At 39.0% G+C, this 115,343-nt stretch carries 115 protein-coding genes (2 of these 115 cut by a window edge); 56 read left to right on the top strand and 59 right to left on the bottom strand.

Going from position 1 to position 115,343, the window contains the following annotated elements; genetic code table 11:
* The 5 genes from hemF to IQ282_RS10195 all read right to left on the bottom strand — a co-directional run.
* Positions 1-870, bottom strand: partial view of an oxygen-dependent coproporphyrinogen oxidase gene (gene hemF / locus IQ282_RS10215; RefSeq protein WP_194851761.1) — the 5' portion only. 45 nt of this gene lie to the left of the window's left edge; 870 of the gene's 915 nt are visible here — the first part of the coding sequence; the start codon lies at positions 868-870; its stop codon lies off the left edge, out of view.
* Positions 871-897: 27 nt separating this feature from the next.
* A complete protein-coding gene (locus tag IQ282_RS10210) occupies positions 898-1,677 on the bottom strand; it encodes an EI24 domain-containing protein (protein ID WP_194851760.1) in 780 nt (259 codons plus the stop codon).
* 107 nt (positions 1,678-1,784) lie between these two features.
* Entirely contained in the window at positions 1,785-3,011 is a 1,227-nt protein-coding gene (locus IQ282_RS10205) for a TrkH family potassium uptake protein (RefSeq protein ID WP_317174196.1), read from the bottom strand.
* Positions 3,012-3,122: 111 nt separating this feature from the next.
* Entirely contained in the window at positions 3,123-4,142 is a 1,020-nt protein-coding gene (gene hemE, locus IQ282_RS10200; protein ID WP_194851759.1) for a uroporphyrinogen decarboxylase, read from the bottom strand.
* Complete coding sequence (locus tag IQ282_RS10195) at positions 4,129-4,800, bottom strand: uroporphyrinogen-III synthase (RefSeq protein ID WP_194851758.1); 672 nt, start codon at positions 4,798-4,800, stop codon at positions 4,129-4,131. The genes hemE and IQ282_RS10195 overlap by 14 nt, the downstream gene beginning before the upstream one ends.
* Positions 4,801-5,212: 412 nt before the next feature.
* Here IQ282_RS10195 and IQ282_RS10190 point away from each other — a divergent pair, with 412 nt between their 5' ends.
* The 7 genes from IQ282_RS10190 (at position 5,213) to amaB (ending at position 11,747) form a co-directional block, all read left to right on the top strand.
* The gene (locus IQ282_RS10190) at positions 5,213-5,812 is read left to right on the top strand and encodes a Crp/Fnr family transcriptional regulator (protein WP_194851757.1); all 600 of its coding nucleotides are present in this window, start codon (positions 5,213-5,215) and stop codon (positions 5,810-5,812) included.
* A gap of 40 nt (positions 5,813-5,852) precedes the next feature.
* The gene (locus IQ282_RS10185; protein WP_194851756.1) at positions 5,853-6,719 is read left to right on the top strand and encodes a YicC/YloC family endoribonuclease; all 867 of its coding nucleotides are present in this window, start codon (positions 5,853-5,855) and stop codon (positions 6,717-6,719) included.
* Complete coding sequence (gene gmk / locus IQ282_RS10180) at positions 6,720-7,319, top strand: guanylate kinase (RefSeq protein WP_194851755.1); 600 nt, start codon at positions 6,720-6,722, stop codon at positions 7,317-7,319. It begins immediately after the preceding gene.
* Positions 7,306-7,893 carry a nicotinate (nicotinamide) nucleotide adenylyltransferase gene (gene nadD, locus IQ282_RS10175; RefSeq protein ID WP_194851754.1) on the top strand — a complete coding sequence of 196 codons (588 nt, stop codon included), beginning with the start codon at positions 7,306-7,308 and terminating at the stop codon, positions 7,891-7,893. Before gmk ends, nadD begins: the two co-directional genes overlap by 14 nt.
* 473 nt (positions 7,894-8,366) lie before the next feature.
* Positions 8,367-9,362, top strand: a complete 996-nt coding sequence (locus IQ282_RS10170) for an NAD(P)H-dependent glycerol-3-phosphate dehydrogenase (protein ID WP_194851753.1) — start codon at positions 8,367-8,369, stop codon at positions 9,360-9,362.
* A gap of 29 nt (positions 9,363-9,391) precedes the next feature.
* Positions 9,392-10,147: a DJ-1/PfpI family protein gene (locus IQ282_RS10165; protein ID WP_194851752.1), complete on the top strand. Its 756-nt coding sequence runs from the start codon at positions 9,392-9,394 to the stop codon at positions 10,145-10,147.
* A 46-nt stretch (positions 10,148-10,193) separates the two neighbouring features.
* Positions 10,194-11,747, top strand: coding sequence for an L-piperidine-6-carboxylate dehydrogenase (gene amaB, locus IQ282_RS10160; RefSeq protein WP_194851751.1), 1,554 nt, complete (start codon positions 10,194-10,196; stop codon positions 11,745-11,747).
* Positions 11,748-11,961: 214 nt separating this feature from the next.
* On the opposite strand, the gene IQ282_RS10155 is transcribed toward amaB, so the two are convergent.
* The 4 genes from IQ282_RS10155 to IQ282_RS10140 form a co-directional block, all read right to left on the bottom strand.
* Entirely contained in the window at positions 11,962-13,056 is a 1,095-nt protein-coding gene (locus tag IQ282_RS10155) for a DNA helicase PriA (RefSeq protein WP_194851750.1), read from the bottom strand.
* 314 nt (positions 13,057-13,370) lie between these two features.
* Positions 13,371-14,501 carry an SPFH domain-containing protein gene (locus IQ282_RS10150; RefSeq protein ID WP_194851749.1) on the bottom strand — a complete coding sequence of 377 codons (1,131 nt, stop codon included), beginning with the start codon at positions 14,499-14,501 and terminating at the stop codon, positions 13,371-13,373.
* Between the two features lie 146 nt (positions 14,502-14,647).
* The gene (locus IQ282_RS10145; protein ID WP_194851748.1) at positions 14,648-15,391 is read right to left on the bottom strand and encodes a metallophosphoesterase; all 744 of its coding nucleotides are present in this window, start codon (positions 15,389-15,391) and stop codon (positions 14,648-14,650) included.
* Positions 15,388-16,524, bottom strand: coding sequence for an ATP-binding protein (locus IQ282_RS10140; RefSeq protein ID WP_194851747.1), 1,137 nt, complete (start codon positions 16,522-16,524; stop codon positions 15,388-15,390). Before IQ282_RS10140 ends, IQ282_RS10145 begins: the two co-directional genes overlap by 4 nt.
* A 187-nt stretch (positions 16,525-16,711) precedes the next feature.
* On the opposite strand from IQ282_RS10140, the gene IQ282_RS10135 reads away from it, so the two are divergent.
* The 3 genes from IQ282_RS10135 to IQ282_RS10125 all read left to right on the top strand — a co-directional run bounded on the left by IQ282_RS10135 (position 16,712) and on the right by IQ282_RS10125 (position 19,847).
* On the top strand, positions 16,712-17,473 hold the full coding sequence (locus tag IQ282_RS10135; RefSeq protein WP_194851746.1) for a UDP-2,3-diacylglucosamine diphosphatase: 762 nt from the start codon (positions 16,712-16,714) through the stop codon (positions 17,471-17,473).
* A gap of 141 nt (positions 17,474-17,614) precedes the next feature.
* The gene (locus IQ282_RS10130) at positions 17,615-19,438 is read left to right on the top strand and encodes a PAS domain-containing sensor histidine kinase (protein ID WP_194851745.1); all 1,824 of its coding nucleotides are present in this window, start codon (positions 17,615-17,617) and stop codon (positions 19,436-19,438) included.
* A 1-nt stretch (position 19,439) separates the two neighbouring features.
* Positions 19,440-19,847, top strand: coding sequence for a response regulator (locus IQ282_RS10125; RefSeq protein ID WP_194851744.1), 408 nt, complete (start codon positions 19,440-19,442; stop codon positions 19,845-19,847).
* 2 nt (positions 19,848-19,849) lie between these two features.
* On the opposite strand, the gene recJ is transcribed toward IQ282_RS10125, so the two are convergent.
* Positions 19,850-21,544: a single-stranded-DNA-specific exonuclease RecJ gene (recJ, locus tag IQ282_RS10120; RefSeq protein WP_194851743.1), complete on the bottom strand. Its 1,695-nt coding sequence runs from the start codon at positions 21,542-21,544 to the stop codon at positions 19,850-19,852.
* Between the two features lie 377 nt (positions 21,545-21,921).
* Positions 21,922-22,734, bottom strand: coding sequence for a hypothetical protein (locus IQ282_RS10115; protein WP_194851742.1), 813 nt, complete (start codon positions 22,732-22,734; stop codon positions 21,922-21,924).
* Positions 22,735-22,905: 171 nt separating this feature from the next.
* Here IQ282_RS10115 and recQ point away from each other — a divergent pair, with 171 nt between their 5' ends.
* The 3 genes from recQ (at position 22,906) to IQ282_RS10100 (ending at position 25,856) form a co-directional block, all read left to right on the top strand.
* Positions 22,906-25,071 carry a DNA helicase RecQ gene (gene recQ / locus IQ282_RS10110; RefSeq protein ID WP_194851741.1) on the top strand — a complete coding sequence of 722 codons (2,166 nt, stop codon included), beginning with the start codon at positions 22,906-22,908 and terminating at the stop codon, positions 25,069-25,071.
* On the top strand, positions 25,068-25,550 hold the full coding sequence (locus tag IQ282_RS10105; RefSeq protein WP_194851740.1) for an RNA methyltransferase: 483 nt from the start codon (positions 25,068-25,070) through the stop codon (positions 25,548-25,550). The genes recQ and IQ282_RS10105 overlap by 4 nt, the downstream gene beginning before the upstream one ends.
* A 111-nt stretch (positions 25,551-25,661) precedes the next feature.
* On the top strand, positions 25,662-25,856 hold the full coding sequence (locus IQ282_RS10100; protein WP_194851739.1) for a cold-shock protein: 195 nt from the start codon (positions 25,662-25,664) through the stop codon (positions 25,854-25,856).
* Between the two features lie 57 nt (positions 25,857-25,913).
* Here the strand turns inward: IQ282_RS10100 and IQ282_RS10095 are convergent, their stop codons facing one another.
* The 4 genes from IQ282_RS10095 to IQ282_RS10080 all read right to left on the bottom strand — a co-directional run bounded on the left by IQ282_RS10095 (position 25,914) and on the right by IQ282_RS10080 (position 30,127).
* Positions 25,914-26,045 (bottom strand): FeoB-associated Cys-rich membrane protein, encoded by a 132-nt coding sequence (locus IQ282_RS10095; RefSeq protein ID WP_194851738.1) that lies wholly within the window; start codon positions 26,043-26,045, stop codon positions 25,914-25,916.
* Between the two features lie 104 nt (positions 26,046-26,149).
* Complete coding sequence (feoB, locus tag IQ282_RS10090) at positions 26,150-28,276, bottom strand: ferrous iron transport protein B (RefSeq protein ID WP_194851737.1); 2,127 nt, start codon at positions 28,274-28,276, stop codon at positions 26,150-26,152.
* Complete coding sequence (locus IQ282_RS10085) at positions 28,269-28,499, bottom strand: FeoA family protein (RefSeq protein WP_194851736.1); 231 nt, start codon at positions 28,497-28,499, stop codon at positions 28,269-28,271. The genes feoB and IQ282_RS10085 overlap by 8 nt, the downstream gene beginning before the upstream one ends.
* 107 nt (positions 28,500-28,606) lie before the next feature.
* Positions 28,607-30,127: a GH3 auxin-responsive promoter family protein gene (locus tag IQ282_RS10080; protein WP_194851735.1), complete on the bottom strand. Its 1,521-nt coding sequence runs from the start codon at positions 30,125-30,127 to the stop codon at positions 28,607-28,609.
* Between the two features lie 66 nt (positions 30,128-30,193).
* On the opposite strand from IQ282_RS10080, the gene IQ282_RS10075 reads away from it, so the two are divergent.
* Complete coding sequence (locus tag IQ282_RS10075) at positions 30,194-30,988, top strand: DUF2797 domain-containing protein (protein ID WP_194851734.1); 795 nt, start codon at positions 30,194-30,196, stop codon at positions 30,986-30,988.
* 113 nt (positions 30,989-31,101) lie between these two features.
* Here IQ282_RS10075 and IQ282_RS10070 read toward each other — a convergent pair whose 3' ends face one another.
* A complete protein-coding gene (locus IQ282_RS10070) occupies positions 31,102-33,783 on the bottom strand; it encodes an AsmA family protein (protein WP_194851733.1) in 2,682 nt (893 codons plus the stop codon).
* A 291-nt stretch (positions 33,784-34,074) separates the two neighbouring features.
* On the opposite strand from IQ282_RS10070, the gene folK reads away from it, so the two are divergent.
* Entirely contained in the window at positions 34,075-35,265 is a 1,191-nt protein-coding gene (gene folK, locus IQ282_RS10065; protein ID WP_449406809.1) for a 2-amino-4-hydroxy-6-hydroxymethyldihydropteridine diphosphokinase, read from the top strand.
* Here the strand turns inward: folK and IQ282_RS10060 are convergent.
* Complete coding sequence (locus tag IQ282_RS10060) at positions 35,249-35,794, bottom strand: RNA methyltransferase (protein WP_194851732.1); 546 nt, start codon at positions 35,792-35,794, stop codon at positions 35,249-35,251. The genes folK and IQ282_RS10060 overlap by 17 nt on opposite strands.
* A 10-nt stretch (positions 35,795-35,804) precedes the next feature.
* Positions 35,805-36,806: a PorP/SprF family type IX secretion system membrane protein gene (locus IQ282_RS10055; protein WP_194851731.1), complete on the bottom strand. Its 1,002-nt coding sequence runs from the start codon at positions 36,804-36,806 to the stop codon at positions 35,805-35,807.
* A gap of 227 nt (positions 36,807-37,033) precedes the next feature.
* On the opposite strand from IQ282_RS10055, the gene IQ282_RS10050 reads away from it, so the two are divergent.
* The 5 genes from IQ282_RS10050 to IQ282_RS10030 all read left to right on the top strand — a co-directional run bounded on the left by IQ282_RS10050 (position 37,034) and on the right by IQ282_RS10030 (position 41,255).
* On the top strand, positions 37,034-37,942 hold the full coding sequence (locus IQ282_RS10050) for a NifU family protein (protein ID WP_194851730.1): 909 nt from the start codon (positions 37,034-37,036) through the stop codon (positions 37,940-37,942).
* A gap of 51 nt (positions 37,943-37,993) precedes the next feature.
* Positions 37,994-38,728 (top strand): hypothetical protein, encoded by a 735-nt coding sequence (locus IQ282_RS10045; protein ID WP_194851729.1) that lies wholly within the window; start codon positions 37,994-37,996, stop codon positions 38,726-38,728.
* 79 nt (positions 38,729-38,807) lie between these two features.
* Complete coding sequence (locus tag IQ282_RS10040) at positions 38,808-39,545, top strand: hypothetical protein (protein ID WP_194851728.1); 738 nt, start codon at positions 38,808-38,810, stop codon at positions 39,543-39,545.
* A gap of 60 nt (positions 39,546-39,605) precedes the next feature.
* On the top strand, positions 39,606-39,806 hold the full coding sequence (locus IQ282_RS10035) for a dodecin family protein (protein ID WP_194851727.1): 201 nt from the start codon (positions 39,606-39,608) through the stop codon (positions 39,804-39,806).
* A 774-nt stretch (positions 39,807-40,580) separates the two neighbouring features.
* A complete protein-coding gene (locus tag IQ282_RS10030; protein ID WP_194851726.1) occupies positions 40,581-41,255 on the top strand; it encodes a hypothetical protein in 675 nt (224 codons plus the stop codon).
* Here IQ282_RS10030 and tsaB read toward each other — a convergent pair whose 3' ends face one another.
* From tsaB to greA, 19 genes are all read right to left on the bottom strand, one after another.
* Positions 41,256-41,939 (bottom strand): tRNA (adenosine(37)-N6)-threonylcarbamoyltransferase complex dimerization subunit type 1 TsaB, encoded by a 684-nt coding sequence (tsaB, locus tag IQ282_RS10025; protein WP_194851725.1) that lies wholly within the window; start codon positions 41,937-41,939, stop codon positions 41,256-41,258.
* 9 nt (positions 41,940-41,948) lie between these two features.
* Positions 41,949-43,214 (bottom strand): efflux RND transporter periplasmic adaptor subunit, encoded by a 1,266-nt coding sequence (locus IQ282_RS10020; RefSeq protein WP_194851724.1) that lies wholly within the window; start codon positions 43,212-43,214, stop codon positions 41,949-41,951.
* 3 nt (positions 43,215-43,217) lie between these two features.
* Complete coding sequence (locus IQ282_RS10015; protein ID WP_194851723.1) at positions 43,218-44,654, bottom strand: TolC family protein; 1,437 nt, start codon at positions 44,652-44,654, stop codon at positions 43,218-43,220.
* Positions 44,655-44,708: 54 nt separating this feature from the next.
* Complete coding sequence (locus IQ282_RS10010; protein ID WP_194851722.1) at positions 44,709-45,878, bottom strand: efflux RND transporter periplasmic adaptor subunit; 1,170 nt, start codon at positions 45,876-45,878, stop codon at positions 44,709-44,711.
* Between the two features lie 27 nt (positions 45,879-45,905).
* On the bottom strand, positions 45,906-47,165 hold the full coding sequence (locus IQ282_RS10005; protein WP_194851721.1) for an ABC transporter permease: 1,260 nt from the start codon (positions 47,163-47,165) through the stop codon (positions 45,906-45,908).
* Position 47,166: 1 nt separating this feature from the next.
* Positions 47,167-48,414: an ABC transporter permease gene (locus IQ282_RS10000; protein WP_194851720.1), complete on the bottom strand. Its 1,248-nt coding sequence runs from the start codon at positions 48,412-48,414 to the stop codon at positions 47,167-47,169.
* Complete coding sequence (locus IQ282_RS09995) at positions 48,407-49,108, bottom strand: ABC transporter ATP-binding protein (RefSeq protein WP_194851719.1); 702 nt, start codon at positions 49,106-49,108, stop codon at positions 48,407-48,409. Before IQ282_RS09995 ends, IQ282_RS10000 begins: the two co-directional genes overlap by 8 nt.
* An 84-nt stretch (positions 49,109-49,192) precedes the next feature.
* Positions 49,193-49,411, bottom strand: coding sequence for a hypothetical protein (locus tag IQ282_RS09990; RefSeq protein WP_194851718.1), 219 nt, complete (start codon positions 49,409-49,411; stop codon positions 49,193-49,195).
* 6 nt (positions 49,412-49,417) lie between these two features.
* Positions 49,418-49,939 carry a DUF420 domain-containing protein gene (locus IQ282_RS09985; protein ID WP_194851717.1) on the bottom strand — a complete coding sequence of 174 codons (522 nt, stop codon included), beginning with the start codon at positions 49,937-49,939 and terminating at the stop codon, positions 49,418-49,420.
* A 1-nt stretch (position 49,940) separates the two neighbouring features.
* The gene (locus tag IQ282_RS09980; RefSeq protein WP_194851716.1) at positions 49,941-50,642 is read right to left on the bottom strand and encodes an SCO family protein; all 702 of its coding nucleotides are present in this window, start codon (positions 50,640-50,642) and stop codon (positions 49,941-49,943) included.
* Positions 50,635-51,333, bottom strand: coding sequence for a membrane or secreted protein (locus tag IQ282_RS09975; RefSeq protein WP_194851715.1), 699 nt, complete (start codon positions 51,331-51,333; stop codon positions 50,635-50,637). Before IQ282_RS09975 ends, IQ282_RS09980 begins: the two co-directional genes overlap by 8 nt.
* Positions 51,334-51,391: 58 nt before the next feature.
* Entirely contained in the window at positions 51,392-51,793 is a 402-nt protein-coding gene (locus tag IQ282_RS09970) for a cytochrome C oxidase subunit IV family protein (RefSeq protein ID WP_194851714.1), read from the bottom strand.
* Between the two features lie 17 nt (positions 51,794-51,810).
* Positions 51,811-52,809, bottom strand: a complete 999-nt coding sequence (locus tag IQ282_RS09965; RefSeq protein ID WP_194851713.1) for a cytochrome c oxidase subunit 3 — start codon at positions 52,807-52,809, stop codon at positions 51,811-51,813.
* 36 nt (positions 52,810-52,845) lie between these two features.
* Positions 52,846-53,436 carry a cytochrome c oxidase subunit 3 gene (locus tag IQ282_RS09960; protein WP_228547285.1) on the bottom strand — a complete coding sequence of 197 codons (591 nt, stop codon included), beginning with the start codon at positions 53,434-53,436 and terminating at the stop codon, positions 52,846-52,848.
* Complete coding sequence (gene cyoE, locus IQ282_RS09955; RefSeq protein WP_394355201.1) at positions 53,436-54,329, bottom strand: heme o synthase; 894 nt, start codon at positions 54,327-54,329, stop codon at positions 53,436-53,438. Before cyoE ends, IQ282_RS09960 begins: the two co-directional genes overlap by 1 nt.
* Positions 54,330-54,847: 518 nt before the next feature.
* The gene (locus IQ282_RS09950; RefSeq protein ID WP_194851712.1) at positions 54,848-55,258 is read right to left on the bottom strand and encodes a BrxA/BrxB family bacilliredoxin; all 411 of its coding nucleotides are present in this window, start codon (positions 55,256-55,258) and stop codon (positions 54,848-54,850) included.
* Positions 55,259-55,354: 96 nt separating this feature from the next.
* Positions 55,355-55,870 (bottom strand): ankyrin repeat domain-containing protein, encoded by a 516-nt coding sequence (locus IQ282_RS09945; RefSeq protein WP_194851711.1) that lies wholly within the window; start codon positions 55,868-55,870, stop codon positions 55,355-55,357.
* A 1-nt stretch (position 55,871) separates the two neighbouring features.
* Positions 55,872-56,273, bottom strand: a complete 402-nt coding sequence (locus tag IQ282_RS09940) for an HIT family protein (protein ID WP_194851710.1) — start codon at positions 56,271-56,273, stop codon at positions 55,872-55,874.
* A gap of 2 nt (positions 56,274-56,275) precedes the next feature.
* Positions 56,276-56,752: a transcription elongation factor GreA gene (gene greA, locus IQ282_RS09935; RefSeq protein WP_194851709.1), complete on the bottom strand. Its 477-nt coding sequence runs from the start codon at positions 56,750-56,752 to the stop codon at positions 56,276-56,278.
* A gap of 225 nt (positions 56,753-56,977) precedes the next feature.
* Between greA and IQ282_RS09930 the strand changes: the two genes are divergently transcribed.
* The 3 genes from IQ282_RS09930 to IQ282_RS09920 all read left to right on the top strand — a co-directional run bounded on the left by IQ282_RS09930 (position 56,978) and on the right by IQ282_RS09920 (position 59,258).
* Positions 56,978-57,406, top strand: a complete 429-nt coding sequence (locus tag IQ282_RS09930; protein ID WP_194851708.1) for a Rieske (2Fe-2S) protein — start codon at positions 56,978-56,980, stop codon at positions 57,404-57,406.
* Positions 57,407-58,118: 712 nt separating this feature from the next.
* Positions 58,119-58,739, top strand: a complete 621-nt coding sequence (locus tag IQ282_RS09925) for a hypothetical protein (RefSeq protein ID WP_194851707.1) — start codon at positions 58,119-58,121, stop codon at positions 58,737-58,739.
* Between the two features lie 12 nt (positions 58,740-58,751).
* Positions 58,752-59,258: a YlmC/YmxH family sporulation protein gene (locus IQ282_RS09920; RefSeq protein ID WP_194851706.1), complete on the top strand. Its 507-nt coding sequence runs from the start codon at positions 58,752-58,754 to the stop codon at positions 59,256-59,258.
* Positions 59,259-59,373: 115 nt separating this feature from the next.
* Here the strand turns inward: IQ282_RS09920 and IQ282_RS09915 are convergent, their stop codons facing one another.
* On the bottom strand, positions 59,374-61,518 hold the full coding sequence (locus IQ282_RS09915) for a TonB-dependent receptor (protein ID WP_194851705.1): 2,145 nt from the start codon (positions 61,516-61,518) through the stop codon (positions 59,374-59,376).
* A 423-nt stretch (positions 61,519-61,941) separates the two neighbouring features.
* On the opposite strand from IQ282_RS09915, the gene IQ282_RS09910 reads away from it, so the two are divergent.
* Positions 61,942-62,184 (top strand): PLDc N-terminal domain-containing protein, encoded by a 243-nt coding sequence (locus IQ282_RS09910; protein ID WP_194851704.1) that lies wholly within the window; start codon positions 61,942-61,944, stop codon positions 62,182-62,184.
* A gap of 42 nt (positions 62,185-62,226) precedes the next feature.
* Here the strand turns inward: IQ282_RS09910 and IQ282_RS09905 are convergent, their stop codons facing one another.
* The 3 genes from IQ282_RS09905 to metG form a co-directional block, all read right to left on the bottom strand.
* Positions 62,227-63,042: an SH3 domain-containing protein gene (locus IQ282_RS09905; protein ID WP_194851703.1), complete on the bottom strand. Its 816-nt coding sequence runs from the start codon at positions 63,040-63,042 to the stop codon at positions 62,227-62,229.
* Positions 63,043-63,237: 195 nt separating this feature from the next.
* A complete protein-coding gene (locus IQ282_RS09900; protein WP_194851702.1) occupies positions 63,238-63,687 on the bottom strand; it encodes a hypothetical protein in 450 nt (149 codons plus the stop codon).
* Positions 63,688-63,783: 96 nt separating this feature from the next.
* On the bottom strand, positions 63,784-65,871 hold the full coding sequence (gene metG, locus IQ282_RS09895) for a methionine--tRNA ligase (protein ID WP_194851701.1): 2,088 nt from the start codon (positions 65,869-65,871) through the stop codon (positions 63,784-63,786).
* A 116-nt stretch (positions 65,872-65,987) separates the two neighbouring features.
* Between metG and IQ282_RS09890 the strand changes: the two genes are divergently transcribed.
* From IQ282_RS09890 to IQ282_RS09875, 4 genes are all read left to right on the top strand, one after another.
* On the top strand, positions 65,988-66,635 hold the full coding sequence (locus IQ282_RS09890) for a hypothetical protein (protein ID WP_194851700.1): 648 nt from the start codon (positions 65,988-65,990) through the stop codon (positions 66,633-66,635).
* Between the two features lie 38 nt (positions 66,636-66,673).
* A complete protein-coding gene (locus IQ282_RS09885) occupies positions 66,674-67,264 on the top strand; it encodes a hypothetical protein (RefSeq protein WP_194851699.1) in 591 nt (196 codons plus the stop codon).
* An 86-nt stretch (positions 67,265-67,350) separates the two neighbouring features.
* On the top strand, positions 67,351-68,253 hold the full coding sequence (locus IQ282_RS09880; protein WP_194851698.1) for a S66 peptidase family protein: 903 nt from the start codon (positions 67,351-67,353) through the stop codon (positions 68,251-68,253).
* Positions 68,254-68,256: 3 nt separating this feature from the next.
* A complete protein-coding gene (locus IQ282_RS09875; RefSeq protein WP_194851697.1) occupies positions 68,257-68,619 on the top strand; it encodes a YraN family protein in 363 nt (120 codons plus the stop codon).
* A 131-nt stretch (positions 68,620-68,750) separates the two neighbouring features.
* Here the strand turns inward: IQ282_RS09875 and IQ282_RS09870 are convergent, their stop codons facing one another.
* Positions 68,751-69,827 carry an endonuclease/exonuclease/phosphatase family protein gene (locus IQ282_RS09870; RefSeq protein WP_194851696.1) on the bottom strand — a complete coding sequence of 359 codons (1,077 nt, stop codon included), beginning with the start codon at positions 69,825-69,827 and terminating at the stop codon, positions 68,751-68,753.
* A gap of 134 nt (positions 69,828-69,961) precedes the next feature.
* Between IQ282_RS09870 and IQ282_RS09865 the strand changes: the two genes are divergently transcribed.
* Together IQ282_RS09865 and IQ282_RS09860 are read left to right on the top strand one after the other, a co-directional pair.
* A complete protein-coding gene (locus tag IQ282_RS09865) occupies positions 69,962-72,802 on the top strand; it encodes a carboxypeptidase-like regulatory domain-containing protein (RefSeq protein WP_194851695.1) in 2,841 nt (946 codons plus the stop codon).
* Positions 72,803-72,832: 30 nt separating this feature from the next.
* Complete coding sequence (locus IQ282_RS09860) at positions 72,833-74,254, top strand: DUF5689 domain-containing protein (protein ID WP_194851694.1); 1,422 nt, start codon at positions 72,833-72,835, stop codon at positions 74,252-74,254.
* 102 nt (positions 74,255-74,356) lie between these two features.
* Here IQ282_RS09860 and IQ282_RS09855 read toward each other — a convergent pair whose 3' ends face one another.
* Both IQ282_RS09855 and IQ282_RS09850 read right to left on the bottom strand, forming a co-directional pair.
* On the bottom strand, positions 74,357-75,340 hold the full coding sequence (locus IQ282_RS09855) for an endonuclease/exonuclease/phosphatase family protein (RefSeq protein ID WP_194851693.1): 984 nt from the start codon (positions 75,338-75,340) through the stop codon (positions 74,357-74,359).
* Positions 75,341-75,376: 36 nt separating this feature from the next.
* Positions 75,377-76,213, bottom strand: coding sequence for an alpha/beta hydrolase (locus IQ282_RS09850; protein ID WP_194851692.1), 837 nt, complete (start codon positions 76,211-76,213; stop codon positions 75,377-75,379).
* Positions 76,214-76,322: 109 nt separating this feature from the next.
* Between IQ282_RS09850 and IQ282_RS09845 the strand changes: the two genes are divergently transcribed.
* Positions 76,323-77,075, top strand: coding sequence for an alpha/beta hydrolase (locus tag IQ282_RS09845; RefSeq protein WP_194851691.1), 753 nt, complete (start codon positions 76,323-76,325; stop codon positions 77,073-77,075).
* 137 nt (positions 77,076-77,212) lie between these two features.
* Entirely contained in the window at positions 77,213-77,392 is a 180-nt protein-coding gene (locus tag IQ282_RS09840) for a hypothetical protein (RefSeq protein ID WP_194851690.1), read from the top strand.
* Here the strand turns inward: IQ282_RS09840 and thiL are convergent.
* Positions 77,389-78,432, bottom strand: coding sequence for a thiamine-phosphate kinase (gene thiL, locus IQ282_RS09835; RefSeq protein ID WP_194851689.1), 1,044 nt, complete (start codon positions 78,430-78,432; stop codon positions 77,389-77,391). The genes IQ282_RS09840 and thiL overlap by 4 nt on opposite strands.
* 163 nt (positions 78,433-78,595) lie before the next feature.
* Here thiL and IQ282_RS09830 point away from each other — a divergent pair, with 163 nt between their 5' ends.
* The 13 genes from IQ282_RS09830 to IQ282_RS09765 all read left to right on the top strand — a co-directional run bounded on the left by IQ282_RS09830 (position 78,596) and on the right by IQ282_RS09765 (position 89,273).
* Positions 78,596-78,925 (top strand): HesB/IscA family protein, encoded by a 330-nt coding sequence (locus IQ282_RS09830; protein ID WP_194851688.1) that lies wholly within the window; start codon positions 78,596-78,598, stop codon positions 78,923-78,925.
* A gap of 120 nt (positions 78,926-79,045) precedes the next feature.
* Positions 79,046-80,494 (top strand): Fe-S cluster assembly protein SufB, encoded by a 1,449-nt coding sequence (gene sufB / locus IQ282_RS09825; RefSeq protein ID WP_194851687.1) that lies wholly within the window; start codon positions 79,046-79,048, stop codon positions 80,492-80,494.
* 60 nt (positions 80,495-80,554) lie between these two features.
* The gene (locus IQ282_RS09820; protein WP_194851686.1) at positions 80,555-81,451 is read left to right on the top strand and encodes an N-acyl homoserine lactonase family protein; all 897 of its coding nucleotides are present in this window, start codon (positions 80,555-80,557) and stop codon (positions 81,449-81,451) included.
* Positions 81,451-81,855 (top strand): component of SufBCD complex, encoded by a 405-nt coding sequence (locus IQ282_RS09815; protein WP_194851685.1) that lies wholly within the window; start codon positions 81,451-81,453, stop codon positions 81,853-81,855. Before IQ282_RS09820 ends, IQ282_RS09815 begins: the two co-directional genes overlap by 1 nt.
* A 5-nt stretch (positions 81,856-81,860) precedes the next feature.
* A complete protein-coding gene (gene sufC / locus IQ282_RS09810) occupies positions 81,861-82,613 on the top strand; it encodes a Fe-S cluster assembly ATPase SufC (RefSeq protein ID WP_194851684.1) in 753 nt (250 codons plus the stop codon).
* 124 nt (positions 82,614-82,737) lie between these two features.
* Positions 82,738-84,051 carry a Fe-S cluster assembly protein SufD gene (sufD, locus tag IQ282_RS09805; RefSeq protein WP_194851683.1) on the top strand — a complete coding sequence of 438 codons (1,314 nt, stop codon included), beginning with the start codon at positions 82,738-82,740 and terminating at the stop codon, positions 84,049-84,051.
* 257 nt (positions 84,052-84,308) lie between these two features.
* A complete protein-coding gene (locus IQ282_RS09795; RefSeq protein WP_194851681.1) occupies positions 84,309-85,523 on the top strand; it encodes an aminotransferase class V-fold PLP-dependent enzyme in 1,215 nt (404 codons plus the stop codon).
* Positions 85,524-85,550: 27 nt separating this feature from the next.
* A complete protein-coding gene (locus IQ282_RS09790) occupies positions 85,551-85,955 on the top strand; it encodes an META domain-containing protein (protein ID WP_194851680.1) in 405 nt (134 codons plus the stop codon).
* Positions 85,948-86,373 carry a SufE family protein gene (locus IQ282_RS09785; RefSeq protein WP_194851679.1) on the top strand — a complete coding sequence of 142 codons (426 nt, stop codon included), beginning with the start codon at positions 85,948-85,950 and terminating at the stop codon, positions 86,371-86,373. Before IQ282_RS09790 ends, IQ282_RS09785 begins: the two co-directional genes overlap by 8 nt.
* Positions 86,374-86,376: 3 nt before the next feature.
* Positions 86,377-86,697 carry an iron-sulfur cluster assembly protein gene (locus IQ282_RS09780; RefSeq protein ID WP_194851678.1) on the top strand — a complete coding sequence of 107 codons (321 nt, stop codon included), beginning with the start codon at positions 86,377-86,379 and terminating at the stop codon, positions 86,695-86,697.
* A gap of 1 nt (position 86,698) precedes the next feature.
* Complete coding sequence (locus tag IQ282_RS09775; protein ID WP_194851677.1) at positions 86,699-87,208, top strand: DUF2480 family protein; 510 nt, start codon at positions 86,699-86,701, stop codon at positions 87,206-87,208.
* A gap of 94 nt (positions 87,209-87,302) precedes the next feature.
* Positions 87,303-88,202 (top strand): DUF3078 domain-containing protein, encoded by a 900-nt coding sequence (locus tag IQ282_RS09770; RefSeq protein WP_194851676.1) that lies wholly within the window; start codon positions 87,303-87,305, stop codon positions 88,200-88,202.
* A 165-nt stretch (positions 88,203-88,367) separates the two neighbouring features.
* Entirely contained in the window at positions 88,368-89,273 is a 906-nt protein-coding gene (locus IQ282_RS09765) for a DUF3078 domain-containing protein (RefSeq protein ID WP_194851675.1), read from the top strand.
* A gap of 171 nt (positions 89,274-89,444) precedes the next feature.
* Here IQ282_RS09765 and IQ282_RS09760 read toward each other — a convergent pair whose 3' ends face one another.
* The 3 genes from IQ282_RS09760 to IQ282_RS09750 all read right to left on the bottom strand — a co-directional run bounded on the left by IQ282_RS09760 (position 89,445) and on the right by IQ282_RS09750 (position 92,799).
* On the bottom strand, positions 89,445-90,989 hold the full coding sequence (locus tag IQ282_RS09760) for a hypothetical protein (RefSeq protein WP_194851674.1): 1,545 nt from the start codon (positions 90,987-90,989) through the stop codon (positions 89,445-89,447).
* A 49-nt stretch (positions 90,990-91,038) separates the two neighbouring features.
* A complete protein-coding gene (gene hflX, locus IQ282_RS09755; RefSeq protein ID WP_194851673.1) occupies positions 91,039-92,256 on the bottom strand; it encodes a GTPase HflX in 1,218 nt (405 codons plus the stop codon).
* A 90-nt stretch (positions 92,257-92,346) separates the two neighbouring features.
* Positions 92,347-92,799 (bottom strand): hypothetical protein, encoded by a 453-nt coding sequence (locus tag IQ282_RS09750; RefSeq protein ID WP_194851672.1) that lies wholly within the window; start codon positions 92,797-92,799, stop codon positions 92,347-92,349.
* Positions 92,800-93,136: 337 nt separating this feature from the next.
* Between IQ282_RS09750 and IQ282_RS09745 the strand changes: the two genes are divergently transcribed.
* The 4 genes from IQ282_RS09745 (at position 93,137) to IQ282_RS09730 (ending at position 95,671) form a co-directional block, all read left to right on the top strand.
* Positions 93,137-94,060, top strand: coding sequence for a histone deacetylase family protein (locus tag IQ282_RS09745; RefSeq protein ID WP_194851671.1), 924 nt, complete (start codon positions 93,137-93,139; stop codon positions 94,058-94,060).
* 180 nt (positions 94,061-94,240) lie between these two features.
* Positions 94,241-94,714, top strand: coding sequence for a hypothetical protein (locus tag IQ282_RS09740; protein ID WP_194851670.1), 474 nt, complete (start codon positions 94,241-94,243; stop codon positions 94,712-94,714).
* A 17-nt stretch (positions 94,715-94,731) separates the two neighbouring features.
* Positions 94,732-95,019 carry a hypothetical protein gene (locus tag IQ282_RS09735; RefSeq protein ID WP_194851669.1) on the top strand — a complete coding sequence of 96 codons (288 nt, stop codon included), beginning with the start codon at positions 94,732-94,734 and terminating at the stop codon, positions 95,017-95,019.
* Positions 95,012-95,671, top strand: a complete 660-nt coding sequence (locus IQ282_RS09730) for an ATP-binding cassette domain-containing protein (protein ID WP_194851668.1) — start codon at positions 95,012-95,014, stop codon at positions 95,669-95,671. Before IQ282_RS09735 ends, IQ282_RS09730 begins: the two co-directional genes overlap by 8 nt.
* On the opposite strand, the gene IQ282_RS09725 is transcribed toward IQ282_RS09730, so the two are convergent.
* Positions 95,672-96,547, bottom strand: a complete 876-nt coding sequence (locus tag IQ282_RS09725) for a helix-turn-helix transcriptional regulator (RefSeq protein WP_194851667.1) — start codon at positions 96,545-96,547, stop codon at positions 95,672-95,674.
* Between the two features lie 190 nt (positions 96,548-96,737).
* Here IQ282_RS09725 and hemA point away from each other — a divergent pair, with 190 nt between their 5' ends.
* The 3 genes from hemA (at position 96,738) to IQ282_RS09710 (ending at position 99,961) form a co-directional block, all read left to right on the top strand.
* The gene (gene hemA, locus IQ282_RS09720) at positions 96,738-98,003 is read left to right on the top strand and encodes a glutamyl-tRNA reductase (RefSeq protein WP_194851666.1); all 1,266 of its coding nucleotides are present in this window, start codon (positions 96,738-96,740) and stop codon (positions 98,001-98,003) included.
* Positions 97,996-98,943 (top strand): hydroxymethylbilane synthase, encoded by a 948-nt coding sequence (hemC, locus tag IQ282_RS09715; RefSeq protein WP_194851665.1) that lies wholly within the window; start codon positions 97,996-97,998, stop codon positions 98,941-98,943. The genes hemA and hemC overlap by 8 nt, the downstream gene beginning before the upstream one ends.
* 445 nt (positions 98,944-99,388) lie before the next feature.
* On the top strand, positions 99,389-99,961 hold the full coding sequence (locus tag IQ282_RS09710) for a CvpA family protein (RefSeq protein WP_194851664.1): 573 nt from the start codon (positions 99,389-99,391) through the stop codon (positions 99,959-99,961).
* A gap of 480 nt (positions 99,962-100,441) precedes the next feature.
* Here the strand turns inward: IQ282_RS09710 and IQ282_RS09705 are convergent, their stop codons facing one another.
* The 10 genes from IQ282_RS09705 to IQ282_RS09660 all read right to left on the bottom strand — a co-directional run bounded on the left by IQ282_RS09705 (position 100,442) and on the right by IQ282_RS09660 (position 112,612).
* Entirely contained in the window at positions 100,442-102,310 is a 1,869-nt protein-coding gene (locus IQ282_RS09705; RefSeq protein WP_194851663.1) for a SulP family inorganic anion transporter, read from the bottom strand.
* Positions 102,311-102,839: 529 nt separating this feature from the next.
* Positions 102,840-103,598, bottom strand: coding sequence for a tetratricopeptide repeat protein (locus IQ282_RS09700; RefSeq protein ID WP_194851662.1), 759 nt, complete (start codon positions 103,596-103,598; stop codon positions 102,840-102,842).
* Positions 103,599-103,603: 5 nt separating this feature from the next.
* Positions 103,604-105,349, bottom strand: a complete 1,746-nt coding sequence (locus IQ282_RS09695; RefSeq protein ID WP_194851661.1) for a BatD family protein — start codon at positions 105,347-105,349, stop codon at positions 103,604-103,606.
* Positions 105,350-106,189 (bottom strand): tetratricopeptide repeat protein, encoded by an 840-nt coding sequence (locus IQ282_RS09690; protein WP_194851660.1) that lies wholly within the window; start codon positions 106,187-106,189, stop codon positions 105,350-105,352.
* A complete protein-coding gene (locus tag IQ282_RS09685; RefSeq protein ID WP_194851659.1) occupies positions 106,182-107,210 on the bottom strand; it encodes a vWA domain-containing protein in 1,029 nt (342 codons plus the stop codon). The genes IQ282_RS09690 and IQ282_RS09685 overlap by 8 nt, the downstream gene beginning before the upstream one ends.
* A gap of 13 nt (positions 107,211-107,223) precedes the next feature.
* Positions 107,224-107,601, bottom strand: coding sequence for a hypothetical protein (locus IQ282_RS09680; RefSeq protein ID WP_194851658.1), 378 nt, complete (start codon positions 107,599-107,601; stop codon positions 107,224-107,226).
* 135 nt (positions 107,602-107,736) lie between these two features.
* Positions 107,737-108,750, bottom strand: a complete 1,014-nt coding sequence (locus tag IQ282_RS09675; RefSeq protein ID WP_194851657.1) for a VWA domain-containing protein — start codon at positions 108,748-108,750, stop codon at positions 107,737-107,739.
* Positions 108,747-110,390 (bottom strand): hypothetical protein, encoded by a 1,644-nt coding sequence (locus IQ282_RS09670; RefSeq protein ID WP_194851656.1) that lies wholly within the window; start codon positions 110,388-110,390, stop codon positions 108,747-108,749. Before IQ282_RS09670 ends, IQ282_RS09675 begins: the two co-directional genes overlap by 4 nt.
* Positions 110,387-111,250, bottom strand: a complete 864-nt coding sequence (locus IQ282_RS09665) for a DUF58 domain-containing protein (protein ID WP_194851655.1) — start codon at positions 111,248-111,250, stop codon at positions 110,387-110,389. Before IQ282_RS09665 ends, IQ282_RS09670 begins: the two co-directional genes overlap by 4 nt.
* A 357-nt stretch (positions 111,251-111,607) precedes the next feature.
* Complete coding sequence (locus IQ282_RS09660) at positions 111,608-112,612, bottom strand: AAA family ATPase (protein WP_194851654.1); 1,005 nt, start codon at positions 112,610-112,612, stop codon at positions 111,608-111,610.
* A gap of 115 nt (positions 112,613-112,727) precedes the next feature.
* Between IQ282_RS09660 and IQ282_RS09655 the strand changes: the two genes are divergently transcribed.
* The 4 genes from IQ282_RS09655 to hemB form a co-directional block, all read left to right on the top strand.
* Complete coding sequence (locus tag IQ282_RS09655; RefSeq protein WP_194851653.1) at positions 112,728-112,874, top strand: hypothetical protein; 147 nt, start codon at positions 112,728-112,730, stop codon at positions 112,872-112,874.
* Positions 112,875-112,961: 87 nt separating this feature from the next.
* Entirely contained in the window at positions 112,962-113,711 is a 750-nt protein-coding gene (locus IQ282_RS09650) for an SDR family NAD(P)-dependent oxidoreductase (RefSeq protein ID WP_194851652.1), read from the top strand.
* A gap of 442 nt (positions 113,712-114,153) precedes the next feature.
* Complete coding sequence (locus IQ282_RS09645; protein ID WP_194851651.1) at positions 114,154-114,588, top strand: hypothetical protein; 435 nt, start codon at positions 114,154-114,156, stop codon at positions 114,586-114,588.
* Positions 114,566-115,343, top strand: partial view of a porphobilinogen synthase gene (hemB, locus tag IQ282_RS09640; RefSeq protein ID WP_194851650.1) — the 5' portion only. Its footprint extends 200 nt past the window's final position; the window shows 778 of its 978 coding nt (coding positions 1-778); it begins with the start codon at positions 114,566-114,568; the stop codon falls past the right edge of the window. The genes IQ282_RS09645 and hemB overlap by 23 nt, the downstream gene beginning before the upstream one ends.

Genomic DNA, 115,343 nt, shown 5'->3' with positions numbered 1-115,343 from the left:
TGCTTCTTTAGAACCAGCTTCTGGATGATGGTCATATTTCCATTGCACCGTAGGTGGCAAACTCATTAAGATACTTTCAATCCTTCCATTTGTCTTTAAACCGAAAAGAGTTCCCTTATCGTGAACCAGATTAAATTCTACATAGCGACCACGGCGTATTTCCTGCCATTTTCGGTTTTCTGGTGTATAATCTAGATCTTTTCTTTTTTCCGCTATGGGAATGTATGCTTCTAAGAAATGGCTTCCCATGTCCTTTTGGAATTCGAGCCAGTCCTTCATGGAGTGTTCGTCTGTTGCGCGACAATAGTCGTAAAACAGTCCACCTATTCCTCGTGCCTCATTGCGGTGTGGATTGTGGAAATATTCATCACATTTAGTTTTGAACAGCTCATAATCAGCAACGGCATGGCGATCACAAACGTCTTTACAAACTTGATGAAAATGCTGAGCATCTTCTTCAAACAGGTAATAAGGTGTCAAATCCAGTCCACCACCAAACCAGCAATCCACCATTTCACCCAGCTTATCATACATCTCAAAATATCTAAAATTTGCATGAACCGTGGGAACCATAGGATTCAAAGGATGAATCACCAGACTGATTCCGGTGGCATAAAAATCGGCATCAGGAACTTTGAAATAATTTTGCATCGCTGCAGGAAGCGCACCGTGAACAGCGCTTATGTTAACGCCTCCTTTTTCAAATACATCACCGTCTTGAATAACTCTTGAAAGACCGCCACCGCCTTCTTCCCGATGCCATTCATCCTGATGAAAAGTGGCTTTACCATCCAGCTGTTCCAGTCTGGCAGTAATGGTATCTTGAAGTTCTTGAATGAACGAATAAAAGGCGTCTTTCTGGGAATCCATATAATCTGTATAATCTACAAAGTTACTTTATACCGCAACGTCTGGCGAGGGAACTCTACCTAATTTTTGTTGATGCAACAGCTCTAGCGTTGTTTTACTGGCTGCGGTGACAGATATGGGCAACACTAGAATTATTCCAATAATAGGAATCAACAATACCGCATTAAAAACAATACCGTTACCTATGGCAAACCCTCTATGGCTCTTTACAAAACGAATGCTGTCCTTGTACTTAAAGTGGCGTTCCAGTGTATAATCCATATTTCCAAATCCTGCGTAATACGATTGTACAAGAAATCCAATAATCCAAAAAACAATCCCAAAAACCGGAATCAAACTAAGAAGTAAACATGGAATAGTTATTAGTAATTCAAAACCCAGATTCCTGATATTGATGTGGACCCCACGATAAAGTTGTGAAGCATTAGAAGTAACACGGTGCGTGGCATCCTGCTGCAAATCTGGATACAGGAATTTCTCTATCTTCTCAGAAACCGGCGACATGAATGGAGCGCTCAATGCCATTACAAAGTGCTTGTACACTAACAGTCCTATGATAACAATGAAGATCACACTTAAAACTTCCGCGAAAGCGGTAAACGTTTGTGATCCTGTTTCCCAGATCCAAATGCGTGCTAAAAAACCAGCAAGATTATCGGATAACCCATAAGCCGCAAATCCTATTAATACAGCAAACAAAAAACTGATGCACATAGGAACCAAAAAATATTTCCACAGCCCTAATGTGCTCATCAGTTTAAAACTGGAGCCGTAAGCTTTAAGTGCAGTCAGGATGTTCTTGATCATTATAGACTCAATCAGATTTTCAATTGTGTTGTAAACTTATAAAGACGGCATTATTAATCTTATCACTTTGTATGATCTACATTGGAAAATGAATTTTATCGTATTACCTAAACCGCAATATCTTCATCTCTAACATTCCCATGATCAATGTAGGCCCTACTTATAGCAAGCCCAAAGGTCAATACGCCCAATCTACCAACAAACATCAAAAAGATCACCACAATTTTACCAAACAATGTCAAATCTGCCGTTATTCCCATGGATAATCCTACCGTTCCCAAAGCTGACAATACCTCAAAAGCAATTTTTTCCAGCGGTTGGATTTCAGTAAAAGTCAATAACAGTATCCCAAGAAAACTGATCATGAAGTAAAATATAAAGGTAGAAACGGCAACACTTACCCGCTCATTAGGAATATGTCTGTTTAAAAATGTAACATCCACACTGTTTTTCAACTTACTGCGTAAATAAGCTATGGTTGCTACTAATGTGGTAATCTTCAACCCTCCAGAGGTACCGGATGGCGATGCTCCTATATACATCAACATGATGGTAATCATAACCACGGGAAGCCCATAAGCCCCAAAATCCATAGTATTGAAACCTACAGTTGTCATAGCGCTCATAGGCTGAAAAAAGGCGGCATAAAACCGAGTAGGCATGTCTAAGGCAACCACTTCTGGCTCCGCGAAAAAAGTAATAACCGTTCCTATGATTAATAGTATAGAGAATCCTGATACGATCAGTTTAGAAGTAAAACTCACGCGATGGGCTTTCTGAGTGAGTTTGAGCCATAGATCTGTAAATACAATGAACCCTAAAGAGCCAGCAATAGCGAGAAAAGATATGGTAAAGTTAATCCAGCCATCGCCTACATATTCTGTAAAACCAGAGTTAAACAGACTAAATCCTGCGGTACAGAACGCACTAATGCTGTGGAATAAACTGTTATAAAGCCGTTCCCAAAATCCCCAATCTTGATCTGCAAAACCTATGTAGAAAAATACAGTCCCCAGGGTTTCAAACAGGATCGTATAAATAATAACCGACTTTAAAAATGGTTGAAGCTTGAGTGTATTAGGTATAGAAAATGCTGCTCCTAATATGCGCGTGCGCCATTGAGAAGCTTTCCTACTTGTATTAATTAAAATGTAAGTGGTAAATGTCATGTACCCTATACCGCCTATTTGAAAGAGCAACATAATCACCATCTGACCGAACAACGTGAAATCATCAGCCATGCTTAAGGTCAACAATCCTGTGGTAGAAATGGCTGAGGTAGATGCAAAGAACATATCCACTATGGACAAGTCCGTTTTTCTGGAGAAAGGCATGCATAGTAAAAGCGCACCAATGAGATTATAGATAAAAAATCCTTAACTAGGTTTCTTTGTGGGGTAAGTGTTAATAGAAACCGATTGTACTTTCTAAATACCTTTTTCATTTTAGTATTCCTTCACCGCATCTACAAATGCCTGCGCATTTGCTACGGGAATATTAGGTAGAATACCGTGACCTAGATTTGCTACAAATTTGTCCTTGCCAAATTCATCAATCATCTGCTTTACCATCTTTTTAATCGTCGCTGGTGGCGAGAATAAACGAGAGGGATCAAAGTTACCTTGAAGGGTAATATTACCACCAGAAAGATAGCGTGCATTGCGGGCGCTACAGGTCCAGTCAACCCCTAATGCCGCTGCTCCACTTTTAGCCATATCATTCAAGGCAAACCAGCAGCCTTTACCGAAAACGATAACTTCTGTTACCGGCTTTAAGGAGTCAATAATCTGCTGAATGTATTTCCAGGAAAATTCCTGATAATCCACAGGCGATAACATACCACCCCAAGAGTCAAAAACCTGAACTGCATCTACTCCATGCTTCACTTTTTCATGTAAATAGGCAATAGTTGTATCTGTAATGCGCTGTAATAAATCATGTGCCGCCTCTGGTTGTGTAAAACAGAATTCCTTAGCCTTGTCAAAATTCTTGCTTCCCTGACCTTGAACGCAGTAACATAAAATCGTCCATGGTGATCCTGCAAAACCTATAAGCGGCACTCGATTAGCGAGCGCATCCTTAGTCATATCAATCGCTTCCATCACATAACTCAAGGAATCTGCAACATCTGGAACTACAACTCTATCAAGATCTGCGGCAGTTCTAATGGGATTAGGCAACCATGGTCCGATCCCTGGTTTCATTTCCACATGAATATTCATAGCTTGAGGAATGACTAGAATATCTGAAAAAAGAATCGCCGCATCAGGACCTATTTGATCAATGGGCATCACGGTAATTTCTGTAGCGAGCTCTGGAGTCTGGCAACGGGTAAAAAAGTCATATTTAGCCTTCAATTTCATGAAGTCCGGCAAATAACGTCCAGCCTGGCGCATCATCCACACGGGAGGTCGCTCAACGGTTTCTCCTTTTAAAGCACGTAGGAACAAATCATTTTTTATCATCTCGCAATAGTTTTATGGCGGTTGTCAATACATTTTCAACGGTTTGTTTGTTCGCAATCACCACGTTGGGAAACATTTCCCGCGCTGCTTCTGCGGTCGTTTCGCCTATGCAAACTGCGCACTGTGGTTGATGCTTGTTCGCTTTCGCGAAAGCGTAAACCCCTCGAGGACTGTAAAACAAAACCGCTGCAAAAATACGATCAAAGGCCTTCTCAACGACCTTAGATTCATAAACAATTACCTCATTTAACAGGATTTCATTTTCCTCAAATAACTGCGGAATTTCATCCCGCCGGTGATCACCGCACATATAGGTAAAAGTGTGGTCGGGATTACTTGAAATGATCTTATCGGCCAGAGTTTTAGAATCAGAAGCTACCATTTGAGGCAGAAATCCATTGAAAACCAACTTTTCAGCTGTCGTATCGCCCACGCAGTAAATATTCTTGATGTGATCTTTCCAGTGTACTGCCGCAGGAATGGCATTTTTACTGGTAATAATAACATTCATCAGGTTCTCTGGAACTTCATTAACTAACCGTGTTTTGATCTTAAGAATATCGTAATGAATGAGACCCACACCACTATGCTCCACAAGTTGCTGCTGCGGAAAACTCAGTTTCTTTGTGGATACAAGTGTGCCTACGGTTAATTTCATTAGTATCAAATTTACATATCAAATATCAAATCCCGATTAAAAGCATCATTTAATCGATTTGCAATTGAAATAAGTCGAGTGTTTATGTATTGTTTTCCAATACTTTAATCTCCAGTAAGTTAAAACTGTCGATTTATAAATGAATTTTATTTCCAACTATGGTGTAAGAGATTTCATAAAACATGACATAATAATTGTTTACGAAAGGCTATTGTGATTGATTCTTATCAAACCTCCTGTTCATTAATTTTTGAAAAACTAAAATTGATATTTTGGTATATGGTTTTAAGAATGGAAATATTAAGTTATTCCTGTATTCCTATAGCTTTAAATAAAAGTTTTAATATGTATCGTAATTTTTGTGTAAAAGGTTGATTTATACGATATTTACAATGAAAAGAGTAAAAATATAATGCAGTTACCAGAATTTCTTCTCGACCTAACGGGTGATGGCGATAAGCCATCCTTAAAATATGCTACTGAAATATTCAGCATGTTAGAAGTGGTTAAAATTAAAAAAAAGGAAATCATACTTCATCTAGGTGAAGTGAGTGACAATATTTATTTTGTCAAGTCTGGTATCGTTAAAGGATCTATCATAGATGAATACGGTGATCTTCATACGGTACGTTTTACGGCAGAGAATGATGTCATTACCTCTATGTATAGTTTTATAGATCAGACCCCTTCTAACATACAAATTACATGCATTGAGGCTGGTGAGGTTATGTGCTTCAAGCATCAGGATTTTGTGTATATCAACAAATTATATCCTGGACTTTCTCCTGCTTTTCAGAAAATAATGATGAGACGATACCATCAAATGCTGGATGAAAAATCCCGCATGATTACAAATGACGCAACGACGAGATATTTAAAATTCATGGATCGTTACAAGCATATGGAAGAGCGCCTGCCGCTTAAGGATATAGCTTCCTATCTGGGAATACGGCAGCAATCATTAAGTCGTTTGCGTGGTAAAATGGATCAAGAGGCTTACAATTTGAGCTAGGTTAATGATTCCTTTATCTTTGCCTGCTTAATTTAATAGCATGATTACATCCATGACTGGATATGGCAAGTCTGTAAGCCAGCTTCCACAACGTAAGATTACAGTAGAAATACGGACGTTGAATAGTAAAACCCTAGATCTAAACTTAAGACTGCCATCTGCCTACCGCGAGAAAGAGCTTGAATTACGCCAGATTATAGCCGCACAGCTCTCTAGGGGAAAAGTAGATGTATCCCTTTATATAGAGGAAACAGGAAGCACCTCTGGACAGCAATTAGATATCGCCAAAATTGAGGCCTACATCTCCCAGCTCTGTACAATCGATCAGATCAACGATAATGAAAAAATCAAACTGGTAGAAATTGCCGCTACGTTCCCAGATGTCTTTATCAGCACTCAAACTGAGGTTGATGAAACTGAGTTCACGGCTATTATAGACATTTTTAAAAATTGTTTGCAAGCAGTTAATGAGTTTCGCAATAAGGAAGGTAGTATTCTAAAAAGCGAATTTGAAAAACGTATTTCTAATATTTCTAATTTACTGGATGAAGTGATCAAAGAAGACAAATCTCGATTAGATGAGGTTCGTACCCGTCTTGAGAAAGCTGTTGAAGATCTAAAAGAGAAGGTAGATGAGAATAGGTTTGAACAAGAGCTTATCTATTATCTAGAAAAATACGATATCACAGAGGAAAAAGTAAGACTCAAAAATCATCTTAATTATTTCAAGGAAACCATGGAAACGCCAGATTCTCAAGGCAAGAAACTTGGTTTTATCTCTCAGGAAATAGGTCGGGAAATCAACACCATAGGCAGTAAGGCAAACCATGCTGCCATGCAGCAAATGGTGGTTCAAATGAAGGATGAGTTAGAAAAAATAAAAGAACAAATGCTTAACGTATTATAAATGGAAGTATTACCTAAACTAATCGTTTTTAGCGCGCCATCTGGGGCAGGAAAGACAACGTTAGTACGCCACTTATTAAAACAAAAAGAATTGAATCTTGCTTTTTCAATAAGCGCAGCTTCTAGAGAACCACGAGGCAATGAAAAAGATGGAAAAGATTACTATTTTTTAGGAATTAAGGAGTTTAAGAACCGCATACGTAACGAGGATTTCCTAGAGTTTGAAGAGGTTTATCAAGACCAATTCTACGGAACGCTCAAAACCGAAGTGGAGCGCCTGTGGGCAAAAGGCAAAAACGTAATTTTTGACATTGACGTTGTAGGTGGTTTGAGACTTAAAAAGAAGTTCCCTGAAAGGACGTTGGCTATTTTTATCAAACCACCCTCCATCAATGAATTGCAGATACGTTTGAAAAAAAGAAAGACAGAATCTCATGAGAAAATTGCAATGCGTGTGGCAAAAGCAAGCACTGAGATGGCAACAGCACCGCAATTTGATGTGATTATTAAAAACGATGACCTTACACAGGCAAAGGAGAAAGCCATAAGGGTTGTTCAGGAATTTATTTCAAAATCAGTGCCTAGCGATGAAGAAAAATAGAATTGGCCTATACTTTGGAACCTTCAACCCTGTTCACATAGGCCATCTGGCTATTGCTAACTACCTTATAGAAAATAGCGAGCTTTCTGAAATATGGATGGTTGTTACGCCTCATAATCCGCTAAAAAAAAAGAATTCTTTACTAGAGGATTATCAGCGATTACATATGGTTGAAATTGCTACACAGGAATATTTTAAAATTAAACCTAGTAACATAGAGTTCAATTTACCACAACCTAATTACACCGTGAATACCTTGATTCATCTTCAAGAAAAATATCCTGAAAAGGAATTTTTTCTAATTATGGGAGAGGACAACCTGAAAAGCTTACCTAAATGGAAAAATTACAAGGTGTTGTTGGAGGATTATCGCATCATTGTTTACCCTAGGATTTCTGCAGGGAAGGTGCCTGAAGAATTAATCAATCATCCTTCCATTATTAAAATTGATGCCCCTATTATGGAGATTTCATCCACCATGATTAGAAATGGCATTACCGCTGGACAAGATCTACCCTATTTTTTGCATCATAAAGTTTATCAATATATAGAAGAAATGAGTTTTTATAAATAAAAAACCGCCCGCAACCATTTGATAGGTAAACAGGCGGCTTCCAACCAACCAAATCTTCTGTCTTTTTAATAAAAGACTTAATTTTTCATTTAATATTTTTGAAACCACCCGGAAAAGTTGCAGAACAATTATTAGCCGAAATAGAAATTTTTAGATTGAAATAAGATCAATTTTTTTTGACTAAACCTAGACTCCCTTATTGTGATTCACATCATTGTAAAGATCGAAATAATCATTGCCTAAACAATCACAAACCACGGTTAAATGCTTGTTAATTCACAGCTTTACACTTTCAGCCCGTTTGAATTACGCAGATTGTTTACTGATACATAACTCAAACAATTTTTGAATGAAGATGTTGTTTTCGCTTTCGCGAAAGCGAAATATTTCAAGTAACATACAACTATGATCACCCTGGCAAACGTTAAGAGCCTTAGAGCTAAAAATGGTATCTTTACCTATTATCATTTTTTATGGAAAAAGATCTTAAAATAGCAGTTTTAGGTGGCGGTAGCTGGGCTACTGCTATAGTAAAAATGCTGTGTGAAAATCTCAATGAAGTGGGGTGGTACATGCGCAGTGCTTATGCAATTGAACACATAAAACGCAATGATCATAATCCCAACTATCTGAGCAGTGTAGAATTTGACATTGAAAAACTCAAGTTGTCAAATGATATTAATGAAATCGTTACGTATGCTGATGTCTGCATTTTTGCCATTCCCAGTGCGTTTCTGCATTCAGAGCTTGAGCCGCTAACGGTGACATTTGAGGGAAAGACGGTAGTCACTGCCATTAAAGGTATTGTGCCAGAGGCTGGTCTTATTGTGGGTGAATATTTCAGTAAAAATTACGGGTTAGACCTCAACGACATCGGCGTTATCACAGGCCCTTGTCATGCAGAAGAAGTGGCTTTAGAGCGCTTATCCTATCTCACTGTTGCCTGTGCTGATCAAGAAAAAGCACAACAACTCGCTGCTTATTTTGAGAGTGATTATATCAATTGCAAGATTAGTGATGATATAATAGGAACAGAGTATGCCGCGGTTCTTAAAAATATTTATGCCATTGCTGCTGGTATCGCTCATGGATTAGGTTATGGAGATAACTTTCAAAGTGTATTGATGTCTAATGCGATACGTGAAATGAAGCGCTACATCAAAAAGGTTCACAAGATGAAGCGTAATATTAACGACAGCGCCTATCTGGGCGACTTACTGGTTACTGGATACTCCATCTTTTCTAGGAACCGACTTTTTGGCAATATGCTCGGAAAAGGATATACAGTGCGCAGTGCGCAACTAGAGATGAGCATGGTTGCAGAGGGTTATTATGCCACTAAGAGTGCTTATGAAATCATCCAGAAGCACGAGGTAAAAACACCTATTTTAGATGCAGTTTATGAAATTCTCTACGAGAATAAGAACCCAAAGAAAACATTTAAAAAATTATCGGAAAAGCTGGATTAATAAGCGTTCAAACCTCGAGGAATAAAGCAATGAATAAGTTACACCTAGGAATTACATTTCTTTGTATCGCTCTATTAATAAGCTGTAACAAAGACAAAACGGATAAAAGCACTAAGACTGAAAGTAAGGATTCCATAAAAACGGAATCAGATACACTGACGAAACATTTGAGACCGTTTGATCCTAAGCTACCTACAATTGGACTTTTAATGTATAACGGTGTTCTTCAAAGTGAGGTCATTGCCACTTCTGATGTTTTTGCAAAAGCCAGTGAAAGCGGTGAGCGGCTTTTCAACGTTATTTCAATTGCGCAAACGAAAAACCCGATTACCACGGAAGAAGGAATGCACTTCGTTCCAGATTATACCTTTGAAAACTGTCCAAAATTGACTGCTCTCTTTGTGCCCAGCGCCTATGATATGTATGCGCAGGTTCATAATAAGGAAATTGTAGATTTTATAATAAAGAAAAATAAAGAAACCACTTATACCGTGAGCAATTGCGCTGGAGCTCAACTTATAGGTGAATCTGGTATTGCAGATGGAAAGAAGATTGTTACCTGGATAGGCGGTGGTGAACAGTTACAAAAAGATTATCCCAACTTAAAGGTACAGGATGATGGTGCGGTAACTTTTGTAGAGGATGGAAAATTCAGCTCTTCTAATGGTAATCTAGCTAGTTATATTTCTGCCTTGAATCTGGTAGAAAAAATGACAAATCCAGAACATAGGAAATTTGTGGAAAGCTATTTGTACCTTGAAAGACTTCAAGACTGGAAAGAATAAATATTCTTTTCCATATTAATTTAAAAATCATTAAAAAACAGATTACATGTCAGATATAGCGAAAGCTTTTGGTATTGATGAAGCCCTAAAACAATTGGGCGTTCAAAAAGTAAACAAAGGAACTTCTACGGGAAACGAAAATTTTGGAAACGGAGATGAAATTATTTCTTCCTCTCCAGTGGATGGAGCAGAAATTGCAAGAGTTACCACAACCACTGCCGCAGACTATGAGAAAGTCATTGATGCCGCACAAAAAGCATTTAAAGATTGGAGATTAAAGCCAGCGCCATTACGTGGGGAGATCGTACGCCAGTTTGGTGATGAGCTGCGTCGTTTAAAGGAGCCGCTAGGAAAACTCGTTTCTTACGAAATGGGAAAATCCTACCAAGAAGGTCTGGGTGAAGTTCAGGAGATGATTGACATCTGTGATTTTGCAGTAGGTCTTTCAAGACAGTTGCATGGATTGACCATGCATTCTGAACGTCCTGGCCATAGAATGTACGAGCAATACCATCCTTTAGGAGTTGTTGGAATTATTAGTGCCTTTAATTTTCCCGTTGCCGTTTGGGCGTGGAATACAGCTCTAGCGTGGGTCTCTGGTGACGTTTGTATCTGGAAACCAAGTGAGAAAACTCCCTTGACTGGAGTTGCTTGTCAAAATATCATTGCCAAAGTCCTCAAAAACAACAATCTCCCAGAGGGAATTTCTTGTTTAATAAACGGTGATTATAAAGTAGGCGAGATGATGACAACGGACAAACGTGTTCCTTTAATCAGCGCTACAGGTTCCACAAGAATGGGGAAAATCGTTGCGAGTAAAGTAGGGGAACGTTTAGGTAAATCATTGTTGGAATTAGGTGGTAACAATGCCATCATTGTAACTCCGGATGCTGATATTAAAATGACGGTCATAGGCGCTGTGTTTGGTGCTGTGGGAACCGCTGGACAACGTTGTACATCAACCAGACGCTTAATCATTCATGAATCCATGTATGATAAAGTAAAAACAGCCGTTGTAGATGCCTACAAACAATTGAAAATAGGTAACCCGCTGGATGAGAACAATCATGTAGGGCCAGTTATCGATAAAGATGCCGTTAAGGGATATCAAAACGCTCTCGAACAAGTCGTGAAGGAAGGTGGTAAGATCATCGTGGAAGGCGGCGTTTTAGAAGGTAAAGGTTTTGAAAGTGGTTGCTATGTTAAACCAGCGATTGCAGAAGCTAGCAACGATATGAAAATCGTCCAGCATGAAACATTTGCACCCGTATTATATCTATTGAAATATAGCGGTAATGTTGAGAATGCGATAGAATTGCAAAATGGTGTGAATCAGGGATTGTCCAGTGCGATCATGACAAATAACTTGAGAGAAGCAGAACACTTTTTGAGCGTTGCTGGATCTGACTGCGGTATTTCTAATGTCAATATAGGAACAAGCGGTGCAGAGATAGGCGGCGCCTTTGGTGGAGAGAAAGATACTGGCGGTGGACGTGAGTCTGGTAGTGATGCCTGGAAGGTATATATGAGAAGACAAACGAACACTATCAATTACACAACAGAATTACCTCTTTCACAAGGTATTAAATTTGAGTTGTAAAAATTTATAGTTATTGATTTGCTGAGGCTAATCAATATTACATTCTGTTCATTATCAAACCCTGAATCTATTTCAGGGTTTTTTTATAATTTAATTTGAATCATTCGGTAAATCTCAATCAAGGTGTAACGCGTTCTCATTTGGCTTCCCTGATTTTTTATACACTCACTTTTGTAAATATTCCGCTTTCGCGAAAGCGAACTTTCCCTACTTCTTATGAATTCATATTTACGAGAAAAACGATAGCTCCCACAACGATCAAGCAGGCTAAGATCGCCAGGAATATCTTCCAAAACGAATAAGGACGATAGCCATATATCGCACCGGTCTGGCCGTTGACATAAAAGCTATAGCGTTTGTTATTGAAATTATAGGAGCTTATATAAAGAGGTAGCAAGACATGTTTGAAGGTCTCGTCTGCAAGTTTCATATCCATATCGTCGATGCGCTGTTCGTCCCCACCTATGTCCTGACGTATCCAGTTTTTGGCAATATCTTCTGCTTTTTCGGTGGCATTTAAATGCCCGTCCCTCAATGGTATCGTGTACTTTTCTGTAACATAACCGGCGAGATAGCTGGTATCAAAAGTTTTGAGATCTTCCAACTTCCAACGCACCACGGCACCGGGAAGCTTTATGGACTGATTCATTGTCGCTTGAACTAAGGTATCATCTACAAAACCGGAGATGTTACCAGAGGCAGAGGACCACCTGGTGCGTCTTTCTTGAGTGGTGCGCTTATTCTTTCCTGAACCTCGAGTTACGGTTACATAATAATAATCACCTCGCTCACCAGAATAGCTAGAGGAAAGCTGTGCATCAAAGGTCCAGAAAGGCACATAAAGGCCTTTTGTATAATCTGGGCTCAAACTGGCGCGTTGCAAATTATTAGGCGCCCACCACAATCCGTCCACCCACTTTTTAAAAATCTGGTGCGCTTTATCTACCTTAAATGAAAAGGGCACTACTGCTCCTGGTAGGATCCAATTCTCCGTAACTTGATCTTCAATGATTAGCGGTGCCGTACAATACACGCAATGAAGTGATTTGTAATTATCCTCTACATGCTGGGTCGCGCCACAATTGGAACAATGTAACATCGTCATCTCCATAGAGTGGGATTGCGCTCCCATAGCATCCAAATAGGTGCGCAATTCGAGCTCCTTAAAAGGTTGGATCTCTTGATCAATATTTTCTACATACCCACAATAATCACAGGTAATCGTATCCGTTCCCGGCTCATAGGTCAACTCTGCGCCGCAATTGACACAGGATTTTTTTCTTTCGGAATTTGTTGTTTTTGAACTCACAAGGTCAGGGTTGGTTCATACGATTGCCAATTGTTGATTTGTGTTTTACTTCGTAAAACTTGATTTCCTATGACATATTCTGTTTTGGTTGCGGCAATCTATTTGCCGATTGTCAATATTCAAAATTACGATGTGGATTAAGTTATCAATATTCAGTTTAAAAATCGGCAACACGAGATTTGAGTTCCTACTTGAGCGGTGCAGAAGGAGCAAATCGAGAATAGGCAATTTTCGCTAGCGAAATGTATTTACACAAATGTTCTCGACTGCACTCGAACTGACATCGGAATTGGATTTTTTTTGAGATTTGAGATTTATGGCAGAGGCGGTGGCGTATTCCCTCCTAAGAACGTCTTCAACTCTTCTACTTCATTCAATGGTTTCCAGGCTTCCATACCACTTTTCCATATTAGAGTATCACGATTCACGGTTCTTCCTGCAAATAATGCGCGTAATTGATCAAAGGGTACTGGTCCTGTTTGTACGCCATTTGCAGCATAGAAATACTGAACTGCTTGTGGCATAGGTGGCGGCATGGCTGCGGCTTGATTTTGAGGTGCAACTTGTTGGCCGCCCATTTGTGGTGACATCATGCCACCCATTTGCTGTGCTAGCACAAATCCCATTCCCATCCCCATTCCTGCACCTGCCGTTCCGCCTTCATTTAGGGCTGCTGCTTCAATCGCTTTAGCAGTTTTGAATTTGGTTAGCTTATCCAGGTCAATTTTATCGATGCGGCTGTATTCAAAGATCTCTTTCTTGAGATCTTCTGGCATGGAAACATTCTCGATGTAGAATTTCTCTAAGGAGATTCCAACGCTCAAAAACTCTGGTTTCATAACCTCGCGACAGGTATCAGAAAGCTCTGATGTGTTTGCTGCATAAAGTTCAATAGGGAGGTTTGCCTCGCCTACCGTGTCTGTAAACCTGGTAGCAATGAGACTTTTTAAATGTTCATTAATTTCAAAATTGGTAAAGTTATTGTCAGTCCCAACGATGTCCACAATGAATTTACCGGCATCAGCAATTTTGAAAGCATAGGTCCCGAAGGCTCTAATCTCCACAAGCCCAAAGCGCTCATCGCTAAGTGTAATGGGGTTTTTAGTTCCCCATTTCTCATCTGTAAACAAATGTGTGTTGACGAAATAGACCTCAGCTTTGAAAGGCGAGTTGAAACCGTATTTCCATCCTTTAATCGTGGAAAGAATGGGCATATTTTCTGTGGTAAGCTCATAAGTTCCAGGTTTGAAAACGTCAGCAAGCTTGCCTTCATTTACAAAAACGGCGGTTTGCCCCTCGCGCACGATCAGTTTTGCTCCGTTTTTAATCTCATTCTGATACCGTTCAAAACGATGAGCAATAGTATCGTCCGTATAATCTAGCCATTCGATAATATCGATGAATTCGTGGCTGAGTTTTTCTTTTATTTTATCAAATATTCCCATGGGTTAGGTTTTAGGTTGGCTGGTTTACATTCAAGGTTTGAAGTTAGTAAAAATGTGTAATACTGTGGACCGTCAATTTCGTCTGCATCAGTTATTCTATGAAAACTAAAATTTGAGAAATATTGATCGTTTCGTCTTATGAAAGATCAATTCCTACCTTTTTCATCTGGATATAAACCTGGTAGTGGATCGCTTTGCCAGAATTCTTTTGTTTCTACACACAATGCCGTCAATGGCCCAGTAAAAGCTGCTCCCGTATCTACATTCCAGATGTTAGCTGCATTTAAAGGTTCCATTGAATCCAGTCGCGTTGTAGGTGTGTGACCTATAAATATTTCTTTGTAAAGCTTTAATCTGTTTGGAAATCTGGGATGATCTACATCGAGATTTGGATCTATACACAATGCCATTTCCCAAAGAGATCGATCCCAGTAGGGCAGGTTTTTATAATATTCATAATGCGGACCGTTTAGGTTGTGAAATCCCGCGTGGAAATAGCCGTTATTTCTGTCTTCGTGAAAATTAATCAACCCATCTGTGAGAAATGCAACGTGTATTGCAATTTCAGCATCTGTTCTATCTGCATAGCTCTTTACAGTACTGGAGCCGCCGTGGTACAACCATTGTTCATTTTCTTCTCCTTTGACTAGAAAATCAAGTACCAACTCATCATGATTGCCACGTAGAAAAATAGGAGCTGTATGATTGTCGAGCTTCCGCTTTCGCGAAAGCGATATTAAGGTCTCAATAACCTCATAGCTTTCTGACCATCCATCCACATAGTCCCCCATAAAGATGAGCTGGTCATCTGGCTGCAAATCGAGTCGCTCCAGTAATTGTTTCAATGCGCGATAACCGCCATGAATGTCTCCTATAACAAGTGTTCTCAAGAATTATATTTTACCTTCCTCAAGATACGCAAGGACTCTTTATAAGCCTTATAGGTTTCAGAATATTTTTTCAAATGACGGTATTGTGCCTTCATTTTTTCCATAGGCTCCCCCACATTATTGAATTGACAAATGAGCATCGTCTCTGGCATGTTGCGCAAGTCAATAAGCTCTCTTGCTGTTAAATCAGAGCCTAAGGCTATTTTTGCCAACAAGGATAAATTTGCATTGTATATGTGGTGCAAAGTTTTTCTATCGTAATATGGCGGATTAAATAAAATCTTATTTTCTAACTTATAAGTGCCATTTGGAAAAAACCGGAAGGTTTGTCGTTCTAACGGGTAATAAGTCTGACGGTCTCCCAGGCCTAATTCCACAAACTCCAGAATACTAAAACTATGCTCGTCATAGCTTATCTGAACCTCGTCAAGGGTGCTGTAAAACAACCTAACGTGCTCGTTAACCATCTCAATATCCACCCGGTAATAATATTCCTGGTCGTTTTTGAGCCTTACTTTTCCTGACCAGCAAATCACAAATTGCTCCTTGAAAACTTTATAAAAAGCTTCTAAGCCATTTTCTCGCCGGTTCATAAAATCTTGCACTCTATCGAGGGTCAACTCAATGTTATTGCTGGCATTCTTCTCAATTTCTGCAACAATGGCAGAGTTTACATCTTCTACCCTGATGCCAAAATCCTTAGGCATTGAAATGCTTCCATCCCTAAAAAAAACGGCTCCACCATAATACTTCCAGATATTTTTACGCAATGCTGTAATGCCGTTTTGAGCTCGTATGGTTACTAACCCCACTACTTTATCTGCCGGTAAATGTGGGAATGGTACATTTTCATATTGTACCAATGGTGGGTTTTCTAAGTATGCATTGATCAAATTTTGAAGTTTTGAATCATCAAAAAAATCCACTCCTATAATTTCATTCTTGCGGTCATCCACACCTACCACTATAAAGCTATCATTCGCGGGATTTGAGTTTGAAAGCGCGCAAATATGTTTCAAAAACTTTGCTTTGCCTTCCTTATGGGACAGATCTACCCGCAATTTCTTATCATAAAAACTATTCTCATCGTTGTGAGCAAGCAGGTTTTTAACGAGAAGACGCTTGTTAATCATGGACTTAAATATAGTTCATGACATTGATTTAAATATGGCTTTGTGATGAAAACGCTTTCGCGAAAGCGAACACGGAAAAACTTTTAGCGCCATTATTGAGCTGCGAAAGCCTCATTCCAATAAAAAGTTGATCGGTAGAAAGTGTCTGGTTTGTATTCAACTCTACGATATTCCTATCTTTGAACCCATGCAAATTCCTGAAGGTAAAAAAATATATTTTTCCAGTGATAATCATTTGGGCGCTCCTACCCCAAAATTAAGCAAACCGCGGGAACGCAAGTTTTTGCAATGGCTGGATATGGTAAAGGAAGACGCAGCTGCGATTTTTTTATTAGGTGATTTGTTCGATTTCTGGTTTGAGTATAAAACCGTTGTTCCCAAAGGTCAAGTGCGCGTGCTGGGGAAACTCGCCGAAATACGTGATAGCGGTATTCCCATTTATTTTTTTGTAGGCAATCATGATTTGTGGATGTTCGGTTACTTTGAGGATGAGCTAGGTATTCCCGTTTATCATGAGCCCAAAGAATTTGAATTCAATGGTAAAAGATTCCTGATAGGTCATGGTGATGGCAAGGGGCCTGGCGACAAAGGCTACAAACGGATGAAGAAGGTATTTACAAATCCCTTTTTTCAATGGTGTTTTAAATGGATCCATCCTGATCTGGGAGTGCGACTTGCGAGACACTTATCAGTCAAGAATAAAATAATTTCAGGTGATGAGGATGCGGTGTTTTTAGGGGAGGAAAGAGAGTGGCTCGCTCAGTATTCCAAACGTAAATTAGATTCTAGGCATTATGACTATTTCATTTTTGGTCACCGTCATCTACCTATGAAAATTAACCTCAACGATTTATCGACATACTACAACCTGGGAGATTGGATAAACCACTACACTTATGGAGTTTATGACGGGAAAAGCTTTGATTTAATAAAATATGAAGCAAAATAAAATCGATTAAAAGCTATTTTAAGATGATTATCAATGGTTTTAATCGGATGTTAGTGTCTTTTATCTATTTTTAGAAAGCTTGATATTAATTCAACTAGATACTGTTTAAAACTATCTATTTTCATTTTTCCAATTCCCCTCATGGACAACTCTCCCCCTAATCCTTCATTACTACAAGCTCCCATAGCTATAGCTTACCTTGATAAGGATTTAAATTATATCATCCATTCTAAAAAATGGTGCGATGATCATAAATTAAATCTTGATAATATCGTAGGAATGAACCATTACGATCTGTTCCCGAATACTAGTAAAAACTGGCGTGAAGTACATTTGCGTGTCTTATCTGGTTGTTACGAATCAAATGCCGCTGAAAAATTTATCAGGAAAGATGGAAGCGAATTGTGGCTTAGATGGAGTGTTAATCCCACTTATGATAAAAGCCAGATCGTTAATGGAATGGTGATGACATCAGAAAACATTACCGAATCCATGAATGCTAGGTTGAAGATAGACAGGGAGCATCAACTTCTTTTAGATGCATCAGACAAAGCAAAAATAGGATCTTGGGAGATTAGTTATTTGACGGGAGAGTTATACTGGTCAGATGTCACTAAAAAAATCCATGAGCTAGATTTAGACTATGTACCAGATGTAATGTCTGCACTAAATTTTTACAAGCCCGGTATTAATCAGGAAATTATCACGCAAATGTTTACCACATCCCGTCTTACTGGCGAGCAGTTTGACGTCGACCTTCAAATCATTACCGCAAAAGGAAATGAAAGATGGGTGCGCAGTGTGATGAAGGCAGAAATGTTCAAAGGTAATTGCATACGACAGTTTGGAACTTTTGAAGATATTACAGATAAGGTCACCTCTGATATAAGATTTAAACATGCGTCAAAAAAATTCCATGATGTTTTTGAAGCCTCAGGAGTTGGCATGTTAGTGATTGATCCCATAGATTTAAAAATTACTCAAGCAAATCCATCTATTTGCGAATTACTTAATTTTGACCAAGAACATATAAAAACAGCCTCACTGGGCGAGTTTATTTCTAAAACTGAATTTCCCGTTCTTTTCAATTCTGTTACGGACCTACTCAATAAGAAAATTGATCACTTAACCATTGATATAAACCTTAAAAAATCTACAGGTAGATTTGTTATATGTTCCATAGTAGGGACTTTAATAGAAGATGAAAACGGCGATCCAGTTGATCTCGTCATTCAGATTGTGGATATTTCTGAAATCAAAAAGAAAGAACAGGAGCTTAAAACGTTTACCTCCTATGTGGAACGACAAAACCAACGCCTACTTAATTTTGCACACATAGTATCTCATAATTTGAGATCTCACTCCAGTAATTTTGAGGTTTTGTTGCAGTTATATCAACAAGAAACTAAAGAAGCAGATAAGAATAGCATCATTCATCTATTGAATTCATCCAGCACACAACTATCAGAAACTATTGACCATTTAAACCAAGTTGTCGCCTTAAATACTGATAAAATTGAGCTTAGTACTATTTATCTTAAAGAAAACATTTTTAAAGTAATGGAGAACATTTCTACGAACATTAAAACAAATAATGTGAATGTGGATGTGGATGTGGATGATGATTTTACCATAGATGCATCGCCCGCATACTTAGAAAGTATTTTACTCAACCTTTTGACAAATAGTATCAAGTACCGCAAAAAAAACGTGCAAACGAGAATTGTTATCAAGGCATTCAAATATAATGGCAAGTGTCGTATTATCTTTCAGGACAATGGGAAAGGCATTGATATGAAGCTTAATGGACATAAAGTATTTGGGATGTATAAAACATTCCATGGCAATGCAGATGCTCGCGGCTTAGGACTTTACATGACTAAAAATCAAGTAGAAGCTATGGGCGGTAGCATAAGAGTACAGAGCCAGATAGATGTAGGAACCACCTTTAAAATAACATTGTAATATGATGGCCAAAACACACGCCTGGATCATCGATGACGATGCGATTTATACTTTCACAATAAAGAGGTTGTTAGAAAAAAACGATCTCGCTCATAAAATTGATGTGTTTAATAATGGAAGGGATGCTTTAGAAAAACTGCAATTGATCAACTGTGTTAAAGATTATCCAGACATTATATTGTTAGACATAAATATGCCTGTTTTAGATGGATGGCAGTTTCTAGATGAATTTGTTCATGTAGCAGATAGAACATCAATTACTCTTTATATGGTAAGTTCATCCATCGATCCCAGAGACAAAGAAAAGTCTAAACTTTATAAGGATATCAATGATTTCATCATAAAACCTGTTTCAGTAAAGAGCTTACAAAATATCATGATGGTGAATAGCTCTGAAAACACCGATTAGATTTACTGAATATCCCGCAGTCGCAACTGTAAGCTGGAAACACCCTGCCATGTATTGAGATCAATGGAATATGCGGCACTGAAAGTTTTTTGAGTTTTAATCAAATCACATTTATCTCCCAGATTAAAACCGATAGCGTTAAATTTCAAATCGTTCTTCTTTTGCGTTGTAATGCATAATTTCAAATGATTATCGTCAGCTCCTACTGTTTTTGCGTAACCGGTATCTATCACTTTTTCTGTTAGGAAAACGGGTGTCATATTCTCTGGACCGAATGGTTCCATTTGCTGAAGTATGCGGTAGAATTTATTCGTGATAGAACTAAATGGAAGCTGACAATCAATCAATATTTCCTCCGTACGTTGTTGCATTTTAATTGTTCCACAAACAACCTCTTCAAATCGGTTTTTGAAAGCTTCAAAGTTTTCCTCTTTTAGAGTAAGACCTGCAGCATACATATGTCCACCAAATTGCTCGATAAACTCTGAGCATTGTTCCAGCGCGTTATAAACATCAAATCCTCTCACACTACGAGCACTTGCGGCGAGGTAATCTCCACTTTTAGTAAACACTAGTGTAGGTCTGTAATATTTTTCCATTAATCGGGACGCTACAATTCCTATGACCCCTTTGTGCCATTCTGGATTATAAACTACCGTAGAGTACCGCTCTGTCTCGCAAGAATCCAATATTTGATCTAGCGCCTCAATGGTAATAGAGCGATCTGTTTCCTTACGATCTGTATTGAATTGTTCAATCTCTTTAGCAAATTTCACAGCTTTCTCTAGGTTCGTTTCCGTTAGTAACTGTACCGCATGAAGTCCATGTTTCATACGACCAGCGGCATTGATACGTGGAGCGATCGTAAAAACCACATCAGTTGCTGTAAGCTTATCTTTATTTAATTGCGAAATTATAGCTTGAAAACCCGCCCGTGGGCTCGTATTAATCACATGCAAACCGTGAAAAGCAAGAATCCTATTTTCTCCATTTATAGGGACAATATCTGCACCTATTGCTGTTGCTACTAAATCCAAATAGGGAATTAGTATATCAAAATTCCAATTATTAGAACTCGTTATCGCCTGACATAATTTGAAACCAACACCACAGCCGCAAAGCTCATCAAAGGGATAATCGCAATCTGCTCGTTTGGGATCTAGGACAGCCACTGCATCAGGCAACGTCTTTCCAGGTCTGTGGTGGTCGCAAATGATGAAATCAACTCCCTTTTCCTTTGCATAAGCGACCTTATCAATGGCTTTAACACCGCAATCTAAAGCGATGATAAGAGTGAAATCATTGTCATGAGCAAACTCGATACCTTGATAACTTACACCATAACCTTCCTCATAACGATCTGGAATATAAGTAGCTACCTTGGGATAATACGATTGTAGAAATGAGGAAACCAGTGCAACACTAGTCGTACCGTCCACATCATAATCACCATAAACTAGAATATTCTCTTGATTTTCAACCGCTTTCTGAATGCGTGTAACCGCAAGATCCATATCTTTCATTAGAAATGGGTCGTGCAACTCGTTTAATGAGGGGCGGAAAAATGATTTCGCTTTCGCGAAAGTGTCTACGCCTCGTTGTACCAGCAAGCCAGCAAGAACTGGATCTATATTCAGATCGTTAGAAAGCTTGTTTTGTAATTTAGGATCTGGTAGTGGTTTAAGAGTCCAGCGCATATTGAAATTTCAATTGCAAATTAGAAATTAAAAGACAGACTCCCGTGTTTCAAAAAAGTATTTACTACTCATTAATAACACACATGGATAGAATGAAAACAATTCAACAAAGCTTTTTTTATACTGGAGATAATAAAGCGGTGAGATTCTCTCGGTTTGGAATTTCCGGAGAGTTAAGTAAAGAAATCTCAACTCATTTTTACTTCTTAATTTAATAAAATTACCAACTCAAACATTACTTAAATTGTTTGTTGACAGTCAAGTTTATGGCTGGAAGATTAAGATTAAAATGTCATGCAAACTTAACACCTGGATGTTTCGTCAGTTTCTAATATTCTTTAGAAAGAGCACTTCTCTAAATACTAAAATGATCAGAGCTATTTTTCTAGAATAATTCTCATTAGATCTCCGTTTGCGTCGTATTCAATGACAAATTTCTCATTTTCCATGAAACCTACTCCCGTGAAAGATGAGGTAGTAATTAAGTAAACTCCAGCAGCCGTTTTACGTCCTGAACCTACTGCAACGCCATACTGATATAGCTTCAAGGAATCATTAGACTCATTAAATTTCAAAGCATATTCGGTATTTGAGATATCTTCAAAATCATATGCTATGGACTTATCACTATTTATAGGCAGCTCCTCCGTTTTTGTTTGCTTATTGTTTGAAAGCGCAGTGTCTGTTGCTTTAATAGTAATAGTCTCAGACTTTACTTCTTTACCAATGGCGACAGCGATTGAAGTCGATTGCTCTAAATTTTCACCTCCGTTATATTTATATTTTAACCTTTCAAAAGACTCAAAAGATTCGCGTACAGCACTGAAGTATGCCTTTTGATAATCTTTTTCTGTACCTCTAGCCGCCTTCGTTTTAAACAATACATTTCCAGAACAATCTTCTAACCTTGCATCGATGTCTGCCCAAAGTATTCCAGATTTTTCAACTTTTAATTGCATACTGTTACAAAGACCACGATTAAGATCTGTGGGAAGAATTTCATTATTACGGTAAGTTTCAAATCCGTATTTCTGTAATAAAAATTCCATGAGCTCATTCAACCGATATTCATTAGCAGAATTCTGAAACTCATATTGATTCTCTACAATAACATACTTGTAATCATTAATAGATTGAGCTGTCGCGCAAGTGCATCCTAGAGTAAGAAATAGGAAAAAAAGATTTTTCATGAGATAGATAATGGGTAAATATAAAACATTTGGAATCTAGGTTTTTGATCTGGAGTCTTATCCATAAGTTTTCTGATCACCTAAGTACAACTTTTAAAAACTCAATACTTGTGCCGTTTTTGTAACTTTATAGCTTCAACTTTTATACGCCATACAAACTTATATAATCTCATGAAAAAATTAGAATTGCTTAAAAAGCATTTTGGTTATGATAGTTTCCGACCGTTGCAAGAGGAAATTATAGATGATGTCCTGAACAAAAAAGACCTGATGGTCGTGATGCCTACAGGCGGTGGAAAATCAATGTGTTTTCAACTTCCCGCTTTGATGCTGGAAGGAGTCACCCTAGTTATATCGCCACTTATCGCTCTTATGAAAGATCAAGTGGATGCCCTTAATGCTAACGGTATTGCCGCTGGGTTTTTTAATAGTTCACAGGAGTCCACGCAACAACAAGATGTAATCTTGCAATTGCAGGACGGCAGTTTGAAACTACTTTACGTAGCGCCAGAGAGTATTTCCCTGCTTCAAAATTACCTGGCATCCATAACCGTTTCTTTGATCGCGGTGGATGAGGCGCACTGTATTTCGACTTGGGGTCACGATTTTAGACCGGCATACACCCAACTCGCCTATCTTAAAAAATCCTTCCCAGACGCCAACTTGATTGCCCTAACGGCAACGGCAGATCGAGCGACCAGATCTGACATTAAAAAACAGCTTACCATCAGTGATGGTAAAGAATATATTGCATCCTTTGACCGTCCTAATATTATGCTGGAAGTGCGTCCCGGCAATAATAGAATTTCACAAATACGTAGATTCCTCAAAAAATACGAAGGTGAATCCGGCATTATTTATTGTTTGAGCCGCAAGAGCTGTGAGAGCCTTTCCAGCAAATTGAAGAGCTACGGCTACTCTGCGGCAGCTTACCATGCTGGTCTGGAAAACCGCTTTCGCGAAAGCGTGCAAGAGCGATTTATAAAGGATGAGATCAAGATCGTGGTAGCGACCATTGCTTTTGGGATGGGAATTGACAAGTCAAATGTGCGATTTGTGATCCATTACAATATGCCTAAAAATATTGAGGGGTATTATCAGGAAATAGGTCGTGCTGGTCGGGATGGCATTGAATCGAGAGCACTGCTTTTCCACAGCTATGCAGATGTGATGCAACTGCGCCGGTTTGCAGAGACGAGCGGCAATAGTGAAGTACAGCTGGCCAAACTGGAGCGCATGAAACAATTTGGTGAAGCGCTTACCTGCCGCAGGCGCATGTTACTCTCCTATTTTAATGAATATTTACCGGAAGATTGTGGCAACTGTGATGTCTGTCTCAATAAACCTGACTTTTTTGACGCTACCGTTCAAGCTCAAATGGCTCTTAGCGCCGTTTACAGGATGAAGGAACAATGCTCCCTGACCCTGTTGATCGATGTGTTGCGCGGTGCAAATAATGCCGGCGTGATGGAAAGCGGTTTTCACGTCATCAAAACGTACGGTACCGGTAGGGAAATTTCCTGGAGCAACTGGCAACAATATATCATCCAAATGATCAATCAAGGCTTGCTGGAAATTGCATTTCATGAGCAAAATCACATGAAATTAACGGAGCAGTCCAAAGAAGTGCTGTTTGATAACCGTGCCGTTCAACTCGCTGTTATTCCTAAGCCAGAGGACATCGCTGCGAAAACTTCACAACCGACTACAGAATTACCCACAGACGTCAACCGTAAACTTTACGATGCCCTTAAAGAATTGCGAACAGATCTTGCCCGCAAGGAAAGTATCGCACCCTACATGGTTTTCAGTGACGCGACCTTAAAAGATATTGCTAGTAGAATACCGCTGGACGATAATCAGTTTGCCGATATTACTGGTGTAGGAACCCACAAACATGACAAATATGCTTTTGGGTTTTTGAAAGTAATTCAAGATTACAAAGAATCTAGAACGGAAGATTTTGTGTATCGCGATGAAGCTCCCAAAAAAAAATCCCGTAAAAAAGCAAAATCTGGCGGTCTTACAGATACCGTAATGGACAGCGTGGAATTATTCTGGAATGGAAAAAGTATAGATGAAATTGCAGTAGAAAGAGGCTTGAAAGCTGACACTATTCTAGCACATATAGGCAAGCGGTATGCTTCCCATAGAGATGTGGATGTTGAGAAATTGCTAGAGGGAGTTGATTTAGAAATGCTGGAAAAGATGCTGCCTAATTATCAAAAAGAAAATTCGCTTAAACCTATTTTCGATCATTTTGATGGAAAAATCGGCTACGGACAGCTGCGGCTCGGAATGGCTGTTGTTGAAGCGCGCATTACCACCGCCGTATGATTATTGATAATTTAGAAGCCGGATATTTCGGCATTGGGATAGAAAATGGGAAAACTCCGGAGAATCTGGGTGTTCTATGGCGCAGTGCACAAAATCTAGGCGCCAGTTTTATTTTTACTATAGGCAATCGATATGCAAAACAGGCCAGCGACACTCATAATGCTGTGACTTCCCTACCCTATTTTCACTACAAGACTTTTGATGATTTCTATGCACACCTGCCTAAAGGCGCCATGCTCATAGGTGTAGAATTAAACTCCAAAGCTAAACTTCTAGCTGATTTTCAACACCCTCGTAATTGTGTCTATTTATTAGGAGCAGAGGATAATGGATTGACAAAAAAAGCGATTGAAAAATCACACCAACTCATTAGATTTGATACGCCGAAAAGTTTAAATGTATCTGTTGCTGGAAGTATTGTGATGTACGATCGCAGTGTGAAAGGAGCAGCGATTTACTTAGACGGCGCTCCTAAATAGTCTAACGCATAGCACATTAACAATAGTGAAAAGAAAGAAAATAATTCGCTTATAATATGGATTAAAAATTTTCCTGCTACATTTGTTGTCTAATTATTATAATTTATTACCATGAAACAAGGCACCGTAAAATTTTTCAATGAATCAAAAGGTTTTGGATTCGTCGTTGAGGATGGAACAAATCAAGACTGCTTCGTGCACGTCACCGGACTAATCGATGAGGTTAGAGAAGGAGACAAAGTTGAGTATGAAGAACAAGAAGGTAAAAAAGGAATGAACGCTGTAAACGTTAGAGTTATACAGTAATTGAAGTTATATTTCTAGACTTAGAAAGCCCATTCGCAAGAACGGGCTTTTTTATGTTTAATGACACCCACAATCCCCATCTCCACAGTTACCAGAGTCGTATTTTTTAGGAAAAAAACTCTTGCGAAATAACCATAATACAGCACCTACTGCTGCAATGGCTAATAGAATATATTGTAGATAAATCATGATCGTTTCTTTAATTTTAATGAAGAACTTAGACCTTAAAACTGTGCCTTAGTTTCTTTGTTTACTTATACAAAAATCACGCCGACTGCCTTATGCCATTTTACCTATTTCAGAATCTGAAAGGCTCCCAAAGCAGCAAAATAAGCTATGATAGTCATTGCCGTAAATTGTATGGCAGGCCATTTCCAGCTGTTTGTTTCTCGTTTTACAATCGCGAGCGTACTCATACATTGCATTGCAAATGCATAGAAAAGTATCAATGATATACCGCTGGCAAAAGTAAATAGTGGACCACCTAGTATGGGGTTAACCTCAGCCCGCATTCGGTTTTTGATGGTTTCATTCATTTTGTCCTCATCTTTTATATTTTCCACACTGTAAATGGTTGCTAGAGTTCCAACAAACACCTCTCGAGCCGCAAAAGAACTCACGATCGCAATCCCTATTTTCCAATCATAACCTAGCGGTCGCACCGCTGGCTCAATAGCTTTTCCTATATATCCTATAAAGCTGTGTTCAAGCTTATGTGAAGCTATTTTTTGTTCAATTATTTTATCCTCTACGTCCTGACCTGCATACTGTTCCTTAACGATACTCTCTGCATTATTAAACTTATCCCCCACTCCATAACTGGCGAGAATCCACAAAACAATACTAATCGCCATGATGATCTTTCCAGCACCTAAAACGAAACTCTTAGTTTTCTCAATTACCGTAATGAGAACGTTTTTAAACATAGGTAATTTGTAAGCTGGCATTTCCATCACAAAGAAAGACTTACGTTTGATGGGTAGGATTTTATTGAGAACCCAAGCTGAGACAATGGCAGCAGCAAAGCCTAACAAATACAATAACATTAAGGTAAGCGCCTTTAAATCAAAGAACCACCAGATATCCTGATCTGGAATTACTAAAGCGATGATAATCAAATACACCGGCAATCTAGCAGAACAGGTGGTAAATGGAACTACTAGAATTGTGATCAATCGTTCCTTCCAGTCCTCGATATTACGTGTTGCCATAACAGCAGGAATCGCGCAAGCTGTTCCTGAAATCAACGGTACTACACTCTTCCCGCTCAAACCAAATTTTTTCATGATGTGGTCCATTAAAAAAACTACCCTGCTCATATAACCACTTTCCTCCAATAATGCGATAAAGAGGAACAAAAACGCAATCTGCGGTATAAAGATCACGATACCGCCTAATCCTGGAATAATACCTTCTGCAATAAGGCTGGTGAACGGCCCGTCAGGAAGACTTTCTGCTGTGATTTGGCTTAAAGAAGCAAATGCCTGATCGATCCAATCCATAGGATATTCTGACCAATCATAAATCGCCTGAAAAATCAATAATAGAACAAAGAAGAAAATAAGATAACCCCAAACCTTGTGCAATAAGATTCTATCTAGTTTGCTGCGCAAGTCTTTGGCATGCACCGTATCAACGTGCAATACTTTTTTAAGCAATCCATTTATAAATTGATACCGGACTACCGTTTCTTTATGTTGTAATTTTTTAAGATCTTCTTCTGACTTGACACTAAAATTACTGCTTTTGAGCTTTTCATAATCCCTGCCACGATCCACTTTTCCAAAGTTTACATCTTGTGTAATCACCAACCATAATTTATATAATTGCTGGTTAGGATACACTTTACTTAAGCGGCTAAAATACTCAGGATCAATGACACTAGAATTGACGCAAGGCTCTGTTTTTAAAGTTTTGTACTGGGAAATAGCTTCTTTAAGCGCGTTGATCCCTTGGTTTTTACGAGCGCTGACAAGAACTACTCTAGTATTGAGTTCTTTCTCCATCAACTCAATGTCTAGGGTGATCGCCTTTCTTTGCATGCGATCTGCCATATTTATAACCAGAATTGCCGGTATTTCTAGATCTTTGATTTGGGTAAAAAGCAACAGGTTACGTTTCAGGTTTTCTATATCGCTTATCACTACCGCAACATCTGGAAAGTCCTTAGAGTTTTTATTTAGTAATGTTTCTACTACTACACTTTCGTCAAGAGAAGAGGTATTTAAACTGTACGTTCCTGGAAGGTCTAAAATATGCGCTTTTAAACCGCGGTCCAGCTTGCAAAGCCCTTCTTTCTTTTCTACCGTGATTCCCGGATAATTTCCCACCTTTTGATTCAAACCGGTCAATCGGTTAAAAAGTGACGTTTTTCCAGTGTTGGGATTGCCTATAAGGGCAACGTTGATCGATCTAGACATATGGATCCACGTTTATTTTACGAGCCGTTTCTCTACGTATAGCGAGATGCGTCCCATTAATGTTTAAATATATTGGATCTTGGAAAGGAGCACTTTGCATCATAGTCACAAGATTTCCAGGCAAGCAACCCATTTCCAGCAACTTTAACGGCACATCAGTTTCACTGAAGCTTTTGATAATTGCTATTTCTCCACGTTTGAGATGTGCGATGGTCTTCTCCAATTCTTATTTAGAATTAATTTGAATAGGCAAAAGTACGCTCCCCTTAGGGAATAGGAAAATATTGTCAGTTAAATCTGTAGATGTATTTAAATTGAATCTTATTTACACTATATAGTTCTATGAATTTCCAGAAGTTCTTCTAGATATTCTCGATTATTAGACAATCGCGGGATTTTATGTTGGCCACCCAATTTATCTTTTGACTTCAACCAGTGATAAAAAACACGACCATTAGCAAAATGTATTAATGGTTGCCTTAAAGTCAGGTCGTTCTCTCTCTTTGCTGCATAATCACTATTAACCGCTTGTAGATGTAAGTCAAGTAATGTCTTGAACTCATCTGCGTGTTCAGGTGGTTGTTCAAATTCAATGATCCACTCATGAGCTCCTTTCTCCTTGCCTTCCATGAAAATGGGAGCCACCGTATAATCCTTAATTATGCAGGGAACTTTTTGAATAGTTGCTTTTAAGGCAGCTTCGGCATTTTCAATAATTAATTCTTCACCAAAGACATTTATATGGTGTTTTGTCCTACCCGTAACTTTGATGCGGTACGGTGAGGTATTTGTGAAGCGCACCGTATCTCCTATTTTATAGCGCCATAAGCCAGCGTTTGTAGTAATAATAATTGCATAATTCTCCCCAATTTCAACTTGTTCTAATGGAATAATTTTTTGATCAGTGCCTCCATAGGTTGACATTGGAATGAATTCATAAAAAATCCCGTAATCTAGCATTAGCAGTAGGTCTTTACTGTCATTTGTGTCTTGTATAGCAAAAAAACCTTCGCTTGCATTATAAGTCTCGTAGTATTTAATATCAGATTTTGGCAACAATCTCTTGAAAGGTTCTTGATAAGGATCAAAACTGACGCCGCCGTGAAAAAACACTTCCATATCTGGCCACACCTCGAGAATATTACTTTTCCCTGTAGTTTCCAGAACATTATTGAGTAAAACCATCATCCAGGAAGGAACACCAGCAAGGCTAGTGACCTTTTCATCAATTGTCTCCCTTACGATAGCTGGCATTTTCTTCTCCCAGTCTGCCATTAAGGCCACGTCATTTCCTGGAGTGGAACTATAGTCTGCCCAGAATGGCATGTTATCAATTAATATGGAACTCAAATCTCCCGCAGATGTTCCAGAAGTCTTATTTAGTTTTTTACTGCCTCCCAACCTCAGACCTTTACCTGTAAATAAGCGAGAATCTGGATTGTTGTTTAAATACATGCACAACAAATCCTTTGCAGCGGCATAGTGACAATCTTGAAGGGACTGTTGACTTACAGGAATGAATTTACTTCTAGCACTGGTAGTACCACTAGACATCGCAAAATATTTGATTTCTTCAGGCCAGAAAATATTTCCCTCGCCATTGCGCGATCGCTCAATATCCTGTTTTACGTCTTCGTATTCAGAAATGGGAACTTGATCCTTGAATCTAGCATAACTACAAATAGCTTTAAAACCATATTTCCTGCCTACCTCCGTATTTTTTGCCTGATCAACCAGATCAAGTAATAAGTTGTTTTGTAACTCCTGCGGATGCTTCATAAACAACTCCATATCGTGAATGCGTTTCTTGAGAAACCACGACACTACAGAATTGATAAGGGGAATTGCCACGCTCTAGTTGGTTTAAGGTATTTTTGGGGCAATATACCTACATTTTCCCAAAAAAATATCTTTAGAATGGTACTAAGCGGCACGATACGCAAGATGCAAACAGAATTAAAGGATACTGTCCAGTATTACTTGGTATTCAAGGACGAATTCCTGCATGTCAACCAGCTTCTGGGTCAACATATAAGCATAAAACACGTTGCGAATGAATGTCTCAATTGCGGCCTGGATAAAAAAATATGGCGACAAGGTTATTGTTACGACTGCTTTTCCAGCAGCCCGCAAGCCGGTGAGTGGATTATAAAGCCAGAATTGAGCAGGGCACATCTTGATGAAGAAGACCGCGATCTAGAATATGAAAAACGAGTGCAGCTTAAACCACACATGGTGTACCTCGCCAACTCCAGCAACATAAAAGTAGGCGTGACACGCAAAACGCAAGTCCCCACGCGCTGGATCGATCAAGGCGCCCATGAAGCACTGGCAATTGTAGAAGCGCCCAACCGCTACCTGGCTGGAATTACAGAGGTCGCTTTGAAAGAAAAGGTTGCAGACAAGACGAACTGGAGAAAAATGTTAACTAATAGTATTGAGGATGTGGACTTGTTACGCTTTCGCGAAAGCTTAATCGACCTCATCCCACAGGAAGCTCGAGAATTTATATTACCCGCAACGACAGAAACACACATTCACTTTCCCGTGCTGGAATATCCTAAAAAAGTCACTTCAGTAAACCTGACCAAAACTCCGGAACACAGCGGAAAACTCATGGGTATCAAAGGTCAATATTTCATTTTTGAAGGAGGTAAAGTCATGAATATACGCAGTCATGAGGGCTTTGTAGTAGACTTGAATGTGGACTGATGACTCTACAATAAGCTTGAAATGACCGTCCTTCTATTGATTACTGTATTTCAGTAAAAATTGTTACGAACTATCTTTTTGGGACCTTGCGATAAACCAGCAAGATCTGTCAATTAATTATTTCCAGTCGTATCCTTCTTTTTCTTCAGCAATCCCTGCAACAAATTTCTTGCAGTTTCTTTAACGGGATCTTTAGTTGCTGGTTTTTTAATGGTATCTGTTATATTTTTTATGGCCGTGGAATCTTTGACAGCTGGTTTTTTTCCGCTTAAAATATCTTTGATTCCTCCAAGAGGGTTTTTACCTGAAGTTAGGTCTTCAATAGCATTGCCTAAAGCGTCTTCTCCTTTTTCCTTTAAGCGTTGTTTTTGAATTTCTATAATCTGGCTGGTAAGATTTGTAACTGCAGACTCTAAATTTACTTGAACATTAGGTTTTGAAAACGATCCAGTAAAACGAATGGGTAAGGGTACGGTCATTTTATCAATATCGGTAGCCTGTAATTTTGACAAGAGTGAAGCTCCATCCTTTCCTAGATATTTTGCGGGCAGTTTGAGATCCATTGTGTAGTCCATCTCGTTAGTAAGACTGTGTTTACCACTGGCGGTGACAACAATATCCTTGATCTTAAAATCAAACGGACTTACCTGAACGGCACCGTCCTGAAATTTTAACTTGGTTTTCAAATCACTTAAATCAATATCTTTTAAACTGATAAAAGATAACTGTTGATCAAGCTTATCCAACAATGGTGCTGCACCCGTTTGAATATCTCGAGTCAATAACTCTGCCAGAGCGCCACCATTTATGCTGGTCAATATAGGAGAAAGGTCGCTCGCAAGATCTCCCTTAATTTCAATATCGGTATTTATCCTTCCCTGCAACGCCTTCAATAAAGGGACGTATTGTTGGAACATTTCAAATCCTGCAAAGGCTTGAGAAATGTCTAGATTGTCCATGTTTAAATTCATATTGAATTTAGGACTTGAGCCTTTTGTCGTTACCATTCCCGCAAGGCCGATTGCTCCGCCAAATATATCACTGCGCACATCGCTCATCGTGAGTGTTTCATCTCTAATTGCTGCTATTCCCTGAACATTTTTAAGGATTAATCCGTCGTATCTTACTTCTTTTAAATTGAAGTCCAGATTAGCATCTAAAAACGCTGGGATCTTCACAGCTTCTTCAGTTTTGGAAGTGGTCGTCTGATTTGCCGAAGCCACTTCTGTGGATTCCTCCATAAAATCACCCACGTCAAAACTGTTGGAATTAACTTTAAAGTTCCCTTTCAAGCCTTGATCCTGCAACAAAAAGCCTATTAGGTTATTGATCGTACCGCTCGCCTTGATGTCCGTATTTCCCGTGATAGCATCAAAACTATTTAACTTAATCGTGGAAGTATTAAGATCAATATCGGTTCGTCTGATCAAAAACGGACTCTTAAACGCAGATCCTATGTATTTAAAGTCAGTTAATGTTGCGGTTCCTTTTGTATTGACACGCTCATAACGTTCTTTCTCGATACTTTCCATGTCAAATTGCGCTGCAATATCTAATGCTAGTCGTCCATCAAGATCCATATCTTCTGGAAGCGGAAAAGATTGGGAAAGATTTCCTAGGTCTAGATTTCCGTTAGCATTCAGATCCACCTTCATATTGCTGGTTAAATCTGTAATCATCGCTCGACCTTCTAAACGATCTTTCCCTATGTTGAAGGCGGTGTTTGCAATATTCAGATAAGTATCTTCCACTTTTCCAGTAGTATTAAGCAACTGTGCATCAATGAAAATGTTAGTCACTTTTTGTGGCAGGTCTGGATATTGAAAGGAAGCATTGTTTGATTTCGCAGTGATGTCCAGCGTTGGTATCAATTCATCTGTAACCTGACCTTTAATAATCCCATTTACCACAAAGTCTCCGGTCGTAGTGATGCCTTCTAAGTTAGATCGATATGTTTCTGGAATGATCGCAAAAAAGTTTTTAAAGTCCGATGATGGTGCTTTAAATGTCAGATCTACCATCGTGTAATCTTCTTCCAAATCAATGTATCCAGCAAGTTCTAGCTCCAGGTCATTAATCAAGGCTTTATTATCCTCAAGCGTGTATTTCTGGTTTTCAAGATCCATTAGGATATCTGCATCCAGATTTACACTTTGGCCCGACAAATATTCAACACCGTCAAGGCTGTAGATCACTCTGGCAGTGGTTTTTGTGTCCAGCGTACTGGATTTTAGGGAAAAATCACCGTTACCACTATGTTGTAAACCGGATAGAACGAGACGGTTTTTTGAAATTGCATCTTCATAGGAAAGCTCTGAATTCTTGATCTCGTAGTATTTTAGATCGAGATTGAATCCTGATGACGTGTCTTGAGGTTGATTTTTTTCCGCTTTCGCGGAAGCGATATCCCAGTTGGACGCATTATTTTCATCCACTTTAAGTCTCGCCACGGCACCATCAACAATCAATTCATTAATGCGGATGGGCTCACTCGCATTATTGAAAACGTCGAAAAGTGGCATGTCCAGATAGGTTTCATTTGCATAAAATAAGGTGTCGCCGGCAAATGGCGCCTTGTTGACAATGGACAATTTCTTGATTTTCAAACGCGCATCAGGAAACGCCCTAATGAAGCTCAAATCTACGTCTCCAAATTCAACCTGAGCATCCAGTGACTCGTTCAGTTTGTCCTTTACGACCTGTGCGATTTGATCTTGAAAAACGAACGGCGCGGCAATAACTACCACGACCAGTAACAAAACCACGATTCCCAATACTTTAAAAAACTTCTTCATTTGTATATTTTGAAACTTTTAGTCTAATTTTATTTCATGTGCCATTCTGGTAGGAACGGGTTTTTAAATGCGGATATACTGTGGTAAAAAAACATCTCACACATTTCTTAATCTACTTAAAACAACAATCATGCTGCAAATAGCGATAACTATCAATTAAAAAGACTGTTCAAATCGTAAACCATTGCCTGTGAACCGTTTCATATTGCCACAAAAGTACCAAAGGAGTTGGTCATAATTCCTTAATTTGCTGCAAAAGTAAATGGCATCGCAACACAACACAACCATCAGATATTCATTGCATTAGGAAGTAACCTGGGCGACAGGTTTGAAAACCTATGCGCTGCTGTAGATCATATAGAGCAGCAACTGGGTCCGGTAATTAATGTTGCGCCAGTGTATGAAGTACCAGCAGTGGGGTTTTCTGGGAATGATTTTTTGAACAGTTGCATGCTGGTGCATTCTATAAAAGAGCCACTAGAAACTCTCGCTATTTTACAGCAAATTGAACGGATTATGGGCCGCCAGCCTAAAGCTGGGACCACTTATGAAAACAGAGTCATTGATCTTGACATTCTCTTGTTTGACGATATTGTAATGGATGAATTAGAACTGCAAATACCGCATCCACGCATGGTGGATCGAGATTTTGTCATGAAGCCTTTAAATGCTATTGCCAGTGATGTATTGCATCCAGTTTTTAAGAAATCAATAGCGTCACTATGGTTCAATATTGAGCTTTCTGAAGTAGTAGAACGCACTGGAATATCGCTGTTAAAAAGCAAGCGATTTCTAAAATATACCGGCAATGATATCGCCTCGTACCAAGGTCAGAATATAAAAACCCAAATGAATAAATTTCCCGTCGACAAGCTTAATTTTATTGCCATTGAAGGAAACATAGGGTCTGGGAAAACCAGTCTCGCCATGAGGATCAGTGAAGACTACAATGGAAAATGCGTATTGGAACGTTTTGCTGACAATCCGTTTTTACCCTTGTTTTATGAGGATAAGGAGCGTTATAGTTTCCCGTTAGAAATGTCTTTTCTTGCAGATCGGTACCAGCAATTGAGTGATGATGTTGCACAGCATGACCTATTTACAAACTTTACAGTTGCAGATTATTATGTGATCAAATCACTGATATTTAGCAACATAACATTAGAAGAGCAAGAATATGCGCTTTACCAGCGTTTGTTTAACATGATGTATAAGGAATTGGTAAAACCAGATTTATACGTTTACCTCTATCAAACCGAAGAACGTTTGCTGGAAAATATCAAAAAACGCGGTCGTGATTATGAACAAAATATTGAAGCAAGTTATCTCGCACAAATACAACAAGGCTATGCAAATTTTATCAGGTCTCAAAAAGATTTAAAAATTAAAGTAATCGATGTTACAAATCTCGATTTTGTCAACAATCAAGAAGATTACCTAGAAGTACTTAGACAAATTTCAGAAGCTATCGCAGCGGGCTGATTTTATTGAAAATATCATAGATTACGATACCAGCACAAACCGCGATGTTTAAACTGTGTTTTGTTCCATATTGATCCAGTTCTATGACCGTGTCGCAAGCATCAACAACTTCTTGCAATACGCCGTTCACTTCATTCCCTAGAACTATAGCGACTTTGGAGTTTAGTTTTGGTGAAAAGTGAAATAGATTTTCAGAACGCTCTGCTTGTTCTATCGCACAAGTTTGATAACCACTGGAGTTTAATTTTTGAATTACCTCGATAGTATTTTCAACATATTCCCAAGATATAGATTCCGTCGCTCCCAAGGCTGTTTTTCGGATTTCTCGATGTGGTGGTTGTGCTGTGATCCCACACAGGTAGATTTTTTCTACTCTGTATGCATCTGCACTACGAAAAATGCTGCCTACATTATTAAGACTGCGCACGTTGTCAAGCACGATTACTAAAGGTGTTTTTTCGCTTTCGCGAAAGCGATCTGTTGAAAGCCGCTCCAGCTCGTCGTTAAGAAGTTTTCTTGTTTCTGACAATAGGAAAATGTTAGAGATTTACCGCAGGACAATTGCAGCTCCACCGGTCTTTAGTACATGAAAAGTCAAATCCTAATGTGATCTGGTGGAAACCACCGCTGGCAAATTGGACGTCTCCAAATTGCTGGCTATACGTATAACCCACAGTGAAATTATTGATCTTTGCTCCTAGAAAAGGTGAAAGCAACGTCAAGTTTTGTTCTTGAATATCGACACCGTTTTGGAATTCTGCTCCTTCAAAACTTTGTCTGTAAGAGGCTCCCATATAAAGCACCGTGTTTTCATTTAGGTCATAGAAAGCTTTAGCATTCAAATCCATGAACTGTTCTTTTGTCCTATTTGTTCGCTGGTACAAAATCGATGGCTCAAATTGCCAGTCAGAATCATTAGGCGCGATAAGGTAGCCTATATTAGCAATAAGGCGCAATTGATCTGTACTTTCAAAGCCCTCAGAATAAATTTCTCTATTTTGAAAAATAGCATTCTTGACAGTCGCATGCAGGAAAAAATCTTTGTATAAATAAGACGCTCCTATATCAATATTGAAATAGGAATCACTGACTAAAACACCCGTGATGATAGGATCAAAATTAGTACGATCAAAGCTGGTCTCATCCAGACGACTCTGTACCATACCTACATTCATCCCAAAGGAAACCCTGTTCAAATCATCATAACCACCGCCTACCTGTAAGTGATAGGCATAAGATAAATAGGCTCCCGTTTGAGAATGGTAACCATTTTTGTCATTAAACACTATAGCACCTATCCCACTATTTTGACCTACTCCAGTATTGAAACTTAACGTCTGTAGATTAGGGGCGTCTTGCTGGTCAAACCATTGCTGGCGTCCCGTCGCTCTAATTTTACCACAATTTGCAGCGCCTGCCATGGATGGATGTAACAAGTATAAATTGTCCATTAAATAATCCTGATACACTGGAATTCCTTCTTGTGCCGCGGTATATTGTGAAACGGATAATAGAATTAGAAAGAGTAAAAAATGTCTCATTAAGATATAATCTATCGCTATTGCGCTTCTTTTAAAACCATCTAGTCTAAAGATTTCTGCACCGCAATGAAAGCCTCAAATATATCATATTATGACTAGATAATTATGAAGCCCATCATTGTTAGCGTGCTGGATTTAAATTAAATATATAGTTATAAGGTATAACATTCATCAGTCCTTAATTGTTCCATCCATCCTATCTATCTTTGTTACCTGAATTAAAAGCCATGAGTACACATACTATAAAAGTAGTTCCTACTACTAATGATTCTATCGTAAAGTTTGAAAGTACCGAGTTTCTGGTTAAAAACCACAGCTATGAGTTCAAAAATATTGATGATGCAAAGCCATCACCGCTAGCGCAACAATTGTTTTATCTTCCTTTCGTAAAAACGGTTTATATCGCTCAAAATTTTATTGCAATAGAACGTTACGATATTATAGAATGGAATGATATTCAAGATGAAGTTTCCGCGCAAATAGAAGAATACTTAAATAGTGGAAAACCGTTGTTACCTGACGAAAAAGAGGTCAAGAAAACACCTGTGACCGTTTATGCAGAGGCCACTCCTAACCCAGCCGTGATGAAATACGTGGCTAATAAAAAATTAGTTCTTGCCAGTCAAGAGTTTAAAACGATTGAGGATACCGAAGCTGGTTCGCTTTCGCGAAAGCTATATCAATTTCCATTTGTAAAAGAATTGTACGTAGATGAAAACTACATCTCTGTTCACAAACATGATATTGTAGAATGGCAGGAAGTTACAAATCAAATCAGGTCTTTTATTAAAGAAGGAATTGAAACAGGGGATGAAATAGGCGTTTCTAAATACACGTCTGGAACAGTGAAGCAGACTGGGGAAAGCATGGATTTGCCTAAGTTTGAGAACTTGAGTGATGTTTCTAAAAAAATTGTTGAGATTCTAGACGAGTACGTACGCCCAGCCGTAGCGAGCGATGGTGGGAATATAGTTTTTGACAGTTATAATGAGGAGACACAAGAAGTAAACGTAATTCTACAAGGTGCTTGCAGTGGCTGTCCTAGTTCTACTATGACGCTGCGCAATGGAATTGAAACGATGATGAAGGACATGATACCTGGCAAAATACAGCGCGTTGTGGCTATTAACGGCTAATTTTATTGATATCGTTGTCGATAATTAATGACAGTTGTATCTTAGACTGATATGAAAGGTTTTAAACTTTTAGTCTTAGTCACGTTACTTTTAATAAGTGAGATTGTTTACGCACAAAACTTTCATCAAGGCGCATCCTTTTCAGGGCAGTCTATTGATTTGCAAACGTTTCAAGACTCTGACCTTACCACGCGCAAATACATTGCGACCAATGATGTGGATGGTGATCCATTTCTTTTTGCTACTTATGTTCCCGCCAAAGTTTATTCTAAAAGTAACCCTAAGCAACCTACTCTACTAGAATTAAACTACAACATCTATGCTGGCTCAATGAATATGAAATCCAGCAAAATAGATGAAGTGTTGCTTTTACCGAAGAGACCAGACCTTTTGATAGTTATGGAAGGGAGAACTTTTTTGTTTCTAGAGTTTGAAATGAGAGGCAAGAAGTCATCTTATGTAGAAATTATTGCGTCTTATGAAAATGGTGACATGTTAGCTTTATTGCGCACACAAGAGGTTAAACAATCGCTATCGATTAGTGAATCTAGTTATTCATCTCCCAGAAATCCTAGGATAAAAACAGAAGAGACTTTTATTTTTATTACCAATAAGGGTATCGCTATTGAGGTAAAAAACAATAATAAAAGAGTTAGTAAAGAGTTTTCAACTTCATTAAATAATAGATTGCAGGAGTATATAAAAATCAATAGCATTGAGTTTGAAAACGATCTGACAGGCCTAATAGCAACGACAAAATATTATTCTTCCATTCGTACAGATTAAGTTTAGATAGGCATACTCTTGCTATCAAAAGGTGAACTTATTGGTATGATTTATGAAGCTATTTTAGAAATTAAAAGAAATGAACGTACGTATTATTTTAGCAGTTGTTGTCAGCATCATTACATTTTCAATGAACGCACAGGATGGATTTGGATCTCGAATTGATGGAGCATCATTTGATATCAATAAGTTTCAAAATGTTCAAACTACTTTAAGGAATTCTAGTGAGCCTGAAAATATTGATGGAAGTCCATTCCTTTTTGAAAATTTAGTTCTTGCCAAAGTTTACTTTAGAAACACTGAGCAAAAGCCTACGTCAATATATATCAACTATAACATTTATGCAGATATGATGAAAATGTCTGAAGTCAAAGAAGAACAGGTAGGAAGCGATATAAAAATACTTCCTAGAACTTCTAATTTGGATATAGTTATTCAGGATAAAACGTTTAGATACATGGAGTTCAAAAACAATGGAAATATGATCCGAACTTATGTAGAGATTTTAAAAGAATTGGAAAATGAAGCCGTTTTGGTTCTAAATCGTACCATGGAGATCAAGCAACCACCAGGAGGTAATCGTTCCTCATATGGTGTAACGCGTAACCCTAAATTTGACGCTTCGCGTGAATTTTTTATTATCGACGATAACGGAATTGCAATATCTGTAGCAAATCATAAAAGAAAGGTTTACAAAAATATGATTGATTCAAAAGCAGATATGATTAAAGAATATATCAAGTCAAATAATATTGATTTTGATGATGACTATATTGGTCTTCAAAAAGTTGCGGTATATTATTCTAGTGTTAAATAAGCTCCTTATTCTATTTAATTTATTATATTAAAGCTTAATAAATTTAAAACTATAATTATTATGGCAATTTTAAAAGTAATAGAGATCTTAGCAAATAGTGAAAAAAGTTGGGAAGACGCAACTAGGAAAGCTGTAGAACACGCTGCCAAAAGTGTTAAGAACATTCGTTCCGTCTATATAAATGAGCAAAGTGCTCAAGTGAAGGACAACAACATAACTGAATTTAGAGTAAATGCTAAAATCACTTTTGAAGTTCACTAGACTTTAAGCAAACTTATTGAGCTTCTTTTAAATAAGAAGATTTATAAAAAGCGATATCTTAACGATATCGCTTTTTATGCAATAGCATGATCTCATCCAGTTGATATTGCTGTAAATAAGTATAAATCTATAGGTTGGGAAGTTTAGCAAAGTCAAAGGGAAGATACCGATAACAATTGTAGGGCTCCCTAAGCAAAATTCTCAAACCAAATAATTGTTAGGAGTAACAGCAGCCACTCGATCTAACTTCAAGATTGCTGAATATACCGCATCCCATATCTCCATCCATATTTAACCAAGTGATCAACATTATGAAGCGCAGCAATGAAAAGCCTCTCCATTTATCTTTGATATTTAATTCATTACTAGATTTGTAAAAAATTCTTATTTGCTTGCGAAACGCAATTTTAGTTGGAGAATCAGAATTTTTTCTTACCAGCAAAAGTTGTTTAAGTCTGTAGGCAAACCTATAACCTTGCTTTAATTCCATAATAGAGGGGAACCACCCTACCAGAATAATTTAAACCATATTATAGATGGATAATTATTTTGTAACTTTAAGAATGATTTTGTTTTTTTGGAATGTCTAAAAGGACTTGGCAAATATCTCCAAAATTGACCTAGCAGTTTATTCTAATATTTGGAAATACATCAAGTCGGTTTACGAAACATTCTAAAATTAATGAAAACATTATCAGGCATTCTGTGAATGCTAAAATCAATTTTCAACACCATTAGAATTTTAGCGCAAAAAATATCTTAACCAAAAAAGTCATGAAGAAATTACTTCTTGCCGTACTACTTTTAATTGTTCAATTTAGTTTTGCCCAAGAAGATGGTGGTGAAAAACTCCCTGATGTAGGTGGCTATTATGTCAATTTAAAGAGTGGAGATAAATTAGAAGGCAATCCATATCTTAATGATACACTGACCTACGGGATTGTATATCGCAATGGTGATCCTTTTGCAAATTATTATATGCGTTACAATGTGCTCAATGATCAAATTGAGTTTAGTTCCACCAGTGATGGTGTGGAGCTAGAGGCCATGCCTAATGATTTATCAATGGCTTATGAATTTAATGGTAGTAGGTTTCAATATTTTGACTTTTCAAATAAGATTAATGGCATTTTTGAGGTTTTAAATATATTTACCGACTCTGATTTTCTCATAAAAAAGCACATGAAGAGTATTTATAAACCTGACAAACAAGACGTTAATAGTTATTATTCAGGCCGAGATCCTAAGATTTCAACAAAAGCCAAATTCTATTATGTGGAAGATGGAAAAGCCATTGAAGTGGAAAATAATAAAAATAAGGTGACTAAAAATCTAGACAATTCTAATAAAAATGAATTAAAAAAGTTTATTAAAGAAAATGACCTTAATTTTGATGAAGATGGAATGGGTCTCGCTAAATTGCTAAAGTATTACAGCAGCATTAAATGATTAACCAGCCTTAAACTCTTTCAAGTAGAAAGGTTCATAATAAGCGATATCCTCTACAATATCGCTTTTTTTATAGGCTTCCATTGCTAGATCACACATGGTAAGCGCACTGGAAAGTGTATTAATATAAGTGTTGTTTTGATCTTTAAGCAAACCTTGAAATTTTGCTGCTCCACTACCTATGATAATTGAATTACCATCATCGAGATATTCTTGCATGGAGTTCGCGTTAAGCACTATAGCCTTTACACTTTCAATTTCTTCACCCTTTCTATACACAGCACTGTAAACTTCCATTCTTCTGGCATCAACCATTGGGATTACAATACCTTCTTGTGACGCTTGCAAGGATAATGATTGAAGGGTATCAATAGAAATGAGCGGAATTTCCAGTGCATAGCAAAGCCCTTTTGCACTCGCTACACCTATGCGCAATCCTGTATAAGAACCAGGCCCTTTACTAATAGCAATTGCATCTAAGTCAGCAGTAGTAAAGTTATTGCGTTCCAAGAGCATCTGAATATAAATATGGAGTAATTCACCATGACTATAAGAGTCATTCATATCTTCCAAGATATCCTGACAGTGTTGGATGCCAATTGAATTACTATAGCCCCCTTTTTCAGAGGCTAAAGCCACAGAGCAATTTGTCGAGGTGGTTTCAATGCAAAGAATGTAGCCCATATAATTGGATTATTCCTCTGTCTCTACTTTCACTTTTTTGGAGTTCACGGCTTTTCCTGATTTTAAAACATCCGTAACTGTTCTGTAAGGACCAGTGATGACCATTTCACCTGGCTCTAATCCTGAAGTAATGACAATGTTCTTATCATCTTGAATTCCAGTTTTTACTACTTTCAATTTAGCTTTACCATTTTTTTCAACAAAAACACACTCAAACTTCTCTGCAGTTGGAGAGCTGGTTTTTTTAGTTGTAGAACTAGTGGTGTCGTTTTTGACAACTATGGCGCTAATAGGCACTGCGATAGCTCCTTTACTTTGTTTAGTAATGATATCAACTGTCGCTGTCATTCCTGGCTTAAAAGGACTGTAGTTATTGGGTTTTCCTTCTGTTAAATCTTTGTAAGACTCTGGAAGAATTCTGATTTTTACTTTGAAGTTGGTTACTTGATCTGCCGTTAGTGTTCCTGTTGCTGTATTTGCGATTTCGGTTACCTGGCCTTCAAATTCTTTTTTCAAATAAGCATCTACTTCAACGATAGCTTTGTCACCTACATTGATCTTAACAATGTCATTCTCATTAACATCTACCTCTACTTCCATGGAAGAAAGATCTGCTACTCTCAATAGCTCTGTTCCTGCCATTTGCTGAGTTCCAACTACTCGCTCTCCTAATTCTACGGCGAGGAGCGAAACAGTACCCGTCATAGGGGCAAAAATACTTGTACGTCCCAAATTATCTGTAGCTTCATTCACACTTGCAGCAGCACTACGAACCCCAAAGTAGGCGGAACGCTCTGATGCTTTAGCGCGGTCATAATTAGCTGTAGCAGTATCAAAATCTGACTGTGAAATAACCCCTTGTTTAAATAGTTTAGAGCTTCTATCATAGTTAGCTTTTGCTTCCGCTAGAGTTGCTTGGGATTGCGCATAATTTGAGCGAGAATTTGACAATCCCGCCTGAGTTCTGCTCACACTAGATTCTAGTAAATCAGGATTTATCATTACTAATAGATCTCCCTTTTCAACGGGATCACCTTCCTTAATATCCAGCTTAATTATTTCTCCTGGAACCTCCGGAGAAATACTAACCTCTATTTCTGGTTTAATTTTACCAGTCGCAGAAACAGTTTCTGTAACATCAATTTTTTCAACTTGCATGGTTTCAACGACAACACCATCATCTCCAGAACCGAAAACACCAGCAATATTTAAAATCACATATCCGGCTATCAGTACTCCTATAACGATAAGAGCTATCAGTAATTTTCTGTTCATAATCTATAATTTGAGTTCATTAGGCTGGGCACCCTTAAACAATTCCAACACTTTGATTTTGAAAATATAATCGTACTTATTTCTTAACATCGTACTTTGAGCGTTTGTTAGCTGTGCCTGCGCTTGATTAAAATCAAAAGCATTAAGCAATCCCACGTCATATCGTGCTTGTGCATATTCAAAAGCTTGTTGACGGGCTTCCAGCGCCTTGGAAGAGCTCTCAAATGTAGCCTTTGCTCCTACAGCATCATTATAGGCTTGATAGATATTGCGTTCTAAATCTAGCTTTGCTTGACTCTCCAGCAATCTGCTATTTTCAACATTAATTTTACTCTTAGCAATATTATTACTAACGTTAAAACCGTTGAAAATGGGCACACGCAATTGTAGTCCATAAGAGATACCATCATTACGGTACAACTGCTCAAAAAATGGTCGCGGACTACCGATGCTTCCAGTAAAATTAGGAGCAACGACTGATTCTCCTGAACCCTCCACAACACCTATCTGTCTGGTAGGTTGATCTGGGTCTAAAAAAGAAGAGGTTCTTCCCTGATCTGATTCTCTTGTATTATAATTCAAAAATGCATCTAGAGTAGGAAGGATCGCTGCTCTAGCTATCTTCAAATCCTTTTCTGCAATGGCGGTATTCTGCTCAGCAATTTTGACTTCGTATCTTTCTTCTTGTGCCGCTTGATAAATCGCATTCACTCCCTCATCAATAATAAATCCATTAGGATCCGTTAGATCTGGATCAACTACATCAAAGTTTTCATATTCTTTTAGGTTCAAAATTTGAGCTAAGGTGATGCGTGAAATAAGAATCGAGTTTTTAGCAGCAATAATTCTTTGCTCCTCATCGGCAAAAGTAGCTTGGATTTCAAGTAAATCTCCGCGCGGTAAACTTCCTGCCTCCACTAATTGCTCCGTACGTTCAATTTGCTCCGTAGAAATTTGATGCTGAATCTCTAATTGTTTTAAATTTTCCTTATTAAAAAGTACGTTCAAATAAGAGTTTGATACATTTAAAAGGATGTTATCTTCCAGTTGCTCTGCATCGTATTGGCTTGCTAGAATATTCATTTTAGCACGCTGCAAACGGTACAAGTTAGCGAGTCCATCAAATAACGTCACTCCCGCCGTCACGTTGTAACTAGAGTTCCTAGTCACTTGCGTCTGTAAAACACCGGTAGTAATATTTTGTGTAAGACCGGTATTCCATGAGTTATTTACAGATCCATTCAACGTCGGAAGAAAATTTCCTATGGCGCCTCGTTTATCAATTTTAACAGTCTCGATGTTCAAGTCTGCTTGTTTGATGCTGATGTTATTTTCAATTGCGTATTGAATACACTCTTGTAGTGTCCATACTCTTTGTGTTTGCGCTTTCGCGAAAGCGAAACATCCTAGAACCGCAATGCATGTAATTAAATTCTTCATATCGTGATAATGTCTATAGGTAGATGTGTTGAACGAATTGTTACAGTTTTTTTTCTAACCTCCGTAATTTCCAGCAACGATAGGCGCTTTAAGAGCATTCCAAACCTTGATTTTGTCTGTTTTGGAGACTCCCTTCTTAATCTCTACAAAAATCCCGTTACTTAAACCCAGCTCTACATCCCGTCGCTGGAATTCTTGATCACCCGTTTCAACTTCTACAAATGGTTTTTTTGTGTCTTTATCGTATTGTACTAACGCTTCTTTAATGGCAAGTACATCTGTCGCTTTATCAAGAATGATACTTGCATTTGCACTAAGTCCAGCGCGTACAAATGAATTATTATCTGTTACAGCAAGTGTTCCCTTAATCTCAAACTGAATAGCTCCATTTTCTGCAACACCTTTAGGCGCTATATAATCTAGAATTGCATTGAATTTTTTATTATCGTAAGCACCTACGGTAATCTCTAAGGGTAGACCTTCTTTTATCTTACCAACCTCACTCTCATCAACTTTCCCTTCAAAAATCATTTTATTGACATCAGCAAGCAGCACTATTGAAGTTCCCTCGTTAAAGTTATTTGATTCAATAACCTGATTACCTTCCTTTACGGGAACATCTAGAATCATTCCAGCAACTGTAGCGCGAACGCTTGTGTTTGCATACTGGCCCAGGCCTGCGGTAGTTCCAGTACGTATAATATCATAGTTTTGACTGGCTCCACTTAAAGAAACCTTTTCCTGACGGTAGCGTTGTTGAGCGTTGTTATAGTTATTTTGAGCTAGGTCAAAATCGTTTGCTGCAATAACGCCTTTATCAAAAAGTTCTTTCTGTCTATTGTAAATTCCTGTTTGATTATCCAGAGCAAGCTTTGCTGTCTGGACGGCAGTTTGCTGCGAAGCGATGCTATTTTTAGCACTGGTCAATGAACTAACATTAGGCACTACTTTAATGTCTGCAATCAGATCTCCAGCTTCCACATAATCACCAGCCTGAACATGAATCTTCTCTATAACTCCAGATATGTTAGGCTTGATATTCACTTCTTCCTTAGGAACGATGCTTCCAGTAGCCACCGTTTCTTTAACGATAGTCTGCATTTCAGCCATCTCAGTAGCATAGGTTTCTGGATCTTCTAAATCCTTTACCACGATGTACCAGATTCCCGCGACGGAAAGGATCACAATTACTGCAAGCAAGATGATAGTGCCTCTTCTTTTCATTTTCTATAGTTCTTTAATTCGTTTTTTTTACTCTGTTCGCAATGCGTCAACCGGTTTCATGGTGGTGGCTCTGGAAGCGGGAATAAATCCAGCTAACAATCCAGCAACAATCAGTACCAGCAGCGCGATGATTACTACCTTAATATCTACAGTGGGATTTGCAAAATTTGATACGGGCCCAATGGATTCCAGTATTACATTCATTACATAAATCATTCCTGCAGAAAACGCGATTCCCGCAAGCCCTGCCAGTAAGGTCAATACAATACTTTCTTGTAAGATTTGTGCTTTAATGTCCCATGGGGTTGCACCTAGGGCACGTCGTACCCCTATCTCGTTAGTTCTTTCTTTTACAACAATAAGCATGATATTGCTAATTCCTATACCGCCCGAAAGCAAGATCAATCCTCCCACAAAATATCCTACAAATGCCATGATGTCAAAAAGACCGGTAATTTTTGCAAATTGTTCTGCAATATCTCGGTTTCCCAGGGCTCGCTCATCATTAGGATGCACAGATCTCAATTCTTTTAATAAGCCTAATATCTGGGGTTTAAGTTCTGTTATACTGACATCATCATTTGCTGTTATGGCCATATACCCTATACTGTCTCCCTGATTGAATGCTTTTGAAAATGTTGTGAATGGGATGTAGATCGTATTAGCTTCTTCCTCACTATCGCCAGAGCTATTTGGGTTCTGAAAAACACCTACGACTTTAAAATTGACACCATTAATAGTGATGTATGATCCTATAGGTTCTTCTACAACGTCATAAAGGGTTTTTACAACATCAACGCCTATAACGGCAGTTTTCAAATCGTTATCAATATCTGAATAGCTTAGAAAACGACCTTCTAAAATATCCATGGGCTGCTGGTTGATAAACTCAGGATAATCTCCATTGACCTGAAAGGCACCGGTTCTTTCGTTTCTTGTAACATTATTACCACCTCGATAACCACCTAAACGAGAACGAGGAGAAACGTACTTCAAATCTGGAAACTTTCTCTTCAATGCCTCAACGTCTGTAATCTTTAAATCAAAACGTCTCCCTTTAGCAAATCCTTTATAAGCAATTGAAGTAGATTGTGACCATAAAAACATGGAGTTGGTTGCAAAGTCTCCAAAATCTTTACTCACTCCTGCACGCAATCCATTAGTTAATGCCAGCAGTAAAACCAAAATGAAAATCCCCCAAAAAACACCAAAAGCCGTCAAAAACGTTCTGAATCGGTTAGCATTCAGCGCTTCTAATATTTCATTCCATCTGTCCTTACTAAACATATTATTCGTCTCTTAAAGCTTCAATTGGTTTTATGTGTGCGGCACGCCTTGCGGGAATAAACCCAGCAAATGCACCTGCAACTATCAGAATAAGTAATGTTGTTAAAGAGGTTGCAAGATCTGCTTTAGGATATCTCAAAAAATCAGTCTCCACTAATGGACTCAAGGCCTCCAGCACAAAAACACCAGCTAGCAGTCCTATCAGTCCAGAAATTGCTGTAATAAAAATAGCCTCTTGAAGAATCATTCCCGTAATCTGGGAAGGTAGAGCTCCCAACGCTTTACGAATCCCTATTTCCTTAGTTCTCTCCTTAACAATAATCAACATAATGTTGCTTACTCCTACTATTCCAGCAATGATGGTACCGATACCTATGAACCAAAATACGTAACGTATAGTGTCAATCAAACCATAGATCTTCTTTGCTTCTTCTAGGGTGTTATCTACATTCACAGCCGATCTGTCATCTGGAGCGACGGTAAATCTATTGCGCAGATCTTGATTGATCGCTTCTGACATAGCAGTACTGGTAGCAACAGCCTCATCAAAATCTTCACTCATTTTTACCGTATAGGAAATACTACGAATATCCTGTCCTGCGTTAAAAACTTGTTGCGCAGTCGTCAATGGAATAAACAATCTGCTTTCTTCACGGCTCCCACCGGGATCTGTATAGACACCTACCACCTGAAAATTGACGTTATTATTAAGCATGATCATCTTACCGATAGGATCCTCATCCTTGAACAAATCCATTTTCATTTGCTGTCCAATAATGGCAACTTTATTCTTTTGAAGTAAATCTGCCTGATTTAAAAACCTACCAGAAACCATGCTTTGGTTCTCGATAAATTGCTGGTCTGCGTTTGCACCTTCTATGCGGTAACTTCCTTGTTGCGTTTTATAATTCACCTGACCTCCCCATGTAGAATAAGTAGCCGTTTTATATTCTATGTTCTCCTCAAATTTTTGATTGAGGTTATCATAATCACCATTGCGCAATTGTAGTCTGCGACCAGGATTTAATCCTTGATAACCTTTAGTAGTAATTCCAGTACGAATGGAGATTTTGTTTGTTGCATCACTTTCAAATTGTGAACTAACGCCATTTTCAATACCGTTAGAAAAACCCATAAGAATTACTAGGATGAAAATCCCTAAGAATACAGAAAAAGCAGTCAAGAACGTGCGCAGCTTGTTCTTACGCATAGTTTCAAAAATCTCCTGCCAACTCTCAACGTTAAACATTACTGAGCGCTTTTACCTGATTAACTAGAGTATCGTCAATAATTCGACCGTCTTTAAGATTTACAATACGCTTGGTCATTTGAGCGATATCAGGCTCGTGAGTTACGACTAGAATTGTTCTTCCTTCGTCATTAATTCCTTGGATCAAGTCCATAACCTCATAAGAGGTTTTAGTATCTAATGCTCCTGTAGGCTCATCTGCAAGAAGTACCTTCGGGTCGCTGGCAAGTGCTCTAGCTATGGCTACCCGCTGTTTTTGTCCACCAGAAAGCTGGTTGGGTAAATGCTCTGCCCAGTCGGCAAGACCTACCTTTTCTAGATAATGCATGGCACGTTCTTCTCGCTCTTTTCTTGGAAGTTTTTGATAATATAGAGGCAACGCCACGTTATCCATGGCATTTTTATAATTGATCAGGTTAAAGGATTGGAAAATGAAACCTAGAAATTTATTGCGGTATTGCGCCGCAATCTTTTCATTTAAGTTTTTTATGGGAGTTCCATCCAGCGTGTAACTACCTTCATCTGCCTCGTCTAGCATCCCTAGGATATTGAGCAATGTAGATTTTCCAGAACCAGAAGATCCCATAATAGAAACCAGTTCTCCTTCTTTCACATTAAAGTTGATTCCCTTTAAAACGTGAAGAGAATTGTTTCCTGTTTTATAGGATTTGTGAAGATCTTTAATTTCAATCATTTGCAAAATATTCTAAGCATTTAAAAGCCTGCTGACTAGACCTTAAAAAAAGAGAATAGTTACATTTCCTTTGTTAATAAAGAGTTAATTCGAACTCTTCTTTTGAGTACCTCGGTAGATCATATAAATAATACCTCCTACCAGTAGGTATGGAAATATCATTAAGTAGGTGATTCCGCTGTTTAAACCTTCAGCTTCGGCAGTACTTCCACCACTCTCAATGACGGCTCGACACATGGCGCATTGCGCTTTCGCGAAAGCGGAAAACAACACAAATACAATAAAAATTAATCCTTTTTTCATAAGATATTAGTAGTAAGGATACATGAAAACATACACCGCAACCCCAGTAAATGCTACGTATAACCAAATAGGGAATGTCCAGCGAGCAATTTTTTTATGGCGGTCAAACCTCTTGTTCCATGCGAAATACATAGTATATAAAACAAGTGGCAAAATAATTCCTGACAATATGATGTGTGTAATTAAAATGAATAAATACAACCATCGCAAGGGCGCATCTGCCGGATAAGAAATAGGTTCATTGCTGATCTTTGATATCACATAGCTTACCAAAAAAATAGCGCTCAATACAAACGCTGTAGTCATGACCGCTCGATGAGCATTGCGGTTTCCAGATTTAATTAAAGAAAAACCGGTGATTAATAAAAGAGCTGTGCTGCCGTTCAATATGGCATGGAACAAAGGAAATAATCCGGACTCTACTCCCAGGAAATTGTAGCGCTCTGGCATCAGCATTAAAAACACCACAACTAATGGGACAATGATAGAAATAGCAATAATGATGGCTGGACCTCTTTTTTCTAACATTTTATTTGTTCAATAGGGTTTCAGCATCTTCTGTGATTTCCTTCAACATAGCTGGAAAACCATTTTCATCGATACCGGCATAAAATAAAATCCAGTTACCATAAGCATCTTTACGAGAACGTATATACCCTTCCCTATCAATTAATGCAAAATTACCGCTATGCTCAAATCGCACTGCCGGATTATCACTCTCTCCTACATAGGATTTGAAACCTTCAAGAGCAAGTTTATAAGTATCTACTTTATTGCCGGTAAGAAATTGCCAATCGCTGGCCGGCTTATCAAATTTAGCCGCATAATCTTTTAGTACAGCTGGTGTATCATTATCTGGATCAATACTAATTGAAACAGATACGTAATCATCATATTTAGAGAGGCTTTCTGTAACCTTATCAAGGTTGCGGCTCATAGGAGTGCAAATAGTAGGGCAAGTGGTAAAGAAGAAATCCACTATATATACTTTACCTAGCAAGTCTGTGTTTGTAATAGTATCTCCATTTTGGTTTACAAATTGAAAATCAGGTACTTTATTAAACTTCTTTAAAAACTTATCAGCCACTGGAGCGCGATCGTCACTGCGATTGCTATCAACTACAGCATCATTCTGCACATAGCTAATTACATTAGTCACGGCAAAGTAACCGAATAACAAAATGATGATACCAAGTCCTATGTAATACGGCGTGTCGCTTTTTTTACTCATCGTTTTTAATTTGTTCGTCCCGGTTTTTTTTGAAAGCAAATCGATATTCTGCAAGAAGTACTCGCATGTCATCAATCATCTTTTTTTGTAATGTAGCTATGGAGCTTGTGTCATAACCATAAACCGCCACATCTTCATCATCTTCTGGTCTACCACGCAACGCTTTATTTTTATCTGTTATAAAGGCATAATCTGATGAGAGATCTGCATTTATAGGCAAGCCGGAGTTAAGTGACTGGAAAAAACTATTAATTTCTTCATCGCTGGCTGTTATGAAATGCCAGTCTTCAATATCTGTGGTTTCCTGCATCTGAAACAAGATTTCAGAAATATCCTTAACCCCAGATTTGGGGATAATACTGATCATTTGGAAGGTCTCAAATTCATGGAACTCCTTATAGATCTTTTCATTGATGTTTGAAACGTAACCCAGTCGGGAATAAGGCTGGTTGCCTAAGAAAGTTATAACACTAACACTATCTTTAAGCTGCACGGAAGAGCCGTCTAAAGCCACAAATCCATCTAAGGTTCCTATCTGCTCCCGCATAACAGGCAGTGTATCAAAATGATGTTTTCCCTGAAGAAAGAAGAGGTAAGCAACTAATGGCAAAGCAAAGAGAACTACTAAAACCAAGTATTTCGCAATCGGATTTACCTTTTTTATCTCGTATGTTTCCTTAGCTTTTGACATGATATGGTATAAAAAAGGACGGCATAACCGTCCTTAATATGTTTATAATTAGTGTCCTTTAAAAGTCAGAACTTACAGCGGCGTTTTTGTAAATCTCATAAATATAGTCTCCCTCTACTAAAAGAAGTGCGATCAGATAAATGATTAAGAAAACTGCTGTCCACACTACGGCTCTGCGCAAGCCGCTTACTTCATCTCTCATGTGCATAAAGTCCCATGTAATGTAATAAGCCTTAACGAGTGTAAGGATAATAAAGATCCAGTTTAAATACTTTAAAGCCAAGAAGTGACCGTTCAAAAAATCAGGTTTAATATATCCTAGAGCGACCTCAACACAAGTCACTAATGAAAGAAATATTAAAACTCCCCAAATCTTCTGTACGTTATTTTTGAACTTCAATCTGCCTCTGAAAATCGCAAGATTGTGTTCTTTATGTTCTGCCTGTGCGTGATCTGCCATTTTAATGTCTTAAATAATTATACGAGGTAAAAGAAAGTAAATACAAATACCCAAACGAGGTCTACAAAGTGCCAGTACAACCCGACCTTTTCTACCATTTCATAACTGCCTCGTCTTTCATAGGTTCCCAGCAATACGTTGAAAAACACTATTAAGTTAAAGATGATACCAGAAAATACGTGGAATCCGTGGAAACCTGTAATGAAGAAAAAGAAGTCAGCAAATAAAGGAACTCCATATTCATTTTCTGTCAAGTTAGCTCCTTCAACAACCTTAACTGCTTGATTTTCTAATTTGAAAGCAGACTCTTCTCTAGAAAGAATCGTTTTTTCAGACGCACCAGTTTCCTCATTAACAATAAGATGTTGTGTGCGAATTAATAAATCTGGACGAGTTGCAAAACCTGCGCGCACTTCTTCTATGGTATAGGTAGTTCCTAAGTCGCCTGAGGACTCGTACCATATTCCTTGATTATCGCCGTATGCCTGCACATCCCTAGGACCTACATTCACAAATTCCTCTAATGCTACACGATCTCCATTTGTATCAACAAATTGAAGAATATTTCCTCCTGTCGTTTGAACGGCACCATACTCTCCAGCGATAAAGTTTTTCCACTCCCAGGCCTGAGATCCTACAAAGATTAAACCTCCTATAATGGTTAATAAAAGATAGAAAGAAACTTTTTTTCTATTCATATGATGTCCAGCATCCACGGCGAGAACCATGGTTACTGAAGAACCTATCAAGACAAAAGTCATTAACGCCACATAGAACATGGGAGCATCAACACCGTGCATGAATGGGAAGTGATTAAACACCTCATCAGCAAGAGGCCATTCCTCAATGAATTTAAATCTAGAAAAACCATAGGCAGCTAGAAAACCAGTAAATGTTAGTGCATCAGAAAGGATGAAAAACCACATCATCAATTTCCCGTAACTTGCACCGAGTGGGCTTTTACCACCACCCCACATTTGGCCTTCTGTACCAGTAGCAGCTACTGTCGTCTCCATAACTTGATATTAGTTGTAATAAGTGGCAAAAATAGGCTAAAAAATATCTTTGGCAAAAACTAAAAACAATAGTAAATAAATCCAAAGCACATCCACAAAGTGCCAGAATATAGATCCTAGTTCAAAACCTAGTAGATTTTCTTTAGAATACTTACCTCTTAAAGTTTGTATCGTCATAACTAAGAGTGCAATTAGCCCAGCAACAATGTGTGCAAGGTGCGCAGCCACAATTACATAGATAAATGAAGCGTTAACATTACTCGCCGCACCTGTAAATCGATAGCCCATGTTTATGATGCTATCAAAACCCATAAATTGCATAACAACAAATGTAGTCCCGAGAACAAAAGTTACCACGGTAAAAATCATTGCAGCTTTTTTATCACCTTTTTTTATGAGGTTTTTTGCCATCCACAACGTTAAACTGCTTAATAGGATGACACCTGTACTATAGAAAAACTCTGAAGGCAACTCTATATCTACCCAGTCTCTTCTACTACTACTTACTACATAAGCACTTGTTAATCCCGCAAACATCATTACAAGACTCGCGATCGCAAACCACATCATCTGTTTTTTAGCTTTCGCAATCTTTTCAGGGATCGGTAATTCAGTCATGTCTGTCATTATCTTAAAAATTTATCTACTACGTAGATGATCTGTATCAAGGTTATATAGCTCACACTTACCAGCATGAGCTTTCTCGCGACCGCATTAGTTCTTTCCCTAAATAATTTAACGGAATAGTAAAGGAACCAAAGGCCCAGTAATAATACTAGCGCGGCACTCCATAAAGTCATGTATAAAGAACCCGTAACCCCAAATGCAGGAATCAGCGAGATCGCAATCGTCCATATCGTGTAAAGAACAATTTGAATTGCCGTTCCACGATCTGCAGATCCCGTAGGCAACATTTTAAAACCACCTGCTTTGTAGTCGCTTTCCAGCATCCATCCTATCGCCCAAAAGTGAGGAAATTGCCAAAAGAACTGTAACATAAATAATGTTCCCGGCTCAATCCCAAAACTACCGCTCGCAGCAACCCAGCCTAACATATAAGGAATAGCACCGGGAAAAGCTCCCACAAACACGCACAATGGCGTTTTGGTCTTTAACGGCGTATAAACCGCCGCGTATAATACGATACTAAGAGCTCCAAAAAGCGCCGTGGGAATATTGATTAGATACAACAAATAGACACCGGTCAAAGCCATGGCAAATCCATAGATCCACGCATAATTAACAGCAATACGACCCATAGGAATCGCACGGTTCATCGTACGTTTCATAAGCGCATCACGATCACGTTCAATTATTTGATTGAAAACGTTAGAGGAACCTACCAGAAAATAGCCGCCAACACAAAGAAGAAGCACCGTAAACCAATCGTAGGTTTCCGCTCCTAAAAAGTAACCAGCAATGGATGAAAAAACAACCACAATCGATAGACGTGGCTTTGTGATCTCCACATAATTTGCCAGCATTCCAGGTGTTTTTTCTATAGCTTGAGCGTCACTCAAAAGGATCGTTTTTAAGGGTTTGCAAAGATACCCCACAACAGCTTTGTAGCAAAGCAAAAGCACTCCTTTCAAGTAATACTCATAAAAGTGATTGCACTTCAGTAAAATCAAAATATTACTTGAATCAATCGCTTATTTAAAACATAACTAGAAATACGCTTTCTACATAGGACAATCGCTCATTAATTCTATTTGGTGATGCTCAATTTCAAGAAGAAAAACCCTCTTGCCAACTCTAAATTACTTGCATTCATAGGCTGATTCGGTATTCATGTACCATCTTGAAATTAATTCATCAAAACGATGAAAGAAGACTCTGTAAAGTTTACGAACCCTTCATATAGATATCTCGGGAATGCAATGAGAAAAAAAAGATAGCGAGTACGTATAACGTTTATATAGGACCATAATAAACTTGATAGCGACTATTCTTCGAGAAAGTAATCAACGCTTTCTCATCTAATAAAAAAAGCATCCAGTTTCCTGAATGCTTCTTAATAAATTAACGCAATTGCTTTCTAGCAATTCTCGTTATACGCTTCTTTTAAATTTTCTGCGATCATCTCTGCAGGGCGTCCTTCAATGTGGTGACGCTCTAACATGTGAACGAGTTCACCGTTTTTGAACAATGCCATACTTGGAGAACTAGGAGGAAAAGGAACCATTGCCTGTCTTGCCGCATTTACCGCATCGCGATCAACACCTGCAAACACAGTCACTAAATGATCTGGTTTCTTGTCATTTGTTAGGGACATTTTTGCTCCTGGACGTGCATTTGCCGCCGCACAACCACAAACTGAATTTACAACAACAAGTGTTGTTCCTTCCTTGCTTAATGCATTTTTTACGGCGTCTTCTGTATATAGTTGTTCAAAACCTGCGGTTCCTAAATCGTCACGCATGGGTTGAACCATTTCTGCTGGGTACATAGTTTTAAATTTTTACAAAGGTAATGGGTGTAATTTGTTTATCACCTCCATATACCATCATTTGTTCCTATCGATAGTTTTAACAAACTGATCTCGTTATTCTTCCTCGTCTTCTTCAAGCAATTCATCCAACTCTTTTTTGTAAAGAGTTTCTGAAAGATCTTCTGCGGTGCGTTCATAAAGATTCTCAATCTCTGGGTCTGCGCCGTGTTCCATTAGCAATCGCACGAGTTTGAAATTTCCTTTAGAATTCATGAGTGCTACCCATAATGGACCATTCTCATGCTCATCCAGCAAGTTAGGATCTGCGTGATTGTTCAGCAAGATCTGTGCACAGGCTACTCTCATTTCTAGACTGCAGTGATGCAATGCGCTATAACCTATCTTATCTTGATGATTTGTATTTGCGCCACGCTTGATCAAATCTGCGAGCAGCTCATCTTTACCAAAAAAGGAAGCGTGTATCAATGCTGTCCTTCCATCAGAATCCTTTGCATCGACACCGTGGTCGTCTAGTAATTGTTGTAATTCATCGTTCGCCTCGCGATCTACTAGACTGCGTAAACGTCTCAACGCATCGAAGGGGACCAATGGTTGTTTAGGTGTTGCCATTTTAATTATACCTGTTATTAAATTGTTTATGTACTCGATCTGCAATGTCTTGCATCTCGTCTTTATCAAGAGTCACTTTATTACTAAATCTCATGTCTTCCATATCTCGCAACGGGATCAAATGAACATGCACATGCGGCACTTCTAGTCCTATAACTGATAATCCTATACGCTTGCAAGAAACTTCTTCTCGTAAACACAACGCCACTTGACGAGAAAATTGCATCAGCCCTGCATAAGATTTCTCATCCAGATCAAACAGCTTGTTCACTTCTTGTTTAGGAATGCACAAAGTATGTCCTGGCGCATTAGGGTTGATATCTAAAAAAGCAAAGAAATCTTTTGTCTCTGCAACTTTATATGATGGAATTTCTCCTGAAATTATTTTAGTGAATAAGCTCATCTCTAATCTCTGAATATTTCTAAAATCTCTAATTTGATAGTTCCCACTGGTACAGTAACCTCTGCCACATCACCCACTTCCTTACCTAGTAAACCCTGACCTATTGGGGATTCTATACTTATGTAGCCCTTTGAAAGATCTGATTCACTTTGAGCAACCAGCTTGTAATTCATAACCATATTATTGTTATGGTTTTTGATCTTCACAGTGCTATGGATCAAAGCTTTAGACAAATCTAAAGTATTTTCATCAATTATTCTAGCGTTAGAAACAACAGCGTCCAGTTTTGAAATACGCATTTCCAGCATTCCCTGGGCTTCTTTGGCGGCATCATATTCTGCATTTTCACTCAAGTCACCCTTATCGCGTGCTTCTCCTATCGCCTGTGATGCTGCGGGACGATCTACATCCTTTAATTGTTTTAATTCGTCCTTCAATTTCTTGAGACCTTCCTCCGTATAGTATGATATTTTACTCATGACACACCTTAATTAAATGATAGTTGGGTTGTTACGCTTCCGCGAAAGCGAACGGCACTTTAAATTCTGCTTTAAAATTTGATTACAAAACGCACTTGTTCCCGCTCCCACTTTTTATTATGGATAGCTACAAAACATAAAATCCCTTCATTGCTGCGGGATTTATACTGCAAATATACGAAATCCCAATAGGATCGTTATATTTTAGCACCTTAGAAAACGTTCATGAAAAAGCTATTATTCATTCTCGCCATTGCCTTACTTTTTTCCTGTGAAAAAGATGAGGGTCTGGGCAGAAACCCATTCCTGATCGACCTTTCCTTTCAAATAACTTTGAATACAGATCTTCCACAATATTCCAGCCTCAACTTTGCAGGTAACAGTGTTGTTGTCCGCAATCAGGGAATTCGCGGCTTTGTCATTTATAATTTTGGCAATGGTCAATATAGTGCCTTTGAATTAAGCGACCCTAACCATGCGCCTAATTCCTGCTCTGCAATGACGGTGAATGGCGTTACGGCCACTTGTCCCTGTCCAGACGACAACAATTCTTACGACATTTTCTCTGGACAGCCCAGCACTGGAAATAGTCAATATTCTATGAAACGCTATCGTGTTAACCGCAGTGGCAATATGATTGTTGTAACTAATTGATAATGGAAGGAATCTCATTTTGAGAAAACACAAAGCATCTATTCTATCCTTTGATCATGGGATTTAAAAGGTATCAAGCCATTAGGTTCCTTTAAGTATATTGAATTTCAATTGTGGTATTTCAAAAACCCTGTATTTGAGTCATTTCCTAATCTTAGAAAACAAAGTGCAATACAAGTAGTTCAATAAAATTATCAAAATTTTAATTCCTACGGCTTCCCGCATATCTTACCCACTTTTTTTGATGTTTTTTTCAGCAGTAATACTCCGATAGTATTCTCCCTAATTGCGATTATTTCAGCACACTCTTCTGTGGGTAATTAATTTTACCCAAAGTATTCAATATATTTTACAGAATCCTAAGGTGTCCAACACAGAACCTTTACTCGTAGCTTAACTCCATACTTGAAAAGTTAAGATTTTACTATCGGTTATATTCAAAAAAATATTAACGGCACTCAAAAAATATTTGATACCTATTAAGGATAAAAACACCCCCCCATTTTCCGAGACCTTCATTGAAAAATAAGTTCCTTCTTCTGATGAGTATCTGTAAAGAAAACAGCTCTACTTACAACCAAAACAAATATGCCGTTACCTTTATTTTCCTACGTTTTTATTTGACAATTAGAGGTTTACAACAATGTTATAAATTGAATCTATTCTAAAACAACCTACCTTGATTCCCAAATCAACTTAAATAAAGATCATTATGGCAGAAATTAAAATTGAAAAAAAGAAGCCTATCTGGCCGTGGATACTCCTTGCGGCTATAGTTCTGGCAATTATCCTCTACTTTGTTTTTTTAAACAACGATGATGATGCAACTGACGATGACATTACTACAGAACAGGTGATGGAAGATGATGCAATGGATGTCGATAATGGAGACATGAATACAGATGCAATGGCTTCTTATGATGCCGCCCTAACTAAATATTCAAATTTTATAGGAACTACAGGAGAAATGGGGATTGATCACGAATACAGTCATACTGCACTTGCCCTACTTGCAAGCGCCGTAGAAGCTAAGGCAGATGTACTCAATGTAGATGTTTCTGCAGATCTGGATCAAGTAAGAAAAAATGCAGATGCAATTACCAAACAGCCCTATGAACTGAACCACGCTGATCTAATTAAAGAAGCGGGTGAATCAATCACACGAGCGCTGGAAACAATTCAAACAGATAAGTATCCAAATCTTTCCGATGAGCTAGCTCAAGTGGAAAAAGATGTAGCTAATATTGAGAAAGAAAAGCGCACATTGAAACAAAAAGGTACTGTCAATGGCTTCTATCAGGCTGCTGAGGACTTGTTGAACAAAATGAACTAAAAAACCAAACAAATGAGCACAGATAAAAAAGATAAAAGTCTATACTACCTTGAAGAACTGAGCGACTATAAAGTGGCAAATGACGATAAGGACGTACGTGGCTGGGATGTGAAAGACACTGACAATAGAGTTATAGGTAAGGTAGCAAACCTTCTAGTAAACAAGAATACAGAACGCGTCGTTTACCTTGATGTTGAGATGGACAAATCAATTATCGAGGCCGGCTATAAACCTTACAATGCTAAGGCTAAGGATGGAGTTCACGATTTTATCAATGAAGATGGTGAAAACCACGTCATCATCCCCATAGGAATGGCAGACCTGAATTTAGATAACGAGATTGTTTCTACAAACAAGATCAATCACGACACTTTTGCACGTACCAAAAGGATGAAAAAGGGTACGCCGATTCGCAGAGAATATGAGACCATTATCCTAGATACTTACACACGTCCGGAAGAAGTAATCGTCTACCCAGAAGATGAAGCCTTTTATGACAGACAGGAATTCAAGAGATAGTCGATACATTAAATTATAAACCCGAAAATTAATTTTCGGGTTTATTTTTGTCCATTATTTTTTGGTTTCAAATAAATTATATCAAATTTTCTAGATATTAAGCCCTAACTACTTTCTAAAAAGTAACGGTAACTCCAGTCAAAAAATTAATCCGAGCCTGCGGAAACACAAAAACAGATCCTGGAAATGCGTAACCGTTCGAGGAATATTCTTCATCAAGAATATTGTTTACCAAAACACTAAACGCCACTTCTTTTACTAAATTTTTAGGCGTCCAAATGTATTGCGCATTGAAATCGCTCACAAAATAGCCTTCTAATTGTGAAATAGCATTTTCTGTATTATCCAGTTGCTGTGAACCCACATACTTAGAAAGTAAGGAGACCTCAAAACCTTCATTAAACTTATAAGTCAGTGCATTTCCTGCCACTATGGATGGTGAATAGGCAATTTCTGTGTCGCCTATGTTGGTAGGGGTTCCGTTTTCATCGTTGATAAAATCCTGATTCTGATTGCGCGACACGGCAAAATTAGGTTGTAGGAATATCTTGTCCGTAACCCTGAACTGGGCATCTATTTCCAGACCTAGCCGGTAACTATCCCCAGAGTTAGTTCGCAATGGCGTACCATTATCATCAATCGCTCCCGTGAGCACCAGCTGGTTTTTATAGTCCATAAAATACCCGTTGATATTGATATTGAAATCTGGTTTTGAAATGCGATAACCCAGTTCGTAATCTAGTAAATCTTCCGGTTCTGGCGTGCCGTCCTTAAAATCAGAACGGCTGGGCTCGCGTTGCGCTCTTGCGATACTAGCATAAATTCTATTACTGGCGTTGACATTATAAACCGCTCCCGCTTTAGGATTAAAAAACGCATAATCCTCGTCAGTTACAAAATTGGCTATTTTAGAATCTGGACCTAGAGTTTCATAGCTTATCAATCTCATTTGTAAGTCTGCAAAAAGGGATAGTTTCTCTGTAATTGTAAAGTTCGCTTTCGCGAAAGCGTTATATTCCTGCTTATCAGAAACATTACTATAATACCGGAAAGATCGTTCTGGCAGCTGGATAAATTCACCGGCTAAAACTTCTCCATAGTGAAGGCCATCATACTGGTTAGCAGCAAGTCCAAAACTGGCATCCACAACGCTGTTTTTGTAATTTAAATTTGAGACAATCCCATAGAATTCATTGTCTAACCAGCGTCTGGTTTCCAGATCACTGCGTTCCACAAGTTGTCCGTTATTTGTAAAAGTGGGCAAGTTGTATCTTGTCAGTCGGGCGTCGTCTTGAAGTTCCTGGAAATATCCTCTTCCCTTTGTATAATGAACGGTGGCACTGGCGCTCCAGTTATTATTAAACCTATGACTTAATAAAAGCTGATAATGATCTTGATTGTAGTTATCTACTTGATCATTATAAAATTTCTCGTTGCCGGCGGCATCAATATAAAACCCAGCGAAATTTGCCGTACGATTCGTTTTTAATGTTTCTAGATCAACTCCATAATAGGCTTGATAGGTGCGTTCCTGACCACCAAAAATAGTCGCTTTTATAAGCGTTTTATCACCCACATAAGCTCCAGAAATATAGTAGGATTTCAGGTTGCTATCAGCGCGATCGATAAACCCATCACTATAAACTTGTGACGCACGTCCATTAAATTCCCAACGATCATCGAGGAGTCCGGTAGTGAACTGAATACTATGTTTTCTAGAATTGAAGGATCCTATGGAGTTTGAAACAGCAACCTGAGCCTCTTCACTGTAGTCTGTGGTTTTGATATTCAAACTCGCACCGAATGCGCCGCTACCGTTTGTACTTGTACCTACACCACGTTGCAATTGCAAGCTCTCTACACTGCTAGCAAAATCTGGAAGGTTTACCCAGAATGTTCCTTGTGATTCTGAGTCATTATAAGGAACCCCATTGAGTGTCACATTAACCCTAGTGGCATCGCTGCCTCGCACCCGTATTCCCGTATAGCCTATTCCCGCACCAGCGTCGCTGGTGGTGACTACGTTAGGCAAGTAACTTAGTAAAATGGGAAGGTCCTGACCCAGGTTTCTAGATTTAAGATCTTCCTTAGTCACGTTTGAGAATGTGACCGGGTTATCCTTAGTAACCCTGGTGGCTTTAAGAACGATCTCGTTGAGTTTTTCCGCTTTGGTCGTGTCCTGCGGCTGTTTGTTTTGTGCTGTTACCGTGCTGGTTAGTGTTAACGCAACGGCAATTACAGCGACTGAAAAATGTTTCATGTGAACTTGATTAAGTTCAAATAAAAGGGGCATTTATTCGGTCTGGTTAAAATAAAATGTTTGAGAGGATTCTCTTTATTTGATGACTGAAGATTAACTGCTTACGAAATTATCTCGAGCACTTTTACAGGCTCAGTGTGACAATATACTGCAAACGATCAACGCTTAGTTTTCAAAATCCCTTGGCAGCATTACCTGCCCAGGTTCCTCGGGTATAATCTCAGCCTTTATTTCTAAAAGCACCCCTTGAGATGGTTCAAAGGTAGAAACAAAATAAAAAATAAAGAGACAATCAGACAAATGCTTTTGGGGAATATTTTTACCGGTAAGATCCTCAATGATAAACTCCCTTCTAATAAAAGCAAATTGATTTATGGTAAAATCTTATTACCTTAGAAAATCTAAATCAGAATAAATTTTATTATGCTACCAATGTTTTCCACTTCTCTATTTGTTTTTATCGCACTAGCTATAGTGGGTTTATGGATCTATTCAATTGTTGATATTGCCAGAAGCCGTTTTCAGAACGAGAACAATAGGATCATTTATTTACTTGTAGTGATTTTTGCGCCGTTGATAGGAGTGCTTTTATATCTAGCGCTATGGCAAAAGGAGAAGGTGAGGGAGTTCCCTCGAGATGAATTCAGGAACCACTTGCGCAGATAAATAGATTCTTATCGCACTTTAAACGAGCTTCTCAATATTTTTTCAGCGGTAATCAAAGGGTTTGATGGGTTCTTTCAAGCTTCCGTTTTCCAATCTGTATTCTCGTGACAGTTTTACCGTACGGTATTCATTTTTTGACTCATCGATAGACTCACTTTGCTCTCCTATAAACACTATGGAATTAGGCACTCCATTCTCATGATTAGGCAATATGAATTCCTCATTAAGACTAAAAATCCCAGCATCACTCACGGAATGTGCATTTCCTATCAGTTTTATTTTCTTATCCTTGAGATTAAAAGAGTGAAGAGAGTAACCGCCTTCCACGCCACAAGCTTCGGCTGTATAATCTACCCTAACTAAATGATCAATTCCAGATAACCCCTGACTGTTCATAAGCTTGACTTGGATTTCTGATGTGAGTAATTCTTGAAAACCTAAATCAGTATAACCGCCTTGCTTGTGAGCTTTTCTATAAGACAATCCCGTTTTTTCTCCTTCCATTCGGTAGGTGTATAGCAAGCTGCTTCCATCCTTCAAATTATCGCTATTTAAAGCAAGCAGTCCTGAAGCTATGTACCCAATAATCATATCTTTGGTACCTATCTTGAACCATGGTAACTCTAGACCACCGCTAACGTCAATCTTATTAGTCGCAACCTCTAATACTGTAACACGAGTATTGATAGGTAGATTCCCAACTATCTCACTTCCTGAATCTGGAGCTTTACGCAAATTCACATTGTCACCGAAAGTATAATACACATCTCCCTTAGATGGCTCATTATTTAAGGAATGATAAGGTTGTGCTATTATTAGAATAGGCAGAATAAATATAAAAAAGAGTATACTTTTCATTTGATGAATTTGTGGTAACAAATATCGATATTCAGAGCGGTAAATAATAGCTTAGGTAATTAGGCATTTTCAAAAGGGTGGACTTAAGCCCATTCTTTTGAAAAGTAAAGCAAACTAAAACTGGAGTTTAGCTTGGGCAATCCACAGTTTAATATTAAAATCTGAATCTAGTTAAAGTTTCGGTTGAAGAGTTCGTTAACGAGGTTCCACGTATTTGAATTTTTCCCATTTTTCAGGCAGCTCATTCGTGACTTCTAATTTGTTTGAAGTAATATTTGGTTTGATTTTAATGACTTTAGTTTGCTCGTCAATTGTGACCTCATGGTTGCTTCTCATGTTTACGACATCTAGATGCAGCACATCAAACTTATAATTTCCTTCTTTAAGATTCACAATAACATATTCTGAACCGCGCAACTGACCTAAAGCTTTGTCATTAATCCAGATATTAAGACGTTCTGTATTGTCTGCTTTATGAAATACGTTAGAACCGTTATAGATCAGAATCGTTCCATTCCCTAGATCTTCTAATTTCACGTTTTCCCGCTCCACCTTTTTATTATTAAACTCTGACGGAATGGGCTTCAATGCACAAGAAGTCAAGAGTGCAAAGGCTGCGAGTAGGAATAAATTTTTAAATTTCATAAGACTAATGTAAACAAGAAATATAGATACTTTTTTCTGAACAGCAGACTCAAAAAAAGTTTTACAAAAGGTGGACTTAAGTCCACCCTTTGGAAACTATGCTATCGTAGCCCCATTCACAACCGCATCATCTGGATTCACAAAAACCAATTTCCCTTCTGGGTCTTCCGCAAGTAAAATCATTCCTTGGGATTCTACGCCCATTAATTTTCTGGGTGCGAGATTTGCGAGAACGGTTACTTTTTTTCCAACCAATTCCTCTGCAGTGAAAAATTTAGCGATTCCTGAAACGATGGTCCTTTTATCTATTCCAGTGTCTACGGTCATGACCATCAACTTATTGGATTTTGGCAATTTTTCTGCTGTTAGGATCTCTCCTACGCGCAGGTCCATTTTCATAAAATCATCGTAGTTGGTTTCTTCTTTCTGTGGCATAAGATTAGGTGTTGTGGATTTATTGGATGCTTTTGTAGCTTCCAATTTTGCAAGCTGAGCTTCTATTTGTTCATCCTCAATTTTTGAGAATAGCAATTCGGCTGGATTGATTTTGTAGCCGTGGTGTAGTAATTCCTGCTTTTCAGAAACATCGTTCCACTCGATTTTAACCAAATCGGCACGCAATCGGGCTGCAGGATTTGATGCGATGTTCAGCATGTCTTGAAGTTTTTTTGCGGTGTGAGGCAGGAAAGGCTCAGCAAGAATAGCTAGTGCTGCCGCAATTTGTAGGCCTACAAACATTACTGTTTTCACACGTTCTGGATCAGTTTTGATGACTTTCCAGGGTTCTTCATCGGCTAGGTATTTGTTTCCTAGTCTGGCTAGGTTCATAAATTCGCTTGCGCTTTCACGGAAGCGGTAACGTTCTAAACTGCTTTCTATGCTTGCTGGAAATGCTTGAACCGCTGCTAGCGTCTCTTTGTCCACTTGAGTGAACTCCCCAGCTTCTGGCACAACCCCATCGTAATATTTGTGTGTCAATACGAGCGCGCGGTTTATGAAATTACCTAAAATTGCGACCAGCTCATTATTATTTCGCGCCTGAAAATCTTTCCAGGTAAAGTTATTGTCTTTGGTTTCTGGTGCGTTTGTGGTCAACACATATCGCAGTACATCCTGTTGTCCCGGGAAATCCTCGAGGTATTCATGCAACCACACCGCCCAATTGCGTGATGTGGAAATTTTATCGTCTTCAAGATTCAAGAACTCGTTTGCAGGAACATTATCTGGCAGGATGAACTCGCCGTGGGCCTTTAACATCGCAGGAAAGATGATACAGTGAAAAACAATGTTGTCCTTACCTATAAAATGTAGCAGTTTAGTATCCTCGTTTTTCCAGTAATCCTCCCAATTCTTACCTTCCCGTTCTGCCCATTCCTTAGTAGAAGAAATATAACCTATGGGTGCGTCAAACCAAACGTAAAGAACCTTTCCGTCAGCACCTTCCACGGGAACTGGGATTCCCCAGTCCAGATCGCGGGTTACCGCGCGTGGCTTTAAACCATCTGTGATCCAGCCTTTTACCTGACCTAGAACATTTGTTTTCCAGTCATTGGCATGACCTTCCACAATCCACTCATTCAACCAGTCGCTGTATTGATCCAGTGGTAAAAACCAGTGTTTAGTTTCCTTTAGTTCAGGAACATTTCCTGTAATGGCGCTTTTAGGTTCGATCAAATCTGTTGCATTATGGCTGGTGCCGCAACGCTCACATTGATCGCCATAGGATTCTGGATTTCCACATTTGGGACAAGTTCCTACTACAAATCTATCAGCTAGAAACTGGTTTGCTTCTGGGTCATACAATTGTTCTGTGACCTGCTCTATAAATTTGCCGTTGTCGTATAATTTGGTAAAGAAATCACTGGCGGTATCATGATGAACCTGCGCTGTGGTACGGCTGTAATTGTCAAATGAAATACCAAATTCGGCAAAGGAATCTCCTATTATTTTATGATAACGATCTACGATTTCCTGAGGGGAAACACCTTCTTTTTTAGCCTTCAAGGTGATAGGCACGCCATGTTCATCACTTCCACAAATAAAAGCGACATCATTACCTTTCAATCGCTGGTAACGTGCATAAATATCTGCTGGAACGTAAACGCCGGCAAGATGTCCTATATGAACGGGTCCATTTGTATATGGCAGCGCCGCAGTAATCGTAAATCGTTGTTGTTTGCTCATGAAATCATGTAAAAGAGGGCAAATTTACAATATAAGTGGCAGCTTTAAAGTTCTAATAGAAGCTGTAAAAAGTGTAAATTGTTAGCTTTCGCGAAAGCGTAATATTCACAACCTCAATGAAAAATTTTATATTTTTAATATTACTAGTATTGGTTGCAAGCTGTAGCGACGTATCCCAAGATACTCCCATAAATGCGAGTCAAGGAGATGTAGGTCCTTTAGATCCCTCTTTATTTGCAAATGAAACCGAGGAAGAAGCATCCTACTGGTCTATTGAAAACCTAGTAGAATCACTTGAAAATGATACGATGGATCAGGATTATCCAGAATTGTCAATGAAGGATGACACCATGATTTCAGGAGAAGGAACCGTGAGACGTGTGGTGAAGATTATCGCCGGTGACACGCCTAATGAGTTGGTTGTATCTTATGACGGGAATAAACCATTCCAATTAATGTACGGCAGTCGTGGAAAATGGCGCACAAAACATTCTATCTATATAGGTTCTCCTGTGGAGGCTTTAAATAAAGTCAATGGCAAACCCATAAAATTCGGTGGGTTTGGATGGGAATATAGCGGTCTTGTGCGTTTTGAAGGAGGCGCCATTGATGCAAGCTCCTACGACATGTTTATAGCGCCTGATAAAAAAAATGTTTCCGAAGATGCTGCTTTTGAGTTTCTGGGAAGTGATTTTTACAGATCTGATGCGCCTGATGTTGAAAAACTTCATCTTTACGTCTCCAGCATTACCTATAAGTTTTAAAAGCACCGTTATCTTTGCCGCCCATTAATATGGATTTCATGAAAAAATTATTGATACTATTAGTTGCTATCGTCCTCATATCTTGTAAAGACGATGAAGAACCGGTAAATCCTTGGAACGCAGAACATTTAGCAACTCTTATTTCTAATGGTTCTGATTGGGAAAAAGAATATAGCGATGCAAATATCTTGACAGAGACTAAATTCATGAATGAGTTTAATGCTGACAAAACTGTAAAAACGCTCTACCCAGAAACGGAAGATGAGCTGGTAGTGATTTTTAACGGAAACAAGCCAGAGCAGCTATACTGGTTTAAATCAGGCAGCTGGACAACACCATACGGGACTGTAGGTGATCCCATTACTGTATTAGAAAAAGCAAACGGAGCCGGTGTTCAATTCTATGGACTGGGATATGATTTACCCGGAAAAGTAAAAATCGACTCAGGAAAGCTCGCAGGAAAGGATATTACTTTTGCCGTGCGACCTACTTCAGATATTATTCCCACAGAATATTACAGCTATAATAGTTTTGATGCTTCTAATCCTAAATCTAAAGATCTCAAACTTTACATTACTAGGGTTCAAATGGGCCTTCCTATAAAAATGACCTCTCAATCTGGTGAGTAGTTAACCTTTCTCCGTTAGCTTTTTAAGTGTTCATTTTATGCAGTACCTAAGATTTCGTATTTTTCGGTAACCTTCTAAATGAATACATGCCAGAATTACTAGCATTTCCAACTCTCGAATTAAACTCCCATATTAGAATCCTTTGTACCGCAAGAATTGCCAGTATTGAAAAACTGGCACCAGCAATTGGCTGGTTGAAATCACAAGGTTATAAAGTAAGTCTGGGAAAAACAATAGGTAAAAAGCACCATCAATACGGTGGTACAGATCAAGAACGTCTTGAAGATTTTCAAGAAGCGCTTGAAGATCCTAACGTTAACGCGATATGGATTGCACGTGGCGGCTACGGCAGTATAAAAATTGTGGATTCTATCGATCTGAGTGTTTTAAACGGCAACAACAAGTTATTACTGGGATATTCAGACGTTACTAACCTGCATGGATTATGGCAGAGAAATGGTTTACAAAGTGTTCATTGTTTCATGCCACAAGAATATTATGAAAAGCCTGAAGAAGTCTTGCGCGGCTGGAACCGTGTTGTTTCTGGTGGTAAACAATCTTTAACACTAGAAAATAATCAGGATCTACCAGCGCAATCTATAATAGCTCCTATTGTAGGTGGTAATCTATCGGTTTTATTAAGTATGCTGGGGTCATCCACCTTTCCAGATGTTGAGGATCACATTCTTTTTATTGAAGATCTGGATGAATATCTTTATCACATAGATCGATTGATGACTACCTTGAAGCGTGCTGGTAAATTAGATAATCTCAAAGCATTACTAGTAGGTGGCATGACAGACATGAGAGATCACGAGATTCCATTTGGGCAGACCGTAAAAGAAATTATCAGCGCTCATACCGGTAGCTGCGATTATCCCGTTATTTTTGATTTTCCAGCTGGGCATGGGATTGATAACTTCAGTTTTGTACTGGGCAAATCGACTGCGATTGACATCCGCGAGAATAATATTACTATTTCTCAATAACACATGGCTGACCATAACGATCTAGGTGATATAGGCGAGCAAATGGCAGCAGACCACTTGTTGAAGAAAGGCTATCAAATCCTAGCGCGCAATTATGTGTATTTAAAAGGAGAGGTTGATATCATCGCAAGAATTGAAAATACGATCGTTATTGTGGAGGTAAAAACGCGGTCAACACCAGATTTTGGTGATCCGCAAGATTTTCTCAAACCAGCACAAATAAAAAGACTAGTAGAAACGGCTCATCATTTTGTAGAAGAGCTAGAAGAAGAAGATCTAGAAGTGCGCTTTGATATTGTTGGGATTATAAAAAACAGAGCCGGAGTTAAGGTGGAACATTTGGAAGATGCTTTTTACCATTTTTGAAAACAGTGCTTTTCCTAAGCCCTATTTTGAGCATCAAGTTTAAGTCGATTCTTATCACGGAAATCCTAGCTTAAAACAGCATCATTTTTTTCATGCTTTACCACTTCCTGAGCACGCACAACAACACCGACTTACTTTTTTCCTGTTTTAATTTCCCTTACCAGATAAACAAAAACCGGGAAGTGATCGCTGTAACCATCGGCAAAAACATTCCCTATAAAACTGCGGTGCGGGTATCCTTTATATCGTCCTGTTTTATTAGTCAAAAACCCAGGATTGTAGATATGTGCCTGCCAGTATTTATAACCCGTTTGTTGTGCTTCCTGCAGTAAAGGATAGGTAAACGTAATTTGATCAAACAAATTTCCAGAATCTCTGTAAGCTAGAGTGTTGTAACCATCTTTATGCATCTGACTATATGGATTATAGATCATTTGCGGTCTTATTTTCTCGCGGTCTCTTTCTGCCTTTAGAATATCCTTGAGACTCTCATTTGTAGGATCATCATTGAAATCTCCCATGATAAATATTTTAGACATGGCATCGATACTGTGCAAGCTATCAACGATCGCTTTGTTCAATGCAGCAGCGGCATTACGCTTACTGCGACTTTTCTGTTCACCACCGCTACGGGACGGCCAGTGATTGACAATAAAGGTCATTTTATCACCGTTGAGTTCGCCAGTTACTATAATTGGGCTGCGGGTATAGATGCGATGCCCATCTTCTGTATCATAAATAAACAGCTCTTTTGAGGCAGCGTTTAAAATCCTGAACTCGCTCTTCCTATATACAAACCCAGTGTCAATACCGCGACGGTCTGGAGATTCAAAATGCTCGATCCCATAATCAAATTCTTTAAGTAATGGATGATTGACAAGATCCACAAGGACCTTACGATTTTCTACCTCACAGACCCCAACAATGGCTGGTGCCGACTCAGATTTCTCAGCGCCTAATTTGCGGATAACGCGCGCCATGTTAGTCAATTTCTTGTCGTAAACTTCCTCTCTAATACCTGGATCGAGCTCCATCATTGGGCTGGCCTCGTCATTCAATGTTACATCATCAACAGTGTCAAAAAGATTCTCAAGATTATAAAACGCTACCGTTTGCACTCGATACTCTTTAGTTGCTTCGGTTTGAGCAAGCATCGCTTTCGCGAAAGCGAAATAAATTAAAATACTACAAATCAAATATTTAAGCATTACATCGGTTTTTTTGCGTTTATGTCTGTGCTTTGACAAACTCTTAAGGTAAAATCTAACTCAAAGGTACGATCTTGATTATTAATACATTACATTGCCCAACACTTCAGAAATTATCAAAATATTAACATTGCATGAAACCGTTATACTCAAGGTGTGTACTGGCTATTGCCGTGCTTTTTTGCTCTCTAGGTGTCTCACAAAACCTACTCAAAGGAAGGGTTCTTGATGAAATTACAGAAGAACCTATTCCAGGCGCTCTCGTTTTAATAAGAGGTTCACAAATTGAAATGACTACGGATGCGCAAGGTTATTTTGTGTTCTCAAAGCAGATTGAGCAAGGTGATCAAATGCTTATTATTGAATCTAACAACTACCTAACGCGTAACATTCCTATAATTATAGTTAAGGGTGAGACTGTAAACATCAATCCGCTTTACTTGCAAATCGATGATGTCCAGCGTGAGCAAGCTCTAGGTATAATTTCCCTAACAGAAAATGATCTGGCGGAAGATGAGAATGCCGCAAACAATATTTCTGGCATGTTGCAATCTATTAAAGATCAGTTTTTAAGAGCAGCGGCGTATGATTTTAGCGCTACTTTTTTTAGGCCTCGAGGTCTTAATAGCGAGGATGGCAAAATTCTCATCAATGGTCTGGAGATGAATAAGCAGTTTTCTGGCCGGCCTCAATGGTCTAATTGGGGTGGAATCAATGATCTGCAGCGCAATCAAACTTACACCATGGGATTGACGCCGGCTGATGTCACATTTGGCGGATATGGCGGTGTACAAAGTTTTAATATGAGAGCGTCCCAACAACGTTCTGGATCGCAAGTTTCCTATGCATCTGCAAATAGAAGTTACCGTCACCGTGTTATGGCTACCTATAAAAGTGGGCTACTCAGCAGTGGCTGGGCTTATGCTATTACTGCTTCACGTCGTGCCGGAAAAGAGGGATCTGTGGAAGGAACACTTTATGATGCTAATTCTCTAAGTATAAACGTAGAGCGAAAATTGAATGAAAATCACTTCCTCAATTTTACGGGAATCTATTCTAAAAATCGAACCGGACGTAGAACTGCCATTACAGAAGAGATTAAAGATCTCAAAGACATAGATTACAATCCATTCTGGGGAATACAGGATGGAAAGCAACGGAATTCTAGAATTCGCGAGATTAATGAGCCTATCTTAATGCTCAATCACTACTGGGACGTTGAACCTAAGATACAGTTGAACACGAATATTTCGTACCAATTCGGCCATATAGGGAATACCAGAATCGACAACGGCGGGACCAGGCTTATTACATTTCAAGGTCAAAACGCTTATCTAGGTGGTGCAAACAATCCTAATCCAGATTATTATCAAAACCTTCCCAGCTATTTTTTAAGAAACGGAACGAATTCTGCAAACTTAGCTTCAGCATTTCTGGCAGAACAGGATTTTATAAATAATGGTCAACTGGACTGGTTAGAGCTTTACAATGCAAATGAACTTGTTCGAACCACAGGCGGCAATTCTATTTATATCATTCAAGAAGATCGCATTGACGATAAACAAATCCAGGCGAGTAGCATTTTAACCGCAGATCTAGCCGATCATATTCTTCTAACTGCTGGAATCAATTATCGCGATTTAAGCAGTGATAATTATGCACAAGTTCAAGATCTGCTTGGAGGAATCGGCTATCTAGATGTTGATTTTTTTGCTGAGGAAACCACCCAGATAACTCAAGATCAAGCCGCTCAATCTGATCTAAAAAATCCCAACAGGATTGCAACGGTAGGCGATCGCTACAAATTCAATTACATAATTGATGCAAATGTGCTTTCATCATTTGCACAAACACAATTTAGAACGAAAAAAGTGGACTTTTTTATGGCTGGGACTGCTACGAAAACCAGTTACCAGCGTGATGGAATATTTGAGAATGGGAATTTTGTAGGTAACGAGTCCTTTGGTAAAAGTGAAAAAGTCAGTTTTACAGATTTCGGCTTTAAGGGTGGAGCTACTTATAAAATTAACGGTATCAATCTCATAAATGTCAATGCTGCCTACATTACCAAAGCTCCCTACATCAGGAATACTTTTGTCAATGCTCGTCAGAATAACTTAATCGTGGATGGCGTAGAATCTAGTCAAAGTTATAGTCTAGATGCAAGCTATATTTATAGGTCACCACTTGTAAAAATACGTTTGACGGGTTACTATCTGGCGTTTGAAAATGAAAATGACTTAGGTTTTTATTTTACAGAAGACTTGACTGGACTCCCCAGTGATGATGGAGCTGCATTTGTGCAAGAGGTTCTGACAGGTGTCGGAAGACAAAACATGGGTTTAGAATTAGGTGCGGAGTATCAAATTACACCCACGATCAAAGTAAAAGGAGCTTTAGCTCTAGGCCAAAACACATATACTAATAATCCCAACCTTTACTTAACTAGTGATGATTTTGAAGGACAGCTCACGTTTGGTGACGGAAAGACAAAACTTAAGAATCTACATGTGGCAGGCGGTCCAGAAACGGCGGCGCAATTAGGTTTTGAATATCGTGATGCTGAGTATTGGAATATAGGCGCTACCGTCAATTACTTTGCAAATGCATATTCAGACATCAGCAATCTGCGACGGTCTGATAATTTTTCGCTTGATTTTGACCGACAGCCGTTTTCTGATTATGATGCAGATCTTGCAAAGCAACTATTAAAACAGGAACAGTTTGATGATTACATGCTGGTTAATATAATAGGGGGGAAATCTTGGAGAATCGGCGGGAAGTATGTGGGGTTCTTTTGTGTTGTAAATAATATTATGGCCCAAGAATATAAGACAGGAGGCTTTGAGCAATCTCGCAATTCAAACTTTCGATCTGTCAGAGATGATAAAAATAATCCCAGAGAAGTATTTGCGCCGCGCTATTTCTTTGGGAATGGAACCAGTTATTATTTAAGCGTATATCTAAGATTTTAAATACTTAATAAATAGTTTAAAGAACAGAAAATGAAAAAATTATATCCTCTTTTAATCTTACTATTTATTGTCTTCATAACCTCATCCTGTATTGAGGATGATGATTTTACCGTTCCAGTTACTAGCGAGGTTGTGCTTGATGCTCCAGTAGGTACGGTTGATATTCAAAAGATTATTAATCAATACGAAAACACTTTTGCCGGTCGCCAGCCTATACCTATAACCTTTTTAGAGAATGCTGGCTATATAGAAGGTTACGTAATCTCCAGCGATGAAGCCGGGAATTTTTTCAAAGAACTGGTCATTCAAAACCAAGCCGAAAACCCGACTGTAGGCGTCAACGTCAAGATTGATGTGGCTCCTTTATTCACCCGTTTAGAATTTGGTCGTCGGGTATATATTAAGTTGGATGGATTGACCTTAAGTGAGGCCAACGGTGTTTATGCGCTAGGTTTTGGAACTGAACTTAATGGGATACAAGCTGCTAGATTTGATGATTATATTATTAGAGATGAAGAAACAGTGACTATTGTCCCTAAAGAATTATCGCTTTCTGATGTTTCTAGTTTGCATGAAAATCAATGGGTGCGTTTGTCAAATGTGCAATTTGCTGACGATGAGCTGGGCAATTCATTTGCTTCAGAACTAGGTGACACCTTCGATGGAGATAGAAAATTAAAAACCTGTGAAGAATTCTTTATCGATCCCATCATCTATCAAACCTCCACCTTTGCAGACTTTAAGGCTGTGAAGATTCCCAATGGAAGCGGTTCTGTAAATGCAATTGTATCCCGTGATTTTAAAGATGAGTTCTTTGTTCTCAACTCAAACAGTCCAGAAGATTTTGATTTTGATCCAGCCATTAGATGTGAATTTCAGGTTATTCAATGTGGAATAGCAGACGGGCCGGGTGAAATCGTACTTCTTGAGGAAACATTTGACTCTGAAATTAAAAACAGACCTACTACACCTGCTGGTTGGACTAATTTTATAGAATCAGGAACAACGAGCTGGAAAAATTACCTTAACGAGGAGACGAACAATCCTGGAACGAGAGTTACAAACTTCGGTTCAAAAGATGAGAGTTCTATAGCGTGGTTGATAACGCCACAACTCAATTTTGACTCGCAAACTGGCGAAGTTCTTAACTTTATTTCCTCAAATAGCTTCCCAGACGGATCTGTACTTGCGGTATTGTTTTCTGACAATTGGGACGGTACATCTGCAGGCGTAGGAGCTGCGACGTGGAATCCGTTAGCAGATACTACCGTAATTCCTAACACTGCTAGTTCTAACGTTTTTATTTCTTCAGGAAATATCTCGTTAGAATGTCTTGCTGGAACAGGAGCTATCGCTTTTAAATACATAGCCAGCGAGTCTGATGCTAGCGGCAGAGACGGCGCCTTTAATGGCACTTATGAATTAGACGACGTGAAGATTACCAGTGATTAAGTTGGAAATTGCTTATGATTTATGGGCCAATTTGCTAGCAGGATTGCTAAGGATGATTCCGCTTTCGCGAAAGCGAAATCCTCCCCAATTTATTCAGGTCTTCTAATTGCGTCGCAACACGGCGTATACGGGAAAATGATCACTGTAGCCTCCTGCATAGCGGCTTCCTATAAATGTACGTGCTGGTTGACCGCGATATTTTCCCTTCCATTGCCGCAACATGATATCGTCAAAAATATCTGCTTTATGTAAGAAAAGACTGCCAGGAATATCATTATGAAGATTATTACTTACCATTATTTGATCGAAAAGATTCCATTTAAACTTATGGCTGAGCGATCCACGATGTCCTTTTTTTAATGGAGCCGTAACATTATCAAATCCATAGGGAAGGATTCCGTTTTTTATGCTGTCATTATCTGGGTCATCGTTAAAGTCACCCATGATCATGATAAAAGTATTGTCAGTATCTTGCTTTTTTTCTCTGTTATGATCTGGGTCAATGCTGTCAATGTGCTGCATGAGCTGGCGAGCAGCAATCTCTCTCTTGTAGTTTGTAGACCCTGAACCATCACGCCTGGATGGCCAGTGATTTACATATATATGAAGAACTGTTTCTGCCATTGTCCCCTTGACGTACAAAATATCCCTAGTTGTATCGCGGTGTCCATTTTCATTCTGAATGAATAATGTAATGGGCTTTGCCTCTAGAACTTGAAAAACATCCTTGCGGTATAATAAAGCAACATCAATCCCGCGCTCGTCAGGACTGTTGAAGTGTATATAATCATATTTAAAGTGCTTTAATTTAGGTTGATCGATCAGATCATTGAGCACTTTCTTGTTCTCCACTTCGGCTAGGCCTATGACTGCTGGTGGTTTACCTGTATATTCAGTTCCTATTTTACTTATGGCGTCGCTTAGCTTTTGAAGCTTTTTAGAATACCTGTTCTCCGTCCATTCATTGCGACCCACTTTTGTGAAATCATCATCTAGAATATGTTGATCGTTCTGGAAATCAAATAAATTTTCAACATTATAGAAACCTACGGTATATTGCTCAAATGCATCTGTGGGAATGGCCAAATTTCAGTTTTGATCAAAACTAATCATTAACAAGCACTAATTGTATTCATCCTCTTCTTCCATAAAGCACACCATCCTCTTATAAACTGCATCAGACGCTAGATCATGTCCTAAACCTTGAGTAAAGAATGTTTCAATATTAGATTTTCCATGAGTAGATTCTTTGATAGGTACGATATCGCAGACTTTGTCATCTTCATCATGAATAACTAAAACGGGCTTTTTCACGTTTTCAAAAAAAGAATCGAGTTTGATTTCTCTAGCTGGAATACGGGTAATATTAGCGGAAACATAACGATCCAAATTCTCCATAACTTGAGGATTTACACCTACAATACGCTGGAAGAAAAAATAGATTTGCTCCATCCCCATAGGCGCACCAGTGATGATGAATTTGTTAACAGCAACTTTTGGATTGTCTAAATAAAGATAATTGATAACAAGAGCCCCTAAAGAATGTCCTACAATAGCGTGGATATCCCCAGCAGATTCTATCGTTTGTACCACAAATTTTCTGTAGATCTCAAGATGTATGGAATCTCCAGCACTGCGTCCATGGGCAGGAGCATCAATGGCATAACAGGTATATTTCTCAAGATCGAGCAGTTCTACTATAGGAGCCCATCGCGCAGAGTGACTTTTCCAGCCGTGCAAAAAAAGTAAATTTTTAGGTCCGGTTCCTATTTTATAAATGGTGGCCTCATAACCGTCAGTGTACAACTTTGTTTGCTTTGCCGCGTCTAGAAAAGCATTGGGTTCTTTTTCTTTATGGACTTGCTTCACTTTGCAGAGCAAATGAAAAGCATAGCGTCCATTCCAATTTTTAAAAATTCCAGCAGTATTGTTCAGCAAAAAGCTGAAAAACTTAATCATGAGTTGTGATTTTTAATCGATTTTAAGCATTCAAAGATACTGGTAGCGATCTAAAAACAGAGCGCTTTATGATTATTGAAACTACCTTTGTCACACACAACTCCTTTTTATGTTACAGCTTTCCCATCAATTGATATCCGGTTCTGGTTCTACCATTTTATTTTTACATGGGTTTTTAGGCAGTTCGAAACAATGGAAAATGATCGCTGATCATTTTAAGGGAACTCATCAGATTCTGATGGTAGATCTTCCAGGTCACGGCGACAGTAATGAGACTTGTGATTACACCATCATGGATGTTGCAGACAGCATCAACACTATATTGCAGCAATATAAAATTACGGCCATTCATTTTATAGGTCATAGTATGGGAGGTTATGTGGGTTGCGCTTTCGCGAAAGCGAACTCTGAAAAATTATTATCTCTCCACTTAATTAACAGTTGCGCGGCAGATGATTCAGACGATAGAAAATCACAACGCAACCGGTCTATAAAACTTATTGAGAAATACCCTGACGCTTTTCTGAGCATGGCTATCGGTAATCTATTTTCCAAAACGGAAAGACAAACTTATCAACACGCCATCGATCAAATGAAGACAGAGGCGCAGAAGATGTCAACCGGTAGTATTAAACAAGCCATAGGAGCCATGCGAGATAGAAATTCCCAAGTCGATGCCTTAACATATTCAAGGTTTGCTGTTGCCTATTTTTACGGGTCGCACGATACGGTTATTCTAAAAAAAACGATAAAAGAGGAGATTAATATCCTAAGTGCATCATGCGTGGAATTAGATTCTGGTCACATGAGTCTAATCACGCATCCACAGGAAATTATGGAAAAACTGTCTTTCATCGATTAATTCATGCGTTAATCTTGTTTTGTGAATAACTTTTATTAGTTTTAACATATCATTAATTACGCAATTAGAATTACTGCCAAATGCCTATCAAACCTACTTTCCTAAATTTCCTAACTTGTTTTATCAAAGGACACCAGATGGAAATATCACATGTCGTTAATGATCGTATTAATGAAATGTGTTGCAAAAAATGTGGTAAGGAAATGACAAACAATATTTACGGCGATACCGTTCCTATGAACGATTATTACCTGCGAATAAATGAATCTTTAAGTCAGCTCGCCCGCAGAAAAAGACTACGTCAAAAGGCTGCCTAATTTTCAAAACTATTCCATCCCATTGCCTTTATAGCAATTTGCTCACCACTGCGAGTAACTAGATGTATCCCATCACTTTGTGGCAACACATGTCCTATAATACTTAGACTAGGGTTTGCTTTTATCTTAGGAAAATCTTCCTGTTTAATGGTAAATAATAATTCATAATCCTCGCCGCCACTCAACGCAACAGTGGTGCTATCCAGATTAAACTCTTCACAAGCGCTAATTACTGTGGGATCCAGCGGGATTTTCTCCTCATACAATTTCATTCCTACACTGGATTGTTTGCACAGATGAATAATTTCAGAACTAAGACCGTCAGAGACATCAATCATGCTTGTGGGCTTCACGTCTAATTCTTCTAGCAACTTAGCAATGTCTTTACGTGCTTCTGGTTTGAGCTGGCGCTCAATTAAATAACTGTATGCCTCGATGTCTGGCTGGCTGCTAGGATTAGCTTTAAAAACTGCCTTTTCACGTTCTAGAATTTGTAAGCCCATATAGGCAGCACCCACATCTCCAGTAACCACTAACAAATCGCCATCGCCGGCACCAGATCTATATATAATTTTGTCTTTATCCTGCTCGCCCAGTGCTGTTACTGAAATAACAAGACCTGTATTACTCGCCGTCGTATCACCACCTATCAAATCCACATTGTAATTCATGCAGGCCAGAGCAATCCCTTCATATAATTCTTCCACTGCTTCTACTGGAAATCGGTTTGAAATTGCAATGGAAACGGTCACTTGAGTAGCTACAGCATTCATAGCATAAACATCTGACAAGTTGACCATTATAGATTTATAACCTAAATGCTTTAATGGAACATAACTCAAATCAAAGTGAATACCTTCAACAAGCATGTCTGTGGTGATCACCGTATGTTTTTCAAACTTGACAACAGCAGCGTCGTCTCCTATTGCTTTGACAGTTCCAGAATTCTGGATATTAAAAGACTTTGTGATGTGGTCAATCAGGCCAAATTCGCCCAGTTGCTCGATCGGTGTTCTTAGTGGATTTTTATCTTCAATCATAGCACAAAATTACGACTATGAAACGTCATCCACTAACGATCTGTCACAAGCCTTTATGGGCATAGTATTTGCAAATATCACTATATAAGATTCTCATTACATCCTAGCGCTTACCGCTGTTTGTATTGTACCTTTGTGTGCATTTATTTAATCGATCAACACTATGATTAACGTTTCTGAAACAGCAAAAAGTAAACTAACCACGCTCATGAGCGAGGAAGGTTATTCTATAGATCAAGACTTTGTGCGTGTAGGCGTAAAAAGTGGTGGTTGTAGCGGTCTTTCTTACGATTTGACATTTGACAAGGCCACAGTTGATACAGACAAGGTTTTTGAGGATAATCAAGTGCGCATTGTTGTAGACAAACGCAGTTTTCTTTACTTAGTTGGAACTACCCTTGAATTTAGCGGCGGCTTAAACGGTAAAGGTTTCGTGTTTAACAATCCTAACGCGCAAAGAACTTGTGGTTGCGGTGAGAGTTTCTCATTGTAGCAACTGTTTGATAAGAATCTCGCTTTCGCGAAAGCGGTACCAGCCTCAAGTTATCGGGCTTAACAATTGAATAACAAATACGTTCAGAATCATTGATTTTGAACCTTAAATTGAACTACCATGGCAAAATATACCGAAGAAGAATTAGAGAAGGAGCTCGCAACTAAGGAATATGAATACGGATTTTACACAGATATTGAATCTGACACGATCCCCATAGGACTGAGTGAAGATGTGGTGCGCATGATAAGCGCAAAGAAAAACGAACCAGAATGGATGACAGAATGGAGGCTTGAAGCCTACCGTCATTTTGTTTCCATGCATGAGCCGGACTGGGCAAACGTAACTTACGACAAACCAGACCTACAGGCAATATCCTACTATTCTGCACCCAGTAAAAAGCCAAAATTAGATAGCCTTGACGAGGTGGATCCTGAGTTACTGGAGACTTTTAAGAAATTAGGGATCTCTATTGATGAACAAAAAATGCTTACCGGTGTTGCTGTAGATATTGTGGTAGATTCCGTTTCAGTAGCGACTACTTTTAAAAAGACACTCGCCGAAAAAGGCATCATCTTCTGCCCTATTTCCGAAGCGATTCAGGAACACCCAGAATTAGTTAAAAAATATTTAGGGACTGTAATACCGCAGCGCGATAATTACTATGCTTCTTTGAATGCGGCCGTATTCTCTGATGGATCTTTTTGCTATATCCCTAAAGGCGTTCGTTGCCCTATGGAGTTAAGTACATATTTCCGTATTAATCAGGCAGGAACTGGACAGTTTGAGAGAACACTAGTAGTTGCAGATGAAGGAAGTTATGTCAGTTACCTTGAAGGTTGTACAGCACCATCACGTGACGAGAATCAGTTACACGCCGCATGTGTGGAATTAGTCGCACTTGACGGAGCAGAAATTAAATATTCTACCGTTCAAAACTGGTATCCTGGAAACAAAGAAGGAAAAGGAGGAGTCTTCAATTTTGTGACTAAACGTGGGATTTGCGAGAAAAACGCAAAAATCTCTTGGACGCAAGTTGAAACTGGATCTGCAATTACCTGGAAATACCCTAGCTGTATTTTGAAAGGCGATAATAGTGTGGGTGAATTTTACTCCATTGCAGTAACTAATAATTTCCAGCAGGCCGACACGGGAACCAAGATGGTTCACATAGGAAAGAATACAAAATCAACCATTATTTCTAAGGGGATCAGTGCTGGGAAATCTCAGAACTCTTACAGAGGATTGGTGCAAATCAACCCACGAGCTTCAAATGCCCGTAATTTTTCACAATGTGATAGTTTATTGATGGGTAATGAATGTGGAGCACACACGTTCCCGTACATAGAGACAAAAAACAGCACCGCCAAAGTTGAACACGAGGCAACCACTAGTAAAATAGGTGAAGATCAGATTTTCTATTGCAACCAGCGTGGTATTAATACAGAGAAAGCAATTGCATTGATTGTAAATGGTTTCTCTAAAGAAGTCTTGAATAAACTACCGATGGAGTTTGCTGTGGAAGCACAAAAATTATTGGAAATAAGTCTGGAAGGTTCGGTAGGATAAAGCCGATATTGATCTCAGATCTGATAGTGGAATAACTAAACAAAGGAAATTAATACATTTATGAGAAAGCTGATATACGTTTTTGCAACTGTCCTTATACTAACCTCCTGCGAGGAGTTTAAAAAAGGCTATGCAGATGGAATGGCAAAGGCAGAAGCTGAGGCGATGAAGCAGGATAGCCTGGATGCTAAGCCAGAAGTAGAACTTCATGTTTTTGATGGTGGTAGCATTCTAGCTAAACAAAAGCAGATGTTTTCTGAAGGAGACCTTTATGCTGGAGAATCACAGCAATTAGCAAGTCCTTTTTATGTCATTAAGCACCCAGAAGGTATTTTGTTATGGGATACCGGTCTTCCAGAAGGATTAGTCGGACAAGGTGATGTTACACCAGAAGGTGATGCTTTTACACTTTCCCGCAAGGAAAAGATCGTTGATCAACTGGCTAGCATTGGTTTAAAACCGGAAGATGTAGATATGATTGCCTTCTCTCACGTGCACTTTGATCACACAGGAGCAGCAAACAATTTTCCAAATGCAAAATGGATGGTTCAACAAACTGAAGTTGATTTTATAAACAGCGACGAGATTAAAGACAATGCTTTTTACGCACCAGATTCTTTTAATAAGTTGACTGATAAAATGATTTTGACTGGAGATAAGGATGTGTTTGATGATGGAAGTGTGGTTATTAAATCTTTTCCAGGACATACTGCTGGACATCAAGCGTTATACCTTGACTTAAAAGTAAGCGGGCCAACTTTATTATCAGGCGATACCTATCATTTTAAGCAAAATCGTGAAGACGCAGTCGTCCCACAATTCAACTACGATATTCCTGAAAGTAAGGAAAGCATCAAAGGATTTGAAGCTTTTGCTGCAGAGAAGAATGCAAAAGTGATTATCCAGCATGATCCAGAAGATTTTAAAGCTTCCATGGCTAAAAACCCTATGAAGTAATGAAATATGCACTGATATCGCTACTTCTATTACTGCTTATAACGGGCTGTAAGGAAGAGAAGTCTTCTGAGAATAACTATGGACTAGCAGATAACGAGGTTAGTTATAAAGGAGAATATATCCATGTGGGCAATGCAGCCGTTCTTACTACGGCAGATGAGATTTATGCAGTTCAGATTGATGATATGGCTGGCGAGCTGGATCAACAAGCCAAAGAATTTATGAGAACACCATATGATATGGTGCAAGTAATAGTGACAGGAAAATTAATTCCTAATCCACGCAAAGTGGGAACTGGAGAAGGTTGGGAGCAGATGCTCGTGATCGATAAAATTATAGAAGTGCGCAAGGCAAAAACATCATCAGTGATGAAAGCACCGGCGCAGGAACAAGAAGATAACTAACAACTATGTTAAAAGTAAAAAACCTACACGCCAGTATTGATGGCAAGGAAATTTTAAAAGGAATCAACTTAGAGGTAAACGCCGGCGAGGTTCACGCCATCATGGGCCCTAACGGCTCTGGGAAATCCACTCTTGCAAATGTAATTGCGGGCCGTGAGGAATATGAAATGACTCAAGGGGAAATTTCTCTAGATAGCGCAGATCTTACAGAACTCGATCCTGAAGAACGTGCACATCGTGGTGTTTTTCTATCCTTTCAATATCCCATCGAGATTCCCGGTGTAAGTGTAACAAACTTCATAAAGACGGCTATCAATGAGACTCGCAAGGCTCAAGGGAAAGATGAAATGCCTGCTAAAGACATGCTCAAAATGTTACGAGATAAGTCTGAGCTTTTAGAAATTGACCGTAAATTCTTATCCAGATCTTTAAACGAAGGTTTCTCTGGAGGAGAGAAAAAGCGAAATGAGATTTTTCAAATGGCAATGCTGGAACCTAAACTAGCGATTCTTGACGAGACAGATTCTGGCCTTGATATTGACGCTCTTCGCATTGTTGCAAACGGTGTGAACAAGTTGCGCAGCAAGGATAATGCTACTATCGTTATCACACACTATCAACGTTTATTGGATCACATTATTCCTGATTTCGTTCATGTTCTTTACAATGGACGTATTGTAAAAACAGGAGGTAAGGAGCTGGCTCATCAATTAGAAGAGCGTGGTTATGACTGGATTAAAGAAGAAGTAGAAGCTTAAAAACAGCCTTTATAAGTGTGGCGTTAACTCGCTTTCGCGAAAGCGAAAACACAACAGGTGAATTGCAATTCCATTGATTTAGAATTATAATTCAAAATATCTACCACTTCAAAAAATATTGAAAATGAGTTTTAAAGAAAATATATTATCATCTTTTCTAGCTTTGGAAAACGAGGTCAATACAGATAGCTATGTGCATGAGTTGCGCAGTAAAGCATTGTCTGATTTTGAAAGTAAAGGTTTGCCGCTACGTAAGGATGAAGCCTATAAATACACATCTCTAAAATCCCTTTTTAATAAGGATTACAGCTTTTTTCCCAAAGAGGAAGCTGCGATTTCTTATGGAGATATCAAGCAATATCTCATGCATCAAATTGATGCATACCGGGTCATTTTTATTGATGGGATTTATAGCTCGCATCTTTCACAAACGACTCATGATAAGTTTGACGTTTGTTTAATGTCCAGCACATTAAATAACCCCAAGTATGCATCAGTCATTGAAAATTACTACAACAAACTGGCAGGAGACGATAGCTTGACATCGTTGAATACCGCGTTTGCCCGGGAAGGTGCTTACATCCATATTCCTAAGAATGTTCACGTTGAAAAGCCTATTGAGATCGTCAACTTCTCAACTGGGAATGAGGCATCACTCATGTTACAACCTAGAAATCTGGTGGTAGTCGGTGAAAATTCACAAGTGCAAATCATCGAGCGCCAGCAGAGTCTGACAGAAAATGCTACACTCACTAATAGTGTGACAGAGATTTTTGCAGACAAGCGTTCTATGGTGGATTATTATAAAATCCAGAATGACCTCACTACTGCGTCATTAATTGACCACACCACGGTAGAACAGAAAGATAATTCTGAGGTTCGTTTGCACACCTTTTCTTTTGGCGGAGCGCTTACAAGGAATAACTTGACATTTTATCAGCGTGGTGAGCATTGTAATTCTGTTCTTAACGGTGTAACCATTATTGGAGGGAAACAACACGTGGATCACTCCACACTGGTTCACCACACCGCTCCTAATTGCGAAAGCTTCCAAGAGTACAAACAGATCTTTGACGATAGGTCGGTTGGTGTTTTCAACGGTAAAGTTCTCGTAGATAAGGTGGCTCAGAAAATAAACGCGTTCCAGCAGAACAATAACATACTGATTAGCGATAAGGCAACAATCAACGCTAAACCACAATTAGAGATTTTTGCAGATGATGTTAGATGTTCTCACGGTTGTACCATCGGTCAACTGGATGAAGATGCATTATTTTATATGCAGTCCCGCGGAATTGGTAAAAAGGAAGCACGCGCTTTATTGATGTTTGCCTTTGCAAACTCCGTTTTGGAAAGTGTGAAAATCCCTGAAATTAAAACTAGAATCACAAAGTTAATTGCAAATAAATTGGGTGTTGAAATCGGATTTGATTTGTAAATTTTTTTAATACATATGTTTTGAAAGCCCGATCTGTTGATCGGGCTTTTTTTTGATCCTAATACTTTCAAAAAAAGTAAATAATCAGAATTAACGTGCACTATTTAGATCTCCTGAGAATCAATTTTTTCTTTGAAAAACGTCCTGCGGTTTATATTTCAATAACGACACTAAAATTCTACATCCTAAGGCCTTCTATATCTAAATTTAAGTAAACCTATAATCTTGTTGCCCCCCCACGCCGTACCTTTGTAACTATGCTAGACATCAAAAAAATACGAGCCGATTTCCCCATTCTCAACCGTGAAGTGAATGGCCATCCTTTGGTCTATTTTGACAATGCGGCGACCTCGCAAAAGCCCCAGCAAGTCATTGATAAAATTGTGGAATATTACACGATGTACAATGCTAATATCCACCGTGGTGTTCATGCATTGAGTCAAGAAGCCACCGATCTTTATGAGGCTTCAAGAGAAAAATGCCGGGCCTTTTTTAATATACCCACAGCAAAACAGTGCTTATTTACTTTTGGAAATACGCACAGCATTAATGCGGTAGCCAGTGGCGCGCATGTTTTTGTAAAAAAAGGTGATGAAGTTATTGTAAGTGCGGTGGAGCATCATTCTAATATCGTTCCTTGGCAAATGCTGTGTGAACGAGTGGGTGCTTATTTAAAAGTGCTTCCCGTAATGGATAATGGGCAACTAGACATGAATGCCTACCATGAAATGCTCAATCCCAAAACGGCATTTGTAGTGGTGAACCACATTTCAAATGCACTAGGAGTTACAAATCCAGTAAAAGAAATTATTGCAGGAGCTCATAAATATGGAGCTAAAGTTCTCATCGATGGCGCACAATCTTGTGGTCATATGAAGGTTGATGTTCAAGATCTAAACGCCGATTTTTACACTATGGCAGGTCATAAGATGTGTGGCCCGACAGGAATAGGATTACTATATGGAAAGGAAGAAGCGCTCAATGAGCTGCCTCCTTATCAAGGTGGTGGTGAAATGATTGATCAGGTAAGTTTTGAAAAAACCACCTATGCAGGATTGCCTCACAAATTTGAAGCTGGAACGCCTAATATTGCTGGCGGAATCGCTTTAGGAGCCGCTGTCGATTATTTGAATGAAGTAGGTATGGAAAACATAGCTGCTTATGAAAATGAGCTGCTCATTTATGGAACAGAACAAATTAAAACCATTCCAGGGGCTGTAATATATGGCGATGTGGCTGCTAAAGCGGCTGTGATATCATTTAATGTTGAGGGATTACACCCTTATGATATTGGAACTATCGTGGATAAGCTGGGAATAGCAGTACGCACTGGTCATCATTGCGCTCAACCCGTTATGGAACGTTTTCAAATTGTAGGAACTATTAGAGCTAGTTTTGCATTTTACAATACTCAAGAAGAGATAGATGTTATGGTACAAGCTTTGCAACGTGCTGTAAAGATGTTATCTTAAAGAAAGTTATTATCAAAATACATTATTATGAAAGCACAAATATTGATATTTAGTTTAATGGTGTTAACCATTACGAGCTGTAAAGAGCTAGAAGATATTCAAGGTTCTTACAATGTAACAACCGTTGATGGAGAAGACTTAAGCGATAATGGAATCACCATAAAAATCGAAATGTCCAAAACAGAGAATCGGATCTCTGGTAACAACGGTTGCAACCAGTACAGCGGTACATTTACAAACCCAGAAGGAAGTATGGTAGATTTAGGACCTATGATGGGAACTAAAATGTATTGTGAGGAAACAGCTAAAATCGAAACAAAATATATGTCTCAACTCTCCCTAGTAAAAAGAGTAGAGTTGAAAAATGACGTATTGAGATTAATGGATGAAGATGGAAATGTCTTGATCAAGGCAAAAAAGACTAATGAGTAACATTAAGGAAATACAGAACGAGATCGTTGATGAATTTTCCATGTTTGACGACTGGATGCAACGGTATGAATATATGATTGATCTGGGCAAAAGCTTGCCTATAATTGATGAGCAGTATAAAGACGACGAGCATAGTATTAAGGGATGCCAGTCAAAAGTATGGGTGCATGCAGGTCTTACAAATGAGAACGTGGTTTTCACAGCAGATAGCGATGCCATTATTACAAAGGGCATTATAGCAATCCTAATACGCGCGTGGTCTAATCAGAAACCACAAGATATTCTGGATGCTAATACTGACTTTATTGATGAGATAGGCCTCAAGGAGCATTTGTCCCCTACACGTGCAAATGGGCTCGTTTCTATGATTAAACAACTTAAAATGTACGCTGTTGCGTATCAATCACAAATCAAATAAGTTATGGAAGAAATAAACGGACAAGAAATAGGCGAAAAAGTCCTTCGCGTTATTAAAACCATATACGATCCTGAAATCCCAGTAGATATCTACGAGCTGGGATTGATATATGATATTATGGTAAGTGATGAGGCAGAAGTAAAAGTCTTGATGACATTAACATCTCCCAACTGTCCAGTGGCAGAGTCGCTACCTATGGAAGTAGAAGAAAAGATAAAATCGCTTAAAGAAGTTAAAGACGCTGAAGTTGAAATCACTTTTGATCCACCATGGAATAAGGATCTTATGAGTGAAGAAGCAAAGCTTGAGCTAGGAATGCTGTAATATGAGAGAAGAAATCATCAATAGAGTGGCTAATTCTAAACTCAAGAACTTTGATCTCGAGGATTATTATGCGCCAGGCACGCGCATTGAGATTGATGTTTCCCAGTGGTTAATGGAAGGTTTAGTGCTGGTTGAATCCCGCTTTCGCGAAAGCGTAAAAACCACAGACTTCTCCGTTTATCAAAATCATCATGTCGCCCTTAACTGTAGTACGAACGCGATAATACCACCGTGGGCATGGATGCTCCTTCAAGCGGAAGTTTCAAGTTATGCAGCAACTATAGTTTACGGTACTCTTGAAGATTTAGAGACAGAGATCTATCGTGATATTATCAAAGATTTAGATTTATCTCATTTTGAAAACTTGCCGGTTATTGTTAAAGGTTGCTCTAAAAAACCGGTTCCAGTTGCTGCCTATATGATGATTACTAACAAGCTGAAAAGCGTAGCAAGTAGCGTTATGTATGGTGAGGCGTGTTCTTCTGTTCCTGTATTTAAAAAGCCTAAATAATTTCAATCCTTTAAATTAAGGCCTTTATTAATCTACAGTATTTGTATAATTATCAAAAAGTGCCTTAATTTTGGTTCTTATAAATAATTTGAACATGCAAAAGGTATTATTTACCATCCTATTTTTCTTTATTATTTCAGGTGTTACAGCACAAGATGATGATTCTGAGAAACAAAAAGAAGGATGGACTAAGGAAGGAGCTTTTCAACTATTGATAAATCAATCTGCTTTTAACGCAGAGTGGACAGGTGGCGGGACCTCAAGTATAGCTGGAAATGCGGGTGTGAATTATAACTTTAACTACCTCAAAGACCGTACTAGTTGGGACAATAAAATTATAGCAGAATACGGTATTACTAAACAGGACGGCGATGATTTCATAAAAAAAACAAACGATCGACTAGAACTCAATTCTGTTTACGGGTATAAGTTATCTGAAGAAAATAAATGGTCCTATTCTTTCTTTGTTAACGCGTTGACGCAATTTACTAAAGGATACGACTTTGGAGAGGATCCCATAACTGGTGAACCTATTAGAACTGAACGTACTCACATATTATCACCTGGATATTTTCAGGCCGGTCCAGGTTTACTATATAAAGAGGATGAGAATTTTACCGTAAACATTGCCCCTGCAACCTCACGAATAATTCTAGTAGATAATCAATTTACAACTACTGCTGATTATGTCGATGGTGATTATTTTGGGGTGGATGCTGGAGACAGTTCTCGATTTGAATTTGGTGCTTCTATAAATGCACTTTACAAATTTACCATCGCAGAAAATATAACAATGGACAATGTCTTGTTGCTGTATTCTAATTATCTGGACAAGCCTGGAAATGTTGACATCAATTATTCTGCTGCGGTAAACATGAAGGTAAACGAATGGTTAAGTGCTAACTTAGTGTTTCAGGCAATTTATGATGACAATGCAGTAGGTGCATTCCAGATTAGAGAAGTCTTCGGGCTGGGTCTTAATTATAAATTATAAAATTGCCGACTTGTGATTTTATGAAAGGTATGCTCATGATACAGATGGAATATCTTAGCTGATATCATATTATGTATCAAATAATTACCGGGCATTTAGCAAATTTATAGCCTTATAACAGCTGTTAACTTTTTATCTTTGCGCTAGATAGTAAAATATATACCTATGAAGTTCTGGATGTGCTTTATTTTAATGCTTATGGTTGTTAGTCCTGCCCTTTCTCAGGACGCAGGGGACGATGAGAACCAACCAGTTAACGGTTGGAATAATACTGGAACTTTTCAATTTTTATTCAATCAATCTGCTTTCAATAATAACTGGACAGGTGGTGGGACGTCAAGTGTCGCAGGAAACCTCAATGCAAATATTGAATTGAACTATACAGAGAATCGCGCCCGATGGGAAAATTCATTGATTGTTGAATACGGATTGACTAAACAAGATGAAGATCGTTTTACCCGTAAAACAAATGATCGTATTGAATTTAATAGTGTTTATGGATATGAAGTAAATGAAGGAGATGATTCTGCTTATTACTCCTTCTTTGTTAATGCTATGAGTCAGGCTACTAAAGGTTATACCTATAAAAAGGACAGTCTAGGCATTGTGCAGCGCAAGGAACGTACAAACTTTTTTTCCCCTGGATACATTCAGGCCGGTCCTGGATATTTATATAAAAAAGGCGATTTTTTCACTCTGAATCTAGCACCTTCTACCGCTCGTTTAATCATGGTTGATGATCAGTTTACCTCTGCGCCAGACTATGTGGATGAGAGCTATTTTGGCGTTGCAGCTGGGCAGGAACGACGTTATGAACTAGGGGCTTCCCTTAACGCAACTTATAACTTTACCATTGTAGAAAATATCACCATAGGTAATAAACTATCCTTGTATTCAAATTATTTAAAGAGTCCGGGAAACGTGGATATTAATTATCTCGCTCATATTAAAATGAAAGTGAACGATTTTGTGAGTGCTAAATTTATTTTTCAAGCCATCTATGATGATAATGCCGTGGGAGCTTTCCAGATCCGTGAGGTTTCAGGACTGGGATTGAGCTATACGTTATAGAATCAAGCGTGTAATTAGGTGCTGAAATGCCGATAAGTTCGCTTTCGCGAAAGCGAAAATTGTTCTTTTTACAATATTAATTAATCTGCTGAACTACGAGATCATATGGTTTTAAGTTATTACAGAACATATTTATAAAGGATCTTACTGAACCATTACCTTACTGTCTAACTAAGTCATGGTTTTCAATAATGCTGATAAAATACTGATCCATACAAAATTGAAAACTGATTGATCTTTGTTGCGTTCTGCGTTGCCGTTTCCATCACGGTATTTCTCCCCATCATCTTTGCTGTCTTTAGCAACAAATAGATTTGCGATTCCAGATAAAAATTTATTAACACCAGAATTATTTTTACGCATCAGATTGACCTTGAAGTCGTCATAGGCCATTTTCATTGCTGTTTGTGAGGTATTGTTATTTCCAGAAATGTCAAAATAGATTTCCTCTAACGTTCCCTCAAATTCTACGTTTAGATTGGGACGCACGAAAGAGTTAATATTCGATGCTGGAAGCTTTCCTATGTTACCACTAAATCGAAACGCATCGTTTACATTATGCACGTCAAAACTCCAGTCTACGTGGATATTACTTTCTTGAAATAAACCGTCGGCAGTTATGGATGTTAATCGCCCCTTTTCTTGAACGTTACCCACTGCAGCCATATCAAGATTTAAATCAGTAAACTCAATGCTTCCCGCTGATTTGTCTGATTTTACCTTTTCTTCATATACAATATGACTTTTTGAAATCAAAATGCTATCCACCATCAATTGCATTTTCAGATCCCGCAGCATTTTACTATATAAAGGCTTTACTGATAAATCATCTGCAACTAATTTATCCCTATAAATAGATAAGTCTGGTTTATCGACTTCCACCTTTTGCACATTAAAAAATAGGTTCTCTTGATTAAACCCAAATTCGTAGCCCATAATATTGATGCTTGGAATTTTTAATACGGTATAATCCCGTTCCTTAGGTAAAATTCTTGAATATTCTTGCTTAGAATATTTGGGAAGTATTGATAAATCCTTAATGGTAACAGCATCATCTGCTATATTTAGGCTCTTAATGTTCAAATCTTCATAAGGACTGATCTTTAAGAATAAGGAGTCGCTAGCTAGACTTATCTGATCATAAGTAATAGGAATGCGTTGCTTAATGATAGATGCATCTGTACGAATATCCTTCATGGATAGCGCTGCTTTTGAAATATGAAGCACCACAGAATCTTTACTTGCGTCGTACATGGTAAAACTAGTATTGCCTATAGAGAGGGAGCTTACTAAAACACTTTTGTCAATTTTTGCTAATGGATCTTGCTTGTCACTATTTGATTTTTGGGCTTTTATAAACTTGTCCTTGAAATAAACGATATTATTTTCATTAATCTCAATATGATCAAACTGGATCTGGTCATTCACAAAGTAATTCCAATAGGCAAAACCGGATAATTCAAGCTTATCAACCGTTGCTCTCGTGTGTATTACAGTATCATTTTTATTGCTAAATCTGGCGTCAATTCCTTCAATAGAAATTAACCCTGAAAAAGTGCTCATGTAAATACCGCCGTATGTGAAATTTATTTGTGGTGACAGTTGGTCTGCAAGAAATGTCTCTACTTTTTGCTTTACTAAATGATTGACGTAGAAATAACCTCCTACCGTAACCACTGTGAGCCCTAAAAAAACATAGAGAATAATTTTCTTCATAGGTAATGGATTACCATAAATGACCTAGTTTAAAATGGTCTATTTTAATTTATTCTTCCTCGTCACCCATGATGTCTGGATACAAAAACGCATTGTATGGGAATCTGGAAACATGAATCTCTCTTACTTTATCGTAAACTTTTCTTCTGAATTCCTCCATATTCTCTTTCTCGATGGCACTGATAAAAATAACCTCATCACCAGTTCTAGACATCCAGGTTTTCTTCCATTCTTCTAGGGAATAATGAACTGAGGATCGATCTATCATTAGGTCGGTTTCATCATATTCCTCCGCCTTATATTGATCAATTTTATTGAAAACCATTATGGTAGGTTTATCAATGGCGTCAATTTCATCTAATATCTTATTTACAGATGCTATATGGTCTTCAAAAGATTCGTGAGAAATATCTACCACATGCAACAACAGATCTGATTCCCGAACTTCATCCAGTGTCGATTTAAAAGATTCTACCAATTGTGTGGGAAGTTTACGTATAAATCCTACGGTATCTGTCAACAAAAAAGGCAAGTTTCCTACTACTACTTTTCTTACCGTAGTATCTAATGTTGCAAAAAGCTTATTCTCTGCAAATACGTCACTTTTAGCCACGACATTCATGAGGGTACTTTTTCCCACATTTGTATAACCTACTAATGCCACCCTGACTAATTGCCCGCGATTACCACGCTGGGTAGCCATTTGCTTGTCAATTTTAATCAACTTTGCTTTCAGTAATGTGATTCTGTCCCGTACAATACGCCTGTCTGTTTCAATCTCTGTTTCCCCAGGCCCGCGCATTCCTATTCCCCCTTTTTGACGTTCAAGGTGCGTCCATAATCCTACCAATCGAGGTAGTAAGTATTCATATTGAGCCAGCTCTACTTGAGTACGGGCGTAGCTCGTTTGTGCACGTTGTGCAAAAATATCTAAGATTAAATATGTTCTATCCAGGATTTTAGCTTCGAGAACTTTCTCAATATTGCGCTGTTGTGCTGGGGAAAGTTCATCATCAAAGATGATGGTGTCGATATTATGAGCTTTGACATACGCCTCTATTTCTTCCATTTTCCCTTTACCGATAAAAGTTTTGGGATTTGGTTTTGCCATTTTCTGGCTGAATCGTTTCAAAACTGTAGCTCCCGCCGTCAAGGCTAGGAATTCCAGTTCGTCCATGTATTCATTTAGCTTTTCCTCATCTTGTGTCTGTGTGATGACACCTACAAGGATTGCTTTTTCGTATTCGTGATTATCAGCTTCTAGCATATATATAAAACAACTTATCTCAAAGATACCTTTTATGACTGTTCAAAAGGTCTCTTTGAGATAAGGTTAAGAAATAGAGTACGATTTCTCTTAAGACCCGCTCAGTGCTAGCTCTGCAATTGCAATCGCATCATTAATTTGTTCTTTAACAGCTTCCATTTCATTGTAATATTCTTGAAGAACTGGCATTTTTTTATCTAACTCGTCTTTTGTGGAAGGTTCCTCTGCTTCATAGGGAAATGCTGTCGAATAATCTTTCATCCAGTCCATCATTGCTGTATGAGCAGCGTCTAAATCAGATTTTATAAATAATAATTCTTGTCTCTTTTCATCAGAGATATCTTCCACCTTGGACCGCTCATCAATTTGAGTGCTTAGCTCCATTAAATCGCCCATTTTGGGCATAACCTCATCGTGAACTTCAATAGTTTGTTCAGTCAACTGATCAAAATCAGCTGATAGGTTATCAATTTGATTGCTTTCTTCATTCTTGCAGGAGCTCACAAGGAACAAAACTGCCAATAAACACAATGTATATTTCATAGGTTTCATTTTTATGTCTTTAGTAAAACGTATTAGATTTATATCTATTTTATATCACACTCAATAAGAATGAAAACCTACAGCAATGACACCGTTTCAATTCTAAATTTCATGCGATTAACTATCTTATTCATAACAGTTATCATCATTATTTAAAGTTGACAATTAAATAACGTCTGCGACAGTAACTCCTCGTTATCACTTCTAACAAAGATACACATCATAAATTATCTGTACTTTATCTCCTGAATTTTGAAGATCTTTATAGCCTTTTACGTCCTTCAATTATGAAACTGCAATAACTTGCGACTATAGATTTCTAAACTAAGAGGTTCACATGTTCCCCATTGCTTTCCACCCTATCTACAAACACCCCTTGCCAGAAGGTCACCGGTTTCCCATGATTAAATATGAGTTGTTGCCACAGCAGCTGCTACATGAAGGAATTGCTCAACCTACTGACTTTTTTGAACCCAGCAGATTGTGTGAGGATAAAGATGTGTTGCGGGTGCATACTTCAGAATACCTAGAGCAACTCAAGACCTTAAATCTGGAAAAGCGTGCTGCCAGAAAGCTAGGCTTTCCTCTGAGTGCCGAGTTGATTAGTCGCGAATTACGCATTGCCCAGGGAACTATAGAGGGTTGTCTAAAAGCCATGGAACATAAAATAGCCATGAATATCGCTGGTGGCACTCATCATTCCTATACCGATCATGGCGAGGCATTTTGCCTATTGCACGATCAGGCGATTGCTTCCAGATATCTACAACAGCACGGCCACGCAGAGAAAATTTTGATTGTTGATCTGGATGTTCATCAAGGAAACGGCACTGCTCAAATATTCCAAAACGACGATAGCGTTTTCACCTTCTCCATGCACGGTGCAGGAAATTATCCATTTAAAAAGGAGCAATCAGATCTGGATATTGCTCTTCCAGATGGGACTGATGACGGCACTTATTTAAAGGAACTCCAGCATCATTTACCCGATTTGATTGCTCAAGAAAAGCCAGATTTTATATTTTATTTAGCGGGTGTTGATGTGCTAGCCACCGACAAATTAGGCCGTTTAGGAATGACATTAGAAGGTTGTAAAAAGCGGGATTCTTATAGCTTTTCCGCTTTCGCGAAAGCGGAACACGCCTCAAAACCCTTCATACCAGTACAATGCAGCATGGGTGGCGGCTACTCTCCAGAAATAAAGCACATCGTGGATGCTCATACCAATACGTTTAGAGTAGCGCGGGATATATTTAGATAAAGAAGAACCCAGCTTTTACATAACATGACCAAATAATAGTTTAATTAAAGCGTTAGATTTTGGCATCCTTATTGGTTTTAACACCATAATCATCATTAAATAACTTTGAATTTGAAAACCCTTTTATTCGTTCTTTTTTGCAGCGTCGCCAGTACTTCTTTTGCACAAAATAATGTGTCTATGAAAGTTTCTGAGTCCGTTTCTTGCGAGAAATTATCTGCACAAAAAATGACCTTTTTATCTGACGGTTCGCTACAAAGCGATCAGGTTGTAGCGATTGAAATGGAGAAACTAAAAGTTTGCGGGCTTGATGCTTACGATGTAAAATTTTTCGGGCGTATTGATGCGTTATCCACCTTGTTAAAGAAAATGACTAAAGATAAAGGACTAGAATTTTTGACATATGGCGATCTCATCAATAACATAAATCATATGAAAGAAACGGAAAACTTTCAAAAGATTAAAAGCCTAACATTACTCAGCCAGGAACTTGGAATACGTAAGGCTAGCCTTAAAAACTGGCAAAATGACATTAGGCTTTTTGATGAATTAGGCGCTTCTGAAGTTGTTAAGGATAAGGTGTATAAATACCTGCGTAACAATCCTGAGACAAGTTTAACCTACGAACAGTTATTGCAGCAACTTAAGAAATAGTTCCCTATTTTTAAATCGTGAAATACGCACGTTTAAAATTTTGGTTTGCATTTAGAGTGGCTTTATTCTCTGCTATCATTTCCTTTCCCACGTTGGCGCGAGGACTTTTAGATATAACGATCATCACATTTGCGACTTTAGGAATTCCTTTTGGAATTTTAGCCTATCACTACTTCTATAAACAGGAGCGCTTTGTATTTCAAAATTTAGGAATCAGAAAACGTGAATTGTATGTATTTGCAGTCGTTTTTATTTGGGCTTTAACGATCCCATTATTCTTTTTATCCTGGATGTTCTATGGATAGTCAACACTTACACATCTCAGATTTATCCCTTTCCTATGGTGGGAATAGAATTCTCAATAATATAGACCTCGATCTAGAGACAGGCAAGATATATGGCTTGCTAGGTTTGAATGGTGCTGGAAAATCCTCGTTGATGCAAAGTCTTTTTGGCAGTATTCGTAAAGCGACTTTTAACGCGTACCTTAACGATAAGCAGACGCAAATTTCCAACCAGCAGAATTTGATTGTTAGCTATCTACCTCAGGATCCGTTTGTGATGAAAGGTGTTTCTGTGACAGACGTGGTTCAATTCTGGTATCCAGAACCTGAAGATCAAGACAAGATTCTATACGAACCCATGGTACACCCCATGCATTCTAAAAAAGTAGGCGTGCTTTCCATGGGCGAACGTAGATTTCTGGAGTTTTTGTTGGTTTTCTATTTACCACATCCTTTCTTAATGCTGGATGAACCATTTTCAGGACTTGCTCCCTTACAGATACAGCGGGTTCAGGAACTCCTAAAAGAAAAAGGATCCCAAAAAGGAATCCTCATTTCCGACCATTATTTTGATAATGTTATACAAATCAGTGATCAAAACTGGATGCTGCGCCATGGTAAATTAGAATCTATAGATGCAGGCCAGGTTTATGAAGCGTATCGAAAGCAGTAATTAATCTGCCGTAACATACTTTTTCGGCGTCGTCCCATACTTTTTCTTAAAAGCGCTGATAAAATGACTTCCTGTGCTGTAGCCCACTTTTAAGCCTACCTCATTCACATTATGCTGACCACTATCAAGCAATTGACGGGCATATTCCAGTTTGTGTTCCAGCAAGAAACCGTAAACCGTATCGCCATAAACCTCTTTGAAACCTTCTTTTAATTTCTTGAGTGGCAAGGCAATTTCCAAAGCAAGATCAGCTAGCGATGGTGGGTCTATCATGCGCTCGATGATGATGTCTTTGGCCATCTTAATTTTAGCCATGTTTTTTTCATCCACTAAAAACGGACAGGCCTCTGTATCTGGATCGTCTTTAGTATTAAAATATAACGATAGAAGTTCATAGGACTTCCCCTTAAAATACAGACGCTTGATGGCATCATTCAGATTATAATTCATTAATTGATGCAGTGCGACCGCCATGGATGGTGATACCTTCCCATCAACATAATATTTTTTGTCCCGATTTTCAGAACTCAAAAAACTGACGTGATTTGCATCTGGTGAAAACAAAGAATGAAATTTTGTTATGGAAACGAGAACAATAATTATCCAACTGTGCGCTGCCACATTGAGGTTTACCGGGAGATCGCGAGTGGGATTGTACAACAAATATGAGTTTTGCTCCTGCAACGGTAATTCATAACTTCCTTCGTTAAAAGCGAGTTGAACGCTCCCTTTGAGGCAAAAATGAAACTGTATAAAAGTGTGGTCTACAGCATGCTCAAAATGTTCATTATCAGATGTTTCGTTCTTAATTCTAACAACTTGGAATCCCTCTTCTATATGGGTCACTTCCACAGCACTTGCAGCGGTATTTATCATGTTGAATCTTATTTTTAATCATTATAAATAGTTCGCTTTCGCGAAAGCGGACTTCTTCTAAAGCCCTGATTTTATTGATACTTAGGTATTACAATAGTAAAAGTAGCACATTGCGACGAAAATGAAACCTATAGCGTTACTTTTAACGGAATGTAGGGACTAATTTTACGACCTATTGGAAAACCAGTACATGCCCAAAGCGCCACATAATCACTTATCATTTTACAGTGTCGGGATCAGCTATAAAAAAGCAGATGCTGGGATGCGTGGAATGTTTGCATTGAGTTCAACGGCAATTGAAAACCTAGTAGACGACGCAAAAAAAGGAAGAAGCCCATCTTTAGCGGTAATTTCTACTTGCAACCGTACAGAGCTTTACGGTTTTGCTTCTTGTGCAGATGATCTTATCTCTTTGCTTTGTGAACATTCTCATGGCAGTGCAGAAGATTTTCAGAAAATAGGAAATATCTATGAAGGTGACGCAGCAAACCGACATTTATTCCTTGTTGGAACTGGTCTGGACAGTCAGATTCTGGGAGATTTTGAAATTATAGGCCAGCTTAAAATGGCTTTTAGAAGATCAAAAAAAATAGGCATGCTCAATGCGTATATGGAACGATTGATTAATGCTGTTATTCAGGCTAGCAAACGCATTAAAACCGAAACAAGATTAAGTAGCGGTGCAACTTCTGTTTCTTTTGCCAGTGTTCAATACATTCTTAATGAAGTAGAGCATGGAAATGAGAAACGGATTCTGCTTTTTGGAACTGGAAAAATAGGTCGTAATACCTGTGAAAATCTAATCAAGCATACCCATAATAAAAAAATCACTCTGATCAACCGTACTAAAGATCGGGCAGAGCGTGTGGCTGGGAAATTTGATCTTATCGTAAAAGATTATGCCGAATTAGAGGAAGAGATAGCCGGTACAGACATCATGATTGTTGCTACCGGAGCTCAAAACCCAACAGTTGCGAAAAATTTAATTGTTACCAATAGACCTTTACTGATTCTCGATCTATCCATACCTCGCAATGTGGATATGGATGTAAGTGAATTAGAAAATGTGAAATTGATCCATCTGGATGAGCTGTCGGTAATGACAGATCAGGCACTTCAAAATCGCAACCGATTCATTCCCGAAGCAAAGGAAATTATAGAAACTATTATCACAGAATTTGATACGTGGCAGGAATCGCGCAAATTTGCGCCTACCATGCTCGCTCTTAAATCGAAATTTTCTGCCTTTAAAGAAGCTGAAATCAAGAGCAACCGCACTAAAATAAATAACTTCAATCAAGAACAGGCCGATGTTATCGCAGATCGCATTATTCAGAAAATAGCTGGACATTTTGCAAACCATCTGCGTGATGAAGACGTGAACACCCAGGAAGCCATTGAGCTCCTTAATAAAGTCTTCAAACTGGACGCCCAGCATCTAGTACTCCATGAGTAAACAAATACGCATAGGAACCCGAGACAGTGAACTAGCCATGTGGCAAGCACGAACGGTTCAAAACGAACTTCAATCTCTAGGTCACGATACCATACTTCTTCCCGTAAAATCACAAGGCGATCTTAACCTAGACGAACCTTTATACGAGATGGGAATTACTGGGATTTTTACGAAAACCCTAGATGTATCTATGGTGAAAGGAGAGATTGACATCGCCGTTCATAGCATGAAAGATGTTCCCACGCAAATGCCAAAAGGCATGATGCAAGCAGCAGTTTTAGAGCGCGGTGATCATCGGGATATTTTAGTTTATAAACCCTCTTTCAACCCTGACGAACCCATGACTATCGCGACTGGTAGTTTGCGTCGCAAATCACAGTGGTTAAATATGTACCCGCAGCATAAAGTGGTTGATTTGCGCGGAAATGTGAATACTAGACTTGCAAAGCTTCATGATAATAAGGAATGGAACGCAGCTATTTTTGCCAAAGCTGGACTAGAACGCATTAACATACTTAAAAACCTGAAAGGATCCTACGGTTTTGAATTCTCTCACTTAGACAGTTTTTTACCAGCTCCTGCGCAAGGTGCCATGATGGTTGCAGCAATGGAAAGCAATACTGAAGTCGTAGAGGCGGTAGGTAAATTAAACCATCTCAACACTCAAAAATGTGTTGATGTTGAACGTATGTTCTTACGTCGTCTGGAAGGTGGTTGTACAGCTCCCATAGGAGCGCTAGCTACAATCGATCAAGGACGTTTACATGTCAATGGCTGTCTCCTGTCACTTGACGGCAAACAGCGCATTGAAACAAGCGGAGTTTGTGATAGCCTGGACTGGAAGGATCTAGAAAAATTTGCATTTGATCAGGCAGAAATCATTGTGAACAATGGTGGATTAGAATTGATGGCGCAGATCAAGAAGAGTTTGGAGAAGTAGATGACTTCAAGTCTCAAGGATTTTCAGAGACGTCTCTGATCAGTAAAGTGTTCTAATAGTTATTTCATAAGGGTAGGCTTAAGCCTACCCTTATGAAATAAAAACGCTACTAAGTTTATCATAGTAGAATTGTACGATTATAACTCCTGATGAATGTTTTCCAAGGGGTGGACTAAAGTCCGCACCTTGAAAATGAAAGTGATAAAGATTTAGGTTGAATCAAATCTTATAAAAATGACAATTGATAACCATTTCCATTTCAACACTTTTTTATAAAAACTCCCTTGATATTTATACCTCTACCTTGATCAAAAAGCAAGTTTTAAAAAACTTTTTTCTTATCCCTACTTCTACTCCTCAAATTCTAAATCATCATTAAAAAAATCTATCAGCCCCATTCTTCATAACGCATCCCAAATAAATCAGGTTTAGTTACCTTAGCCCCATGAATTGGTTAGACATTGCTTTATTACTACTATTACTTCTGGGTTTTTGGAAAGGGTTTCTCAATGGCTTTTTCGTGGAATTGACTTCTTTAATAGCATTAGTAGCCGCAATTTACGGTACCATTCATTTCTCTAATTATGCAGCAGACTGGCTTCTAACCAATACAGAATGGGAAGATTCAACGATTACTATTGTCAGTTTTATCATCACATTTGGCATTATTATTCTAATGGTTACCTATGTAGGCAAACTTGTTACTAAATTAGTTAAAACGATCCAGCTGGGCTTTTTGAACAAAATTGCTGGAGGCGCTTTTGGGTTAGTGAAATTAGCATTTATTGGTAGCGTGATTTTAATGTTTATCAACAGTGCCGCAGGTGAAGTCGATGTAGTTAAAACCGAAACTAAAGATAATAGTATTCTATACCCGCTTGTGGAGCCAGTAGCGCCTTACCTATTACCTAAAATAATGGAAGAAGCTGATAACCTTGATAAACAATTGCGAGGTTATGAAAATCAACTTGATAAGGAGCAAGATTCTGTGGTAGTAGATACGCTTTCTGCCATTTAGCTTGATAAAGGATCAATTACGTCTATTAATTCACATCGAGTAAATGGCAATGTCCATTCCTTCTATATTTTAGACGTTTTCAGGTTAGACTCTAGCCGGAATTCAAAGGCTAATTAGGATTAAATCATTCTAGTTATCTAGAATATGTAAAATTCTTAATTACAGATCGGGAAAAAACGGTAAAGATGATTTGTACATGAAAAAGTATGCCTGACATTAATCATAAGTCCATCAACGATCTCAAAAGATTTGACTTCCTAATGTGCAAATTTCAGTCTCTCCTGCAGTATTAATTATATAAACTTCTATCGACTAAGTTGGATTTATGGTAGTTTTTTAAGTTACGTAGAACTCATCTCAAATTCCGAATTTGTTGTTTATCGCAAACCCAAGAGACAAGCAGAACCTATCTAGCACCTAAAATAAACCGAAGCATCTCGCGGTTTGCTTTCTTGAATATTATAAAATATGTGCAAACTGTTATTTTCCTGCTACAGCAGTTCCATCAGGTTTGACTTTGTTCTCAACATTGTCTATCATCCACTCTAGACAAGCTTCATAATTTTCAAAAATTTGTTCTTCAGATACAAGGTCTGGGATGATATCAATAGCTTCTAACCTGTATTTAGGTTGTTTTTGAACACCCACTAGCAATGGTTTTATTTTTCGAGCTATAAGGGATAAAATCACATCTTCCATAGCAAATAATCCCGATTGATCCATAAATGGAACCTTATCTAATCGTATGACGGCATGAGTTGCCGTGTCAGGAATATCAGTAGACATGCTTTGAAAATCACTAGTGTACCCGAAGAATAATGGACCATTCAACTCTTTCACATAAACCTCTTCTCTCAGACTTACCGGAATTCTATTATAATCCTCTTGCTCATTATGATCGTGATTCACGTCATTTAATTTTTTAATGCCTGATTTTTCGGCGTTGACATCCCCCATTTTTTTCATGAAAATCAAACTAGCAATGACAAGTCCTATTCCCACGGCATAAACCAGATCCCAAGTAACTGTCAGTATTAATACTGTAAACATAATCAACACGTCACTTTTAGGAATAGAAAGTAATGCTTTCAATCCCTTATAATCCATGACGCCTATTCCCACGGTTATCAAGATTCCCGCAAGAACAGCGCTCGGGATTTCACTAGCATAGCTTCCTAAGGCTAAAACGATCACTAGCAACAACACTGCAGCTACCATACCCGAAAGCCTGGTCTTTCCTCCAGAATTAATATTTACAACAGTTCTTATTGTCGCACCAGCACCAGGAATACCTCCAAAGATAGAGGCTACACTATTTCCTATTCCTTGACCAATGAGTTCTTTATTAGGATTATGTCTGGTTTTTGTCATGTTATCTGCTACTACACTGGTCAATAAGGAATCAATTGCTCCCAACAGCGCCAGCGTCAATGCCATAAAAATATAGGGTGATATCTCAGCAAAACTAAAACCCGTTATAATCTCAAAATTTGGGAGAGGTAATCCAGACGGTATTTCTCCCAATTTACGAGCGTCTATACCTATAAAATAAACCCCAAGAGTAACCCCTAGCAAAGCAATTAAAGTAGAGGGAATGGTAGATGTGATGCGTTTGAAACCAAAAATGATCAATACGGTAATTAAAGCAATACCTAATTCAGTCAAATCAATATTACTAAAGGCTCGAGGCATTGTTTTAATAGCGCCTATGACACCGCTACTATCACTTTTTGCAAGTGTTTCTGCCTCGGTTTGTATTTGTTCTTGCGTTATCGTTTTTGCCTGGCGGACGGTTTGTTCAAAATCCTCCAATACTAAAATATTCTCATCAGTTTCCTTATCTAGGATATCGATAAGAATTACCTCTTCTGCCTTGGGTTTAAAGGTTTCAACAAATTCTTCGTCTTGATTGGGGTAATAACCAACTGCAGGCAGTATTTGGGTAACTAAAATGATAACGCCTATTCCCGTCATAAAACCTGAAACTACTGGATAAGGTATGTATTTTATGTATTTCCCTAATCGCAAGGCTCCTAAACTGACTTGCATCAATCCAGCCATCAAGAAAACGGCTAAGATTGCTGGTAATGCATTTTCCAATACACCCTCGTTTGCCTGAACAATTCCAGCAATTATGACCATACTAACAGCAGTCATAGGTGCGGTAGGCCCAGAAATTTGTGTGTTTGTTCCACCAAAGAGAGATGCAAAAAATCCTATGAAAATAGCGCCATATAATCCGGCGATAGCGCCCATACCTGATTGAACTCCAAATGCTAATGCTAGCGGCAAAGCCACAACACCAGCTGTCAATCCACCAAATAAATCTCCTTTAAAATGCTTGAACATATCCTATCTTTATAAATCTAATAGTAATACTATTAGCATGTAAAAATAGTGTTACTAATTTTATAAACACTTAATAATACGGAAACGCTTGAAGTTTTTTTGTTTGGACATGCTTACCTAAGAAATAAGAGCAATAACATTTTATATTATTGCGCCTTTCCAATGAAACCCCAATTACAAAATGATGAACTCGAATATATTTTTGAATTAAAATTCTTACGAGATTAACAAACTAAAATTTCCAAATAATATAAAATTTAGAGTTTGAATCAATGTTGAGCATTGCCTATACATCAAGATCAAATTGAAAGCCTTTGCTATCAAATTAGCAGCGATGGGGTCAAGAAATAATCTATTGGTATGTTCTAGGGAGTGTCTTAATAAGGTGTTTGAATAAGCCTCACTTATGGGGCTTTGAGTATTTAAACGGCGGTAGGAACAAACCCGTGAGAATCCCTATAAACGGGTTATTCCAGCGTATAAGGATTTTGATGCCTCCATAAAAACACTATTGACTCAACTAAACGTATTACAGTTTCTTCAAATCAGCGAGCGGCATCCAGGATTTTGAACCGTTTGCCAGCTCCACGTGGGCCCATTCTTGATATTCTTCTAGAATGGTCACCTTTGTCCCCTCATGAATTGCAAAGCTAGGATCTGCGTCTGGTTTAGGCTCTGCTCTTGTCACTGTTTCTGTGCTGTAAACTATGGCCTGTGTGTCTTCCTCCATCAAATTACGTGAATAAGTAGCGGCTACCACTGAGAGGATCATCGCTATTAAAAAACCCATTGAAAGTAATAAGAACAGCCTCTTTTTTCCAGTAGTCGTTGCATAATGGTACAAAAGGAATGTCAGTACACAAACTAATGCCATCATAATGCTAACGTATGCCCACATGTCAATGGATAACCACGTAGCCATCTCTTTCAAGAATTTTTTGACTGGATTTTCTGCCAGTGGCTGTACATCATCAACGCGCATTTGCTGGGCAAATTTCAAGTTATTTTTGATCTCTTTATCACTTGGATTCAGCTGTAACGCGCGCTCATAATTGTAGACTGCTGGGCCTACCTGGTTGAGTTTATAGTGCGCATTACCCAAGTTGAAAAACAACTCGGCACTCTGTTTACCAGACTGCAAAATAGTTTCATAGGAGTTGATAGCCTCTTGATAATTACCGTCCGTGTAGGAGGTGTTCGCTTTCGCGAAAGCGTTTTCATCACTAACATTCTGCGCGGTTGCTAGAGCAGCCATCGTAAATAAGAATATAAAAATCCGAAATTTCATTCTCTTCAATTTAGTTGTTTATCCAGCTGATTGATCACACGACTCGCCTTATCATAGTCCTGCTGCATATCTGTCGCGGTGGAAGGAGCATATCGAGCCATTTCTGCACTAGAAAGTAGCGACATGAATTCCAGCCGCACCTCTTGCTGCACATAACGCTTTTGTAATAATTCATCCACACGGTTCTTTGTCATTTCGGCAGTAGGAATGCGCAGTTTTGACTTTAAGAAATTATGTAGCGCACGTTCTAAACTCTCATAGAAAGCTTCTGAATTTCCAATATTCTTACTCGCTTCACTCAAGTACTTTTTACTCAACTTATTGGCCGTTTTCACCTTTCTACCCTGAACATCTGAAGCCACAACTTCCCGTCGTTTTTTAGCCAGCAACACCAGCGGAATCAACAAAAACAAACCGCACACAATCGACCAATAAATAGTTGTATCAAAAAATGGCTCAGAATCCACGGATTCTAAATCGGTTTTTGTTTTTATGAAGGCAAACGTGTCTTCTGCTTCCAGCGTGTTTGTACCTCCAGAAGCCGCAGTTACAGCTGGCCCGGTAACCTCAATCTTATTCTCACCACTATTGATGGTTTTATAGGAACGCGTACTAGGGTCAAAATAGCTGAATTCTACGGGAGGAATCGTGTAAGTCCCGCCGTATTGAGGTACAATTGTATAATTGTCCTGAATGCTACCTCGCACGCCATCAAAGGCCGTTTTTGTATTATCTACCCGCTCTGGCTCATACGTTTCCAGCTTATCAGGCACTTCCAGTTTAGGTAAGGACATCAATTGCAGGTTTCCGGTTCCCTTTGCAACGACGCTAGCGACAAGGCTTTCTCCCGCTTCCAGCTGCGCTTTGCTCAAGTTAACTGCAAATTCAAACTGACCTACAGCTCCATTAAAACTAGCCGGCCTTCCCGCTTGTGGGAAATCTTTTACATTTATAGTTCGACCGCCAGCAGTTACCTTCAATTTATCCGAAGTCATAAATGGTCTACCAAAAAAATCTGTTTTTCCAGATGGAATTTGAACATTCACGTCCAGCACTAGTGGCTCAATCGTTAAATTACCAGTCTTCTGCGGGTATAAAATCGCCTCGCGCAATACTAGGTATCGATATTGTTGTCCCTTGTAGGTTCCCACTCGTACCTGCTGATCGCGATTATCAATATTCTGTGACCAGAAATCGGCATATTTAGGGCTGTCTGTTTCTGTCCAGCCGTTGATGCCAGAGTTGTTAGAAACATAAAGTTTGTAAACTACGCGAATCGCCTCGTTTAAATACGGCGAGGCATTAGAAACCTCAGCAACTAAATGGATGTTTTGACCTGCCAGCTCGCGTACGGGATCATCGCCTGCGGTTTCCCTAGGGTCTTCAATGGATTTAGAAATCTGAATATTAAAAGGCGCGGTTTCATAATCTTCACCTTTATAAGTCATCGCAGCGCCTCCTATAGTTTTTTGACCTGTGCTGGTAGGCGCTAGAATATAGGTATAGGATTTATTGAAACTACCCACACCATTAACGTACCGCTGTTGAACTCCCGTAATGGGCCCACTCACAACCTTAAAACCGGCAAAATTAGGAGGGGAGAAATTATCCCCATCGACATTCATCTTAAACTCAACGCGCAGTCGCTCATTGAGAGCAATTCCATCGCGGGTTGCACTTGCGGTAAAACTCACTTGTGCACTGGCCACGGTGGCTGTAAACCATAAAAATAATGCTAGAAAATTCTTCATCTACCAGTCTTTTTCGGTTTTTTTCTTGCTGCCTTTCACTTTTTTGGCGTTGATTTTATCCTGGATTTTTTGTTCCTCGTTATTCATCGCTTCCAGGATCTGACGTATTTGTTGCGGTGTCATTTGGCCTTCCACACGTTGCGGTTGCTTCCCTTCTTGCTCTTTAGGTTTACCATCGCCATCTTTTCCTTCTTGATTCTCGCCCTTCTTATCGTCTTTTCCTTCACCTTTATCGCCGTCTTTATCCTTTCCTTCTTTTTCTTTATCACCTTTATTATCGCCACCAGACTTATCGTCCTGATCGCCTTCTTTATTCTTGTTTTCGTCCTTATTATCACCCTTGTCCGGTTTGTCATCGCCGCCACCGCCACCGCCGCCTTGCTTTTCTTTTTCTTGTTTAGCAAGTGCTAGATTATAACGCGTTTCATCGTCGGTAGGATCGTTGCGTAATGCACTTTTATAGGCTTCGACCGCTTCTGAATACTGCTTATTGTCCATAAAAGTGTTGCCCATATTATGAAACGCCTTATGTTTTTCTGCTTTAGAAGTTGTATTTGTTGCTGCAGCTCTGTAATTTTCAGAAGCATTGTATTTTTTATCATTCTCATAATAGAGGTTACCCAAATTATAGGAAGCCTCTGCCGCCTGCGGGTTTAATGCCTTTGCCTTGCGGTAGGAGGCCTCTGCTTTAGGGAATTCTTTGTTACTGGCATACTCCAGCCCTTCACCCATGGCTGCCTCATAAGCTTTGGTATTGGGTTGTGGTGATTGCGCTTTCGCGAAAGCGGACACACCACAAACTAAAATTAAAACGAGACTATATTGCACTAATTTATTCATTGAACAAGTTTAGTTTTTTGATCCACCAGGTTTTTCTATTGCTATAAAACATTTCCAAAATCAGGAAAAATAGCCCTATCCCTAAAAACCACTGGAACTGTGATACAAAATCGGCATACTGTTGGGACTCAAAAGCGACCTTATCTATCCCAGAAAGCTCCTCTTGTAAAGCCTCTACAGCATCTGCAGTAATCGTACCATTGATATAAATCCCGTTGCCTGCGTCTGCGATTTCCTTTAAAGTTTTAGAATCCAGTTTTGTGATAACTGTATTGCCTTCATTATCCTTTTTGAAGGATTGCGTGATACCATTCCTTTTCTCTGGAATCGTACCACCCTTTTCTGTTCCTACACCTATAGTAATGATGCGCACACCTTCGTCTGCAGCATTTTCTGCCATAGAGATTGCCTCGCCCTCGTGGTCTTCCCCATCACTAATGATAACGAGAACTTTAGACGCCTTACTATCCTCACTGTAATAACTTTCGGCCAGTTGTATGGCCTCTGAAATTGCGGTTCCCTGACTGGAAATCAAGTCTGTGTTAAGCGCTTGAAGGAACATTTTAGCGCTACCATAATCGGTGGTGATCGGTAATTGTGGCACCGCACTTCCCGCATAAGCGATCAACCCGATGCGGTCACTCCCCAGATTATTGATGATTTGGGTCACTAGTTGCTGTGATTTTTGCAGACGACTGGGCGCAATATCCTCAGCAAGCATCGACTTTGAAACATCCACCGCAAAAACAATATCTACTCCCTCACGATCCACGGTTTCTAGCTTTGTTCCCGCCTTAGGATTGACTAATGCAATCACAATAAAAACTACCGCTACGCAAATGGTCACCAACTTCAAAATGGGCTTAAACCACGAACGATCAGGAATCAAATGCTTCAACATTTCTACCGTCGCAAACTTGCGCTGCGCCCTAAACCTCCAGAACGAAAGCCCCAAGAACAGCACCACGATCACGGGAATCGCAAGCAGCAGCCAGAAATATATTTTTTCTTCTAGTATCATTAAATATCTGTAATTACTGTTTGCTATTTAATACTGATTTTATTGCACCTAATAATATTCCATACTTCACATCCACAACTCCATAAGGATTAAACGAATCAATCTTACTTCCTCTAAAATTATTCTCCAAAACCACGTTTGATTTCACATAAACCAAACTATCATTCTTGATAAAGGAAAAATCATTCAACCGTGTCGTTTTGTTGTATGATGAAAAAGCCAACTTACTTTTTGCATTAACCGTATTTTTCAGATCCAACGAATATTTATACCCATCAAAAACCGAGTTGAAGTTTTGAGTTGGTTTGTTGGTGGTTTGCAATGAATCAGACGTTTGTGCATTCATTGAAAGCGCAACTCCTAGAATCAATAGTGTAATTATATTTTTCATTTCTTCCTTAGTACTAACTGAACTGTTCTCGACTGCGCTCGAACTGACATTGTTTTCTCTTTTTTAGTATCTTGATTCTTCAATAAAACTCAGACTGACATCTGATAACAGACAATCAGTAACTGTTAACCAAACCTACGCCGCAGTTCTAAACAACGTATACCTCAATAACATCTCAATCCCTAATAACCCCAAAGCGATCAATACCAGCGGTCTAAACATTTCTTGAATATTATAGAATTTGAATTCCTCTACTTCCGTTTTTTCTAGCTGGTCGATCTCGTCATAAATCTCTTGTAGCTTGCTATTGCTGCTAGCACGATAGTATTTTCCGCCAGTATCTGCTGCAATCTGTTTCATCAATCCTTCATCAATTTCTACGGGTGCCATCGCAAAGCGAAAACTGCCATTCGGATTTTGAGCAACTGGTGATGGAGCGTTTCCATTCGTGCCTATTCCTATGGTGTACACTTTAATACCAAATTCCACAGCCAATTCCGACGCAATTTTAGGGTCGATAAATCCCGCATTGTTCACACCGTCTGTCATTAAAATAATCACTTTACTGTCAGACAAGCTTTCTTTCAATCGGTTCACTGATGTCGCAAGCCCCATTCCTATTGCAGTTCCATTCTCTAGAACATTGTTATATTCAATGCCTTCCACCGCGCGTCTGGTAATTCCCTGATCTGTGGTAATGGGCGTCTTTGTATAGCTTTCTCCTGCATACACTACGACGCCAATTCTATCACTGGGACGTCCTTCTATAAAGTCTAGCGCAACACGTTTCGTGGCTTCTAGTCGGTCCGGCTTCAGGTCTTGAGCAAGCATGCTCGCACTAACATCCACCGCTAGAACAATGTCAATTCCTTCAGTCGTACTGGTTTTTGTATTCACATCTGTAGATTGTGGTCTTGCAAGTCCTGCAATAATAAATGCAAGTGCCAGCAATCGCAATACCAGCAGCATGGGACGCAACTTGGCCAGTAATGAATCCGACCCCTCAAAACCCTTAAGTGATGAGATGTGCACATCTGCATTCTGCTTTTTGCCTTGCCAGACGTAATAGCCTATGATCAATGGCAGCAACAACAGCAACCAAAACATCTGTGGGTCCACGAACTCCATTTTATTCCACCATTGCATCATTCCGCTTTCTCTTTTACCTCTGGTTGTGGTTGTTTCAATTGCATGGAAGCGATAATTTGCTCTTGCAGCAATCGTCCGTACTGTTTATCGGTTTCCGCAGTTTCATCTTTAACATGTCCAATAATAACTTGCTGGATCGAGGCTCCGTTTGCAAACAGATAACCTTCATATTCATATTGTTTTCCGTCGTAGTCAAAAGTTCCTTCCAGTTTCAATCCTTTGATTCCGTTGCGCTCTGCAGGCTCGTCCAGCATTAGAATATTCGTCGCCCCTTGATCCTCAAAACTTTTATAGATAGGTTCTGTAATTACTTCTTTAGGCAATTGCTCGCCTTCCTTAAGGCCCTCGCCTTTGATCTGGAAAGTAATTAACGTCATAAACAGATCATCATCCATACTGTTCAATGCAAAACCATCCAGACTGGTGGTCGCCTGTTTAAACTGGGCGCTCATCGGAAGGTTTTCCCTGCGCTCTAAAATCTCCGGTGTCGTTAATGTTACCTCAGGAACCCCATAACTACTGATGTAACGTGTTCCCTCATAATATTCCCGCAGTTGATTGCCTAATATCTGGTCCTTTACATTCTCATAGCCTACAAAGACGATCCACGCAGCCACGGCAATCGCTAATCCTAGAATTACACCAGCGATATACATCAGCACTTTTCTAACCTTGCGCTTTCTATCCTGTGACTTTCGGTATTTCACGTCCTGCAGCAATTCCTCCTCAGACGGTGGCGGCAGCACCTGATGGATGTTGTAAATGATATCGTTAGCGGTCTGACGATCTTCCTTGGCAGAAATCCCATCCCCAGTCATCCCGGCAAATTTGATCAGATCTGCCTTTTTAAGAAGGACTTGCAAACGATCTTTGGTCTTATCAGTGATGGAAACCCCTTTGGCCGCCGTCTCACTCTCTATATTTTCAATCAGCTGATCCGTAGTGCTTTCCAGTGCCTGTCCATACACTTTAGTATCGATGTAGCGCCGCACCACATAAGTCAGTTCCGTATAATATTCTTTCCATTCCCGGTCTTCGGCGAGTCCACTTTCGGCCAGATTTTCCAGACGGTACTTCGTCCATTCATAAGCCGGTAAGGTTTGCTCATACGTCTTACGAGTTCGCTTTCGCGAAAGCCACCAAAACAAAATCCCCAGTGGAATCCACAACAGTAGAATTAATAACGCATAATAATTGAACGGTCGCTCATAATCGTTATCAATATCTGCCTTAATAGGGAACATTTTCTGGACGGTCGTGTCGGTTTGCACCTCGCGCACCTTTACAAGCAAGCTATCCGTAAATAATTCTTTGCTATTGAAAATTATCTTCAATCGCGGTATGTAATAGTTCCCGCTGTCAAATTGTGTGATACCGTACTGCTTGAATAATTGCAACTTATCATTCTTGCGGATGGTATCCACCGGATAATCCTCGATCACCTCGAGAGCACCCATCGCTTGCTGGATGGGAAAAACAACCAGGTCCTGTGGTGTCGCCTCAACGGTCACCTGAACCTTGATTTCCTCGCCCATCATGATGCTGTCGCGGTCAATTTTAGTCGTAACAATCTTAGTCGATTGAGCTATAGCTGGCATTGCAGCGAGTAGCAGTAGGTATAAGGATAGCAGTCTTCTCATCGTCTTTTAAAGTATCCTAAAAGTTTTGTAGTATAATTATCTCTCGTTTCTAAGTCGATCGCGCCGGCATCAGCTTTTGTAAACGCAGTTTTGAAGTAGGCGGCATTTTCTTTAAAATGCGCCGCATATTTAGTGCGCACCGATCGCGAACCCGTATTAATAATGCGTTGCTGGCCAGTTTCCTGATCTACAAAAGGAACCAATCCCATCGCTGGCAACTCTTCTTCCCGACTGTCAAACACCCTGATTCCAGTAACATCGTGCTTGCGTCCCACGATCTGTAGCGATTTCTGATAATCGGCGCTCATAAAGTCAGACATCACAAAAACGATGGCTTTTTTCTTGAGCACACCGCCCAGGTATTCCATCGCAGCGGCCATATTGGTCGTTTTATGTTTCGGCTGGAATTCTAGCAATTCCCTAATAATTCTCAAAATGTAGAATTTCCCTTTTTTGGGAGGGAGAAACAATTCTACCTGGTCAGAAAATAACAACAATCCTACTTTATCATTGTTCTGCAAGGCACTAAAAGCAAGTGTTGCGCTGATTTCTGTAATAATTTCCCGCTTCATCTGTTCCTGAGTTCCGAACATTGTCGAACCGCTCACATCTGCAACTAACATTAACGTTAGCTCCCGCTCCTCTTCAAAAACTTTAATATAAGGTTCCGAATATCTCGCTGTAACATTCCAATCGATATTACGTACATCATCGCCATACTGGTATTGACGCACCTCGCTAAAAGTCATACCACGACCTTTGAAGGCGCTGTGGTATTCGCCTCCAAAAACGGCATCGCTCAACCGCCGAGTCTTGATCTCGATCTTGCGTACTTTTTTAAGGAGTTCTTTAGTGTCCATTTGCTGGCTGCGCTCGCAGTATTTAGTATGTAGTAGTTAGTAATTAGATTTTTATGCTCGCTGCGCTCGCAGTATTGAGTATTATGTACAAAGTATTAAGATCTTTCACTGTAATGTTTTTACTCGGGCGCTGTCCCCATTATCCCTTGGACATTTCCCAAAAGGGAAAACAAGTTAATTTCAATATTGTATTCCTTTTTTAAAACCTCTTCCCTTTGGGAAGATGTCCGCCTGCGGCGAACAGATGAGTTTTTGTTTGTTTGTTTTTGGAATTTGGAATTTTAAAAATCCTCATAACTCTGCAGTCATAAGTCATAACAGAAAACTCTGAACTCATAACTTCGAACTCATAACTCGCTACGGTACCTCAATCGTATTAACTATCTTGTTCACGATATCCTCTGTGGTGTAATTCTCTGCTTCTGCTTCATAGGTGATTCCTATTCTGTGACGCAGGACGTCTAGTACAACGGCGCGTACATCTTCTGGAATAACATAACCGCGGCGTTTGATAAATGCGTAGCATTTTGCAGCTTTGGCAAGATTGATCGATCCACGTGGCGATGCTCCAAAACTGATCAATGGTTTCAGATCAGGTAAGTTATATTTTTCCGGGTATCGAGTCGCAAAAATGATGTCTAGAATATATTTTTCAATCTTTTCATCCATATAAACCAATTCCACCGCATCCTGAGCGCGTAGAATCTGTTCTGGGGAAACAACTGGATTAGGGGTTGGAAAATCTTTCTTAAGGTTAGCCCGCATGATATGTTGTTCATCAGCTATCGACGGATAATCGATCACGGTTTTAAGCATAAAACGGTCCATCTGCGCTTCTGGTAATGGGTAGGTTCCTTCCTGATCTACTGGATTTTGTGTCGCCATTACTAAGAATGGACGCTCCAGTTTAAAGGTGGTATCGCCTATCGTCACCTGCTTTTCCTGCATCGCCTCTAAAAGCGCAGACTGCACTTTAGCAGGTGCCCGGTTGATCTCGTCTGCAAGAACGAAGTTGGCAAAAATCGGCCCTTTACGTATGGAGAAATCGGCATCCTTCATGTTATAGATCAGTGTACCCACGACGTCTGCCGGTAGCAGGTCTGGTGTAAACTGAATCCTTGAGAAACTGGCACTCACACACTGTGAAAGTGTTGTAATCGCTAGGGTTTTTGCAAGACCTGGAACTCCTTCCAGAAGAATATGTCCGCGGCCCAGAAGCCCTATTAATAATCGGTCGATCATGTATTGTTGACCCACAATAACCTTATTCATTTCGGCCACGAGTGGCGTGATAAAGGCACTTTCTGCCTGGACTCTGTCATTGATACTGGCAATATCCACCGGCGGTTGCTCCTGATTCATATATTCCTATTTTGGTACTCGTTTCTAACGTCTAAAAATACTTGTTCTTGTGTGGCTAACGCCTTAAAATCAGGATAAAATTATAAATCAATGACTGAATAACCAACCCTATTTAATGTCTTTTTTGAGATTTATGGAAGTAAGCTCAACGCTTTTGAACTTTTATCAAGTTACCAGCAAAATTATTATTGGTGTAACGCTTTCGCGAAAGCGCAATTTCAACAATCATCAAACTCCCATGAAATACGCTGGTAAGACTTAAAACCCAGTGGAAAGTTTAATCCTGAACCTTATATAAATCCGGGAAAATGGCTGAGGATTTCTCGTTACTTTTGTGGAAAACCACAACATGAAAACTGTTTTAATTACAGGAGCCACCAGCGGGATAGGCCTTGCCACAGCGCACTTGCTGGCTGAAAATAACTTCAAACTAATCCTCTGCGGTCGTAATACCGAGAAACTAGCCGATCTTCAATCAGAACTGGGAAAGCTAACCGAAGTGACCACGCTGGAATTTGATGTGCGTGATAAAAAGGTCATTCAGGAGAAAATTGGAAGCCTTTCCAAAGCCTTTCAACAAATCGATGTTTTGATCAATAATGCAGGAAATGCGCACGGTCTGGATCCCATCGATACGGGAAGTATAGACGATTGGGATGCCATGATAGATATTAATGTGAAAGGATTGCTTTATGTGAGTCATGCCGTAATACCGCAAATGCGAGAGCGCAAATCAGGACATATTATTAATATAGGTTCAACGGCCGGAAAAGAAGTGTACCCTAAAGGCAACGTTTATTGTGGGAGTAAACACGCGGTGGATGCGATTACCATAGGGATGCGACTGGACCTAAATCCTTACTCCATCAGAGTAGGCGCTGTAAATCCAGGATTAGTGCACACCAATTTCAGCGAAGTGCGTTTCAAGGGTGACAGCGATCGCGCCGAAAAAGTTTATCAAGGCTTTGAACCGCTTGTACCAGAGGATATTGCAGATGTCATCCATTTTGCCATCACAAGACCTCCACACGTTAACATTGCAGATTTGACCGTGATGTGTACCGCGCAGGCGAGCAGTACGATTTTGAAAAAGAATTAGATGTTTTATGAGATGTCGCGATGCCGACGGAAAGTTCCAAGTCGAACGCGGAATAGTAAATTTGCAAATCTTACCGTGTTAGAACCTTGAGGTTAAGATTCGAGCGCAGAATGATAATTATTATATCATTATTGTTTTACCGAAATTGAAAAACAAAAAGCTCCTTCCCTAAAAAGAGGGAAGGTGGATCACAAATCAGCGATAGCTGATTGTGAGACGGATGGGTTGAAGGTGCCGTGAGCTTGGACGTAACCTCTGAGCTAGGTTCAATGGTGCTGCACCTTCAACCACTCCTGATTGCATCGGTCTAAAGACCGAGGAACAATCTATCCTTGTGCATTCCTCTCGTAAAAGCTAGCCGGGATGCGAATCTTACGTCAGGGAGCTGGCATTCTATATCAGCGGGAAGATTCTACGAACCATTAAGAACTACGTTTAATCTATGAAAAACCTCTTCCTACTACTACCTCTGCTCCTAATCATTTCTTGTCAAAAAGAATTAGAACCTAGCATACCTAATATCAATTCCATATTTGATACGCAAGATTTCAATATCAGATTCATGATGAAAAATGGCACAGAGTACCGAATGGGATTTTTGAACAACGAAATCGCGTTTTTTAGCCCTCAAGAGACGTTAAGACGAGAGCTTTCTTATGATGATGTTGTTTTGATCAATACCTTTGTGGGAGACCGCTTTCGTACTTCGGCTGCGCTCAGCATGAACTCCAGCGAAAAAGCTCACAATAACGCTGGTCAAATTGAAATTTATAACGATAGTAAAAAAGTAGTATTCAGTTCGCCAGATTATTCGGCGGGATTTGAACAGCTGCTTATAAAACTGAAATTGCCTTATGTATCCACTAAGAAGAAATAGAAGATTACGTACCAGCGCTGCCATAAGATCACTGGTTCAAGAAACGAAGGTAACGGCCAACGATTTTATCGTACCGCTATTTGTGGTGGAAGGCAAAAGCGTTAAGGAAGAAATCGCCAGTATGCCTAACTATTACCGGTACAGTCTGGATCTTTTGGAAAAAGAGGTTCAAGAATTGTGGAATCTAGGCCTAAAAAGCGTTTTGCTTTTTGTAAAAGTTCCTGACAATTTAAAGGACAACAAAGGAACAGAAGCCCTAAATGCCGATGGATTGATGCAACGCGCCATCAAAACAGTTAAAAATGCCGTTCCAGAAATGTATGTAATGACAGATGTAGCACTGGATCCTTATTCCAGTTATGGTCATGACGGTATCGTGGAAGATGGAAAAATAGTAAATGACCCGACTTGTGATGTGCTAGCACAAATGAGCGTTTCCCACGCACAGGCAGGAGCAAATATGGTCGCACCCAGCGATATGATGGACGGTCGTATTCTTTACATACGCGAGGCACTAGAGGAAAACAATTTTATCGATTGTGGGATCATGAGCTACAGTGCAAAATATGCGAGTGCTTTTTATGGCCCGTTTAGGGATGCGCTGGATAGTGCGCCTGGTTTTGGCGATAAGAAATCATACCAAATGGATCCTTCCAACAGATCTGAGGCTATTCGGGAATCACTGATGGACATCGATGAGGGTGCTGATATTTTAATGGTGAAACCAGGATTGTGTTATCTGGATATCGTACGCG

Source organism: Nonlabens antarcticus, from assembly GCF_015356755.1.
In the GTDB taxonomy this organism is placed as follows: domain Bacteria; phylum Bacteroidota; class Bacteroidia; order Flavobacteriales; family Flavobacteriaceae; genus Nonlabens; species Nonlabens antarcticus.
The sequence above is the reverse complement of the archived record's forward strand: the minus strand, read 5'-3'. Positions and strand labels throughout refer to the sequence as shown.

What these genes read in the sequence shown, in the direction of transcription:
- IQ282_RS10170 (WP_194851753.1), top strand. Translation starts at nt 8,367, where the DNA reads ATGGAAAAAGATCTTAAAATAGCAGTTTTAGGTGGCGGTAGCTGGGCT.
- IQ282_RS10020 (WP_194851724.1), bottom strand. Translation starts at nt 43,214, where the DNA reads ATGAACAGAAAATTACTGATAGCTCTTATCGTTATAGGAGTACTGATA.
- IQ282_RS10115 (WP_194851742.1), bottom strand. Translation starts at nt 22,734, where the DNA reads ATGAAAAATCTTTTTTTCCTATTTCTTACTCTAGGATGCACTTGCGCG.
- recJ (WP_194851743.1), bottom strand. Translation starts at nt 21,544, where the DNA reads ATGCGCTGGACTCTTAAACCACTACCAGATCCTAAATTACAAAACAAG.
- IQ282_RS09760 (WP_194851674.1), bottom strand. Translation starts at nt 90,989, where the DNA reads ATGAAGAAAATTATTCTCTATGTTTTTTTAGGGCTCACAGTGGTTACG.
- IQ282_RS09745 (WP_194851671.1), top strand. Translation starts at nt 93,137, where the DNA reads ATGTTCCCCATTGCTTTCCACCCTATCTACAAACACCCCTTGCCAGAA.
- IQ282_RS09920 (WP_194851706.1), top strand. Translation starts at nt 58,752, where the DNA reads ATGAGCACAGATAAAAAAGATAAAAGTCTATACTACCTTGAAGAACTG.
- metG (WP_194851701.1), bottom strand. Translation starts at nt 65,871, where the DNA reads ATGAGCAAACAACAACGATTTACGATTACTGCGGCGCTGCCATATACA.
- IQ282_RS09685 (WP_194851659.1), bottom strand. Translation starts at nt 107,210, where the DNA reads ATGATACTAGAAGAAAAAATATATTTCTGGCTGCTGCTTGCGATTCCC.
- IQ282_RS10100 (WP_194851739.1), top strand. Translation starts at nt 25,662, where the DNA reads ATGAAACAAGGCACCGTAAAATTTTTCAATGAATCAAAAGGTTTTGGA.
- IQ282_RS09875 (WP_194851697.1), top strand. Translation starts at nt 68,257, where the DNA reads ATGGCTGACCATAACGATCTAGGTGATATAGGCGAGCAAATGGCAGCA.
- IQ282_RS10165 (WP_194851752.1), top strand. Translation starts at nt 9,392, where the DNA reads ATGAATAAGTTACACCTAGGAATTACATTTCTTTGTATCGCTCTATTA.
- IQ282_RS09910 (WP_194851704.1), top strand. Translation starts at nt 61,942, where the DNA reads ATGCTACCAATGTTTTCCACTTCTCTATTTGTTTTTATCGCACTAGCT.
- IQ282_RS09850 (WP_194851692.1), bottom strand. Translation starts at nt 76,213, where the DNA reads ATGATTAAGTTTTTCAGCTTTTTGCTGAACAATACTGCTGGAATTTTT.
- tsaB (WP_194851725.1), bottom strand. Translation starts at nt 41,939, where the DNA reads ATGGGCTACATTCTTTGCATTGAAACCACCTCGACAAATTGCTCTGTG.
- IQ282_RS09690 (WP_194851660.1), bottom strand. Translation starts at nt 106,189, where the DNA reads ATGAATAAATTAGTGCAATATAGTCTCGTTTTAATTTTAGTTTGTGGT.
- IQ282_RS09700 (WP_194851662.1), bottom strand. Translation starts at nt 103,598, where the DNA reads ATGAAATTTCGGATTTTTATATTCTTATTTACGATGGCTGCTCTAGCA.
- IQ282_RS10140 (WP_194851747.1), bottom strand. Translation starts at nt 16,524, where the DNA reads ATGATTAACAAGCGTCTTCTCGTTAAAAACCTGCTTGCTCACAACGAT.
- IQ282_RS09940 (WP_194851710.1), bottom strand. Translation starts at nt 56,273, where the DNA reads ATGAGCTTATTCACTAAAATAATTTCAGGAGAAATTCCATCATATAAA.
- IQ282_RS09890 (WP_194851700.1), top strand. Translation starts at nt 65,988, where the DNA reads ATGAAAAATTTTATATTTTTAATATTACTAGTATTGGTTGCAAGCTGT.
- thiL (WP_194851689.1), bottom strand. Translation starts at nt 78,432, where the DNA reads ATGATTGAAGATAAAAATCCACTAAGAACACCGATCGAGCAACTGGGC.
- IQ282_RS09880 (WP_194851698.1), top strand. Translation starts at nt 67,351, where the DNA reads ATGCCAGAATTACTAGCATTTCCAACTCTCGAATTAAACTCCCATATT.
- IQ282_RS10055 (WP_194851731.1), bottom strand. Translation starts at nt 36,806, where the DNA reads ATGAGACATTTTTTACTCTTTCTAATTCTATTATCCGTTTCACAATAT.
- IQ282_RS09695 (WP_194851661.1), bottom strand. Translation starts at nt 105,349, where the DNA reads ATGAAGAATTTTCTAGCATTATTTTTATGGTTTACAGCCACCGTGGCC.
- IQ282_RS09780 (WP_194851678.1), top strand. Translation starts at nt 86,377, where the DNA reads ATGGAAGAAATAAACGGACAAGAAATAGGCGAAAAAGTCCTTCGCGTT.
- IQ282_RS09670 (WP_194851656.1), bottom strand. Translation starts at nt 110,390, where the DNA reads ATGAGAAGACTGCTATCCTTATACCTACTGCTACTCGCTGCAATGCCA.
- IQ282_RS09740 (WP_194851670.1), top strand. Translation starts at nt 94,241, where the DNA reads ATGAAAGTTTCTGAGTCCGTTTCTTGCGAGAAATTATCTGCACAAAAA.
- IQ282_RS09995 (WP_194851719.1), bottom strand. Translation starts at nt 49,108, where the DNA reads ATGATTGAAATTAAAGATCTTCACAAATCCTATAAAACAGGAAACAAT.
- IQ282_RS10075 (WP_194851734.1), top strand. Translation starts at nt 30,194, where the DNA reads ATGGTACTAAGCGGCACGATACGCAAGATGCAAACAGAATTAAAGGAT.
- IQ282_RS10030 (WP_194851726.1), top strand. Translation starts at nt 40,581, where the DNA reads ATGAAGAAATTACTTCTTGCCGTACTACTTTTAATTGTTCAATTTAGT.
- IQ282_RS10010 (WP_194851722.1), bottom strand. Translation starts at nt 45,878, where the DNA reads ATGAAAAGAAGAGGCACTATCATCTTGCTTGCAGTAATTGTGATCCTT.
- IQ282_RS09915 (WP_194851705.1), bottom strand. Translation starts at nt 61,518, where the DNA reads ATGAAACATTTTTCAGTCGCTGTAATTGCCGTTGCGTTAACACTAACC.
- IQ282_RS10195 (WP_194851758.1), bottom strand. Translation starts at nt 4,800, where the DNA reads ATGAAATTAACCGTAGGCACACTTGTATCCACAAAGAAACTGAGTTTT.
- sufD (WP_194851683.1), top strand. Translation starts at nt 82,738, where the DNA reads ATGAGTTTTAAAGAAAATATATTATCATCTTTTCTAGCTTTGGAAAAC.
- IQ282_RS10210 (WP_194851760.1), bottom strand. Translation starts at nt 1,677, where the DNA reads ATGATCAAGAACATCCTGACTGCACTTAAAGCTTACGGCTCCAGTTTT.
- nadD (WP_194851754.1), top strand. Translation starts at nt 7,306, where the DNA reads ATGAAGAAAAATAGAATTGGCCTATACTTTGGAACCTTCAACCCTGTT.
- IQ282_RS10050 (WP_194851730.1), top strand. Translation starts at nt 37,034, where the DNA reads ATGAGTACACATACTATAAAAGTAGTTCCTACTACTAATGATTCTATC.
- gmk (WP_194851755.1), top strand. Translation starts at nt 6,720, where the DNA reads ATGGAAGTATTACCTAAACTAATCGTTTTTAGCGCGCCATCTGGGGCA.
- IQ282_RS09905 (WP_194851703.1), bottom strand. Translation starts at nt 63,042, where the DNA reads ATGAAAAGTATACTCTTTTTTATATTTATTCTGCCTATTCTAATAATA.
- IQ282_RS09840 (WP_194851690.1), top strand. Translation starts at nt 77,213, where the DNA reads ATGGAAATATCACATGTCGTTAATGATCGTATTAATGAAATGTGTTGC.
- IQ282_RS09830 (WP_194851688.1), top strand. Translation starts at nt 78,596, where the DNA reads ATGATTAACGTTTCTGAAACAGCAAAAAGTAAACTAACCACGCTCATG.
- IQ282_RS09815 (WP_194851685.1), top strand. Translation starts at nt 81,451, where the DNA reads ATGAAATATGCACTGATATCGCTACTTCTATTACTGCTTATAACGGGC.
- IQ282_RS09945 (WP_194851711.1), bottom strand. Translation starts at nt 55,870, where the DNA reads ATGGCAACACCTAAACAACCATTGGTCCCCTTCGATGCGTTGAGACGT.
- IQ282_RS10150 (WP_194851749.1), bottom strand. Translation starts at nt 14,501, where the DNA reads ATGGGAATATTTGATAAAATAAAAGAAAAACTCAGCCACGAATTCATC.
- IQ282_RS09950 (WP_194851712.1), bottom strand. Translation starts at nt 55,258, where the DNA reads ATGTACCCAGCAGAAATGGTTCAACCCATGCGTGACGATTTAGGAACC.
- IQ282_RS10040 (WP_194851728.1), top strand. Translation starts at nt 38,808, where the DNA reads ATGAACGTACGTATTATTTTAGCAGTTGTTGTCAGCATCATTACATTT.
- IQ282_RS09970 (WP_194851714.1), bottom strand. Translation starts at nt 51,793, where the DNA reads ATGGCAGATCACGCACAGGCAGAACATAAAGAACACAATCTTGCGATT.
- IQ282_RS09980 (WP_194851716.1), bottom strand. Translation starts at nt 50,642, where the DNA reads ATGAGTAAAAAAAGCGACACGCCGTATTACATAGGACTTGGTATCATC.
- IQ282_RS09660 (WP_194851654.1), bottom strand. Translation starts at nt 112,612, where the DNA reads ATGAATCAGGAGCAACCGCCGGTGGATATTGCCAGTATCAATGACAGA.
- IQ282_RS10000 (WP_194851720.1), bottom strand. Translation starts at nt 48,414, where the DNA reads ATGTTTAACGTTGAGAGTTGGCAGGAGATTTTTGAAACTATGCGTAAG.
- IQ282_RS09930 (WP_194851708.1), top strand. Translation starts at nt 56,978, where the DNA reads ATGAAAAAGCTATTATTCATTCTCGCCATTGCCTTACTTTTTTCCTGT.
- IQ282_RS09655 (WP_194851653.1), top strand. Translation starts at nt 112,728, where the DNA reads ATGTCTTTTTTGAGATTTATGGAAGTAAGCTCAACGCTTTTGAACTTT.
- IQ282_RS09730 (WP_194851668.1), top strand. Translation starts at nt 95,012, where the DNA reads ATGGATAGTCAACACTTACACATCTCAGATTTATCCCTTTCCTATGGT.
- IQ282_RS09965 (WP_194851713.1), bottom strand. Translation starts at nt 52,809, where the DNA reads ATGGAGACGACAGTAGCTGCTACTGGTACAGAAGGCCAAATGTGGGGT.
- IQ282_RS10035 (WP_194851727.1), top strand. Translation starts at nt 39,606, where the DNA reads ATGGCAATTTTAAAAGTAATAGAGATCTTAGCAAATAGTGAAAAAAGT.
- IQ282_RS09865 (WP_194851695.1), top strand. Translation starts at nt 69,962, where the DNA reads ATGAAACCGTTATACTCAAGGTGTGTACTGGCTATTGCCGTGCTTTTT.
- IQ282_RS09770 (WP_194851676.1), top strand. Translation starts at nt 87,303, where the DNA reads ATGCAAAAGGTATTATTTACCATCCTATTTTTCTTTATTATTTCAGGT.
- IQ282_RS09680 (WP_194851658.1), bottom strand. Translation starts at nt 107,601, where the DNA reads ATGAAAAATATAATTACACTATTGATTCTAGGAGTTGCGCTTTCAATG.
- IQ282_RS10070 (WP_194851733.1), bottom strand. Translation starts at nt 33,783, where the DNA reads ATGAAGAAGTTTTTTAAAGTATTGGGAATCGTGGTTTTGTTACTGGTC.
- amaB (WP_194851751.1), top strand. Translation starts at nt 10,194, where the DNA reads ATGTCAGATATAGCGAAAGCTTTTGGTATTGATGAAGCCCTAAAACAA.
- sufB (WP_194851687.1), top strand. Translation starts at nt 79,046, where the DNA reads ATGGCAAAATATACCGAAGAAGAATTAGAGAAGGAGCTCGCAACTAAG.
- IQ282_RS10205 (WP_317174196.1), bottom strand. Translation starts at nt 3,011, where the DNA reads ATGCCTTTCTCCAGAAAAACGGACTTGTCCATAGTGGATATGTTCTTT.
- IQ282_RS09765 (WP_194851675.1), top strand. Translation starts at nt 88,368, where the DNA reads ATGAAGTTCTGGATGTGCTTTATTTTAATGCTTATGGTTGTTAGTCCT.
- IQ282_RS10015 (WP_194851723.1), bottom strand. Translation starts at nt 44,654, where the DNA reads ATGAAGAATTTAATTACATGCATTGCGGTTCTAGGATGTTTCGCTTTC.
- IQ282_RS09990 (WP_194851718.1), bottom strand. Translation starts at nt 49,411, where the DNA reads ATGAAAAAAGGATTAATTTTTATTGTATTTGTGTTGTTTTCCGCTTTC.
- feoB (WP_194851737.1), bottom strand. Translation starts at nt 28,276, where the DNA reads ATGTCTAGATCGATCAACGTTGCCCTTATAGGCAATCCCAACACTGGA.
- IQ282_RS09665 (WP_194851655.1), bottom strand. Translation starts at nt 111,250, where the DNA reads ATGGACACTAAAGAACTCCTTAAAAAAGTACGCAAGATCGAGATCAAG.
- hemC (WP_194851665.1), top strand. Translation starts at nt 97,996, where the DNA reads ATGAGTAAACAAATACGCATAGGAACCCGAGACAGTGAACTAGCCATG.
- IQ282_RS10125 (WP_194851744.1), top strand. Translation starts at nt 19,440, where the DNA reads ATGATGGCCAAAACACACGCCTGGATCATCGATGACGATGCGATTTAT.
- IQ282_RS09790 (WP_194851680.1), top strand. Translation starts at nt 85,551, where the DNA reads ATGAAAGCACAAATATTGATATTTAGTTTAATGGTGTTAACCATTACG.
- IQ282_RS10005 (WP_194851721.1), bottom strand. Translation starts at nt 47,165, where the DNA reads ATGTTTAGTAAGGACAGATGGAATGAAATATTAGAAGCGCTGAATGCT.
- IQ282_RS09645 (WP_194851651.1), top strand. Translation starts at nt 114,154, where the DNA reads ATGAAAAACCTCTTCCTACTACTACCTCTGCTCCTAATCATTTCTTGT.
- IQ282_RS09705 (WP_194851663.1), bottom strand. Translation starts at nt 102,310, where the DNA reads ATGTTCAAGCATTTTAAAGGAGATTTATTTGGTGGATTGACAGCTGGT.
- IQ282_RS09885 (WP_194851699.1), top strand. Translation starts at nt 66,674, where the DNA reads ATGAAAAAATTATTGATACTATTAGTTGCTATCGTCCTCATATCTTGT.
- IQ282_RS09710 (WP_194851664.1), top strand. Translation starts at nt 99,389, where the DNA reads ATGAATTGGTTAGACATTGCTTTATTACTACTATTACTTCTGGGTTTT.
- IQ282_RS10190 (WP_194851757.1), top strand. Translation starts at nt 5,213, where the DNA reads ATGCAGTTACCAGAATTTCTTCTCGACCTAACGGGTGATGGCGATAAG.
- IQ282_RS09985 (WP_194851717.1), bottom strand. Translation starts at nt 49,939, where the DNA reads ATGTTAGAAAAAAGAGGTCCAGCCATCATTATTGCTATTTCTATCATT.
- hemA (WP_194851666.1), top strand. Translation starts at nt 96,738, where the DNA reads ATGCCCAAAGCGCCACATAATCACTTATCATTTTACAGTGTCGGGATC.
- hflX (WP_194851673.1), bottom strand. Translation starts at nt 92,256, where the DNA reads ATGCTAGAAGCTGATAATCACGAATACGAAAAAGCAATCCTTGTAGGT.
- IQ282_RS09775 (WP_194851677.1), top strand. Translation starts at nt 86,699, where the DNA reads ATGAGAGAAGAAATCATCAATAGAGTGGCTAATTCTAAACTCAAGAAC.
- IQ282_RS09925 (WP_194851707.1), top strand. Translation starts at nt 58,119, where the DNA reads ATGGCAGAAATTAAAATTGAAAAAAAGAAGCCTATCTGGCCGTGGATA.
- IQ282_RS09900 (WP_194851702.1), bottom strand. Translation starts at nt 63,687, where the DNA reads ATGAAATTTAAAAATTTATTCCTACTCGCAGCCTTTGCACTCTTGACT.
- IQ282_RS09795 (WP_194851681.1), top strand. Translation starts at nt 84,309, where the DNA reads ATGCTAGACATCAAAAAAATACGAGCCGATTTCCCCATTCTCAACCGT.
- IQ282_RS09845 (WP_194851691.1), top strand. Translation starts at nt 76,323, where the DNA reads ATGTTACAGCTTTCCCATCAATTGATATCCGGTTCTGGTTCTACCATT.
- IQ282_RS09785 (WP_194851679.1), top strand. Translation starts at nt 85,948, where the DNA reads ATGAGTAACATTAAGGAAATACAGAACGAGATCGTTGATGAATTTTCC.
- IQ282_RS09650 (WP_194851652.1), top strand. Translation starts at nt 112,962, where the DNA reads ATGAAAACTGTTTTAATTACAGGAGCCACCAGCGGGATAGGCCTTGCC.
- greA (WP_194851709.1), bottom strand. Translation starts at nt 56,752, where the DNA reads ATGAGTAAAATATCATACTATACGGAGGAAGGTCTCAAGAAATTGAAG.
- IQ282_RS09860 (WP_194851694.1), top strand. Translation starts at nt 72,833, where the DNA reads ATGAAAAAATTATATCCTCTTTTAATCTTACTATTTATTGTCTTCATA.
- IQ282_RS09820 (WP_194851686.1), top strand. Translation starts at nt 80,555, where the DNA reads ATGAGAAAGCTGATATACGTTTTTGCAACTGTCCTTATACTAACCTCC.
- IQ282_RS10105 (WP_194851740.1), top strand. Translation starts at nt 25,068, where the DNA reads ATGATTATTGATAATTTAGAAGCCGGATATTTCGGCATTGGGATAGAA.
- recQ (WP_194851741.1), top strand. Translation starts at nt 22,906, where the DNA reads ATGAAAAAATTAGAATTGCTTAAAAAGCATTTTGGTTATGATAGTTTC.
- IQ282_RS09750 (WP_194851672.1), bottom strand. Translation starts at nt 92,799, where the DNA reads ATGAAATATACATTGTGTTTATTGGCAGTTTTGTTCCTTGTGAGCTCC.
- IQ282_RS09870 (WP_194851696.1), bottom strand. Translation starts at nt 69,827, where the DNA reads ATGCTTAAATATTTGATTTGTAGTATTTTAATTTATTTCGCTTTCGCG.
- IQ282_RS09675 (WP_194851657.1), bottom strand. Translation starts at nt 108,750, where the DNA reads ATGATGCAATGGTGGAATAAAATGGAGTTCGTGGACCCACAGATGTTT.
- IQ282_RS10045 (WP_194851729.1), top strand. Translation starts at nt 37,994, where the DNA reads ATGAAAGGTTTTAAACTTTTAGTCTTAGTCACGTTACTTTTAATAAGT.
- IQ282_RS09725 (WP_194851667.1), bottom strand. Translation starts at nt 96,547, where the DNA reads ATGATAAATACCGCTGCAAGTGCTGTGGAAGTGACCCATATAGAAGAG.
- hemE (WP_194851759.1), bottom strand. Translation starts at nt 4,142, where the DNA reads ATGATAAAAAATGATTTGTTCCTACGTGCTTTAAAAGGAGAAACCGTT.
- IQ282_RS09975 (WP_194851715.1), bottom strand. Translation starts at nt 51,333, where the DNA reads ATGTCAAAAGCTAAGGAAACATACGAGATAAAAAAGGTAAATCCGATT.
- IQ282_RS10095 (WP_194851738.1), bottom strand. Translation starts at nt 26,045, where the DNA reads ATGATTTATCTACAATATATTCTATTAGCCATTGCAGCAGTAGGTGCT.
- IQ282_RS10185 (WP_194851756.1), top strand. Translation starts at nt 5,853, where the DNA reads ATGATTACATCCATGACTGGATATGGCAAGTCTGTAAGCCAGCTTCCA.
- IQ282_RS10130 (WP_194851745.1), top strand. Translation starts at nt 17,615, where the DNA reads ATGGACAACTCTCCCCCTAATCCTTCATTACTACAAGCTCCCATAGCT.
- IQ282_RS10135 (WP_194851746.1), top strand. Translation starts at nt 16,712, where the DNA reads ATGCAAATTCCTGAAGGTAAAAAAATATATTTTTCCAGTGATAATCAT.
- IQ282_RS09960 (WP_228547285.1), bottom strand. Translation starts at nt 53,436, where the DNA reads ATGACAGACATGACTGAATTACCGATCCCTGAAAAGATTGCGAAAGCT.
- sufC (WP_194851684.1), top strand. Translation starts at nt 81,861, where the DNA reads ATGTTAAAAGTAAAAAACCTACACGCCAGTATTGATGGCAAGGAAATT.